Here is a 115,343-nt window from a genome sequence, read left to right as displayed (position 1 = left end):
AACATCTATTTGAGGAGCGTTCTTCTGTAATTCCACTTTGGATAGGATTTCACCTGATAAACCGGAAATATAATTAACAGTGATTCCCGTTTCTTCTTTAAACTTTGGTGCAATCACATCTCGGATGGCACTTTCAATGACACCGCCATTACCGGCTATCGTTATTTTCTTCTCTCCTTTTTCCCCTGCACTCGTTTGTACGGATTCCCCCGGTTTTTGCGGAGTGGGATTACCACAACCCGCAAGAGCGATCAATACTATTATCGATAATAGACTCATCAGTTTTTTCATAGTCATTGCCTCCCGTTTTTCATTGATTTTCAATAATTCCTTGTTCGGTAAAATAATTCATGGCTCCTGGATGAAAATCGAGTGGAACTTGTTTGGTTGCTTCCTCTATTGAAATATCAGAAGCAGCCGGATGTGTACGCTGCAGTTCAGGCAGATGTTCATATAATGTTTTCACAAGATTGTATGCATGAGGGTCAGACATTTCCTTGTAGGTTACCAAGACATTTTTAATTGAAATAGTTTGGACATTTTTTGTCATTCCCCTGTATGTATCTCTGGGAATTTCATCATGAGTATAAACTCCATATTGTTTCTGAAGACGTTCAATGATGTCCCCTGGTATGGGAATGAAAGATAGCTCCATCTGCTTGGATATGAAAGCGATTTCATTATTCGGAATTCCCGAAGAAAAGAAAGCTGCATCAATGGTACCATTTCGTAATGCTTCTGCAGATTGAGAAAAAGAAAGATAGGATAAATTCAATTGATCAGTCGGTAAATCGGATTCTAACAGTATCCGCTCTGCAATAAGCCTTGTACCGCTTCCTGCCGTTCCCACACTAATGCGTTTCCCAACTAAATCTTCTAAGGAATCCAAATCATTTTGTTTAGTAGTAACAATTTGAACATAATTGGAATATAGGGCCGTTAAAGCTCTTAACTTGGATTTATCCGTCTCAGGCAAATCCAGTACATCCACTGTGGTAAAACCAATTTCTGCCCGATTGCGGCTAACCAATTCAGTATTTTCAATGGAAGCATCGGTTACCTGGGTTCCTGACACAGCTCCATTATATTTTTCATACATATTTGATAATCTTTGTCCTAATGAAAAATAAACACCTGTCATATCTCCGGTTCCAATGATTAGCATCCTATTATTTAAATCCTGTCCTTCAGAAGTTAGTTGACTCTGAATCAAGGTAGAAGCAGGTTTAGATATTTCCTGCTGCTCATTCATAAAAGAACATCCTGTCATGAAACAAAATAACAAGGCGACTTTTATAAAGAGTGCTCCATTCTTCATAGTGGCCCTCCTTTCTTAATGAATTTAGATGCAAATATCATGCCAAGTCTATTTTCTGCTTTAATACGCAAATCCTGCCGATTGCTTGGATGTTATCCAAGTATAAACCGGCAATTTTTTCCGGTTACCCAGAAAAAATTGCCGAATAACACGATGATCCTGTTATTCTCCTTTTGAAATGAGCTTGATTTTATCACGAAGGCTTCTTTCAGAAATTTTTAAGATTTGAGCTGTTTTTTGCCGATGGTTTTTACAGTATTGAAGAGTGGCCGTTATGACCTTTTCTTCTATCTCTTTCATGGAAATGCCGATGGGAATCCTGAAACTGTTAAAATCGTCGTCATTGCCATCCGGCTGGAGAATGAACTTCTGTTCTTGTACATATTGCGGCAAGTCGGTTTCTTCCATTCTTTTCGAGTTTGATAGGGCAACAGCATATTCTATAATGTTACCAAGCTCACGGACATTCCCAGGGTAATGATAATCCAGTAAAATCCGACGTGCGGTTGCCGAGAATGTCTTTTCTTCACGATTCATATCCTTAGCGTGCTTTTTTAAATAATAATCCATAAGGATCGGTAAATCTTCTTTTCTATCTCTTAAAGGCGGCATCGAGATGGGTATGACATTTAGCCTGAAATACAAATCCTCCCTAAATTCCCCTTCCATCACCATTTGCTCCAGGTTTTTATTGGCTGCACTTATAATACGTACATCCAATGAGATTTTTGTATTGGATCCCAGAGGCGTCACTTCCCGTTCCTGCAATACCCTTAATAATTTAGCTTGAAGTGGAAGGGGCATTTCACTAATCTCATCCAGAAAAAGGATGCCTCCATTAGCAGCAACGAATTTCCCTTCCTTCCTCTGAGTTGCACCGGAAAATGCTCCCTTCTCATAACCAAACAATTCAGATTCCAGCAGCATCTCAGGAATTGCTGCACAATTGACAATCTGCATGGGATTGTTTTTCCTTCTTCCCAGCGTATGGATGTTTCGGGCTACAAGCTCCTTTCCAGTACCACTTTCACCCGTGATAAGAACACTGGAATCAATATCTTTCACTCTTTCTATCATTGAGAAAATACGCTGCATCGCCTTGCTGTTACCAAGGAAGTTACCAAATCCCTTTTGAATCTCTAATTCTTCATGTAATGTCTCCAATTGATTGGACATCTGTTTGAATTCGGCTGCCCTCATCAAGAGCAAAGAAAGCTCTTCTATATTAATTGGCTTTTCAATATAGTAGTAGGCGCCTTTTTTTATAGCCTCTATGGAAGTTTCAATGGATGAATAGGCAGTCATCATGATGACTGTCACGCTAGGTGCTATTTGTTTGATTTTCTGTAGGACATCAAGTCCACTTTTATTCCCTATTCTCAAATCAAGTAACACAATATCAAAGTGCTGATTCTCGATCTTTCGAAGACCCTCATCGGGGTCAGTAGTTGTCACGACTTGATAGGAATCTTCCAATGCAAAGCTAAGAGCGGTGCAAATAGCAGGTTCATCATCAATCACCAATACATGCATTTTCATATTACTCCTCCTCTTTCCAGGCTTCTAATCGATATATAAAGGTAGTAAAATGGTGAATTTCGTTCCTGAATTAGGATAACTTTTCACATGGATATCTCCGTTATTCTCTTTAATTAGCCTATACGATAACGTAAGTCCCAAACCGACTCCCTTTTCTTTATTTGTGAAAAAAGGTTCGAAAATATGGTTCAGTTCCTCCTGTTTCATCCCTTTTCCTGTATCAGTTATGGTAATCCGCCCTGTCTTTTCGTTCTCTTTATCAATGGTGATATTAATGGTCTTTTCCTTTGTTTCTTCAACGGCATGAATCGAATTCAACACCAAGTTAAGAAGTACTTGTTGAATTTGTTGTAAATCTATATAAAAAATAAGGTCCTCCTCAATCGTCTGCTCGAAATTTATTTGGTTTTTTTCCATTGTCACCTTATGAAAAGCAAGTAATGATATAAGTTCATGAGCGTGGCAATTGGTAATATTTGGTGTACGCGGACGTGCATATTCAATTAAATCGGTAACAATCGCATTCAAACGGTTAACTTCAGTAGGCAAGTGTTCCATTAGAACTTGTCGGAATTGAGGATTATCATATTTACCCGGAAGTAAATCAATGAATGTTTTTATCGATGTCAAAGGATTCCTTATTTCATGTGCGACACCTGCAACTAGTTGACCAAGAGCGTGCAGCTTTTCTTGTGTGACCAATTTTTTCTCCAATGTTTTCTTTTCCGTCTCATCACTCATGGAAAGCAAGTATCCGGTTTGTATATCTTCAGAATTGAACATCTTATGCATCGAATATGATATCACCTTCTGTTCATTTTCCTCATTAAGTACCAAGATCCGAAAAGAACCCGTACGATTATTCTCACTTTGTTCTTGATGTAAAACTTCGAAATTCTTCATTAATCGCGAATGATTCATAAGATTCAGAATCATTTCCTTGGAAATGTTGAGAATGTCCGATGCCTTTGCATTGCAGCTGGTAATCATGAAATCGAGATCGAATGTAATGATTCCATTATTGATATTGTTTAAGATTTGATCTTTGAATGCTTCAGCGTTAGCGATGTTTTGCTTTTGTTTCTCTAAATCCTTATTTAATAAATGTAATTTTAACGTCTGGTTATGAACGGATTTTTTTAGCTTTTGATTCCATATGTAAATGAATAGAAGGATAAGGGCTACTGCAGTTAAGCTGATAATCAACCAGAATATGAATTGCTCCAGCCTGGCAATTTTTTGATTGGATTGTGGCATGACCCATTTATCAATTATCCCATTGATATTTCGGTTTGCTTTAAGTTCTGTGAGTGTATTATCCATCATGAAAAGAAGCGATTGATTCCCTTTTTTTACTGCAATCGTATAATCCGCCGGTTCAATGACTTCATCGAGAATGATGTAATTCTTTTCTTGGCGGAACTTTTTCAAATAGAAATCAGCAGTCCATTTGTTTCCGATGAATACATCTGCACGGTTGTTCAATAATGTTAAAATACCCGAGTATTGATTCGAAACGGTCGTTAAATTTGTATTCCTCATATTGAGAAAAGTACTGATTACTGGAGTGTTAAGGTCAAGGACAACATGTGAATCACGTAGATCCGTTAACGTATGAATTTCCTGTTTCCTTTTACTAGGAATGATTATTGATTGGGACATTGTAAAATAGGATTGAGTGAAATCAAGTTGGTTATCTTTTTCGGTATTATAGGTACTTCCAACAATTGCATCAATTGTTCCGTTACTTAAGGCTTTTTCGGCTTCTTCCATCCTCATCGGAATATATTTGAAATCTACGCCATTATATTTTGCTATTTCCTCCATTAAATCAATATTGATGCCTGTCAGCTCACCAGCTTCATTTTCAAATGAAAATGGAGGAAGAGCACTTTCTCCGGCAATTATAAAAGTCTTTTGTTCAGCAAAAACAGTGGGAGACCAAAGTGTTTGAACAAAGACTATCAAGCAAAATATACTTAGTTTAAAAAGCTGCTTTTTAATTAAGAGCCCTCCTTCTGTGTCAAAATCCTTGCAGTCAGTGTTTCTCGGCTAAAACACCATGATAATATACTTCTCCAATAAGGGCTTGAACCCTTTAAAATGCAAAGAATTCTTGACACAATCTAACAATTTCCTACAAAAAGGTGTGTAATTCTGTCTTACCAAATACATATAACCCCAGCAACCTTTGCTGGGGTTTAGGTTAGGAATAGACTTCTTATTTTAATTTAGAAGAAGTGCCAGTTTACCTAAAGCAGATAAAGTTGATTGGAGCAGGTGTTCGATACTCCTGTGGGAAAAGGGTGTCGAAGGGAGAACCCACAGTCCCAAAGCGCAGAGAGCGGACCGCCCGCGGAAAGCAAGTTCCCTATGTTCCAATCATTTTACAAACTATCTATATGTTAAATGATTTTTCCGTTTCAAGGCTTTTATCATTAGCCGCAACGCTCCAACATGATAAGCCGAGTGGGCTTCCTAAATCGAAATTACAGAATAAAAAGCCCAATTTCTCTGTATTAAAATTGGGGAATCGGGCTTTTTTGTTACTCCATAAAAGCGACCTATAATGAAATAACACTTTATTTTTATAAGGTGGTTTTGATGAAGTTTATTACTTAAACCTAAATTCAAGTAAAGCAACTTTTAATTCAAGAGAAGCGTACTTTCATAAAAAGCCAAAGGGTACACTTTTGGTGTTTTCCATTTTAGATGATTTGATTGAGTGGTTACTTCGATCCAAAAAGGAGGTCGAATTTACGCAAAGTGAGGTAATATCTTAAACTTGATACATTTATTTTCTCGTCGATGTACTAATCTTTTAATCCCTTTCCATTGAGAATTTTCTGCATGCATTTTTCAACTCTTGACTCTCGAGTTTTGGATTGTTTGGGTTGAGAAAAATGAAGAATGTATGCTCTTTGCCGTCCCGGGGTCAATCCTTCAAAAGCAGTTTTCAAGGCAGGGATTTCATCGAATTTATTTTGAAGTTCTTCAGGAATTATGAATTCTTCGCTCTTTTTAAAATTTACTTCCAAACCGGCTTTTTCAACTTCAATGGCTTCATGAATATAGGCTTTCAGAATGGTTTCCGTTGCTACTATTTCTTGAACATTGGTGAACCGAATCTGGCGCGCCCCCTGTACATTCTCCGTTTGTTGGATTAGAATCCCATGGGGATCCTGTAACAAGGCACCTTTGTGAAACAGAAGTGCACAATATTCTTTAAATCCATGTATTAAAACGATGTTTTTTTTCTCAAACGTGTAACAAGGATGCATCCACTTAAATTCTTCGGTCAGGTCACAGTTAAGAACGATATTTCTCAACGTCTCATATTCGTCCTTCCACTTTTTAGCTTTACTTAAAAATTCATCAACCTTAGGATTCATTCTACTATTTGTCATAACGAAACACTCCTCTTTCCGAGCAGTTTGCTTTACCTATACGTTAGCTAAATACTAAAAAAAGCTTCAGAAGTTTGGTCTTACATTTCCACTAACAATTTTTTAAGATCTTCGCCCATTTTCGCCCAACCATATTTCGCACCATTGAACGCTTGATCTTCTTTTTCGAATCCTGATTGTTCAAGATGTAAATAGGTTGTTCCATCCTCGTGCTTTAATGTCCATGTGACTGTAGTGTTTATCCCGCCACCTACCCAAGTGTAAGATAACTTATAAGGCTCCTCAACTTCAAGAACTTCGGAATCGATAACTAAATTCCACTGTTCATTCCGGAACTGAAATTTATGTCCGACGACAGGTTTAATATCGTTAGCCATTACCCACTTCGCAAGAGTATTTGCATCCGTTAAGGCGAGCCATACCTTCTCGATTGGGCTCTGAAAATTAAAATCTTGTGATACTGTTAAATTCACCTTTTGTTCCTCCTCTAATATTTGGTTTAAAAGTAGCATTCTTTCACTCCAGAATTTCCTGTAAAACGATACCCAATCCTCAATTTCCCTCAACGGGGCAGCATTCAGCCGATAACGCGTTTCCCTGCCTACCTTTCTGCTGATTACGACACCAGCCTCTTTAAGGATTGACAAATGCTTTGAAACCGCAGTACGGCCCATTTCAAAATGTACGGTCAACTCATTCAGTGGCAATTCTTCCACGTCCGCCAACAAACGTAGCAATTTACGTCTTGTTGGGTCAGCGATGGCTACATAAATATCACGCTCTTGATTTTTCTCGTTCAAAATCACCCCCCCTTTAATTGGACACCATTTGGTGTCTTTTATTATATGACACTAATTGGTGTCCTGTCAATTTTATTATGGACACACGGTATTTGTTTTATTCTCCTAAACTGCCCCAATAGTTGCATAAGAAAAAGCTGCCTTAAAGAACACAGCTCTGATCTTCAGCTACCGCACCCGTTGATGGTATCATTCGAGAAAGGGTGTATACCCCCCGAGATCCGAACGCAGATATTGTGGTACTAGAAAATGAGACACATTTGATAGGAGGAAATCCAGAGGGTGGGGGTTATACGGGGGAATTAATGGTGGACAAATTTTAAATTCTGCTTTCATATTGATTGGATCGGTTGTTCGAGACTCCTGCGGGAAAGCGAGTGCCTGAAGAGTAAAACAATTACAAACCCTCGATATGATAAATTATTTGTCTATTTCAAGGCTTTTTAACATTTGACGTAACGCTCCAAGATGATAAGCCGAGTGGGCAATGGTCGCATTTACATTTGTCAGCCATTTTCCTAAATCGATTGTATCGATTTCTTCGAGAAGAGTTACATATTCCTTATGTAATCCCTCCCTTATTTCCGCCCATTTCACCTCATCAACAGTAGCAATGGTCCAGCTTGCGTCCCAGTCTTTTTCAAAGTCTGTGCCACTGATCATTGTTCGGATTACCCATAAATAATACCGTATGTGGTCTGAGTGAGCAGCAATGGTTGATCCATTTATGGAACGTGAAGCGTCCTCTGCGGTTAAACCATCAAGTGTCCCAAAAATCCCTGTATTCGGTCTTGAATCAGTATAATAGCTCCCATCATTTCCCGGTCCTTCAAACGTCTCTTTCAAAAGCGTTTTTATCGAACTTTCCAACGTCTCGCTCATCTCAAATCCCCCCAATTAATTTAATCGACTTCATTACTTTATAATACACTAAGAGAAACCATTAATCGTTTTATTTTGTTAAATTAATCCAGAAAAATCGCGAGTTTATAGAATTACTCGCTGAACTGGCATAAGGTAAAGGCTTCCTTTAACAGTTAACAACCTCTTATATGTTATTGACGCTGCTCTTAACATGGTGAATAAAATAAAAATACCTTAAAAAGACCCTTCCTTAAAAAAACAGGAACGGCCTTAATTATTTATCTAAAAAATATGATCCGGTTTGGTAAGTATAGAATGCTAATACTAAGATTTAGTAGCTTTTCAATCGCTCCTCCAGGGACACAATTCTAAACTTTAACTCTTGATTCGTGTCTAAGCCCCCTATTACAATTTGATTATCTTCCGTAATGGTGACATATCTGAAAATTTCTTCTCCGTGGATCTTTATTTTTGTCTCTAATGTCGTTTCCATTTTTGCAAAAACTTGATTTGTGTATGTAAGCGGAAGAAGATCATCTAAACCTTCTTCGGGGCTGCCGAGCCACTTAAACATGAAATCTTTCAATGAATATTGTTCAATCATCGATAAATGATCTTTAAAAATTAATTTGTCAATTGTTATCTCTTTCAACTTAACCACTCCTCAATAGTATCTAAAGTTTATACGGATAAACTCCTAACATCAAGGGCATTCCAATGACAAACCATTACATTTTGATTACTTGCTGACTAAATAAAGCCTTTCCTTCCGAAAAATGGAGTTATGTTACCTTGAAAATAAATTGGAGAATGATTTTTTTAGAATACGACTAGGATTAACATGTAGAGGGATTATTTTCTGAGATTTGCATTTTTTGGTATAGATGATTATCCGTGAAACAAGGATTTTCATTTCAGTCGAAAACAGCCTCCATTTGCTTATGAAATGAAGGCTGTTTTTCTTATAGAAAAATGTATAAACAACTTTCAGTTACAGCGATTACATTATAATTCTTGTTTTCCTTTAACACCATTTATCGAATAACTGATTTTAATGTTGGCATTTAATGAGTGATATACTGAACAGTACGTATTTTTGGATAATTGAATCGCACGGACCACTTTATCTTCAGGCAGATCACCCTCCAATAAATAGTGAATATGAAAATCGGTAAACCGTTTAGGGTGATTTTCTGATCGTTCCCCTTCTATTTCTATTTGAAAAGCCTTTGTTTCAAATCGCATTTTTTTTAATATCATTACAATATCAATACCTGTGCACCCAGCAAGGGAATGTAAAAGTAACTCCGTGGGTCTGGCTCCGCTATTTTTTCCTCCTACTTCTTCGGCAGCATCCATCTTTATTTCATGTCCCGACGGAGTTGTGCCGGAAAAGGCCATTTCCCCTGTCCATGTAATCATTGTTTTCATTTGAATCAATTCCTCCCTTTCTTTTTGTTTTGTTCCAAAAATAGTCCACATGTCTATTTAATGTAAGTACAGTTCACTTAAGTCTTAAAATAATATTTCCCCTAATATTGTGGTCATTACGCAAATTTACAGAATACTTGACTTCAGGATTTGTAATATGACCCTAACTTGTGATGACTTTCCATTCCTTATATTCTTCCCACAAGTCCTACTTAGTTAGTCATATTGTAAAATTTGAACGTTGCCTTCAGTTACTCGCTTTCCGAGGGCGGTCTTTCGCCTGTGGAGACTTCCTTGGAAACGCTATTCCCGCAGGAGTCTCGAACACCCTCTCCAATCAACTTTGTATTAAAAATTCAGATAGAAACCATTTTGTTGACTAAAGAAGGTTCGGAAAGCTCTCACAACCATGTTCTAAAGGTAAACTTAGTTATCCTTCTGTTTTTTTTACTTATTTAAATGGATGAAACCCTGAATAGATTGAAGAAAATTGCGACACCCTTGCCGAATAACTGGCTAGCCGAGACCCCACAGACGCTTTGCGGCGAGGAGGCTTGGCAGACAGTCGGCGGAAAGGGAGCGGATTTCTGAAATCATCTGAAATGTTTTTTTGAGGGTTTTAAATATTTAGATAGAAACCGTTAGGCTTGCAAAATGAAAGACACCATTTCCTCATCTACCATGAAGTTTTATAGTTTCCTTCTCCATTCAAAGGAGTTTTATAACTATTATTTTCCCCATCTTGCCAAGTGATATTGCCATTTTCATCTTTCAGGACGAACTTGAATTCATAGAATCGATCTGCAGCTAAACGAAATGTTCCACTCCAGCTGCCTTCTGTGCTTTGAGTAAGTTTATATTCATAATCCTCAGGATTCCACCTGCCGATTTCCCCTCTATCCCCAATTAAGTAAACTCCCTGTGTGGCAGGCACATTTTCAACTGTGAATGTAACTGGTATCGACTTGCCTTTCAATTTATCAGCCATCATCCAGAATTCATTTGTTGGATTTCCTTCATCGTCAAATAAATAGGACATCCTTAGCAAGGTAAATCCCTCAAAACCATGGTTAAAAACCATTTCTGCTATATTGTCAAAGCCCGCTTCATTGTTGATCAGCGGGAGTGCATTTTCCCCGTTTAATGAAATTCCTTTTTCATTAGCCAAAGAGGCAATATGGGTCACCAACGTTTTAGGAGCGCTATAGGATGGGGCAGTATATGCGTCTTGATCTCCCATTTCCAAACAGGTGAACGTGAGGGCCATCTTCGATTTCTTAAATTGATTCAATAATTGGGAGTAGTTATAATACCCTGCACTATACTCTGCTGAATGAGGCAGTTCTGGATCATTCATTTTCCAGTGGACTCCTGAGATTTTAGCTCCAATTGGAACGCCAAAGACTTCATCAAAATGTTTATGGGCAAATTTAGAGATTTTTGCAAGATGCTTTTCGAGTGCACCTTGATACCACTGCATGAAGTCGTATCCAAATTGAGTGTCGATCGCTCCGCCCCTGGTGAAAAATTCATCCCCATTTCCTGGCGGATGAATCTCATTCCAGTTTTTAAACGTTTTGCCCCAAGCAGCATTTAATTTTTTTATCGTTGAATATTTTTCTCTCATGGTAAGCCTGAAATCACGTTTCGCTCCTTCTGTATAAGCTTGGAGCTGTCCCCTTTCAGGATAATCCCAGCCATCAGCATTTTGATAGGAGGGATATCTTAGTTCCCCAGCTGGTCCAGCACTTAAATATATTTTAGCTATTAAATCCTTGTTATCAGCAAAGTTCTTTGCAAAGGATTTATACAATTCGTTGTATTGATCGGCTGTACCTTCCCACCAAGGAGCAAGTACTTCCTTATTCCAGAAACCACTTTCACTCTTGAATGCCATGTTTTCGGCAGTGTCTTTATTCCAGAGCCAACTCGGGATGGGATAGTTGCAATCATCCCCCACATTACCGCCGCATTGATGTGTAGACAAAATGGGCACCCATTTTAAACCGGAAGCTTTCACTGTTTCCGCATATTTTTTATAATAGGACCAATCAAACTGATTATCTTTTTTACTCTCGACTAATCCCCACCAAATATCTGTCGTTATTGCATATACTCCATTTTCCTTCAACTGGGTTAACTGGGCTTCAAATGCCTCCCAATCTGTTATTTCACCCAATGGGGCCATTACATAAAGCTTGTAATCTGGTTTTACTTCTGCGATTCCAGGTGAAGTACTTGATAAAGGAACAAAATACAGCATAAAGGTAAAAACACCAACAGATAATTTGTTCATAAAAACGCCAACCTTTCCCCTATAACTTTATTCATTGTTCATCATTGAAATCGTTTACATTCACTTCGTTTAATAAAGTCATTCCTTTACTAGAAATTATATTTGTTTTGGAAATATTTATCAATTATTCTGCCAGGGAAATTTAGTTCAAAGCACCGCAAAGAAAAAATGGATAGTCTAAGAGACTATCCAGAACATTTGGTTATAAAACTATAAAAACATTACCATCTTCTATTTCAACAGTGAATGTCTTAACGCAACCATTATCAGGTTTTTGAACTTCTCCATTCTTGACACTGATTTTCCAGTCATGCATCGGGCAAAATACGTGATCACCACTCACAATGCCTTCCACCAGAACCCCACCTTTATGTGGGCAACGATTTTCAATGGCCCGGAATTCACCACTTGCCAAATGAAAAAGTGCAATTTCCTGAGAGCCTATGGTTACTGTTTTCCCAAGGTTTTTTGGCATCTCATTTACTGTTGAAACCTTTATCTTTTGAAGCGTTTTCCCCATTTAGGCTTCCCCCATATTCATTTATTTGATATAGCTGGAATTTTCACTTTTTGAAATAAACCTGTTTGGATCGCATTGCTCTCAATGATTTCTTTCCACGGTTCTTGCAATACGGATAAGGCCTCATCCAAGCGTTGATTAAGCTCAATCCTTTTTTGCTTTTCACCAATAATCGCCTTAATGTTATCGAACCCTACACGTTCAACCCAGACAGACGTTCTTTCTAAATAATTGGCAGTCTCTCGATAATGTTGGATGTATGCACCCGTAATTTCAATTACCTCATCACTTGTTTTCACTTTGCATAATAATTCAGCAGCTCTTAAATGGGTTCCGCCGTTGCCGCCAATATAAATTTCCCATGCACCGTCCACTCCGACAACACCAAGATCTTTGATACCGGATTCAGCACAATTACGAGGACATGCCGACACAGCCATCTTAACCTTATGCGGTGTGCCTACACGTTCAAATTTCTTCTCCAGGGCAATGCCCAGCCCAATTGAATCTTGGGTGCCAAAGCGGCAAAAGTTTTCACCGACGCATGTTTTCACAGTTCGAAGGGTTTTTCCATAAGCATATCCAGAAGGCATATCCAGGTCAGCCCATACTTTTGGAAGGTCTTCTTTTTCAACGCCGAACAAATCTATTCTTTGCCCGCCTGTAACCTTAAGTAACTTAACTTTATACTTATCGGCAACATTTGCTATTTTCCGTAATTGATCGGGATTAGTGACGCCGCCATACATTCTTGGCACAACGGAAAATGTACCATCCTTTTGAATATTTGCATGTAGCCTTTCATTGACATAGCGGGATTCTTTTTCATCTTCATATTCAACAGGATGGATCATGCCTAAGTAATAATTCAGTGCCGGTTTACACTTCGAGCAGCCATCACTTGTATTCCAGCCGAGAACATTCATGACTTCTCGAGTATGGGTCAGATTTTTTTCGCGTATTTCAGCAACAACCTCATCTCTGGATAATGTGGTGCACGTGCATATGGATTCCTTTTGGTTTGACTTACTGAATTCAGCGCCTAATGTCAGCTCGAGAATATCACCGACTAATGGCTTACACCCTCCGCATGATCTCGAAGCACTTGTGCAGCCTTTTACTTCCTCAATACTTGTTAACCCATTAGATTCGATAGCCGATACAATATCGCCCTTGGTTACTCCATTACAACCACAGATGATTTCCTCATTTGACATCGCAGTGACAAGACTAACACTAGGTTCACTCGTTCCAGCGTTTAAATATTCGGAAACCTCGGCATTTTTATTGATCATGCTCAATAGGTAATTGCTTTCCTTTGTATCCCCGAATAATACCGCACCAGAAATTTTCCCATTCCGAATCATTACTTTTTTGTAAGTGCCATTCCATTCATTAAATTCCTTGATTGATTTAGCTTGTTCATCCTCGAAAATTTCTCCAGCCGAAAATACATCAACACCAGATATTTTTAACTTAGTAGACAGCACTGAACCCTCGTAAGCTTTGTCTTCCAGCCCGCAAATCCTTTTGGCTAATACTTTGCCCTGTTCATATAGGGGAGCGACCAAACCATATACCATTTCACGGTGTTCCGCACATTCACCAACCGCAAAAATATTCGGGATTCTTGTCTCCAAATAATCATTCACGATAATTCCTCGATTGACAGGGATGCCGCAATTTTGAGCCATAGCAACATTTGGCTTAATCCCAACTGCCATAACCACTAAATCGGCGCTGATTTCCTCGCCATCACTAAAGCGCAATCCTTTGACATCAATTTCACCTAAAACCTCCTGAGTCTGTTTCCCAAGATAAAAATTCATTCCCTGGCTTTCAAGTTCCTTTTGCAGCATTTTTCCTGCTGCTGGATCTAACTGCCTATCCATCAAATATTCTGAAAGGTGAATAACATCTACCTGCATACCTAGATTCAGTAGACCCCTGGCTGCTTCAAGACCGAGTAATCCTCCACCAATGACAGCAGCCTTATTGTTGTTTTTGGAATATTCGATCATTTTTTCACAGTCTTCAATATTTCGAAAGGCTGTCACTCCTTTTTTATCAGCCCCCTTTATCGGTAGAATGAATGGGATTGATCCGGTAGCTAAAATTAATCGATCATATGCGACTTCACGATTTGCATCTGAATATATGATTTGCTTAGTGGTGTCGATGTTGGTGACTGTTTCACCTGAAAAAAGTGTAATATTGTTCTCTTTGTACCAGTTCCAATCATTTATTGTAATATCATCTATCGTCGTAGCCCCTTGCAATACATTCGATAGTTGGATCCGATCATAATTCGGATGCGGCTCACTTCCGAAGACAGTCACCTCAAACCTATCCGGTTGAATTTTCAAAATTTCTTCTATACATCTTACTCCAGCCATACCATTCCCAATGAGTGCCAATTTCTGCTTAGCCATGTTTTGTCCTCCAATAAGATTTTTTTGAAAGGATGATATGATTGATTATAGGCGACGTCACTTTTTATCGCCACAAATGTGTTATAAAATCTTACATAGTTTTTTAAAATTAATAATTAATGTTAGTTTTTATTACAAATATTCAGAAAATTAGGATATAATATCCTTATTGATCTAGCATAAATCCAAAATGAGGTGATTTTCATCGTCCAGCAAAAAGAATCTTATTTAGACAGAAAAGTAATTTCCATAGGGGTGGTCAGAGAATTAACCGGACTATCCGATAGACAAATCCGTTACTATGAAGAAAGAAAACTCGTTTTCCCCGAAAGATCTAAGGGGGGGAACCGTAAATACTCTTTTTCCGACGTCAAGGCATTAGTGGAAATTGCCGATAAAATAGAGGATGGAGTGCAAACCAATGAAATTAGGCAGGAAAAATTAAAAGAGAACAGAAGAATTGAACAGGAAAAAATGCGAAAAAAAATGCTGCAGGGCCAATTAAATGCACACTTTGGCCTACGCAATTAATTTTCGCTAAGCAACCGCAATTATTAACTACATACCATAACTGTCCATATTCCAAACTTCGATTAGCCAGGTAACAAATTCACCTTACATCTATAAAGTAGCTGTTAACATTGTTAAACTGGACATGATGACTTTCATGTCCAGTTTAACATTTTCATTACAGTAAAAGTTTTCTAACTAATCATTCCTCTTCTAAGCGAACTCCTTATCTTTTGTCTTCTCTGAAAACCATGATAACTTCTCGGATAAATTCACCACTTCACCTATTACAATAATGGCGGGATTGGCAACCTGCTCTCTTGTAACAATCCCCACTATTGAATCGATTGTTCCTGTAAAAGTTCGTTGAAAACCTGTCGTTCCTTGTTCAATGACAGCAATGGCAGTTTCAGGCTTCTTTCCGCAGGATCGTAATTGTTTACAGATATATGGAAGGTTTTTAATACCCATATAAATAGCAATGGTGTCAACACCATGTGCCAAATGATGCCAGTTGATGTTATCAGGTTTACCGGTCACGCAGTGGCCTGTGACAATTGCGAAGGAACTCCCCCATTCCCTGTGAGTCACGGGAATTCCAGCATAAGCTGGCGCAGCGATTCCAGACGTGATTCCAGGAACTATTTCAAATTGAATTCCGTGCTTTACTAGCACTTCTGCTTCCTCACCGCCTCGTCCAAAGATGAAAGGATCTCCCCCTTTTAGACGAACAATCGTTTTTCGCTCCATTGATTTACTAATTAACAATTGGTGAATGTCCTCTTGAGGGACACAATGTTTACCAGGCGCTTTACCGCAATAAATATATTCAGCTTCAGGTTTACCGTATAAAAGCAATTCACGATTTACCAATCGATCATACAAGATGACATCCGCTTCCGCGATGCATTTGGTTGCCTTGACAGTTATTAAGTCCGGAGCACCAGGTCCGGCACCAACAATATAGACCTTACCTTTTTCCATCCTTTTTCCCCTTTTGTTGTTTAGTCATGAAAGCTCTGTGTAATTAGGCTCTGCTGTTCAATTATGATTGAACCTAATAAAAATTATGATGAACGGGAAGAAAACCTCCCTTAATGAGACGTTAACTCAACTATAGGATGTACTTTTACAGCACTGACTTTAAAGCCAGGCATTTTGCATGTCGGGTCTAAATCCTGTGAAACGAGGCGATTGACATTTTGTGAGTCTGCCCAATGAAAAGGAACGAATATAGTATCATGGCGAATGGTTGCTGACCATTTGCTCCTTACAACAATACTTCCCCGCCTTGATTCGATTTTCACCAATGTATTGTCTGGAATATGATATTTCTTTGCTGTTTCCGGATGGATTTCCATATATGATTCAAAATTTCTTGCGGCTAATGATGAGCTTTTTCTCGTTTGAACTCCTGTTAAATAATGTGACATGATTCTTCCTGTTGTTAAATAAAGGGGAAAATCCGTACATGGCTGTTCTTTTGGAACAAGAGGCACATTATTAACCACAACCATGGCCGCCTTTCCATCCGGGTGGGCAAAAGACGTTTCGAATAACCTTTTTGTCCCTTTATGGTCAATGGTTGGGCATGGCCACAATATGCCTCCTTCTTTTCTTAATCGATCATACGTTATACCATAATAATCAGCGGTCCCCCCGCGGCTTGCCACTCTCAATTCTTCGAAAATCTCTTTCGCAGATTGAAAGGGGAAATGCTCCTCTTTTCCAAGAGCTTTTGCTATATCACAAATGATTTGCCAATCATGCTTCACTTCCCCAGGAGATGAAAAACTGGCTTCCCGAAGCGTTACCCGTCCTTCTAAATTTGTCATCGTTCCTTCATCCTCTAAATAAGACGAAGTAGGTAAAATTAAATCAGCCAATCTAGCAGTTTCAGAAATGAACATATCTACTGCGACAAGAAACTTTAATTTTTTCAAAGCCTTTTTGACAAAGTTAGCATTGGGATTTGAAACAATTGGATTGGAACACATTAAAAACATGCCGGTAATTTCACCTTCATTTATCTTCTCTATCATTTCGTATGCCGATACACCTTTACGCGGCAAATCAGCCTCTTCAATCCCCCATATTCTTGCAATATGTAATCTATGTTCCTCATTTTCAATCATACGATACCCCGGCAGCTGGTCTGCCTTTTGGCCATGTTCTCTTGCTCCCTGCCCATTTCCCTGTCCAGTGATAGCTCCATAACCCGAATTCACTTTTCCAATTTTTCCTGTAACAATAAGAATATTAAGAAAATTACGAACGGCGGCTGAACCATCTGTTTGCTGCTCAACTCCCCTTGCTGTAAAAATCATTCCTGATTCTTCTCTCCCGAACATTGCAGCCGCTTTTTGAATTTGGTCGCTAGGCACCCCTGTCATTTCTGCAATTTCCTCCAACTTTAAAGATGTAACATACTCTTTAACTTCGTTGTAGCCATTTGCACGGTCCCGGATAAATGCTTCATCAGTAAAATCCTCTTCAATGATCACTTTCAATAATCCGTTTGCCAAGGCGGCATCCATCCCTGGTTTTACCTTTAGATGTAAGTCGGCCATTTTCGTTGTTGCTGTTTCTCTTGGATCTACAGCAATGATATATGCCCCATTTTGTTTCGCTTTCTCAAAGTAAGGCATGATTGTCGGCTGGCATTCCGCAATATTCGTGCCCGCCAAGATAATGCACTTTGTGAACGGAACCTCTGATAAGCTGTTGGTAAGGCCCCTGTCCATACCAAACGTTTGGCTTGCTGCCGAAGCAGCTGCGGACATGCACAAACGGCCATTATAATCTATATACTTTGTTTTTAAAGCTACTCTTGCAAATTTCCCAAGCAAATATGCTTCTTCATTTGAAATGGATGCACTCCCATATACAGATAATGCATTTACACCATCTTCCGCTTGAATTCTTGTGAAATTCTCCTTAATGTGATTTAATGCCTCCTCCCAAGATATTCGAATAAATTCACCATTTTTTTTAAGTAATGGGTATTTAATTCGGTCGTTATGCAATGCATGTTGGTGTGCATTCATTCCTTTAATGCATAAGCGCCCCTCTGAGGTTGGATTATCTTTACCAATCGTCATATACTTTTTTCTTGTCACTATTGTTTGTTCCAACAGCTGCATCTTACATTGCATACTGCAAAATGGACATTGTGTTTCATATCGTTTTTCTGATTGGACCTCTTGTTGCTTCGTGCGGAAATACTTTAATAATAATTCGGTCAAGGCTCCCCACCCTTTACTCATTGATTTCTTCTGTTACAAACATTTATTCGCTTATCTAAAGGTATTTCCACTCAGTTCATTCTCTGATCTACGCCATTTCCAATCGTTGAGACAGTTGCTGACTAAGTTCAATATCAAACAAAACTTCTCTAACATGAATTAAACCCACTCGTTCAATCCATTGCCAAGTCCGTTCTAAGTAATTGGCTGTTTCACGATAATATTGAATAAAGCCGATGATGATTTCAATTGCTTCATCATTTGTCCCGGCCACACATAAAAGTTCACCGGCACGAACATTACGCCCGCTGCTTCCGCCCACATATATTTCCCAGCCCCTGTCAACGCCCATAACACCTATATCTTTCGTTGTTGATCCTGCACCATTATGCATACAAGCAGATATGCCCATCTTAATACGATAAGGTGTTGATACATGCTCCAATCTTTTTTCCAAATCAACAGCAAGTATAAGGGATTGCTGTTTTTCACAAGAGCAAACATTCTCACCGATACATGTTTTGACGTTTTGAACGGTGTTACCATATTTCGAACTTAACGGCATGTCTAAATCAGCCCACACACCTGGAAGGTCTTCTTTTTTCACACCCATTAAATGAATCCTTTGTTCACTTGTTACCGCCACCTGAGATATATCATATTTATCTGCAACATTTGCAATTTTTCGCAAGTCCTTCGCATTCGTCATCCCGCCGTACATTTGCGGGATAACAGAGTATCGATTATCACTTTGAACTGTTGCATTCTTTTTTTCATTTATGAAAAGGGTTTGCTGTCTGATCTCGTATTCTGGATGAATCATCCCTAAATAATAGCTAAGGGCCGGCCGGCAAGTTGAACAACCTCCGTTATTTCCCCATTCAAGAACATCCATCGCTTCTTGGACAGTTGTTAAGTCTTGGAGCTGCATTTTATACACGACTTCATCTTCCGTTAATGTCGTACATGAGCAAAACGCAGTTTGTTTCTCATCCTGAGTAGAAAGATTACTTTGAATATAGGTCAAAAGCTCGGTCACTGCCGGCTTACATCCACCGCAAGAACCGGTAGCCTTTGTGCATTGTTTAACTTGTTGTACTGTTGTTAATCCCTTTTTTCGAACCGCTTCAATGATTGCCCCTTTTGAAACAGCATTACAATTGCACATGATTTCATGGTTTGCCATCGAAGCGATTATTCCCTCACCCGTACTTGGTGATTGGAACAGTGCACGCTTTTCCTCTGATGATACTTCTTGCCGCTTTAAAATCATATCGAGTAATCGTGTGCTGATGTTTGTATCTCCATACAGCAAAGCACCTATTATTTTTCTTCCTTGAAAAACCACCTTTTTATAAACACCATCCAATTCATCAATAGTCGTGATTGATTTCGTTGTTTCATCACCAATGAAATCTCCAACAGAGAATAATTCAACTCCTGATATTTTCAACTGGGTCGAAAGGACCGAGCCTTGGTATCCGTTGCATTTCATCTCACAAATATGCTTTGCCAGCACTTCACCTTGTTCATATAGGGGTTTCACCAGTCCATAAACAATGCCTTGATGTTCGGCACATTCACCAACCGCATAAATATTTGGGATGCTGGTTTCTAAATAGTCGTTTACAATAATGGCACGATTTGTATCAATTCCACTTTCTTTGGCCAACTGAATATTCGGTCTGACTCCCACAGCCATAACGACCAAATCTGCTTCCAGCTCCGTTCCATCTTTAAAACGGACTCGCTCTACACGTTCGTTGCCGATTAACTCCTGCGTTTCCTTTTTTAAAAGAAAGTTCATTCCCTGGTTTTCCAACTCTTTTTGCAGCAAAAGTGATGCCTTTGAATCAAGCTGCCTCTCCATTAAATGGTCAGCAATATGAACGACATGCACTTCCATACCAAGGTTTAACAGCCCTCTCGCTGCTTCTAAACCTAATAAACCGCCTCCGATGACGACTGCTTTTTTATGTTTGCGTGAAGTTTCAATCATCTTTTGGCAATCTTCAATCGTCCGAAATGCAATGACGCCTTCTTTATCAACACCGGCAACAGGAAGAATAAACGGGACGGAACCTGTAGCAATTATCAGCTTATCGTAGTAAACTTCCCGTTCTTTGTCCGTTTTTATCTTCCGAGTCTCTATATCAATTTTTACAACCGTTTCCCCTGTGAACAATTGGATATTATTCTTCGTATACCAGTTTCGATCATTTATCGTAATATCTTCAAAAGAGGTGTTGCCTTGGAGCACAGTCGACAATAGGATTCTGTTATAGTTGACGTGTGGTTCACTGCCGAAAACGGTAATCTCAAAAGCAGCCGGATCATTCCTGATAATTGACTCAACACAGCGTAATCCCGCCATTCCGTTCCCTACTAGGACCAGTTTTTGTTTAAACATTTTATCCCCCCAAACAAGTACTGAAACAAGCCGATATAATTGGTAAACAAAGTTCTAGATCTTAACTGAATTCTTTCCGATTACCCACGTTTTTCTCCATGAAAGCTGAGCTAGACCCAAGATAAGCAACGCCACGATTCCAACTGCGGAAAATACTAAAAATCCTGTAGAATATGTGCCAGTAATCTGTTTTAACGTTCCTAGTATGTTTGGAACCAAGAAACCGCCAACACCTCCGGCAGCTCCTACAATTCCTGTGATAAAACCAATTTCTTTAGAAAATCGCTGTGGAACTAACTGAAAGACAGCCCCGTTGCCCATACCGAGAAATAGCATTCCGATGAACAACAGGATTGTAACGACAGTAAGGGAATAAAGAAAACTAATCCCAAACATACATAATGTGAGTCCAATAAATAAAAACATAAGCAGCTTAACTCCACCTATTTTATCGGCAATATATCCTCCGACGGGACGAAAGAAGCTTCCGGCGATGACACATAATGTAACAAATTCCCCAGCCCTTATTCGTGTTAACCCATACTCATCAACAAAAAAGATGCTTAAAAAGCTGGTAAATCCGACAAAGCCCCCAAAAGTCACACTGTAAAGAATACAGAAATACCACGTATCCCTTATTTTAAATACATTGAAATATTCCTTGAGTGGTTTTGCAGGCGGTTGAGATGGTGCGTCTTTTGCGATTAAGATATAAATGACAAACACGATGGTTAAAGGGATCAAAGCTAATCCCATAACATTATGCCAGCCAAGAGACTCTGCAATACGCGGTCCAAACAATGTCGCAAAAAGAGTTCCGCTGTTACCGGCTCCCGCAATGCCCATCGCTAGACCCTGCAAATGCGGGGGGTACCAGCGGCTAGCCATAGGAAGTGCTGCAGCAAAACTTGCACCTGCCACTCCGAGCAAAATCCCAATTAAATAAAGCTCGGCTAAACTTTCTCCGAATAACCAACCCCAAAAAAGCGGAATCATCGTAACAAGCATCCCGCCGATCGCTGTTTTCCGCGGACCGATGCGATCAGTCAAAAACCCAAGGACGATTCGAAAAAACGAGCCTCCCAAAATCGGAATAGCTACAATCAAGCCTTTTTCAGCTGGGGAAAGCCCGAAATCCCTTGTAATATAGACACCAAGTGCACCCAATAACACCCAAATCATAAAACTGATATCAAAATAAAGGAATGAAGCTAATAATGACGGAGCATGACCGCTTTTTTTCAATTCAGATATTTTCACTTTTCATCTCTCCAATACTTTATTAATTGAATATTTGTTTATTTTACTCTTATAAAAGCAAGATTTCTCTGTTTATGTCAGAAAACATTACACACTTTTTTTGTAAGTTATAAAATGTGAATACTTTGAAGTCGTTATTGGTTAAAATTTAATAATTTCATTTCGTTTTTCTTATATAAATCGAATGATAATGTGGTTTACTTAGGTGAGGTATAGTCCCAAGCTTGTTTAACTTTTCAGTTATGGCAGGAGATATACCAAAGATACCTCCAATAACTTTTCGAAATATCTCCATACAAAAAAAGAGAAGCCCAAAACTTAAGCTTCTCTTCCAAATTGTAGATAAACACGACTATAATAATTGAGTTTGTTTACAATTTTAATAATTGTCCGTTAATTTCCACTACAGGCACGAACTTTTCCCGCAGGAGTCTCGAACACCTGCTCCAATCAACTTTGTATAACATTAAGATAGAACTCCTTTTGCCTACAGTCTTTTTTGTTTAAAATAGAAGAAATAAAACTTGAGGTGATTTTTATTCAGCCGGATTAACTTTAAATGAAGATTGCATCTTCATTAGAGGGCGGGTTCTTCCCACAGCACGAAACAAGGACCTTTTTCATATGATGTGTTATGAGCGGCATGAGATTTAATAATCTGATTATATCCGGGGAAAGGTTGGGTGCAATAATATGAAGCAATATCCATTTCATAACATCCCATTTCAAAATCTTCAGAAAAAAGACATGTCATTTGAAGAGGTATTCGTTCATATTGTTGAGTTCATGAAATTAAACCCTTCCGGTAACTATCGATTAATGGTCGGTACAGATTCTCAAGTACATAAAAAACATACTGTTTTCATTACAGGCATCGTGATACGGCAGGTCGGAAAAGGTGTATGGGGTTGTATAAGAAAAGTGATGATTCCTAGAAGGATGCTGCATTTACATGAACGTATTTCCCAAGAATTGTCGTTAACAGAGGAGATCGTGTCACTGTTTACGGAAGAAAGAAAAAATCAATTAATTGATATTGTCCTGCCTGCTGTATACCAAGGGGCAACGTTCACAATGGAAGGGCATATTGATATTGGGATTGGAAAGCGGAACAAAACCAGTGAATTTGTAAAAGAAATGGTAGCCAGGATGGAATCAATGGGCGTGGAACCGAAAATCAAACCCAATGCTTTCGTCGCTTCAAGTTATGCCAACCGGTATACAAAACAAGAGTAAATGTCTTTAGATAATGTAATAAGTCAAATCAGCCTAAACTGTATTTGTAAAGGGCTGTGAAAATAAATCAAAGCAATTCTTATTGTACGGTATTTGAAAACAGCAAAAAACCGGCCTCAGACCGAGACCGGCTTCAACATTTAAAGATATAAGCCGCCATTGCCGTATTCAGTAAGAAAGTTTTAAACCACCACTCCTCAAAGTGGGTGTTTGCAGAAATAATCCTGTTGTCCAAGTCAGTGACGAGGCATAACATTCCTGTTTCGATATAAAACTCCCTATTACAGCTTAAAGGTTAAAACTTTATTATCATTACGAACAGTGCAGCTTGTATTGTTATAATACCTGAATTCCTCATATGTTACAATGTTAATATTCACCATATTAATAACCTATTGCTGACTTAGGGAATGGACGTCGTATTAGCCCTTATATAATAGCATTCGGTAAAACCAAATTATTGGTCAAAATAACCGATAAAATCGCCTTCGTCTTTATTTTGCAGATATAATACCGTTTCTTTGTCAGAAATAGTAGGCAGTCCGAAATTTTGTTCATACCTCTCAATTCCTTTGCCTGTAATGATAATCCAATCCCCTTCCTTTCCAGCTTGTATCGCCTCCTGTATAGCAAGTGTCCTATCTAGAATAACCTTCACATTTCCAGCAGAGTAATCACTTTGCAGTTTATTTAGTGACGATTCCATCCCCTCCATTCCCTCCGAATTCAGATCATCCATCGTCAAAATCGAAACATCACTATGTTCTGATGATACTTTAACCATTTCAGCCCTTTTGGTTGTATCTCGTCCACCCCGGAAACCAAAGATATGATAAATCTTTTTGGCCCCGCATTCTTTGGCAGTTTGAAGCATGTGATGTATGGCATCTGCAGTATGTGCATAATCGATGACGATTGTCGGTCCGTATTCTTTCTTATACATTTCAAACCTTCCAGGCACACCGGAAAATTGTTTCAATGAAGTGAGAATTTCCTCTTTTGAAATTGGAAACATCTTCGCTACGGAATAGGCAGCAGTTGCGTTATATAAATTATGAAGTCCAGGTAAAGGTAACTCAATTTTCACAAAGTCATGATTCTCATTCAATAAAATAAAGGGGTTTGTTGCAGTATTATAATTGGTGATGGTTAAATCGCAGCGATTGGATTTTCCAAATACAAAGGCACTGACATTTTTTTCTTGTAAGTATTCTTGCAGTTTTTCTCCCCAGAAATCATCCCCATTGATAATCGCAAGACCATTAGGTTTCAATTTTTCAAAAAGAAGTAATTTTGCCAGGAAATAATCCTCCATCGTACCGTGGAAGTCGAGATGGTCATGATACAAATTCGTGAAGACACAGAAATCAAATTCAATTCCTTCTAAACGGTATTGAGCTAATCCATGTGAAGACACTTCCATTATGACAACCATGTCCCTACTTGCAGCCAGTAAGGAATTCAACTCCATGCTACCTGGAGTCGTATTATGGGAATCGACTTTGTTTCCATTGATAATATGCTGTATCGTACCAATGACGGAACAGGTTACCCCATTTTCTTTCAATATTTGCTGAAGCATATAACTCGTTGTGGTTTTTCCATTTGTACCCGTAATTCCTATCATTATTTTTCGCTTGCTTGGATCTCCATAAAACCTTTTGGCGATTAGTCCTAATGCTTTACGGCTGTTTCCCACTCGTAAATAAGGAACTTCCAATCCCTTAATATCGCGATCGCCAATCACAGCCGATGCCCCTAAACGAATTGCATCTTTAATGTAATTATGGCCATCTGACTTATATCCGGTTACGGCAACAAAAAGGTATCCCTTTTTTATTTCTTTAGAGTTATCGGTTACACCTGCGATGGATATATGTTCAACGTCCTTCGGCAAATCCCAATTTATCGCTTCTTTCAATATGTCTTTAAGGATCATTAACTTTTCTCCTTTTTCATTTAAGCTATTCACCTAACTTTTTTGAAAATGAAATGCATAAGTTTCAACAAGCCATTTTTAGTATTTACCAGTACTCTAAAAATAATTGTTAATCCAGAATTTGTTAGTTGAACAGTAAAAAGAAAAGCAGCCAATAAGGCTGCTTTTCTTGGCTAGTGCTGTATAGAGGTGTGGGCACACCGCAGTATACTTACGATTGTATTTCCAGTGGTTTTGCTTCGGCCTTTTGATTGTACAATGGCAAAATGAAAAACATCCCTAGAATAAAAAAGAAAGCGGCGGTTTCAAATATGGCGACGAGTGAAAATTGTTCTTTCAGCACACCTGCCGCACTCATGGTCAAAACCATCGATCCAGTGAATAATGGGCTTAAGATTCCATTGACCCTTCCAATGAACTCGCCTTCGGTCCTCTGTAATATCAATGTATTGATCCCGATTTGGATACAAGGCAGCATTAGTCCATTAAAGAACTCGGCAGTAAGTGTAATCCAAAGATTTGTTGAAAGCCCCATTACCGCTAATCCAATGGCATTCACAAGCATTCCGAAAGCTAATAATCTCTGAGGTGCCACTTTTTTGGCAAAAATCATCACCCCAGCTCCGCCTAAAATCATACCAAACCCATTCACCATAAATAACCATTGCAGATTTTCCTTAGGAAGTTCCAGTTGTTCGGTAACAAGGAATATAGAAAGCGGCTGAATGAAGCCCAGTCCAAGCCCGGCTGCCAGAAAACATAAACCAAGCAAACTTAGTTCTTTTTTTCGCAACACATAGCTCACTCCGCTTTTCATTTCCTGCCATAACGTTGTTTTTGCTGTCTCTCCATTCAGTTTACGATCTTTTGGAAGAAAGGCGAGTGCTCCAGCTGAAAGTAAAAACGCCAGGCCAGTAATCGCAATCGAGATGTTTATCCCGAATGATTGGAAGGCAAATGTACCGAGAATCGGACCTAAAACCATAAATACTGCGAAGACGGTCTGATAAACGGACATCCCTGTCTGAATTTGACTTTCAGGCAAATGCATCTTAAATAGCTTCATGCCTGATGGCTGAGAAAATTGAGAAAGTATCGCCGAAATCAAAGTTGCGAAGAATACCATTTTCCAACTGCCAAAGATAAGCGAGATTAGCACAGCAAATACAGATATTGCACTTAATATATCACACCAAACCATCGTTTTTTTCGGACTCCAGCGGTCCGCAAACGTCCCTCCAATGAATGAAAAAATAAAGATGGGAGCGAATTCCGCTACTGATATCATGGAAATGGCAAAGGCATCCCCGTTTGTCTTTTCCATGACGAATAACAAAACTGCAAAATTCCGTACCCATATCCCTATTTGTAAAAACAGGCCTGAAAAGATAATGGCCCGGAATACACGATTTTTAAAAATGTTAGGTTCCTTATTACTTGATGTTACGGACATGTTTTTTTCCATATAAAAACCTCCTGTGAGATTTCTGGACAGGAGGCAGTACAATACAAAATTAACAAACCAAAAGATCCCTAATGGACGGAACACAATGATCTTTGTTTGTATTTTAGTACAGACTAATCCTATCCAGAAAAAAAGTTCGTATTTAGCACGCATTTTTTCTCTTAAAGAATAGGATTAAATGATCATTGTTTAAAGGTCACCCTTCCATTTTATGCTAATTTGATAATAATCTATTCAATCTGATTAATCAAGGTAAAATTTAAAAATAAAACCATTTTCCAGAAAAGTTTGTTCAATTTCCTGCATAAAAAATAGGCTTCCTTTAAAAGAAAGCCACAGACTGGAGACAAACTCAAAAAAAGCGAGTTTGCCTCCAGATTTTCAGTTCTCCAATATACGTTCTTGATTAGGATTGCCCTGTACAAGTAAATGGGAAGATGGCATTAGAATTTGATGCTCATGTAGAGCAGTCATCATTTCAAACCTCACACTCCTTGATGTTTCAAAGTAATCATCAGGTTTCACAAGTCCCACTATGCATAGTTCATATCCAACATATTTAAGATTCGGATTTAAATCCGTAATTCCGATGTATCTAAAATCCTCTTCAGGTGTACCATCCTCTAGCCTTAGAAGGGTTTCACCATACTTTTCATTACAGATAAGGCATATATCCTCCAACAGCCGTTTTACCTTTTCTGGATTTTCTTGGTAACTTACAGTGATACGCTCAATGATTCGCATTCTCCCTTTATTAAAATTTTGAATTGTCCTGATTTCACTGTGAGGGATTGTCAGCAGTTTTCCTGACCATTCCCTGATCTGCATGAACCGGATACCTATTTCTTCAATTGTCCCAGAACTTGTCCCATTGAATGTAACGAAATTCCCCACCCGGAATTCATTATCTGAAAGCCTTACAAATCCCAATAAGATATCCTTAAGCATTTGCTGAGCCGCAAATCCGATAACGACCCCTACAATTCCAGCTCCAGCCATGATTCCCTTTATGTCTATAAACTGTCCAATCAGATAAATGAGGAAAAGTCCTGCTATGCCGTATCTAAGAGCAGACCGGGTAACTCCCTGTATCGTTCTTTCAACTTCTTCCACAAAAAAATTAGATCTTTTAAAGAACCATTCAACCATTTTATTCAAAATATAATAAACCGCCAATAACAGTAACGCCAATATAAAAAGCCTCAATATTAAAAATTCCTGCAAATAATCCATAGCCCGCTCTGAAAATTTCAAGACATTCATGTTCCCAACCCCAATTTCACTTTTATTCAGAATCAATTAAAATCCAGTCATCATCCTTACCTATTATCCCTTTATCAAGGATAAGTCTTGTTTTAAGTCGGTAGGAAACCCCTCGTTTATAAGGCTCCTTCAATATAGGCAGACAAAAGTTAAAAGGAATTTCATTGCTTTCCCCTGAATTTATCTCCCTGGAAGACAAAATGGTGCTCGTTTTAAGGATCTCTTCCATTCCGGTAGAATGAGTATCCATGATCAAATCACATTCAATCCTCCTTATTCTTTGCGCAAGGGTACCACCCTTAATCAAGAAATACCCATTTATGCATTCACCAGATTTATACGTATTTTTTGGAAGGATTAAATCTATTTGTGCAGAACCTATCCCTAAACGTAACAAAGATTTTCTCAGTATCAACTAATACACTCCATTTATATTTATTTGTTTTTCTACTAAACCCTCATGTTTATACATTTCCGTAAGGCTGCATGATCTGGACTACAAAAAAACCTTTACCATTTTGGTAAAGGTTCACTAAAAGAAAATAGACCTTTACCAATAGGTAAGGTCTGGCTAACAACAATATGCTGCCAACAACACCGAGAGCAAAAAGCTCCGTAATGACGATATTGTTGTAAAAGCTACTCCCCTTTGGAGAATGTATTCAAGTATATAATTTATAATACGGTATGATTAGAAAGTTTGTCAAACCTTTATAATTTATTATTTTTAGGCGCTGCCCGGGAAATTCGAGTACTTTGCACATATCTTGATATTAATGAAAATATAATGAATTAACCTGTCCCGTTATTGAAAAAGAATGAATTGCTGGGTTTTAAATAGGCCAGTTCGTGGAATATGAAGTATGTAACAGTTGTGACCTGCTATTTACAACGCCGCTTTCAAAAAGAATAAAATGAACAAACTATGTATATGTAATGGAAAACTAAAATTATATTTAAAAATTAACAAGATTTCTCTTTTACTTACGCCAATCATGTTGTAATATAAATGTAACAATTGTAATATTTATTAAACTTTCGTTACATAATTATCCTATTAGGGATTGGGGAGATTAATTATGAAAAAATTTTTAGGTATGCTATTATCCATTATTTTATTTTTCACTCTAAGTGGTCAGGTTACCGCAAAAACGACATCACAGAATTTGTCTGATGCAAATGCATTAAAGATAGCGGATAATGCCAGCAAACATTTTTGGAATGCTTTACATGGATATAAAACCCGTTCATGTTCACAAAAAACTTTCAATTATAAAGGGACAGAGTATTCATACCTTTGCCAAGAGTTTAATACAAAAGATAAATTGACTACCTACTTAGCAGAGACATTTACTAATAATGCAGTTGAAAAAGGGCTGACCAAATATAATTACATTACTCATAAAGGGAAATTAGCCCGTCCAATCGGAGACGGCTTTAGCATGTTAGAGTGGAAAAAAGCAAAAATTAAATTGGTCTATCAAAAACAAAACGTTAGGTCATACAATTTAACTGTACCTACAGTCGACGGTGAGTCAGTAAAAAGAACGGTTACCTTTTATAAAGCCGGATCCACTTGGAAAGTCAATCAGTTCGATGCAGTTCAATAAATACTGATTTAAAATATAACGCCTCATATGTTGTATAGTTTGTTAAAAACTATATGACATATGAGGTGTTTTTCTGTTTTACCTTTTATCTTAAGAAATCTTTTCACATCACGGAACTTTAAAATAAAAAAACACAGCTAGGTTGCTGTGCCTTAACGGATTTTTGCCTTACGGAAGCCTTGATAGGAATCGTAGGCGGCAAAAAAGATGGAGATGAGTATGAGCCCCCAGTAAATCGAGGTTTTCCAATCATCGATTGAAAATAGTGTTTTTTGGTAGGCAATGAATTCGGGATTCAATAAATTAGGATTACTGATTATGATGATGAAGGTCAGAGTGGACAACAGCTGGTATATAGCATGGAATATAGCTAATTTCAGGGTCCATTGTCTTAAAAATAATTTATAAATCGCCAAGAGCACCCCGATGATAACGACGCAAGATACCAGCAACCAATAGGAATTCAATACATCTTGATTAAAAGAAGGTGTCACGAAAATGAGACTGCCATTTCTTTTTTCATAGACCCCTAGGAGGTTTGCTGCGTTGAAATACAGGGCTGTGAATACAGAAAGGCCTAACAAACTAGCAAAAACCTCGATCATAGGAACCGCTTTTATCTTTGAAATGTTCGGAATATCTTTTAGGTTTTCCGGTGTCCATGGCTTCAAGTTTTTTGTTAAAGGTGACTGGTCTTTTGAAGTATCCAATCGTTCTGCAATGGCAAATGAAAGCGTTAGCCAGAAAAACACTTGGATACTTGTACTGATGATGCCTGCAATCCCTTTCCCGATTATTTTTAAAATTGCGTCCACAATCGTATTTTCCGTATCCCGAAACGGATTATCCCCTACTAATGCGATCAGCGAAAAGACTGCAGCGATTGGTAAAATCATTTTCAACAGACTGATATAAACATCATAATAACGCGGTCCAATCAGATGCATCGGCCGATCGCGATAACCACTTGCCAGTGTAACCGGATCACCTAATTTTAAAAGAACCGCTTTCACGTCTTGCTCCGTATGATCCTCCGGAAGCATATCTGCGATTGTAGATTGAAGCTCAAGCCCAATGTCCTCACGGTTTTTTTCAGGAAGCCTGCGGGTCACTTCCTGAATATAAAGTTCAATCAGCTCCATCTTCTCCCTCTCCTTTTAATAATATATAAAGCTCTTGAGAAGTTTTTTCCCATTCTTCCTTTAACTGAGTGAAGATCTCTCCCCCATAATCACTTAAAGAATAGTACTTGCGCGGTCTACTTTCAGAAGTATCCCAGCTGCTGGTCACCAATTCTTGTTTTTCCAGGCGGCGAAGTAAAGGATATAAAGTACTTTGCTCAATGGTAATTCCCGACTTCTCTAAACGCTGGACAAGCGAGTACCCATACTGAGGGGTTTTGAGCTGACTCAGAACAGCTAACGTCAAAGTGCCTCTGCGCAGCTCAGTGGTTAATGAATTCAGTAAAGTGCTCATCCAATCACCTCTTCCCTATACTATGTGACGTACACCATACCTTATACTATGCATCATACACTATTTTAGTTCTTACAACACCATAAAAATGAAAATATATTATATTTTGAACATAAAAAAGAGAAGCGTTACACGCCTCTCCGTTTTTTTTTCATTATTAATATCATACAAGAATGACCCATAAAATCATCGTCGTGATAATCGTGACTACCCCTTGTATTAAAGTTGCCATCGTTTGAGCTTTATAGGCATCCGTCACTTTCATCCCGCTAAATTGGGTGACAACCCAGAAGAAGCTATCATTTACATGGCTTACAGTCATCGCACCTGCACCAACAGCCATGACTACCAATGCAAGTGGAACGGCTCCTTCAATACCCAATGTCGGAAGCATGGGGGCAATCAAAGATGAAGTGATGACCAGGGATGCTGTGGAAGAACCCTGGGCTGTTTTTAACCCAGCAGCAATTAGGAACGGGACCAACAGGAACAAGGAACCGCTAAAGATGCTGCCCATATCCCAACTTTGGATGATATCTGCAATCCCCGTATTTTTAATGACTGTACCAAATGCTCCGCCCGCCCCGGTGATCAATAAAATTGGCGCGGCATCCAATAGGGCTGCTCCTATCCAGTTTGTCAATGTTTCTTCATCGTACTTAGGGAGCAATGTCAGAGCTGAAATTACTCCGACGAGCAATGCGATGACCGGCTGGCCCAAGAATACGAAAAATGCGGCGATACTGCCCTCTGTACCAAAGAGAGTTAATACAGAACTGGCTCCAATCAGGACAATCGGTAAAACGATCGGTAAAAATGATTGAAAGGCAGAAGGCATCTTGCCGAATGAACGGACAATTTCATCATAATCGTAATCCAGGTCACTTCGGTCATCTTCAACCTCTATCTTGGCAGCTACTTTCATTGACCATATATAGCCAGCAAGTGCAGCTGGAATGGCCGTAATAAGACCAATCAAAATGACCGTCCCTAAGTATCCATCCGCTCCGATATTCCCGGCTGCTGCTATTGGCCCTGGAGTTGGAGGCACAAGTGTATGTGTCGCATACAAACCAGTTGCAAGCGCAACTGACATGGAAGCAACCGCTACTTTTGCGCGTCTTGCCAATGCTTTTCTTAAGCTTGATAAAATAACGAAACCTGAATCGCAAAAAACGGGTATGGATACGATAAAGCCAATCATGCTCATGGCAAGCTGCGGCCTTTTAGGACCGACAATCCTCAATACGACTTCGGCCATTCGCAATGCGGCCCCGGCCTTTTCCAAAATGGTTCCGATTATTGTACCGAAAACGATTACAAGTCCAATGCTCGTCATCAGTCCGCCAAAACCGCCGTTAATATTCTCAACGATCTGATCCAGAGGCATTCCAGAAGCAAAACCCACAAATAAAGTGCCTAATAGAAGCGATAAGAACGGATGCAGCTTGAATTTAGTTGTCGCGAAAACAATTAAGAACACACCAATGGCCAAAACAAGAAATAACATATGATTACCCCCTCTTTTTAAACGCTGTCAAAAAAGTCCGCATTACTTGTTCGGCTGAAGCTTCCAACAATTCAGCTCCTCTTTCCATAGCTTCCTTTAAAGGCATAGGAGCGTTCACCAAACTATGAACACTAGTTATTCCATGATCATATAAAACTTCAATACCTGTTCCGATCGACCCAGCCAAAACAAATACGGGAATACCATGCTTTTTAGCTTCTTGTGCAACTCCCATTGGTGTTTTGCCTGAAGCAGTCTGGAAATCGATTTGGCCCTCACCGGTAAAGACACAATCGGCATCGGACAATTTTTCACCCAGTTTCGTATACTCCATAACAATATCGATGCCCCTTTTTGATTCTGCACGGAAAAAGGCTTGAAATGCACCTCCAATTCCACCTGCAGCACCGGCACCTGCTTTATCATGCAAGTGTATGCCTGTTTTGATTTCCACCAAATCAGCCCATGATGATAAAGCTTTATCAAGCATTTCAATCATGGCAGGAGTCGCCCCTTTTTGAGGTCCAAATACACTTGATGCCCCATCGGTACCGACTAACGGATTTTGGACATCCGAGGCAATCAAAAACTCGGAATCTGCTATTCTGGGATCAAAATCATCCGTATTAATTTCTGATATCCGCATTAATTCGGCACCTCCGAATCCCAGCGGTTTACCCTCTTCATCAAACACCCTCATTCCCAAAGCCTGGAGCATTCCAACACCGCCATCATTGGTAGCGCTTCCACCAATCGCTAAAATGAACTTTCGACAGCCCTCATTCAATGCTTTTTGAATAAGCTCCCCTGTCCCGTATGTAGTAGTGATCAATGGGTTCAACTCAGCTGGATCGACTAGGCATAGACCGGATGCACTGGCCATTTCAATCACACATGTTTCCTGATCGCCCAGGATTGCATATGCTGCCTGAACGTCTTGAAGTAAAGGCCCTTTAACAGTCACTTCAACTTTTCGCCCATTTGTAGCTGCAACTAGGCTATCCATCGTACCTTCCCCGCCATCCGCTGCAGGAACCAATACTGTCTTCGCATCCGGCAGCGCCTTCCTGACTCCTCGCTCGATTGCTTTGGAAGCTTCTGATGCTGACAAACTTCCTTTATAGGAATCTGGTGCAATAACGATTTTCATGCCCAGGGCCCCCCCTTGAATATATTTTTATATTAATTTAATTATAATCTTCGGAAATATTTTAATCATCGTTCATTCTAAACGAAAATTAGTATGACATATTTGATTTTTTTGGCTATACTATATAGAAAAAATGATCTTCTGGAAAGTTTTCTGTTATTTTTCCATTTTCCTAAAGTATAAGATAGCTAAAGGCTTAAACTATCGACAATCCCCCTTTATATGAAAAACCATAGCTGGTTGCATGAAATATGATTACCATTCTGTTAGCAAATAAAAAACTCTAGAAGGATGACTTGAATGCTGACCCAAGAAATTGCAATGGAAATTGTAAAACAAACTACCAATAGACTTAACAGAAATATTAATATTATGGATGATAAAGGAACCATCATCGCTTCCGGAAATCATGAACGCATCGACCAATTGCATTTAGGAGCAATCGAAGTACTGAAAACGGGAAAGTCTTTAATCATTCACGAAAATGATCGTGATCAATGGGTGGGTGTCCTTCCTGGAATTAATTTGCCTATTAATTTTCAAAATGTAATTATAGGCGTCATCGGGATCACCGGAGATCCGACTGAACTTTTGGAATTCGGCGAATTGGTGAAAATGATAACGGAAATGATGCTTCATCAAGCTTTTATGGCGGAACAACTCGAATGGAAACAACACTTGAAAGAATTGGTATTTGAAGACTTATTAAAGGAAGATATCAATCAGCATTCGATTGATCAGAGACTTGAACTGATTGGAATGAAATTAGAACCTCCCTATCAAGTGGGGGTGATGGAAATGAAATTAAATCCATTAAATAAGAATGAGCTGATTCAAATGACTGAAACTATTTTTGGAACCCAAAAAGCCCTTGTTGGGTTCCTGAATGTGAATCGGGTTTTCATTCTCACTACGGCGCTTAGCGGAAATAACATTGACAAAAGACTGGATACAGCCATCAAGCGATTAAGAGCAAAAGGCTTCGTTATACGAATCGGTTTGGGCTCTATAGTGGATAAGGAATCATACATAGTCCACTCTTTCCACGAAGCTGAAACGGCACTTTTACTAGGTGAAGCAAATCAAGCTTTAACCAGATATACTGATGTGGAAACAAAAGCTCTGTTGGAAAGGATAGATGAGCGGACGAAACAACAATTTCAGGAAAGAATTCTAGGCAGCTTATCCGAAAAGTTGATTGAGACACTGCAACAATTTTTCCTTAGTAACTTAAATATCGGGGAATGTGCAAAAAGAATGTATATCCATCGTAATTCCCTTATATACCGATTAAAAAAAATCAAGGAAATTACCGGATATAATCCACAGGTGCTGCATGATGCCATAACTTTGCAGTTAGCCATTTGGGTAAGCCGATCGAAAAGGAGAAGTTGAAAGATATCGTGAGAACAATACTGCCTATTTAAATTATTTCATTCCATCCCTATTAAGTTAAGCATTGCATTGGAATTCTGTATAATTGATCGAATTACCGAGTAGATTAAAAATACATGATTTTTTTGCATATCAGGAGGGATTGAATGAGTGGCATCGCAAATCTTTTAATTATCCTTGGATTTACCGTTATTTTCATCATTATTATCGTTTTGGTTTTACTATTACTTTATATGATTTTCTTTGATCGCACGCAGAAGCATCATGCAATTTTAAGGAATTACCCCGTGCTTGGGAGAATACGATACTTTCTGGAAAAAATCGGACCTGAGATGCGGCAATATTGGTTTAACAGTGATAACGAAGGAAAACCCTTTTCCCGCGATGACTATGAACATATGGTGAAGAGTTCAAAATATTTACGGGATGTCATAGGTTTTGGTTCTAAACGGGATTTTGATGAAGAAGGCTTCTTTGTTAAAAATAGCATGTTTCCAAAGTTGGCCGAAGAAGAAAAATACGATCGAGAAACAAAAGTGACGACTAAAAGATACATTCTATTAAAAGACCCGCTTTTCTCACAGCGAGAGGAAAAATGGGGAGATGAAGTATCCTCTGCGTTCTTATTGGATGATGAGGATGCCGTGATCATCGGCCCGAACACCAAGAATCCATTTCGATTAAAAGGGCTTATCGGCATGTCAGCCATGAGTTATGGTTCTTTAGGGAAGAACGCAATCACTGCCCTTTCTGAGGGATTGGCTGCAGCAAAAGGCACATGGATGAATACTGGGGAAGGCGGACTTTCTCCTTATCATTTAATCGGCGGTGTGGATATAATCATGCAAATCGGTCCAGCCATGTTTGGGGTTCGTGATAGTACCGGCGAAATGGATTGGGATGAGTTAAAAAGAAAAAGTGAAATACCCGAAATCAAAGCATTTGAAATCAAATTGGCTCAAGGTGCGAAAACTCGCGGAGGGCATATCGATGCTGAAAAAGTGAATCCGGAAATCGCTGATATCCGCAAGGTCGTACCGTACAAAGCGATCGATAGTCCGAATCGGTTTCATCAATTCAATGACGTAGAATCCATGTGCGATTTTATTGAAAGAATCAGGGAACATACAGGCATCCCGGTTGGTATCAAAATGGTCATCGGCGGCAATGACAGTGTTGAAGAGCTTGCTAGTTATATGAAAGAAACCGGGAAAGGTCCGGATTTCATTTCATTGGATGGCGGTGAAGGCGGCACGGGTGCTTCTTATCAGGAATTGATCGATAGCGTAGGATTGCCGCTAAAATCCGCGTTGCCGATTTTAGTATCGACACTGGAAAAATACGGCGTCCGAGATCGGGTTAAAATCATCGCCTCCGGTAAATTGTTCACGCCTGATAGAATCGCCATTGCCCTATCCATGGGAGCCGACCTTGTTAACATAGCACGTGGTTTCATGATTGCGATAGGATGTATCCAGACGATGAAATGTCAATCCAATGCTTGTCCTGTCGGGGTAGCAACGACTGATCCGGAATTGCAAAAGGCACTTGTCATTGATGAAAAGAAATATCGTGTGGTCAACTTTCTTGTTACGCTTAGAAAAGGTTTATATCGAATCTCAGCCGCTGCTGGTTTGGATTCGCCGATCCATTTTCAACCTAAGCACATTAGCTATAAGGACGATAAAGGAATTGTCACATCCCTTGAAGATATTATGAACGAAGTTAAGGGACAAATAGGAGTCAGGCAATAAAAAGACCACCGCCCAAGTTTAATGGGCGGTGGATTTTTCTTGAAAACAATTCAATGAAGCCATTATAGGATGCAAAAATGTATCAGGCATGTAATCGAATATCACCCTGCCTCCACTTTTCCCTTCCCATTAGCTCCCATAGCGATAATAAACATAAGCTGCAACAATATAAGCCGTTTTAGATGACATGAGCTAAATTCAGTTACGATACGTTATCATTCAAAATATCAAATGGATTGATAATACCATTTGCCATCACGTTTAAACTTTCTGCATTGGTCATTTAAAAAAAGGTATTCTAAGTGTGCCAATGTTTCACCAACAGCAAACCTGGTCTCGTGAATGGACAGATTTCTAAATAAGATCTGGCAAGCACTATTTACTGAAATCGGCTCTTTCATGTTTTCATGAATAACATGCAACCGGTCCTGATGGTGTTCCAACAATTCAAAAATTCTTTTATTGGCATTTTGAAACGGTTTCCCATGTGAAGGGATGACATATTCAACGTCCAGCTTTTGTATTTTTTTCAAAGAATTAAAAAACTCTTCCAATGGGTTGCTGAAACCTTTAAACCAATAAGAAATATTTGGAGATATCCTGGGCAATATATGATCTGTCGAAAAAAGGACACTTTTATCCTTATTGTATAAGGAAATCAGGCCATCAGAATGTCCCGGCGTGAAAATCACTTCATACTCATATTTGCCAAATTGCAGTTTCATTCCTTCTTCAAGATGATGATTTACGGTAGGATAGGGTTTTACTTGTGGCATGAATCCGCTTTCGTCACTGGATAAGGCCACGGATAAATCTTCTTCCATACCACATGCATTATAATTTTCTTTAAGTAGATTCAGCGAATCCGCTTCCCAATACGTAGTTCCTGCATGTTCATCCACTTCTGTCATCCAAACATCCGCACCGGTCAATTGTTGTAATGTCCCTGCATACCCGAAATGATCTGGGTGATAATGTGTGATGATAATATCGGTAATATCGTGTTTTTCAATAATCGGGTTCCATAAATCCCTTGTCGTTTTGTTATTTAATCCCGCATCAATGATTGTCCACCCTTTTTCACCTTCCGCCAGGAAACAATGGACATGGTCCAACCTAAAAGGCAATGGAACGGTAACTTGAGTAACTTTCAGTTCATTCAGCAAGTATAACTTCCCCTTCCGATGTAACTTCATTTACATAAAACAAAAAATCGAAATTGCTAAAAACAAATCATTTAAGTTTATTAAATAAATGTATATCATTTATCAATTCGACGAATTCTTTCAAGTTCCTGTTATCAATATCCAGAGCCAGCGATTAAAATCCAGAAGCAAAGCCTAGGGGAATTGGTTAAATCAAGAAATAAAAAAGACCGCCATTAAAATTTATGGCGGCACCTCGTTTTACATATCTTCCTCGATTGTTTGAACAAGGATAAAAAGAAAATGATAGATTAAATTAAAAGCTTCCTCTAATGTCATGTCTTCTCGGAATCCTTTTACGTAATCCAAGGCTAAATTCACATCCCATAGCCCGTCGCCCTGGTTAAACATTAAACTGAACGAACCAATTTCTGCTTGAAGTTCCTTAGTTAAATACGTTTTTAAAACTTCTCCCATTTTTTTCTGGAATTTCAATCCGAACATCGCGTTATACGTACCAAAAACATCATCGACTTCTAAGGAAAGTGCCTCAACACCGATTAATTCGAACCATTGTGATTCAAAGTAAAGGAACTCATCTTTGTTATTTTTCAAATACTCGATCGGTTGTGATAAAAATGCAGAGTTCTCTTCAGAGATTAACTCTTCGCTCTCTTTATTACTGCGCTCCATATAAGCATCTGTAAAACGGAATGCATTTTCTTTTTCCACTAAAATGATATCATCGGCGATTAATTTATGCTTTTCGACATAATCCTTTTCTTCTTTAAATAACTCAACCTTGTTTTCGATTACGGATTTTGATATGTATGATTCCATTTGTTTTTTTAGCATGATATGTCCTCCTAGTATCTTTTCAAGCTTTCGCAATATCAATCATAGCATATTCACTATAGATAAAATAACTTTGTGAAACAAATTACAATATCAGTTGTGGCAATCATTATGTGTCTTCGATATAGTAGTGGTAAGCGTTTATACATATGAGAGAAATGAGATGTTGAATCATGCAAAAAATCATTGTAGTTGGTGCAGGGATTTTGGGAGCTTCCACTGCCTATCAGTTAGCTAAAAATGGGGTTGAAGTGATCATTATTGACCGACAAGATATCGGTCAGGCAACATCTGCAGCTGCAGGAATCGTTTGCCCTTGGATATCGCAAAGACGCAACCAAGCTTGGTATCTCCTTGCCAAAAATGGTGCGGCTTTTTATCCGGGTTTAATTGAAGAACTTGAACGGGACGGGGAAACCGAGACCGGGTATGCACAGGTCGGGGCTATAAGTATACATACCGATGAAGATAAACTGAATGCCATGAAGAACCGGGCTGCAAAACGGAAAGAAGATGCACCGGAGATCGGGACGATCACAATACTTTCCGCAGAGGAAACATGTACCTTATTCCCGCCTCTTTCCTGTGAATATGCAGCCGTTCACGTGAGTGGTGCCGCCCGGGTGGATGGACGCGCACTACGTGATTCCTTATTGCGGGCATCACAAAAAAACGGTGCAAAACTTATGTATGGTGAGGCTATACTTACATATAACGGTACTCAAGTAACGGGTGTAACACTTAGAGATGAATTCATTCCTGCTGATAAAGTGATTGTTTGTGCTGGCGCTTGGGCACCGGAATTACTGAAACCACTCGGCGTGAATTTTCAAGTCTCCTTCCAAAAGGCTCAAATCATTCATCTGGAAACGCCAAATGAAAATACGAATGACTGGCCTGTAGTCATGCCTCCGAGTGATCAATATCTTTTGGCTTTCGATAATAATAAAATCGTTGCGGGGGCGACTCACGAAAATACGGAAGTTTTCGATAACCGAATGACCGCAGGAGGGCTGCAGGAAGTTTTCAACAAAGCCTTGCAAACCGCTCCCGGTTTGACAGATAGTACATTTGTTGAAGCAAGGGTCGGATTTCGTCCATTCACGCCGGGATTCCTTCCGGTCATGGGTCCTTTGCCTGACTGGGAAGGAATAATCGTAGCCAATGGTCTTGGAGCATCCGGTTTAACAATGGGCCCCTATATAGGCTCACTATTGGCAAATCTCGCACTTGATAGAAAAATCGAAATCGATATAGAAAATTATGATGTCAGAGGTGCACTTTTCACATAACTTCCTCGTCTGATCTGAAAATCGCCACCAGTTTTTTTCAAATACTCCTTTTCATAAAAAATCAAGGACCTTTAATGGGTCCTTGATTTTTTAATTCTTTAATTTTTCGAACAGGACATTTTTGTTGAAATATGACAAATTTAAATCTATGTATAATTGAACAATATTTACATACGCATCAGTTTTTTTCAAAAGGAAATTGTTGAATCCACAAATAACCATCATCAACAATACTTACCTTTTATGACCCACTAATCTGTTCTTGAAATGAAAACCATAAGATTCTTCTATTTCAAATTATTTTCATTTATTTTATTAATATCTGATTCACTTACTTCTTCATAAATAACTTTTAACTCTTCAATAGTAAGTGATTTTAAAAATTCCTCTAGTTCATCCATGTTAATGCCTCCTATAATAAAGAACATTTGTTCTTATTATAATCTCCAAAATATCACTAGTAAATAGTTAATTTTACTATTGAGCATACAGCCCCCTATTTAACCAACGGTCATTTCCTTTGAAAAATAGTGCTGTAACATCATTTTCATTTGCTCTTTATTTGCTGCAAATTGCTTATGACGATGACCATTTCCTCCAGATGGATGAGGAAATCCTAGAAGCATGTTGTTAGCATCCAAATAATTCTGACCTGCTAAATAATTTAAGACCTTGGAAACATTAACTCCTAAAGGAATAATAAGCGGGCTTTCAATCGTACCTATTTCGGCAGCAAAGCCTTCCATTATATTTTTTTTAAGCAACTCGGTCTTTAATATGTTCGGAGTTGATCCACTGTAGTTTTTCCCGTTATAAAAAACTGGATAGGTTAAAACAGAGGCAGTATGAACGAGGTGACTTGCTTCGTTAAAAAGATCCCGTGCGGATGATATGTTTAAGTATGTGTGTAATCCAAGCTCATCTAACATTTGAATCAAATTTTTTCTCATCGTTCCTTCAAAACTGGAATTCTTTTTTACTTCGTTCAGGATCTCTTCATCACTATGTATGTGCCCTTTTGCATTAATTACTGTAGTATAAGATTTTTTCATTTGATGTAATCCAGGAGTGATTCCGACAATCACCACTTTGGCCCGTTCATTTACATATTCAAAAGGTGCGTAATAGATTTCGAGCTTCTTCTTTTCATCTCTTTCAAGCAAAAATTGCTCGCTCAGTATCATTTCATCTGTATAGGCAGCAGGTAAAGCATTAATTAAGTTCTTAAATTGCGTAAAATTAGAAAAATTAGCGATCCCCATAAAATACTATCCCCACTTTCTATTCATTTTGGCCATATCAGTATATCAGAAATTCAGATTCGCCACCGAACTTTGGGGCATTATGAATCTTTTGAATCCGTATATTCCTTAACGGAAATTGAAAATATTAGTTGTTTATAAAGTGTTGTATGATCTCTCCATCATGATAAAAACGTAATGAAGTATGTCTAATGGTACCCGTCTTAAATAGTTTACTCAGACGAGATAAAGTTAAAAGAATGAACCCTTTCAAAAAAAAAGATAAATTGCTTTCCAACCCTTGGGTTGAAAAGAATTTATCTTAAAAATGGTATTTGGGGATGAAAAAAATATTCGGGTTTACAAAATGAAACTATTGATTGAACCTTCCGCGCTGGCGAAGTAATTCACGGTTCAGATTCGGATCTTTTTCAAATGCAGCGCGGCCGTGAAGCCAGAATATGTTGTTGACGACAACTAAATCTCCAACAGGCAGTTCCAGTTCTAGTACACTTTCATCGCTTTCTAATGAATTGGATAAATCGCGTAAGTATTGGGCTTGTTCGATTGATTCAGGGTATACAAATTGATCGATAAAACATATACCAGGTTGGTTATTATGATTGAAGAAAGTCAATCTTTCAATTTCCTGTTCAATGTTCTTGCTTTTTGGAGCCTTATACGTGAATTTGTGGCTGGATAATGGATGATTTACATACATATCAAGCTCTTTCCAATCGTCTAAGTGCAATAAACGTGATTCGCCACCGCGTGCATTTTGTTCGATCATCTTCATCATCAGTAACCAGTCCGTTGGTTCATCAACAAAGGTGCCGTCCGTATGAAGTGTAAATAAACGATAAGCCTGACGTAAATATGAATCACTGCTATCCGTGTCTTGAACACTAAATCGGGCATAATATTTTCCTGACATGGCATCATGGTTTGGAGTTCCGAGCAAGTATGAAATAGCCGTTGCAAAAATGACATATTCATCTGTATTCTCCGTGACACCCTCCAAGCCAAGGGTGAAGCCTCCGGATTCCCGATCATGAACAATGTTCCGAAGCACTTCACCAAAGTCTTCCCCCACTTGATCCAATAAATATGAAGCAATGATGAGTCGGGCATATGGTGTATATTCCAGATGTTGAACAGACTGATTATCCTTCGATACCGTTTCTAAAAAAGCGGCAATTGCCTCTTTTGAAATTTCAATATGATATAAACGGCTGGATTGAGGGTGAACCTTCACCTCGTATTTTTCTGTTTTCCTTTCAAACTTCGCTCTCTTTTTTTCTGCAATGCTCATGAATAATTCCTCCTGTTATTTGTAATATAGGTGACAAAGTTAACGGGAAATATAAAAAGCCAGTCGCACATGATCCCTAAATAAAATAGGAATCCAACTGTACAACTGGCTTATATTCACTTCACTGCTCTATGCAAATAGAGTCACAGCGAATATGCAGTTTATGTATGATTTATTTTTCCTGTTTCCAATCATTAAGATCTTTACACGATTCTGAAAAGGTATTTTCCAAAAGGTGTTAATGTCATAATATTGGCTTAATTCCATTAAAACGTTTTTTCGTAAAATTGTCAACCCTTTTAACATATTATTCTGATAAATCACATTGCTAACTTGGTAGTTTCGTTTTTTCTCCTGCTTTAATTTGCTGAAAATGGAGATCCAGGTCCTTCAAGGCAGCAATCAATGCATTAGCAGCTTTCCCCCGATAATAAGATTGAATAGATTCTATCGCGTCATCAACACTATCATTTAAACTGATTCCTTTTAATAAACGCCCAATGAATTCCCGTCCATGCTCTGTTGCCAGTGTACAAGAAGCCTCCAGGACAACCCCATATTTAACATCGACTTCTGCAGTGATGGTCAATGTTTCAAAGACACTTTTCGCTGCCATCCCTTGAGGTAAACGTGCATGACCTGCAATGAAAATTGTTTTACCATTGAACATTAGGCTTCTTCCTCTCTCTTTAACGAATATTATTTTGTCAATACAGCTTCCAATAAGTGCGATTGTTCCGGTATGCGGTTAACAACCTCTTTTCCAATTTCAATGGAGGCTGTTGCTGCAGGTGACGGTGCATTACAAACATGAATGGTCCGTTTCCCCATTATAATATGAAAATCATCCACCATATTACCATCATCCTGTAAGGCCTGAGCCCGAACTCCGGCAGGTGCAGGGATTAAATCATCTTCTTGAATTTCCGGAATCAATTCCTGCAGGCTTTTCGTAAATTGCTTTTTACTAAAAGAACGGACATATTCATCCATCCCTTCCTTCATGAATTTACTGGCCAGTTTCCAAAAACCTTTATAGCTTAAAACTTCAGTTAAATCCTTCGCATTGAAGTCAGTTTTTTTATAACCTTCCCGTTTGAAACTTAGTACAGCATTTGGACCGGCATCTACTTCCCCGCTAATCATCCGCGTAAAATGAACCCCTAGAAATGGAAATTTCGGGTTAGGTACCGGATAAATCAAATGATTGACAAGAAAGCGCTTTTCGGGCTTCAATTTAAAATACTCACCGCGAAACGGGACAATTTTCATATCAGTTTTATACCCCGCAGCTGCTGCGATACGGTCACTGTGCAATCCAGCGCAATTAATGACCACCCTTGCCTTTATTGTACCGTTGTTCGTGTCGATGATGACTTCATCTAAATCCTCGTCAATCTTCTCCACCTTTGTATTCAGCTTGATTTCACCGCCGTTGCCTCGGATGATATCCGCCATCTTTTCACTTACCTGACGATAATTGACGATGCCGGCTTGCGGGACACGAATCGCACCAAGTCCATTAACATGTGGTTCAATTTCCTTTAATTCATCCACACCAATTCTTTGTATAGCTAGTTCATTTTGCAAACCGCGGGAATATAAATCATCTAGAAGGGGCAACTCTTCAGGTTTTGTTGCAACAATGACCTTTCCGCAAATATCATGTTCAATTCCATGCATCTGGCAGAATTCCGTCATTGATTTGCTTCCTTGACGGGCAAACCGCGCTTTGAAGCTGCCTGGTTTATAATAAATTCCTGAATGGATGACGCCGCTGTTATGCCCCGTTTGATGATCTGCAACAACAGCCTCTTTTTCAATGACTACCACTTTAGCATTAGGAAAACGCTGATAAAGTGCCATTCCCGTCGATAAACCTACAATTCCCCCGCCAACAATTGCGAAATCATACACAATTAACACTCCTTTTATTGATGATTTTTAGTATTCAGCAACTCCATATACGTAATTAAATTGTTCTTTGTCCGTAAGATGTGAAATTCTACTGCTGCCCTTAGTTCTGCAGGATCTCCTCTTAGTGCCGCTTCATATATCATCCGGTGTTCCCGTTGCGTTTCTGGGTAATAATCAATCAGCAAATTCGGCGCAATGGGTGAGATACCCAACGTTTCTACCATTTTTTGAACCCTTGGCCATGGGCACCCTTTTCGGAGGGTTTCATGAAAAGCCGCATTTAAAAGGATATAATGCTCGTTGGTTTCATCAGATAACTGAATCCCTTCCATTTCAATCAAAATTCCCTTTAATTTTTCTTTATCCTCCTTTGTTAAATAAGGAAGCGACTTTTCTACTGCAAGGCCTTCAAGCAAAGACCTGGTATGATAAATTTCTTCAATATCATCCCGGGTAATCGGTGTGACGATTGCTCCTTTATGAGGAACCATCTCCACCAACCCTTCCATTTGAAGCTGTGTAAGGGCTTCACGAATCGGCATCCTGCTTACTTCCAGGCGATCGGCCCACTCCTCTTGGATGAGTCGCTCCCCCTTTTTCAACGTCCCATTCAAAATCGCCTTCCTAAGACTTTTCGTTACATTCTTAACGATAGTTGATTTATCTCTTTTAGAATTAGCATTATCCAATTCAGCGTCCACCTTTCGATATTGGATACAATTTAAACTATATCAACTATATAAAGCGATTACAATACTGAAAATTAAATATACTGTATCCAATTTAAAAAACACTGGATACAATACATAGGATAAACAACTAATTCACATCTGAAGATAAATTGGCCCCCATATATATTTAACTGTTTAAACACCTTTGTATTGTTCAATTCACAAATTCCAAACCAGGAACTAACGCCAAAAATTCCCCAAAAATTTCATCATTATTGTGGTATCGAAATTTATTTAAATAAGGGGTTGCTAGTTAATGAGTAAAGAAGTCTACTTGATTGGCGAAATAAGGACTAATAATTTCACCGATAAAAATCTTTTCGAGAAAATCGGATCTCTTTGGAGCAAAACAAATGATCATGAACATAATATTGAAAATGATATGAAATATGGGATATACCATCAGTACGAAAGTAACTATCGTGGAGATTATACATTAGCTATAGCCACCGAAACTCCCGTATCGAATGAGAAGTTTGTCATTCCAGATCAAGAATACGCGGTGTTTGAATGTTTACAAGATGAACATTCCATAGGTGAAACCTGGAAAAAGATATGGCAACTGGAGGAAGAGAAAAAATTGAACAGGAAATATAGTCTGGATTTTGAAAAGTATTATCCTGATGGAAAAGTGGAAATACATATTGCGATTTTATAAAAAGAATCTACTATGTGAAAGAACCCTATAAAGGTAGAAACTTTATTTAACTAGCCTTAAGGGCATGAACTGGTCCCCCACAGTGACTCATGCCTTATTATTTCACCTTTGTACACTAGGGATTTAAAATAATCATCTTATATTGTTCATTTCATTATAGAGTAGTTTTTTGGGAAGAACTTCTCTTTAAATACAAGTTTTTTTGTATAGGAATGAATTAATATCTTATCTGAAAGCTTCAACCGTGATAAAATCAAACAAATATAGTTAAGAAGATTCATCTATAAAATAGGAAATTGGCAAAAAGTCATTAGAATAAAGGGGAAAATATGAAAGGCAGAATTAATCGATTGGAAAAATAGTGCTCGCGGTCATAAATTCATAGCTTCTTTTAGCGGAGGAAAGGATAGTGTCTTAGCTCTATATAAAGCAATGAAGATTGGAGAAGCTGTAGGACTGATCGTCATGCTGGAGGAAGAAGGAAAACGTTCCAGATCCCATGGAATGCCTCCGGAACTCATACATGCCCAAGCTGAATCAATAGGATTGCCTGTATATACTGCAGCTGCCAGTTGGACTGATTATGAAAGAGTATTCATGCGACTTTTAGAAGATGCTAAACATCAAGGAGCAGAAGTTTTAGTAACAGGAGACTTGGATATCCCTGCGCATGGCTGTTGGCATGATAAGGTTACGAAGAACGCTGGATTGAAGCTTGGAATGCCTTTATGGGAAATGAACCATCGTGAAGCTGTCGAAGAGTTCTTGAATCTAGGATTTGTAACGATCATTGTAACCGTTAATTTATCATTGGGAATGCGAGAGGATGATTTAGGGCGAACGTTAACCCATGAATACGTGAAGGAACTTGAAGCTCGAGGCATTGACCCCTGCGGAGAAGGCGGAGAGTTTCATACGACAGTAATAGATGGGCCCATTTTTAAACAGCCAATTCACGTTCGTAAATGCGAGATCATTAAGGACGGAGAATATGCTTTTTTGCCTTTGGAGCTAGATAAGATGACGAATATGAGTACCTTATAACCGAACTAATTACCAATATTCCTGGCAACCACTCTATACTGCACCCCAATTATGAGATTTTCTCTAACGATTGAGGTGCAGTTCGAGTCCTATGACAGTAGGATAATATCGAATTATAGTTAACATAACATTATTATAGTAACTGTATTTTGCAGCAACAATTCATGACTGATAACTTTCTGTTTCATTATTTGTTAAACAGGAAAACAACAGAATATCAGAAAAATAAATGTTTCTAATATACTAAATCCAATGATTCTTTATAAAAATCAGTACGGTGATATCAAGAAAAAAAGACTATATATTTTAGTCTTTTTTGAGAATTCATTCGGTTGATTTAAAACTCTATCCATTACCCGGCCAAAACTCTTATAATTTTCAAAATCCTCAATGAAGTTAATATTCCTATCAAAAGGCGCGTATCCCATTCCACCTCTCACACCAATGATACAAGTTTTATCTACCCATTCAGATATATTAAAATAATGTTTACTCTGAAATAACTCCCAATTGAAGGATTATGATATCCATATAAAAATACTGAGTAATACAGGAGTTGTACTTCGTCCTTTTCAGTTAATAATAGAAATCCATTAATGTTTCGTCCATTAAATCCTGTGTAAGTCCTATGTAAATCATCGTATCTTTTGGATTGGAATGATTAAGGATTTGCTGCAGTAAAGCGATATCCTTGAATTTTTGATAATGTAAATAGCCGAAAGTTTTTCGAAGGGTATGTGTACCGACATCCGGAATGTCTGCCATTTCAGCCGCTTTGTTCAGAACCCGATAGGCCTGTACCCTAGTGATTGGACCATTACCTTTTCGACTTGGAAATAAATACTGTTCATTTTTTAGGTTCGATTTCCGGACATACTTCCTAACTTCCTTACGAAGTTGTGGATTGACAAGGAACCGTTTAATTTTATCTGTTTTTTGCTCCACAATGACAATATGCGTACCCTCAAGAATGTCTTTCACTCGCAATTGTAAAAGATCCCCTATACGTAACCCGATGTTTATCCCGATTGAAAACATCATATAATCCCTATAGCTGCAATATTTTAATAGTGACTTTTTCATCTTTTCTATGTGATCCAACCGGCGTATCGGCTGGACATTTTTAATTCTTTGAGAGGCTGCTTGCATGAATGGCTCATTCCCCTTTCCCCTTCTTTCATTGTACGTGAACAGGTGAAAAAAAGGCAAGTTTTATAAATTTTGATCTCCTTATAAACCTTGATTTAATGCGTTTTCGAATGTATCAATAGAGGTCCTTTGTTACATTCAGAATATTCTTATAAAAATAAACCGTAAAGCCCCCAAAATCTACCAACCGCCATTAACCGGCTATATAGATTCATAGAGCCTTTTTAACTCATTCTTGATTTATGACTCCAATAAAATAAAACAACAGCTTTAAAAGCTAAATATGGAGCTCGTTTTTTTGTCTTACTTCATAGTTTTGCAAAATAATGTAAACTACAAAATCTATCATCCATTCAATATTAATAATGAATCCTTTTCCATTTATTTGGTTTTCAAATTTATTTTACAATAATATCATTATGTAAACCTATATTCCAATTCTATTTCATATTACATTTGATAAAGAGAATCTTCTGCATATCCTCTTTATCAAATCATCCTAGTCGATTAATGAATATAAAAACTGGCATCATCAATGATCTCTATGTCTTTATGACTTTTCAGCTCATCCATCAACTGGAAAAGTGCTCCATCCTTTTGTTTTGCTTCAATCATGCAATCGAGATGTGGTAAGCTTCCCTTTATTTGTTGCAAAAATTCCATGAACATTCCAGTATCCACAAAGTCAGCATGTGCCCGAAATTCTTTATCGGACCTTGGACTTGAAATATGCATTTTAGGAGGTAGTTTGGAATTACTCCAGGTATTCAATATTCGGTCCCAATGATCTTTCCAATTTTCACTTGGTAACTGGTGTGCAAGGTAATGGTGATAATCAAAAACCATTGGAATTCCCAATTTCTCACATAAATATAGGGTTTCCGACAAAGTATAGGTAGTATCATCATTTTCAAGAATGACCATTCTTTGAATCGATTCCGGAATCAAACCCCAATTATGGATAAACTGCTCTAATGCCTGTACATGCTCGCCATAACCGCCGCCAACATGCAAAACACAGCGGTGCTCGGGATCCACTCCCATTTTTTTCAATAAAGTAAAGTGCATCCTTAATGTTTTTAAGGATGTCTTCAGTATGTCGATATTTGAGCTATTCAAGATGACAAAATGATCTGGGTGAAAATCTATCCTTATTTTTGGGTGATTCTTTATGAATGTTTTTAATTTAGCCAGTTCTTCTGAAATAGGATCTATGTAATCCCATTCTGGAATTTCTGGATGGTTGGCTAAAGGGATAAGTTTTGAAGAAAGCCTGAAGAACTGAATATTATTAGCTTCGTTATGAATCAGTAAACGCCAGCAATTGTGAAGATTGGATATTGAAATGCGTTCAAGCTTCCTTATCGCTGCATCTCTGTCCTTAATTTTAGAAAACTGAGCAAAAGTCATCGTTTGGGATGGTGAACAGTTTGGTACATGATTACTCATGGCTACATAACCAAGGCGGATTAATGTCAAAGTGATAGCTCCTTTCACGTTGAATGTTTAAAGGAAGTATTCCCCTATGAGACCAATATTATATATGTGAAAGAATCCATGACTCCGAGAAATAAAAAAACGGCCTTTTCCGAATGAATATCGGGCAAAAGCCGTATTTTCCAAACTATCATTTTCACTTGAATTTTTCATACTTTTTTTGTACTTACACTTCAGGAGTAGGAGTTGGTTTAGCATATCCGCTTTTATATTTTTCATCGACTTTGTCCCGGATCTCTTTGACGCTCATACCGTCATTCAAGTCCAATATGGATTGCGCAGCAATTTCCAAGCAAACTCCGCATCTTGTCCCGTGATCATCCCAAACCACTTCACCATTTTTTTTATTCTCATGGATAAAACAATCATAATTATTTTTATGGTTAGCTGATTCCCCGCAACCGCAGTAACAAGGTATTTTTTCCAGTAAATCTTTATTTTGTGCAACAGCTAAATAGATTGTCTTCATATCCTCAGGTTTATCAGCTAAGAAATCCGGTGCTATTTCCTTACTGCTGGTCTCCTCCTGAAGGTCTCCGGATACCGTATGCTCTGTATGTCCTTCATGACTGCTTTCTTTTTCTACAACACTTTCCTCCTCGCCTGAACAACCTGAAAGTATTAAAGAAATACAGATTCCCAAAGTGATGGTCATTAATTTTAGCTTCATTTATACACTCCTTGATCTTTTTTATACTCCCATTTTATGGCACGCAAGGTATTTCTACAAGCATAAGCTCTCCTTAAGAGGTGATATATTCGTGAGGATGCTACCATCATTGTTAATTTTGTTAGGTACATTTTTACTAATTATACTGCTTGATTACCTGCAGGGCTTGAATATATTGCAATCTTTCTGATATCACTTTCCATCGAAAATAGCCGATGTTTCCTTATAAGGGAATCATCGGCTTTAATTTTTAGGTTGATATCGTCACCATTATTCCAAGACAAATTTCCGAATATGAACGTGCAAGTTACTTTATTTCTTACTTTTCGATAAGGCTAGCGGAATGGTTACGAGCGAAACTCCTGCTGCGATCCAAAACAAGCTGGTGTTTCGTTTTTTTTCGCTTCCGCTTTTACTGGGTATACTCGATCCGTATGATTTTCTGGAGGTCGGCCGTTCTATGTCCGCTGTTTCATTCGCTTTATGCAAATGCTGATTCTCTGGTAATTGAGTTGTTCTTTCTAAATCGCTTGTATCTTCTCCCATTCCTTTAAGAAAGGTCATCAGAAAAGTCATAGCTTGTTTGACTTCTTGGTCATTCAAGGAACGCAGCAATGCTAGGTAGCTTGGCTTTTCCGGCATTTTATCAGACTCTGCCACACGGGCAATCCCTGAATTGACCTTGAGGATAAGCGGTTCAAGCTGCTGAACATTAAGTGTTCCTAACGTGCCAAGTATGAGAAGCAGATTTTTTAGCGTATTTGCCGTTTCTGGGGTGTCTGCTGTCTTGACAAGAATGTTCAGCACTTTGTCCCCTTCTTTCAACAAGCTGTTAACCATTGATAAAATCCCACGATCCTGCATGCCCTTCATGACTTCAAACGTTTCTTTAATCACTTCTTTATTTTCCAAAAGGGTACGCTCGATATCCTCGAGTTCAATTCTTCTTCTTTCTTCATCGCTAATGGTGATTCGATTGATCACTTTTGTCGCTTTAGCCACGGTTCCTCTCCTCCTTTTTGATCTTCAAGAGGTCACCAGGGAATATATAATCTTCGCGGGCCCATTTTTTTTGTACTTGTACACCTATCTGCGGTTGTGGATTACCATTACGATGGTTGATACTCGGCAATGGATTGTCTCCTTTAACCCTGAGCACTTCCATTTTTGCTTGAACTTCCTTATAGGCAGGAGTATCAGTATCTTTATCTGAATGGCTGCTTGTCAATTGGTTGATTGCCCCGTCACCAGAATCGTTCATTGGCAGATAAACTTCTTTACCTTTTACACGATCCGTAATCAGGCATTGCACTTTTGCATTTCCATATGGTGAAGTAAGCCGAACAAGAGTGCCATCTTCAAGCCCTCTATCTTTTGCCAATTCCCGGGATACCTCAAGGAAGACTTTTGGCGTTTTGGAAGTGATGCCTTTTGATTTATAAGTCATGTTTCCTTCATGGAAATGTTCCAATAAACGGCCATTATTCACATGGATATCGAACTCATCCCCAAAGTCAATCGGTTTGGTCCATTCGACTGGAAATAACCTTGCTTTTCCATCAGGGAAAGGAAAAGCTTCCGTGAATAACAGTGGCGTATCTTTACCATCTGGCGTCACTGGCCATTGAAGACTGTTATAACCCTCCAAGCGTTCATAACTTACTCCTGCATATAATGGTGATAGTTTAGCGGCTTCTTCCATAATTTCACTTGGATGCTCATAATTCCAGCCGGCTCCTAACGAATTAGCGACATTCATTATGATTTGCCAATCAGGCTTTGAGTCGCCAAGCGGTTCAAAGACTTGATAAAGACGTTGAATACGGCGTTCCGTATTCGTGAAAGTACCTTCTTTTTCAAAGCTTGGGCTTGCGGGAAGGACGACATCCGCGAATTCAGCCGTTCTTGATAAGAAGATATCTTGTACCACAAAGAAGTCCAGTTTTTCAAATGCTTTATGGACATGATTGATATTCGAATCGACCAGACCCATATCTTCACCTTTTAAGTACATTGCTTTGATGGTACCAGCATGAATCCCTTCGACCATTTCATGATTATTAAGGCCAGGGTTTTCTGGTATTTTTGCACCCCAGATGTTTTCATATTTCAAACGGACCTTTTCGTCCGTTACTTTTTCATAACCTGGCAGGCGATCCGGCATACTGCCAAAGTCACTGGCACCTTGTACATTATTATGTCCGCGTAAAGGGTAAGTACCTGTTCCAGGTTTACCGTAGTTGCCTGTTATGAGCAATAAATTGGATATTGCAGTACTCGTATCGCTTCCTCCGCCATGCTGGGTAATGCCCATGGCCCAAAGTGATGCAACACTTCCCGCTTCATGAATGGCTTCTGCCAACGTAATTAAATCTTCTTTGGCTACACCTGTTACTTTTTCTGCATATTCCATTGTGTAAGGTTCCAAACTCTTGATATATTCTTCCATCCCATTTACACGATTTTTGATAAAGTCTGTATCTGTCCACCCTTTGTCGACGATATATTTTGTCACGGCCGACAGCCATATGATATCCGATCCCGGTGCAGGCTGGATGAAGAGGTCGGAACGTTCAGCCATTTCATGCTTTCTGATGTCCGCCACTATCAGCTTCTGTTTACCTAGTTTATGGGAACGTTTGATTCTTGTAGCCAACACGGGGTGTGATTCGGATGTATTGGAGCCTATGATCAATACAAGTTCGGACTTTTCGATATCCTTTATGCCCCCTGTATCTCCGCCATATCCAACCGTTCTGAATAGTCCTAAAGTAGCCGGTGTCTGACAATACCGGGAACAGTTATCCACATTATTGGTACCGATGATTCCCCTAGCCAGCTTTTGCATTAAATAGGACTCTTCATTGGTGCATTTGGAAGACGTTATGAAGGCCATCGAATCAGGACCGTGAGAATCTTTGATTTCAGTGAATTTACGGGAAATCAATTCAAGGGCTTCTTCCCATTCAGCTTCCCTGAACACATCCCCTTCCCTAATTAAAGGTTTTGTGAGTCTTTCTTCACTATTCACGAAATCCCATCCGAATTTCCCTTTTACACAAGTCGAAATTCCATTTGCAGGTGCCTCCACTTGCGGTTCGATCTTAAGGATTTTACGATCTTTGGTCCAAACATCAAAGCTGCATCCTACCCCACAGTATGTACAAACCGTTTTTGTCTTCTTGATCCTTGCATCCCTCATGGCGGATTCCATATCTGAAATCGCTAAAATCGAACCATAACCCGTTTCAACATTTTTCGTAATTTCTATCATTGGTCGAAGTGTTTGTTTGGCAATTCCGGTTAAAAATCCGGCTTCCCCTTCCATTCCTTTTTCCATCATTGCATTACACGGACATACAGTTGAACAGTGTCCACATGACACACATGAAGATTCATTGATCGGAACATTATCATCCCAAATGACACGCGGGCGTTTTGCTTCCCAATCAATGGTCAATGTTTCAGTCACCTGTACATCTTGACAAGCTTCAACACAACGGCCGCAAAGGATGCATTGGTCCGGATCATATCGATAGAATGGATTCGACCGATCCACTTCATATGGTTTTTGATCAAAAGGAACACTTTGATGATTTACCTTCATTTCCTTAACGGTATTGTGTATTTCACAACTGCCATTATTATAATCGCAAACCGTACAATAAAGCTCATGGTTATACAATATCCCGTCCATCGCCATGACCTGTGCTTCTTTTACATCAGATGCAACTGTATCAATTACATCACCATCCTTGATCTTGGTGGAGCAAGACCTTACAAGTTCTCCATTAACGCTCACTAAACATGTATCACATGTTTCGATAGGACCTAGGCTAGGATGGTAACAAACATTCGGGATTTCAATGGAGCTATCCGTCAGCATTTGTAATATTGTTTGATTACCTTCAAGACTGGTCTCAGCACCATTGATTTTTATATGCACTTTCTCTGGCAAACTAATCGCTCCCCTCTTAAAAAACGATAAAATTCATCATTTGGTATTTTCTACCCCCGCACATTTTTTCTCAAACTTGTGAAAGTAAATTAAGGAAGACTTCATTTGACCAAGTTCATATCATCAAATGAACAAAGTCGAAGTGAGACATAGTATTCGCTCACTTCGACCTTATTGTCATTGATTAAGAGTTTGCTTTCAACACAAACGAACTTAAAGGGGCAACGGTTATCTGACTCCCTTTAATCCTTTCTATTTCTTCCAGGCCAGCCCGCTGACCATCCACTAAAACGGACCAATAATCTTCGTGGGGAAGATTAATCGTTATCGCGTCCCAATTTGCATTATGAATCACTGCAATTGTTGAATCTTCTGTTTTTAAAGAGAATGCAACTACATTTGGCGGAGCATCAATGAATTGTAAATGCTCTTCAATTTCTTCGGGTGTACTTAACCTAAAAACAGAATGATTTTTCCTGAGCGAAATCAGCCCTTTCATATACTCCACTTCCCGATCGAAATCAGCTCTCCTTTTCCAATCCAATCGGTTAATCCAATCAGAAGATTGATAGCTATTTTCATCTCCATCCTTCGTGCGCATGAACTCTTGTCCAGCATGTATCATGGGAATTCCCTGTGACAGTAAGACAATTGCCGATGCTAATTTATGCATCTGTTTCCGTTTTTCTTCTGTCGCATCTGGATTAGTGATGAGCAACTTATCCCATAAAGTATAATTATCATGTGCTTCAACATAATTGATCACTTGATCTGGTCTTTGATATGTTGCGATATCATCATCATATTTCAAACCACCAGCAATGCCTTTTTTTATAATATCTTCCATTCCAGGTTTTCCATTCACGAATCCTTTATCATGTTCATTCATTACAAACCCTTTTAAACCATCACGGATCGCATCATTAAAGTGAGCGATTCCAGGCATTTTAAAAGCATTCTTTTGATTTGCTTTCAGCTCTTGGGCCAAGGGGGTATCCATATCCCAGCCTTCGCCCAAAACAATGAGGGTCGGATCAATTTCTGCCAGTGCCTTTTTCACTTCATTCATCGTCTCCACATCATGAATCCCCATTAAATCGAAACGGAAACCATCAAGTTTAAATTCATTCGCCCAATAGGTTACGGATTCAACGATGAATTTGCGCATCATTTTACGTTCAGACGCGGTGTCATTTCCTACACCAGTTCCATTAGATAAGGTGCCGTCAGCGTTATAGCGAAAAAAGTAAGTGGGAACGAGTTTATGGAAGTTTGAGTCCTCCACAGAATAAACGTGATTATAGACAACATCCATGATTACTCGTAAACCGTGGTCATGTAAAGCTTGAATCATTTCCTTTAACTCCCGGATCCTGACTTTTGGTTGATACGGATCAGTCGAATAAGAGCCCTCGGGAGCGTTATAATTCTGTGGATCATATCCCCAGTTATATTGTGGTTCATTCAATTTCATTTCATTGACTGTAGCAAAATCGAATATCGGGATAAACTGAACATGCGTAACACCTAGATCTTTAATATGATCAAGACCCGTTTTCGCTCCTTCTGGACCTTTGGTTCCGGCTTGAATTACTCCTAAGAATTTACCTTTATGATGGATTCCGCTTTCAGGATGAATCGACAAATCCCGAGTATGCAATTCATAAATGACTATGTCCTCAGCTTTTTCGAGAGGTGGTTTATCCCGTGTCCACCTTTTTGGGTTCGTATCTGTTAAATCTATCACGACTCCTTTAATACCATTAACAGTAACTGCACGAACATATGGATCGACGGCTTCACTCCAGATTTCTCCCACTCTCACTTTATATGTATAAATCAATCCATCCTGATCACCGTTCAACTCAATCGTCCAGGTACCTTTTTCCGAACGAACCATCGAACTCTCTATTCCATCTGAATCATCCCAATGTTTATAAGTAACTAGCTTAGCTTCAGATGCAAGTGGTGCCCATAACCGGAATGCCGTTTTATCTTTAAGATAGGAATTTCCTAAATCTTTGCCTTCATAGAAATATAGTTCATCCAATTCCGACGGGTTTACTGGATTAATATTCGCAATCGGCAGGGATTCCAACTGGTTTTCCGTTTCATTACCCGTAGGTTTTCGATTATTTTTATTTTCCTCTTCAAAATAAGAAAGTGAATCTTTAATAGGTCATTCCTCCATTGAAATCCCCATTTTAGAACAGGAATTATTAATTTTTATAATCATGAGCGAATCTTCCCATATGTTATGATTCCACATGCATTACCCATCAAAACATTCGATCGGTAAATTATGTCGAAAATTCAGAAATCTATATTTTGATTGAAAGCTGCAGGTCATTTAGCTGGAACTTACCTATCCTTTTATGAAAGCGAAGCCTAATAAGATAAAAAAATGCCTCCATAACAGTTTTACGGTCTTGGAGGCATTTCTAGTACTCTTTATGGTGTTTTAATAATTTTCACGGAGTCATCTTCAACAATTGCAGTGAAGTTCTTAACTTCAGGCTGCTCAAAGATAAAGTCAGTGATGCCGTCTTCGAGCTGTTCTTGTAGAACACGGCGGAGCGGTCTCGCCCCGAAAGTTGGGTGATATCCGAGTTCAATTAGCCTTTGTTTCGCTTCATTAGTTACATCTAAAGATAAACCATTTGCAGCAAGTGTTTCGTCAAGCTCGTGAATCATGATATCAACGATTTGTAGAAGATCTTCTTTCTTCAATGCCGAGAATTCAATGATGCTATCGAATCGGTTCAGGAATTCCGGTTTGAAGAAGCTGCCTAAAGATTGTAGGATTGATGCTTCTTCCACAGCTGAACTTGTACCGAATCCCATTACTTTTTGTTTCTCACCGACTCCAGCATTACTCGTCATGATGATCACGGTATCTTTAAAAGTAACGGTCCGGCCTTGACTGTCAGTTAAGCGGCCATCTTCCATGATTTGCAGGAACATATGCATTACATCCGGATGTGCCTTTTCGATTTCATCCAATAAAATGATACTGTATGGCTTGCGGCGAACTTTTTCCGTCAATTGTCCAGCTTCCTCATGTCCTACATAACCAGGAGGAGAACCGATTAATTTAGAAACACTGTGTTTCTCCATGAATTCACTCATGTCAAGACGAATCATCGCTTCCTTGTCCCCGAATAATTCCTCAGCAAGAGTTTTTGCCAATTCGGTTTTACCGACTCCTGTCGGACCAATGAAAAGGAAAGAACCGGTAGGACGGTTTTTTGATTTTAACCCGGCACGACTTCTTCGAACAGCCTTGGAAACCTTTTTGACAGCCTCTTCCTGCCCGATTACTTTTTTCATCAGCTCCGCTTGGAGATGAACCATTCTTTCTTGCTCATCTTCTTGGAGCTTACCTACAGGTATACCAGTCTTTTGTTCGATGATATTTTGAATGTCTTCAACGGTAACGGTGGGCTTAATTGCATCTTCCCCAGCCTGCAATGACTTCTCCAGTTTTTCTTCTTCATCACGAAGAACGGCAGCTTTTTCATATGCTTCTTCTTTTAAAGCCATTTCTTTTTCTTTATAGATTTGAGCCAGACGCTCTTTCATGTTTTCTACTTGGCCGTCTTCGATGGTCAAGTTCAATTTGGAACCAGCTTCATCCATTAAGTCTATTGCCTTATCAGGAAGGAATCGGTCTTGAATGTAGCGGTTCGAAAGATCAACAGCCGCTTTAAGTGCTTCCTCACTATATGTCACACCATGATAAGATTCGTAACTATCCTTTAATCCACGTAAGATGACAAGTGCCTCAGCCGTTGTCGGCTCATTAACGTGTACAGGCTGGAAGCGCCTTTCAAGGGCACCATCTTTTTCAATTTTCCTATATTCTGATAAAGTGGTTGCTCCGACAAGCTGAAGTTCGCCGCGTGCAAGTGCAGGCTTCAAGATATTTCCTGCATCCATTGATCCTTCGGCCGAACCCGCTCCCACAAGTTGATGAATTTCATCGATGAATAATATGACATTTTTTCTTTCCTGTAATTCGCTGATCAATTGCTTCATTCGTTCTTCGAATTGCCCTCTAATTCCAGTATTCGACACAAGGGACGCTACATCAAGCATATATACAAGCTTATTACGTAATTTAACTGGCACTGAACCTTCAACAATCGCTAAAGCAAGACCTTCAGCAATGGCTGTTTTACCGACACCAGGTTCACCGATTAAAACTGGATTATTTTTATTGCGCCTATTTAAAACTTCAATGACGCGTTTAATTTCTTCATTTCGTCCGATAACCGGATCAATAAGTCCTGCTTTAGCAGCATCGGTCAAATTGCGGCCATACTCCTCAAGCAATCCTCCGTCCTCGCCATGTTCAGCTGAATCCGGTTTTGGTACACCATTATAATTAAATGGATTGAATGAATTTGGAGATCCGTTAAATTGGAATTTCCCTATATCCATTCCGCCCATAGCTGCTCCAAGTTTGTTCCGCTCTTCTTTATAACAAGTGGAGCACAGTTTCACATCATGCTCCTGACCATTCATATTTAGGTGAACTTGAATATTCGCTTGGTTTACATGGCATTTTTCACAAAGCATGTAGTACTCCTCCTTTAAAAAATGAATTTATAAAACTTTGACCTTCTTTGACTTTCTGACTTTATTATACATTGACCTTCTTTGACTTTCAATAATTTTGTCTGGGAATTTTTTTGCATAAAAAAAATTACCTTGAATTGGTTTGCTAAGCATATTAAACTATCCATTTCCAGTCAAATAAAAAGATTCTATGTATGCCTCTTAGTATATCCAGTTAGTATGAATTACCCACTTCAGGACTCACCATAACCTTAAACTATTACAAAACGCCAATACTCTTGCCCATATGCCTCATCCACTCTTATTTTTTTAACGAAAAAAGACTTTATTAAGTCTCTTTAAGGTTTGTACAATTTTTAAAGTTGGATTTCGACTCCAGGTACTCGCTTTCCGCGGGCGGTCGGGGAGCCTCCTCGGCGTCTTCGCGCCTGTGGGGTCTCCCCTTGACGCGCTTTTCCCGCAGGAGTCTCGCACCTTCCGTTTCCAACCAACTTTATTAAAATTTAGTTAAAACCTCATTTGTCTAATAACTGATGGGGCTGACGGATGTCAGTCCTATTTGACTGTAGACAAACTCGAGGAAAAATTGTCTACATTCTTTTTAGGATTTATATAAGTTGATTATTTCCACTCCAGGCACCCACTTTCCGCGGGCGGACCGCCCTCGGCCCCTTTCGCGCAGGAGTCTCTTACACCCGCTCCAATCAACTTTGTTTTAACTAAGATAGAACACTTTTGCCAACAGTCTTTTTTGTTTTAAGTAGTATTGATACTTGTGGTGATATCGATACTTTCTTAAAAGTCCCCTCGTTGTCCAACCCATGCCATGCTTTCCTTTCCGCTATAGCTGCTTCAATTCCAATAAAAAATCAAAAAGGTTTCGGAATGAAACCTTCCGAAACCTTTTTGTCTACAAATTGAAAGAGACTTCATTAAGTCTCTTAGCTTTTTTATATTAAGATTGATTTTCTTCTATTAGTAGATTTAGGAAAAATGACCATATAAAGCATAAAAACAAGTCGAATGATGTGTTTAGCTTAAAACTTACTTTTCCTCATAGAAAAAACAATAGTATGAAAACCACTGTCCAATTTATCGATAAAAGAAGATTAGAATGCTCTCATCCCGAACCATGATTTAAAAGAAAATTTAATATCCTTCATGTTTTTTTAACTGATTATACGATTGGATCCCGCTCTAAAATGAAGAAATTTGCGACGAAATCTGGCTAGCCGAGACCCCACGGCCGCTTGCTTTGATGAGGCTTGGCAGACGGTCGGCTAAAGGGAGCGAATTTCTGGAATCAACTAACTGCAGGCAAACTGGCTCTTCTCCAATTTGTCTACAGTCTGAACAGCGATAAAAAAACACTGTTAAAATTCTTTTGAGAAAAATGGAAGAAATAATTTCACCCCGCGTTTATTAAAAGGTAAACATTTCAAATCTGCAATTAAATGACTTATGTATCCTAATGAACAAGTGGCGAAAATTCCGTCAATCCCCATAAAGGCTTCGAATTGAAAGGCAATGATACCAAAGAAAGCGATACCGGCAATCGAATGGGTATAACTTCTATGTGGTGTAAAGGATGCTAGGATAATATAGACGCCTAACAGCCACAACCAGCTTTCCTGCAAAGATAAACCGCCGCCTAAAACCGCTAATCCAGACAGGGTCAGCATATGCCTTTGTCTAATGAATGATGAAATAATGATGATGCCGATTCCTGCCCCTACACCGATCCACTTTTCCGTATCTGAGCCTTCCAAAAGACTATAAATGATCATTAATATCCCAATCGTTTGTGCTATCGTTCGGATAAACTTATGGGAAAAGGTAATTCTATTACTTAACTTTCCATCAATATCCATATCGGGCATAAGGCCTGAAACGCCCCCAATGCCAACCAAGAATAAAGTGGTGGTCGGATCTGTTTGAAGTGTGTTTGCCGTCAAGAATCCAACTGTAGCCCCTAAAGCCATGTGTGCTGTACCGTTCACTGTCTCTCTCCTGTCCCTCTAAGAAGTAATTTGTTCCCAAGAAACGAATGTTTGTTCGAATCTCTACATTCTAACTATACAATATTTTGGGGGAAATTTCTTTAATTCTTGTAAAAAAGCCAGGATAACCAATAATTAGAGCAAAAAAATACCCTTGGTTATACATTAAAAACAATTCTTCTAAATGTCTATAATTGCTTTGTTTAGGTAATTTCCATCACTCTAAATCCGCAAAATATTTTTCTCTAAATTGAGGTTTTTCATGAAATTTTATCCATCATATGAATATACTAATCTATAAGGGGAGTGATTCAGATAGCTTTTTTAAATGCCTTCAATAATTTTAAAAAAGGGAAAAAGTCTAAGAAAATAAAGAACATGGATTTTCGGGAACAGCATGTAAATAAATCGTCTGAGCTCATTGGGAACAATGAAATTGTCCAAAATATAATTAACAATCACCTTTCCAAAAAAAATAACCACTTGTAGGGGTGGTTTTTTTAATTATTATGGGAAATGGTTTCATTCTTTTCCAACTTCTCGCTCGCTTCGTAAATATAGTTATATTGTAAATAGTAATCGTAAAGGACGTTTTGCAGGATTTTAAGCAACGATTTATCGAATGTATCGAATTCAGTTTGATAACTATTTAAGACAGTGACGAATTTCCCGTCCATGTTTTCGAAATAAAAGAGAAGGAAATTCTTGTAATATTCACTATCGCTGTTACTTTTATTCGTAATGCACGGATCACCGGTTTGAATGGACTTATCAAGCATCGCTTTGATGGATTTAGGAAGCTTTGCTTTTTTGAACTGGTTCAGGGTATAGATATCATAGGTAAAGGAAAGTCCTAATTGATCGGAATAAAAATCCACGGCACAGTCCAATGTATAGATTAATGGTGTTTTAAAGTCCTTGCTGTTGGCAATTTCCTCTGATATCTCCAATTGAAATTCCTCGGATGTTAAATACGCAGCAAATTTCATTTTTGAACTGCTCATGCTGAATACTTCATAAACGGCTGCATCTTGTTTTTCAATTTCAATTTCGATATTAAAAAATTTAAAGTGTTTTAAACGGTAAAAAGCAATCGGTGCTAATAGGAAAAGCAATATCCAAACTAGGTAAAGAAATAACGTGTTAAAGATGATTTGATAAAATTCAGACGTTACGATCGGTTCGATGATTAACGATATCAATGTATGTTCAAAGCCCTGAGAAACAGGGGGTGCAGGTACAACGGTTTCCTCTGGCTTTTTCAAAGTTTGGATACCTAAATGAGCCATCGCAACTAGCGTATAAACAAAAATTAAAATTGTTCCAATCACATAAAATTTTGGCATGAATCCAATAATCCTGTCGAAAACAGAAATCCGTTTATCTTTCTGCTCCTCTATAGCCAATGTGGTTGCTCCTTTTAAGATTATTAATATCAGGAAAAGTCTACAGGGACTTAGAACTTCCTGGAGACTGCCTATTAAATTTATATGTTTGCCATTATGTTAAAATACGTAAAATTCGTTTAATCATTGACATATTCCAAATTACTTTCGACGTTTTCAATAAAATTAATAATATTTCGTCGTTAAAAATGCCCAACCTCTTCATTGAAAATGAAAGGATGAGCAAATGTTTAGGGTTTTATTTAGGACGGCCCTTTATCGCAAATTCTTCGACCTTCCTTAAAAACAACTCCATGGCTTTTGATGCTTCGAAGTCCAACTTTTTCACGATCGAAAAAGGTCTTATAATGGGCTCATTTTTCAAATGAAAGGTTTTCAATTCATTGGACTTCAATTCTTTTTGTACAGTCAATCGGGATAAAAGGGCAATGCCAAGCCCAGCCATCACCGCTTCTTTCACTCCTTGGATACTGGTGAAAATAAAGGTTTTCTTTATGTTTAACTCCAGATTGCTGAGAAGTTTATCGGAATATGTACGGGTTCCCGATCCTTGCTCCCTTAGTACCCATGTTTGGTTTTGGAGCAAGGCGCCCTCGATGAGATCCATCTGTGAAAGTGGATGATCCGGGGGGACGACAACTATCATCTCGTCATTCATGAATGGTCTGACATCTATATCTTTATATTCCGTTACACCTTCAATCAAGCCGATATCAAGCTTATTCGAACGTATTCCTTGAATGACATCATTTGAATTCGAGATGATGATTTGTATGTCCACCATCGGATATTGAGCCGCAAATTCTGCTAATACTTTTGGAAGGTAATATTCCCCTATCGTGAAGCTTGCACCTATTTTCATCGTTCCGCTAACCACGTTATTAAATTCATTTATTTCTCTTTTTGCTGTCTCATAATGATTAAGCATTTGCTTTGCATGTCTATACAAAATTTTTCCCGGCTCTGTTATTTGAACTTGTTTGGGAGAACGATAAATTAATTTCGTTCCTAACTCATTTTCCAGATTCCTTATGTGAAGACTGACTCCTGGCTGCGACAGGTTCAGAATGTCCCCTGCCCTTGAAAAGTTCTTCTGTTCGATTACGGTTACGAATACTTTTAATGGATCCATGGTTACCTCCCTATTTACCTATGCGTTTCATTTTATCATAAGTAGAAGTAATCATTGAAATAGCAAAAATATATTTCACTTATTTTTAATTAAGCTTTAAAGTTAAGGCATCAACATAGATGGAGTGATCACACTGGAACAAACAAACGTTGAAACTAAAAAACTTGGATTTACAAAAGGAATAGCATTGACTTTGCTAATTGCCATTGCAGCAAAATACTTAGCAGAGCTTCCATTCCTTCATATAATGGGACAGTTAGTCATTGCGATACTGATTGGTGTTGTTTGGAAATCGCTAATTGGCGTCCCAGCCTACGCCGTTGCAGGGACAAATTATTCAAGTAAAGTCCTTTTGAGAGTGGGCATTATCTTATTGGGCATGCGCTTGAACCTAAAGGATATTTTTAATGCCGGTCCGAAAACATTTGCAGTTGGTGCCATTAGTCTTGCATTTGCTATATTAGTAGTTTATGGAATGACCCGCATATTTAAAGTCGAGAAAAAGCTAGGCATATTGACAGCTTGCGGAACGGGTATTTGCGGAGCTGCTGCCATCCTGGCAATTTCCTCCCAAATAAAAGCAAAGGAAAAAGATACAGCAATAGCTGTAGCGACGGTTGCTGTTTTAGGCACAACCTTCACTTTCGGATATACGGTCCTATATCCATTATTGGAGTTATCCGATCAAGGATATGGTGTTTTTTCGGGTGCGACACTCCATGAAATTGCTCATGTCATCGCAGCAGCAGCACCAGGGGGAAATGAGGCAGTCGACTTGGCAGTGGTGGTCAAATTGACAAGGGTGGCCCTGCTCATTCCCGTTGCCATTTTAATTGGGTTCATCATGAATTGGAAAGACCGATCAACAGTTACCGGAAAGAAATTTTCCTGGAAGTCCATTCAGATACCGTGGTTCATTTTTGGATTTTTATTAATGAGTGCCATTTACTCTACCGGTGCAGTTCCTGAACCTTTAGCTGATAAACTTGTTATGCTTTCCTATATCCTCATGGCTATGGCCATGGCAGGACTAGGATTGAATATTGACCTTGTAACTTTTAGAAAATATGGCGGTAAACCTTTTGTAGCTGGACTGATCGGCTCTATCTTATTGACATGTCTCGGGTATGTATTGGTGCAGGCTTTCCATTTAAATTAACTTTTCAAAAAAACAAGCATCCCTTAATCGGCATGCTTGTTTTTTTCTATAGGATGCGGAACATTGGCACCATAAAAAATTTCATCCATCTCCGTTTGAAGCCTTTCTATAATTTCTTGCCTTTCCTCTTCATTCAGCTTTTCCTCTGTATAACCGAATAAGTAATTATTAATATCGAACCTTTTCAGCTTACATTTTGTATGGAATATATTTTCCTGATATACATTCACATCAATCATGTCATATAAACCCTTTATTTCATCAGGAATATAGTTTTGAATGGAATTAATATCATGGTCAATGAACAACTTTCGCCCATCTTTATCTCTCGTAAAGCCTCTCACTCGGTAATCGATCGTGATAATGTCGGTATCGAAGGAATGAATGAGATAATTAAGGGCTTTAAGTGGTGATATTTCTCCACAAGTAGAGACATCGATATCGGCCCTGAATGTGCTAATGCCTTCATTTGGATGGTATTCAGGGTATGTATGTACGGTAATATGGCTTTTATCCAGTTGCATGACCACATTATCAGGTAAAGGCCCTGGTGACTCCTCATAAGTCCCCATAGGTACTTCGACGACAGGACCTTCTGAAACAAGAATGGTTACACTGGCGCCTTGAGGGACATAATCCTGTTTGGCCGTATTTAAAACATGTGCCCCTATTAAATCAGAAACGTTGTGCAAGATCTTCGAAAGCCGCTCTGCATTATATTGTTCATCGATATAATCCAGGTAGGCCTCCCTCTCTTCCCTGGTTTTTGTGTAACAAATATCATACATATTAAAACTTAAAGATTTCGTAAGATTATTAAAGCCATGAAGTTCAATACGCTGCTCTGGTGTAAGTTTCATGATTGATTCCCCTTATATTTTTTTAGGACTATCCTTATAGTTACCCTTTTTCTGAAATAAAAAACTAAGTCTGCGAGCCTAAGCTTCTGCCTCCTAATCGGTAAGCCAAGAAAAAGCCATTGCATTAACATGCAACGGCTTTTTTATTATCCGAATTGTTCTATGCAGTATGAATTTTTTTCTTTTTTATCGGTGTAAGAATTCGTTCCAGCCATCCGAGTACAAGATCTGAGAGAATGGCCATCAATGCCGTCGGAATTGCTCCTGCAAGTATGATTGCCGTTCCATTTGAAGCATTCGTTCCCCTGACAATGATATCCCCCAGTCCGCCTGCCCCTACGAATGTACCGACTGCAGTTACTCCAATTGCAACGACAAGCGCTGTACGTAAGCCAGCCATGATGACAGACAAAGATAATGGCAGTTCGACCATTCTTAGTAACTGCAGCTTCGTCATCCCCATTGCCTTTCCAGATTCTAAATAAGCATGATCTATACTTGTAATACCGACATAAGTGTTCCTCAGGATCGGCAGTAAGGAATATAAAAACAATGATAAGATTACTGTATTTGTTCCTAACCCCATTACTAGCATCAAGAGTGCGAGCATAGCCAATGCTGGTGTGGTTTGTATGACATTCGTTATCGAAAATACCCAATTACTCAATTTCTTATGTTTTGCGATGAAAATGCCTATCGGGATGGCTACAATTGCTGCAAATAAAACCCCATAAGCTGACATTAAAAAATGGCGATAAAATTCAGTAAGTACATACATCCAATTCTGTGAATAATAAGTTCCCAGCTGTTGCAAGATTTCCATTAGTTTGCACCTCCCATTTATTCAAAATATTCATGTGCTTTAAGGAATTCTGAAGCTACCACCGATGGCTCCTTTAAGTTCCCATCAACTTCATAGTTCAGTTCCTGCATGGTTTCAGTAGTGATTTCGCCAATTAACTTGTTAAGTTCATCTTCAATTTCAGGATATCGTTCCAATAATTCTTCGGTAACGACCGGTGAACAGTCATATGGTGGGAAATATTGTTTATCGTCTTCTAAAAGCTTCAAATCATTAACCTTAATCCGTCCATCTGATGAGTATGCAAGAACAATATCCATCTGTCCATTTTTGACTGCATCGTATACCAGGCCAATCTGCATCGGATAAGTTTCTCCAAATTCCAATCCATATGTATCGACGAACCCTCTATAACCATCCCCTTTTCTTTTCAGCCAAGCACTATCTACACCTAACCTTAAATTATCTGCATCCTTTTCCAGGTCAGATATTTTCTGATACCCTTTTTCCTTAGCCAATTCATTTGAAATCGTAAAGGCATAAGTGTTATCGAACCCATAAGAATCAAAAAATTTGAACCCGTATTGTTCTTTGAATTCCCTTTGAACAATTTCCATCGCCTTTACCGGATCCTTTTCGATTTCCTGTCCTAGGACACTCGTTAAATCCGTCCCTGTATATCGAGTTGCGGCTATGTCTATATCACCGGTCTCCATCGCTTTTTGCTGAACGAAATTGGAACCTAGATTTTTGATGATTTTCGTATCAAGTTCCGTATTCCTTTCAAGGAGTTGAGCAATCATGTTCGCAAGGATTTCGGATTCGGTCATGCTTTGGGCACCGATCTTTACAGTAGATTCAGAAGATGACCCTAAACCAGGCAAAGAACAGCCGGTGATCATTAATGAACAAACTAAAAGGGCCATTAAAATTGTACGTCTCATTTTTTTATACATGGTAATCCTCCTCAAGCAACTTCCTTCATACCTTTCAATCCTTTTGGAACGACTTTTCGTTCAATGATCGAGAATACATAATCCACAAGGATCGCCATGATGATTACCGGAACTGCACCTGCGATGATATATTCTGTTTGGTATAAATTCAAGCCGATAAAAATGTAATCTCCAAGTCCTCCGCCTCCAATAAAGGAAGCCAAGGTGGCCCACCCGATTAAATAGACGGAAGCCGTACGGATACCAGCCATAATGACTGAAAGTGCCAGTGGGAATTCTACCAGACGAATCCTCTCCCAGCTTGTCATCCCGATGCCGCGGCCGGATTCCAGCAGGTTTTCATTGACGCCTTTAATGCCTGTGTATGTATTCCTGAGTATGGGTAAAACAGAGTAGAAAAATAACGCAATGATTGCAGGTGTTTTCCCAACGCCGAGGAAAGGAATGAAAAAGGCCAGGACTGCAAGGCTCGGCAGTGTCTGCATTATGTTTGCAATTCCGATTATAATCGAAGCGCTCCTTTTCATTCGGGTCAACATAATTCCTAGTGGCACGGCAACTATTATTCCAAGGAAAACAGCGATCATGGATATATATAAGTGCTCCCAAGCCTTATAAATCAATTCTTGCCAGTTCGTTTGTAAAAAATTGAGCAAAGCTTCCATCTGATACACCTCCTAAAACATTTCTGCCATTTCTGCCATTTGATTTTCTTCCTCTCCCCAGATGCTGTCATATACGATGTCGACCAATGTTGCCCTAGTGACAATTCCGACCAAATGTTTATTCTGGTCAACCACCGGCACATATTTGAACCCTCGCTTCAAAATCTTTTGAACGGAATCACGGATTAAAGTATCCTGTTTCACAGAATAGACTTCAGTATTGATGACTTCACTGATAAATTTAGCTTTTTTACGATATTCACTGATTGTTTCAACATCTACAAACCCTTTCAAAACATTTTGCTCATCAACCACAAGTAAAGAATCGACCCTTTTCTCCCGCATTATCGTAATAGCATCGGTAAGGGATTTTTCTTCTGTAATGGATATTGGATTTCGACTCATGATTTGTTCGACCAACTCAACATTTGGTCTTGTTTGGAGCAATCGATCTTTGCCGATGAATTCTTCCACGAACTCATTGGCTGGGTTTCTGAGGATTTCATCCGGTGTTCCCACTTGGACGATTTCACCAGCCTTTAAGATGACGATCCGGTCGGCTAGCTTAATGGCCTCATCCATATCATGGGTAACAAAAACGATTGTTTTATCAAGTGTGCGCTGCAGATTTTTAAATTCCTCCTGCAGGGCATCGCGGGTGATTGGATCTAGTGCACCAAAAGGTTCATCCATTAAAATGAGTGGAGGGTTGGAAGCAAGTGCTCTGAGAACGCCTATCCTTTGCTGCTGCCCGCCGCTTAATTCGTAAGGATACCTTTCCAGGTATTCGGGTCCCATATCGACAAGCTTTAGCAATTCCAGTGCGCGTTCCTTTTTCTTCTGTTCATTCCATTTAAGAAGTTTTGGCACGAGGGTGATATTTTCTAGAATCGTCATGTGAGGGAAAAGTCCGATTTGCTGGATAACGTACCCAATCTGTCTTCTTAGTTCGACTGGATCTTTATCCATAATATTTTCACCATTAATAAGTATTTTGCCTTCAGATGGTTCGATAAGGCGGTTAATCATTTTCATTGTCGTTGTCTTACCACATCCACTCGGACCAATGAAGCAAATGAACTCCCCTTTTTTAATATCCAAAGATATATTCTTTACAGCTTTCTTTCCTCCCTTATAGATTTTCGATACATTTTCGATTTTTAACATAACAAGCACCTCCATCATTCGCATACAATTACAAATTTTACAAATATATTATTTTTTCCACATGCACAGTCTCTTGTACCCATTAGATAAGCTGTTTAAACCTTTTTATTTAAAAAACTAGTCATATGTAATTATATTGAAAAAATGTCAAAAAAAAACTACCTCATTTTAATTGAGGCAGTTGATTGATTTAAAGTATTAATATTGAATTAAAACCCGATATTTTTAGCAATCAAAATTTTTACCGTTTCATCTGTCCCTGTAAAGAATTTTGACAAAGGAATGTCCCGGTGACGCCGGGTAATTTTATCGTCTTCCATATATCCGTATCCATCATGTAACTGCATGCACTTTTCAGATATTCGCTTGGACATCTCTGTTATCCAATATTTAGCCATCGATACTTCAGTTATGATATTCTCCCCAGTCATATGTTTACAGATCAACCCATCAACAAACGTCCTTCCCAGTTGAATATCGGTCGCTATTTCAGCAATGGTAAACTGTGCATTTTTAAATTTACTTATTTTCTTATTAAATGCTTTTTGTCCTTTTATAAAATTCATCGTTAAGTGAAGCATGTCTTTCGCTGCGATTAAGGACCCAATCGCACACATTAGTTTTTCCTGTTGCAGTTTTTGCATGATATATGAAAGACCCTTCCCCTCCTCACCAAGGAGGTTGCCAACAGGTACTAAAGCATCATCGAAAAATAGCTCGGCTGAGTCTGAATTTCCCAGTCCTGCATTACCAAGCTTTCTTCCTCGTGAAAACCCTGGTGTATCTTTATCAATGAGCAGCAAACTGATACCATCCTGGGAAGAAACAGCATTAAGATCAGTTTTGCATGCTACTATCATGAAGTCAGCTGTAAAGCCATTTATGACAAACGTTTTAGCTCCGTTGACAATATAATATCCATCTTTCTTAATGGCAGTGGTTTGAATATCCGCTATTTCCGAACCCATTCCCGGCTCTGTGAATGCAAAGGCGGAAATCATTTCTCCTGTAATGAACTTTGGTAAATACCTTTGTTTTTGATCTATTGTTCCGAATGTAGCTATATAAGGGGCTACAACATCCGAATGAATGGATATTCCCCCTAAAACTGATCCAACCATTTCCAATTCTTCTGCCAGCACAACTGAATATCCAAAATCTGCTCCTAACCCACCGAATTCCACATCAAGCCATGGACATAAAAATCCATTATCTCCAATCTTTTTCCAAAACGAGCAAGGTATCCCCCCCTCATTTTCCCATTGATCATAAAAGGGGACAGCCTCCTTGGCGAGAAATTCACGAATTGATTGTTTAAATAATAAGTGTTCTTCCCTTAGAAAGGAACGGGAATCATCTTTATTGATTGCCATCGTGCTAACCATGGGTTAACCTCCATTCGCTAATGGTTTTATTAAATACATCAATGTGAAAATAACTTATAATCACTCCCATGAAAATATGTTAAACGCCTCGCTGTAAACGATTACAATAACAAATCATCAAACAGTAAAAATGTTCCACACTATTCATGTTCAACAAAAGTATTGAATTCCCTTTAACAAATCTATTTTTCACCATTTTAATTATGAATCACTTAACTGCTTTGAATATGGGAATAACATATATTCTATCGAGGTTATTTTTGGAATATTGATTGGATTAATTTAACATGACTTCTTTTTAAAAACTCAATTATCACATTTTTTCGACAAAATGTTCGTTTTAATTAACTCAATATAGATGTTAGCAGAATAAGAAACAGTTATATAACAACGTTTATGGTATAATTAACGGAGAAAACGCTTACAAAAAAAGAGAAACTAATCGTTCGGAAAATTCATTCTTTTAGGAGTCGATGAAAGTTGACAGTGAATAATAACATAACAATAAATAAAGAACAAACCATCTTTAATCATATTGGAAATAAAATTATAACAGAAGATCGAGAAATTAACGTAATTGCTAGATTAGAAGAACCTCTAATTGTAGTTTTAGGAAATGTTTTAAGTGACGATGAATGTGACGAACTTATTAGATTGTCAAAAGACAAAATGCACCGTTCCAAAATTGGAGTTACACACGAGGTAAATGAAATAAGAACAAGCAGTAGCATGTTTTTTCAAGAAAATGAATATGACATCATAACCAAAATTGAAAAAAGAATATCATCCATCATGAATATCCCCATTGAACATGGAGATGGTATTCAAATTCTTAAATATACTCCTGGTCAAGAATATAAAGCTCATTTTGATTTTTTTACATCTACAAGTCTGGCAGCAAAAAATAATAGAATTAGTACGATCATCATGTATTTAAATGATGTGGAGCATGGAGGGGAAACTTTTTTTCCTAAACTGAATTTTTCAGTATCACCGCGAAAAGGAATGGCAGTATATTTCGAATATTTCTATAACGATAAAAACCTAAACGAACTGACTTTACACAGTGGAGCACCAGTTATCACTGGTGAAAAATGGGTTGCAACACAATGGATGAGGAGACAAAAAAAATAGTCTGCAGCTTAATAATGTAAACGCTGGACTATAAATGCCTCAATTTTAGGTGCCAAATGAACTAAGGCACCTATTTGTTCATTTGGAATCTGTTTATTTAAAATGGCCAAACGAATGGAATCAAAATAATAATGTTCCCTTGAACTTCATAGCGCTCTTGAGCCTAAACAATCGATTCGTTTCAAAACATGCTTTTGCCCTGGAATTCTCGTTAAGTTTGATTTGATAATACTTTGTTTTTATTTAATCACTCTCATTTACCTTTGTTGCTCTTTCTAAAATTATCGTAATCAGTCTTAATGTAATGAAATACCTTCGCGTTGCCATTATGGTCAGGATGAGTTATTTTTAATAACCCTTTATATTCTGCTAACACTTCTTTATTGCTCGCCATTTTAGAGAGCCCTAATTTTTTACTATAATCATTTGATTGAGCAGTGGAGTCAATATTGTAATTATTTCTGATGTTTTCTTTTAATTTTATCAATTCATTACGTAATTCAATATTTTCTTTTAATAAATCCTTTGTTTCATTTTGTAATTCACTTTTCTCATTCTTTAGTATGGCAACTTCCTTTTTGAACATATCCCTTTGCTGAATCAATATTCTTTTTGCAGTTTCATGAAGCTCTTCAATTCCCTCTATATGCTTATCTTGAGTTTGAATTTTCAATTTTAATCGGTGTATGATTTCGTCCTTATTTTGATCTATAAAATCATTTATAGCCAGCTTTGAAGCAGTTTCATCGCTTATGTATCCAGTGTTCCTCTTTCCGTTTCCCGCCTTTTTAATTTTACCTTCACGAAGCCAGCGCCTAACAGTTTGTATGCTATTATTTTCTGTTATTCCTGCATCTTTTAACATTTCAAATGCTTGATCTGTGTCATCCATTATGTATCCAGTTTTTCTAATCCCGTTTCCTCCCTCATATTTAATCTTACCTTCACGAAGCCAGCGTCTAACAGTTTGTATACTGCTGCTTTCTGTTACTCCTGCATCCTTTAACAGGTCGAAAGCTTGATCTGTGTTCACGTTGTTCCCCCTTCCCCCTTATTACGCAATGTAATATTACTTCGATTTCGATTGATATTAGCCTATTAAAAGGAAAATATTTTACAAACAATGCGGCTAATTTGTATGCCAATGTTTTAAATGATAGCATAGCCATTTTCTAAACAAAGAACAAACAGATGAAGAATATATGACGAATATCACAGAGAGATAACGATAAGGTATCAAAGTTAAAAGTGGGACCAGAACATGGCCCGGTAAATTGTAGATAAAGGGCAAATGATAGCGAGAGCCCGTATGGCAGTGATTAAAGCACGTGAATTGACCCGGAGGAAAAGTTTTTTATTTTGGAATCTTTCTGAAGGCCTATATAATACGTAAACGTGGTCTTACCTGACATGCTATTCTACCGTGCCGGAATGAACTTAGACAGCATAGGAAAAGCGATAGGTATCATACCTATAATTCCATAAGTAATACTGCAAGCAACACGTGGATTTACAATGTTAAGGATACGCCAATACTAAAATAACCAATCTCTCAGTGATATAAAATTGAGAAATTGGTTTTTTTATTACAGTTGCAACTCAGTCACCAAAGCAGCTGCTATTATTTAACTAGAGATTATTGTTGACCCTCTGTATAAACTTGAAAGGTTACACCGAATTTGTCTGTTACAATTCCATATGCAGGGCTGAAAAAAGCTTCCTGCAGCGGCATTTTCACTTCTCCGCCTTGAGACAAAATTTCAAAGATTCTTTTTGATTTTTCAATATCGTTTATTGAAATACAGATCGTGACTTGATCTCCAGAGTGACTGGGTTGACCTGGAAACGTATCGGAAAACATGAGGTCCGTTTCCCCAACCCTTAACATTGCGTGTGCCACAAGATTTTTTGCTTCTTCTGGCAGAGGAAATTCCGGATTTTCTGGCATTTCTCCAAAAGATTGATTAAAAAGGACTTTTGCATCCAATGCTTGTACGTAAAATTGGATCGCTTCCTTCGCATTTCCGTTCATCATTAAATATGGAGATAATCGTATGGTCATAATTAAATTGCTCCTTTTGCTATAGTTTTTTACAAAGCTTAACTTAGATTTCCAAGCTTCCTTTTGATCTGGTCAATGGCAATAACCACTATACCATTATTACCCATGATTGTATTTTATAACAAGGAACATGTGTTCGTCAATAAAAAATGTCTGAAAACTATAAATTATTTTGTTTATTAACAAATCAATAGATGATTGTTTCAACCTTGCAGTATTGTCATTTCGCAAAGTATGTCACGATAACGCAGTCATGGGAAACTTCTGTTGATTAGCTTTTCAAACAAGAACAAGGTTAAATGAAAAAGGCATGCCCCCGGTAGATTACCGGGGGCATGCCTTCATGACTGCCTAAAGAAGGAAATGTTCAATTTTTCAGGGTCGCTGTTATAACGTTTATTCTTATTAACTTGCTTTTATTTCTGAATCTTGTCCTTTTTTAAGGGCAGGTAACTTAGAATCTAACGATAGGAATCGGCTTCCATTTAAAACTAGATGAAGTGCAATAATCATAAGGACGAGATCCAGTTCGTACCCTGAAGCTTCTCCACTCCCCATAAAACCTGCAGGGAATTTAACATAAACAATTGCACCAGCCATGATGAATACAAGGAGGGCAGATATTATTCTTGTTCCAAGACCTAAAATTAAAGCAATTCCTCCAAACAATTCAATAACACCGACTACATAGGCCATAAATCCCGGAATGCCTATACTTTGAAACCATCCTGAAGTGTTCTCTAACCCACCTTGGAATTTTGACAATCCATGTAACAAAAATGAAATTCCCAACATAACTCTTAATAAAAAGGTACCGATCTCTTGTTTATTCATGTCACATCTCCTTTTTTTATTTTACACTACAAAGTGTAGTGTAAGGTGGTAAAAAAATCAAGTGAAAGTCATCAGACAATCACTATTGTCATTCCCAAAAGTATAAGCAAAACATAAATAGAAACAAAAATCGTAGTAGTTTCAGCCCTCAAAGGAATTTTTTTATGGGGATCGATTAATTGCTGAAGTCTATAGTTAACTGATTCATTGGAGAAGTGGACAAGGACGGGCGAGGATTTATCAGTGTAACCATGTTTAATTAACTTCAACAAAGCAGTACTTATGCCTAATTCAGTCCCCATTTTATTTATCGCATTTTCGTCGGCTGATAACTCACTTATTATTTTGTAATTTTTATGACACCATTTTGTCAGTGGGACAAACCATAAAGCATCTGATATCAACTGTAAAATAAAGATTACCAGCGGATGATATTTTTTTTGGTGAAAAGCTTCATGCTCTACTACCGCTTCTAGCTCATCCAAGTCCAATAATTTAATTAAACCAGAACTGAACACAATGAATGGCCGCCAAAAACCAAGCGTAAAAGCAAGAGGCTGATCAGCATTCACAACTAAGATATCATTGTTGACCCGGTTGAATGTTTCATTTATAAACCTTGTCTTTTCAACATTTTTGGAAAGAAAAAGCTTTTGTTTAAACCTTCTGGATAAGAAATATTGCTCTGCAATTTTGAATAGGGTGCTCAATATACTATTTGAAATTATTATACTGAGCAGGGTGACGACTACAAAATAGTATACTGAATCTTCCTTGAATAGACTAAAGCAAAATTTAAAAAAGTTGGCTTTAATATTCACACCAAAAAAGATGTGTACCAAAAACGCTCCCATTTGGCACCATACTACACAGGCAATTAAAAGACTCAGGCTTATCACAAAATAAGACTTCCTCTTCCACATTATAATTTATCCTTTTTTAACGATTGAATTTTTTGTTCCAATTTTTCAATTAAACCTTGGTCAGCGTCTTTCATGGCATCCAGCATATGGCTTATGACCGCTCCACCAAATTCATCGAGCAAATTCTCAGTCAATTTCTTTGACTGCTCTTCTAAAAACTCCGCTTTGGATTGAACCGGGCGAAATAATGAGAGCCTTCCTTCAGACCTCTTTTCAAGAATGCCTTTTTCGACTAAACGATTCATGACGGTCATTACTGTGTTGAAATTGATAGGTTTATCAAGTTCCAATGATTGCTGAACCGCTTTGATGCTCTGTTCATCTTTATCCCATAAATATTCCATGATATTAGCTTCCAATGGACCAAAGAAACGATTCAGTCCAACTTCATCATATTTAAAATTTTTAATATTCATCCTTTACCACCTCCCACTACAAATTGTAGTGGATATCACTGTTACAATCAAGTTTCATCTGGAAGATTAGTATCACGGATTTCCCTAGATTGACTTTAATTGTTTTTTAAAAAAACTTTTGGCCTTGCTGGTTAACCACCTCTATTACACTCCACTGCCTTTTTTCAGTAGCAATGTTCATCCGTTGCTTTTATCTTTTAAGCGTTTTAGATTAAAAAACGAGCCTTTTGCAGGCTCGTTTCACTAATTAATAGTAACCCTTTGTGCAAGTTTCTCTATTTCATCAGAATTATAAAAATGATATCCTTGTGCCGTCGTTTGGGCTGCAGCGTACATAGCAGCAGCTACTTTGTTTGCTTCTATTGCACGATATGGACGTAAAGGGCCTACAAAGACAAATTTCACAAAAGTACTTAGCAGCCCAGAAATCTTTTCACCTGCCCTGAATTCATCGCGTTCTCCTAGAAGTAAGGAAGGGCGGAATATATGTACAGTATTCATTTCCAGGCGTTGTAGTGTTCCTTCCACATCTCCCTTAACACGACTGTAAAAAAACTTTGATTTGGAATTGGCTCCCATTGCCGTAATGACGAGTAATTTTTCAACATTGGATGTCTTCGCCATTTTAGCTGCTTCGATTACATAGTCATAATCAACTTTACGAAAAGCTTCCTTCGATTTAGCCTTTTTGATCGTTGTACCCAAACAAATGAAAACATCGGTGACGTTGAACAAATAGGCATACTGGGACAAATTATCGAAATCCACAACATGTCCTATGCACTTGGGCTCCGTGAATTTCATTTTCCTTCTTGTCAGCAAATGGATTTCACTATAGGTTTTGCTGTTGCTTATTTGTTTAACCAACTGGGTGCCGACCACACCTGTAGCGCCTAAAATCATTGCCGTCTTATTAGTCATGATTTCCCACTTTCCTTTATTAGCTGCTGAATTATATAGGACTAAGATAAATGATGCACTTGATTGAAATCATCAATTATCCATGAATCGACTTCAAATCTTATCGTACTCAAACATGCATTGAACAAGCGCATTTCATTTGATACGATTGACTCGTTTGCCATCAAACGTAAAATAAAATGAATGACTGCACCATGTGCAACAAGTATAACTTTCTTCTCAGGATACTCCTTCTGAATTTTCTGAAGTCCATTCATCAGCCTGTTTCGTAAAGATTCCTGATTTTCCTGACCAGGATATTCTTTATCAATGAATGCTGACGCCCTTTCAGCTGCTGTCATTCCTTCAGCGATGCCAAAGTTCTTTTCAATGAATTCCATTTTTTCAATGACCGGGACTTCAATATAATGCGAAATGATATCTGCCGTTTCCCTTGCCCTTTTTAGAGGGCTCGAAATAATCACATCCCAAGAAGCCTCTTTTGATAAGAATTCACCACATTGCCGTGCCTGTATCCTTCCTAGTTCATTTAAAGGAATATCAGTCTGCCCCTGCAGTTTCCCTAGTGCATTCCAATCTGTTTGACCATGCCGCACTAAACAGATAGTAGTAATTGTCCTCATACCCCTTCTATGTAGATTGTTATTTTTTCACTTCTTCAATGATGGAGTGTCCTTCAGTCTGTTCTAGATCTGACCATTTCCATTTTTCATGCAAGCGTATCCTGCCATCTGGCAATAATTCAGGAGTGGAAAGACAGCTGCCTCCTCTAATTTCACCTTTTTCATTGATATGATTATACCTGAATTCTAAGGAACCATCCATATTGACAAGCCCTATTATAGTTCCTTTAACAATCTCTCCACCATGATAACTTGCTGAAAGAATTGAGCCTTCTTGTGAATAGTGGAAGGAAGTATTTCCTGATACTTCTCCATTTTCAGAATTGACTAGAGCTTTGAAAATCCTACCATCATAATTAAACATCATCATTCCCCCATATGAATTAATAAGGATAATGATACCAAATTAATAAAAAAATGAATATTCAAAAATCTTATAGGATTTTAATTCTGTGTCAATGGAAAGACACAAAAAATACATAATATTCCCCATTGAATTCCCCTATTATGTTGTGGTTAGATTATGGAAGATGTTACTTATGGAATGAACAATTCCTTAGTTGAAACGTCTAATCAAACTGGGAGATGTTGGTGAGGTGCTCAATTGAAAGAAATACTTCTGATTCTACTATTACAACTTATTTATGTTCCGATTTATACGTTGCGAACCATTTTCTTAGTAAAAAATATTACCATACTTGCCTCGATACTGGGTATCGCAGAAATGTTAATATACGTTTTTGGATTATCCCTAGTATTTGGCGGTGACCAAAGCATACTCGCCATGGTTGTATATGCAGTCGGTTTTGGAATCGGAATAATTTTTGGTACGAAAATTGAGCAAAAACTTGCCATCGGTTTTATTAATGTAACCGTAAATACTCAAACCAAAAATGAACAGTTGGTAGATACATTGAGGAACAACGGATTTGGTGTAACTCTTTATACGGGCGAGGGCCGGGATAGCAACCGTTATCGGATGGAAATTTTGACAAAACGGAATCGGGAACAAGAATTGATAGCTACCGTTGAAAAGTTTGAACCTAAGGCATTCATCATTTCATATGAACCACGTTATTTTAAAGGTGGTTTTTTATTGGACCGGTTGAAAAATAAAGCAAGCTGAATGAAATGCAAAAGCCCATCTTGTTATGATGGGCTTTTGCATTATTTCGTTTTTGATTTTCTAATCTTGACTGCCCTCGTTACCGGCTGTTTTTTGATCCACTTTAAGTATTTTTTTAATGCTTCATCATCTTTTAACAAAGGCACGCTATATAGTCGGATGGCCAGCTCTCGGTTTGAATACAGTGCGTGAATCTGTTTGTGACAAGATTTACAGAGATAGGCAATGGGTAAATGGCTGCCACCTAATTCTCTAGGTGTTAAATGATGGATGGTCAGTTCTATCTCACCCCTGTCACAAAGCTCACAAGTACCTTTCATCTCATTAATCGGCCGTTAAGGCTTAACGGATTTTCCTTCTTCAACAATATGAAACATCAAATGGGCAAGATGATGGATTGGTCCATACTCTTCATTGTCATCATCTTCTTCATCTTCCACTTCCACTTCATCCATGCCTTGTAAATAAAGTGCCATGAACTCATAAAAATCATTTTTAGTAAAAGAGTAACAATCACTTGGATCCTGATTATCTTCTTCATACTGTAAAACTAGATGAGATAAATCACCCTCATCATCTTCAGCATCAAAAAATACAAAATATCCGATATTTGTATCCAGTTCAAATAGTCTGCGAAAACCGCGTGATGTTGCTTTTTCAAACTCAGCCGCCGTCAATTTTTGCACTTGCATGCTGTCTACATTATCTTCTTGATGAAAGCCCACGATAAATGTGTTCATAATCAAACCTCCTGTTGAATATGGATAACCATTAGTATCCCCATTTAACCGAATTTATTCCATTTAGAGGTTTGTTTCCAAGACGACCGGGCAATGATCGCTGCCCATGACATCGCAGTGAATATTAGCCTCTATTAAAGATTCCGCCAGACGTTTTGAAACAATGAAATAATCGATTCTCCATCCTATATTCCGCTCCCTAACTTTTGCCATATATGACCACCAAGAGTAGGCCCCTTCCTGGTCTGGATAAAAATGGCGAAATGTATCGATAAATCCTGCATCAAGTAATTCAGTCATCTTTCCACGCTCTTCATTAGTGAAACCGGAATTCCCAATATTGGATTTTGGGTTTTTCAAGTCGATTTCCTGATGTGCAACATTTAGGTCCCCACAAAAGATAACCGGCTTCACCAAGTCCAGTTCACTAAGATAATCAATCATCCCATCTTCCCATTCGAGACGGTAATCAAGCCTTGATAAATCCCTTTTTGCATTGGGGGTATAAACGTTCACCATATAGAAATTTTCGAATTCCAGTGTTATGATCCTTCCTTCCGGCTCCTCGTCCAGCTCCCCTACCCCATATTTCACTGAAAGCGGTTTTTCCTTCGTGAAAATGGCTGTACCTGAATATCCTTTTTTCAGTGCATAATTCCAATATTGATGGTACCCTTCCAACTCAAGTGTAATCTGTCCTTCTTGAAGCTTAGTTTCTTGCAGGCAAAAAATATCTGCATCCACATCTTTAAAGTAATCTAAAAATCCTTTTTTAACACAAGCTCTAATTCCATTCACATTCCAGGAAACCAATTTCATATTCTCTTAAATTCTCCTTATGGCCAATTAATTTCTTTACATTTCAACTATACTATTTATCTGCTATTTTTCCCATTAGAGTACATTCGAAAACAATCTGGCAAATGATTCTTTTGAACGTTCCAGCAACCCCCGATTGTTATACCTAAGAGGATCTAGTTTGTCACTATCCATCATATCCTCTTTGTAGTGAGTGATGAGATCTTCAATGGAACGGCTGCCCATTAGAAAGACATTCACTTCAAAATTCAGATGAAAACTCCTCATATCCATGTTTGCCGTCCCTATGGAAGCCATATCACCATCAACGATAATAAGTTTTTGATGTAGAAAGCCTTTTTTATACGTGTATACCTCTACACCGAATTGAAGCAGCTCCCCGAAATAGGAGCGACTGCCGTATTGGGTTAAAAACCCATCATTTACTGCCGGAACCATAAGCCTGACTTGTATCCCCTTAATTGCGGCATGTTTAATTGCTGCTTTAATCGCTTGATTTGGTACGAAGTATGGACTTGCAATCCAGATTGATTTTGTGGCGCTAGTAATAAGTGAATAGTAAAAATCACTCATGATTCCCTGTTGTGTATCAGGTCCGCTTGCCACCACCTGGACAGCTCCATCCCCTTGTTCCACTATATTATTGAATTCTGGACGCTCTTCTAATACATCTTCCCCACTGACATATTCCCAATCCAAAAGGAAAACAGTATGAAGCATATATACCGCTTCACCTTTAAGGACCATATGTGTATCTCTCCAAAATCCGATCGTTTTATTTCGCCCTAAGTATTCCTCTCCTACGTTTAAACCTCCAACAAAGCCAACTTCCCCATCAATGATGATTATTTTTCGGTGATTCCTAAAATTAAACTTTTGATTAAAAAAACCATGTTTCAATGGTGAAAATGGATAAGCCTTTATCCCTGCATTTTTCATCCGTTTAACTTCATTATTTGAAAGGCTTAAACTACCGGCAGCATCAAAAATGAATAAAACTTCAACACCATTTTTTGCTTTTTCAATAAGGATATCTATAATTTCAGTACCAAGCCTGTCGGAACGAAAAATATAATATTCTATATGAATGAACTTTTCAGCTTTTTTTAACTGTTTAATGATTTCGGTAAACGTTTCGTTACCATTTTTCAACACTTCCGTTTGCGATGATGTACTAATGGTGGTCTCAGATGCATTTTTGGCAAAAGCTGCGAATGATTGCTGATGATTATTCAAAAACGATAGATCTGGCGATGATACATGTGTGACAAGACTCTTCCATTCTTCGCGATCTTTTTTCCTTTTACTTCGAAATAAATACCCTTTTAAATAAAGCTGACCTGAAAATAGATAAAATACATATCCAAATACCGGGAAAAACAAAAGTACATACATCCATAAAAGGGTCTCGTGGGCAAATCTATTTTCCAGCATGAGTGAAAACATGGTAATAAACATGACAAAAATATACAATCCAATAAAAAATAGCTTCACGTCGAAGCTAGCATGAGTGAACAGGATCATATAAACTGCAGCAATTAAAATAAATAAAAATACAAATTCCATTCTTCTTCTTTTCATCGTTTCATTCTCCTACACAGCAATATTTTATATATCTAAACATATACCCATATTTGATGGTAAAAGAAACAAAACACTTACGAAAACAATATTCGTAAGTGTTTTTTGTGTATTACCTATCCAATTATCACTTCATGACAGGAATCAAACTTTCATATAGCTCAATATACTTTATGGAAGATGATGTCCAACTAAAGTCTAACTTCATTGCACTTTCGGCCATTTTCCTCCATCTTTTCGGCTGGAATTTGTACAGACCAACAGATTGCTCAATTGTATGGAGCATATCGTGTGCATTATAATTCGTAAAACTGAAGCCATTGCCTTCACCAGTAAATTGATTATATGGGATGACCGTATCACGAAGTCCGCCAGTTTCCCTCACTAAAGGCAGGGTACCATAACGTAGTGCCAAAAGCTGGCCGATGCCACATGGTTCGAATTGGGACGGCATCAGGAATAAATCAGAACCTGCATATATCTGTCTTGCTAACCCCTCATCAAAATATGTATTGACTGATACCTGATTTGGATATTGGTCAGCTAAATGGCGAAATGCCGATTCATATTGCTCTTCACCCGTACCTAAAAGGATGAATTGAACTCCTTGTTTCATTATTTCATGAAAAACATGGAGAATAAGATCTATTCCTTTTTGATCAACAAGCCTGGTTACCATGGATAGAACCGGGACCCCATCATTTACAGGAAGATCCAGCGTTTCCTGTAGCTGACGTTTATTCTCCATTTTACCCTCATAGGAATCGAATGGAACTGCAAGATGTTCATCTTCCGCAGGATTATATTCCTCATAATCGATTCCGTTTATAATCCCTTTAAGGTCACCATTTCTTTTGCGTAAAAACCCATCAAGATTTTCCCCAAAATAAGGACTCTGAATTTCTTCCGCATAACTTGGGCTTACAGTTGTGACTATGTTAGAGAATGCTAGGCCGGCTTTCAAATAACTGACATTCCCATGGAATTCAAGACCATCGATATTAAAATATAACTCACTCAAATCGAGTAATTCCGCTAAAACAGCTTTAGGATAAACTCCTTGATAGCGTAAATTATGTATGGTAAATATCGTTTTAATATCCTGATAGAATGGATGGTTATGATAATGAGCTTTCAGCAAAACGCTGACAAGGCCCGTTTGCCAATCATGACAGTGTATGACATCCGGTTTTACTTCTAAATAAGGTAAAGCCTCTAAAACTGCACGGGAAAAGAAGGCGAACCTTTCGCCATCATCAAAGAAACCATAACTACCATGTCTTTTGAAATAATATTCATTATCCAGAAAATAATATGTAATTCCGTTAGCAACAAGTTTTTCGATGCCACAAAATTGCTGGCGCCAACCAACAGGAACTTCAATACTCGTCATATGTTCCAATTCCTGTTTGAATCGGTTAGGAAGATCCCCGTATTTAGGAAGGATGACACTTACATGGACTCCCTGTTTTTTCAGCGCTTTCGGGAGCGCGCCTATAACGTCTCCGAGCCCTCCCGTTTTTATAAAAGGGGCGCATTCTGAAGCAGCAAATACAACATTCATTGCCGCACCTCCTCTATTAAATTACTTTCGCTTTTTTTATTACAGTAGGCTGTTTTAAACCAATAACTGATTTTTCACTAGTAATTCTCACTTCTTTATCAGTTATGATATTTTCTACGATAGCTCCTTCTTCAATCACGCCTTTTTGCATGATGATGCTATTTCTTATAATCGCTCCCTTTTTCACTTTTACCCCACGGAAGAGTATACTGTTTTCCACAGTGCCTTCAATATCACAACCGTTGGCTATCAATGAATTGGTAACCTTCGAAGAACTTGAATATTTGGTCGGTGCCTCATGTTTGATTTTAGTATAAACATCCCAAGTATCCCCGAAGAAAGAACGGATTACCGAAGGGTTCAGGAAATTCATATTACTGGAATGAAAGCTTTCAATGGAATGGATGAAAGGCATATCTCCAGTAAAATTATAGCCTTTGACGGTAAAACGATGAAGATTGGCTTTCACGGCGTCTTTCAAAAAGTCATATTCCCCACTCGCAACACAGCTTTTGATCAAATTCACCAATAGCGTTTTACTTATGATGAAGGTTTCCAGACAAACATGGTCACCAGGTCTAGGGATGGTATAAAAGCTAATGTCAGTAATGTCTTCATCCGAATCTACCGAGCAGGTGTGATAGATTGGTTTTTCAATCAATTCCCCTTCATAATCCTTATATACGACCGTGATATCAGCTTTATGTTTTTTGTGATAATCAAGCACTTCATTAAAATCCAATTTGCATACATGGCTGCCAGGAGAAATGATGACAGTATCTGCCTCTGCACGTTCGAAAAAGCTGAGATGATCATAAAATTGCTTCATATCGCCTGTTACCGTTTCATCCGGATGGATAGGGGGCAAGATGTATAAGCCTCCTGAACGCCGATCCAAGTTCCATTCTTTCCCTGAGCCCAGATGATCCATAACTGAAAGATACTTTTCTTTTGGAAAAACCGCTACTTTTGAAACATCTGCATTAATGAGATTCGACATCGTAAAGTCAATCAAACGGTAGCGTCCACCAAATGGCACGGATGCTACATTACGGTGAGCAGTCAGATCTTTTAAATGTTGTCTTTCATTGATTAAGTTAATAATACCCAACACATTTTCCATAGCATCTTCCCCTTTTTCTAGTTAAGAGTGATCTTTTTTTTGTTTGGATTGATAATGGTCTGATTTTCACCAATTAAGGTAATATCTGATGTAACCGCTGAATTGCCAACTACGGCACCATCTTCAATAACACAATTGCTGGCTATGATGCTTCTTTCTATATGAACATTTTCACCAATCTTAACATTGGGCATGATGACAGAGTCTTTTATGGTTGACCCATAGCCCACCTGTACATTATAGGATAAAACCGAATGTTCAATGTTCCCATGAATCATGCACCCTTCATTGATTAGAGACTGACTGACCTTGGCATCCGGTGATATATATTGCGGCGGGTGATTTGCATTGCGGGCAAAAATTTTCCATTGCTGATCATCCAACTGGAAATTTGGCTTATCCTCCAATAAGTCCATATGGGCCTGCCAAAGGCTTTCGACCGTTCCAACATCTTTCCAATAATCATTAAAACGATAGGCATATAGCTTTTTTCGGTCTTCAAGCATCTTTGGAATGATGTTGCTGCCGAAATCATTGGAAGAATTTACATCTTTTTCATCATTTATTAAATACCGTCTTAAGGTTTTCCAATTGAAAAGGTAAACTCCCATGGAAGCAAGATTACTCTTTGGATACTTTGGTTTTTCATCGAATTGAGTGACTTTATCATCATCATTGGTATTCATGATTCCGAAACGACTTGCTTCCTGCCACGGCACTTGAATGACAGCTATGGTCGCCTCGGCATTTTTTTCGATGTGATAATCCAGCATCTTACTGTAATCCATCTTGTAAATATGGTCACCAGAGAGAATCAATACATGTTCCGGATCATAGTTATCAATGTATTGGATATTTTGATAAACAGCGTTTGCCGTCCCTTTATACCATTCACCGCCTTCTTTCCCTTGATAAGGAGGAAGTACGGAAACTCCGCCAACATCAAGATCAAGGTCCCAAACTTTCCCATTACCAACATAATCATTTAGAATCAATGGCTGGTATTGGGTCAGTACCCCAACCGTATCAATACCAGAATGAGTGCAGTTACTTAATGGAAAATCGATGATTCTATATTTACCGCCAAAGGGAACAGCTGGTTTTGCCAAACCGATTGTCAATTCACCTAACCTTGAACCCTGGCCTCCTGCCAATAACATTGCTATCCATTTTTTTGCTCCCATTATTCGTTCACTCTCCCCCGTCTTTTTTTTGTTTGCTTCATAAAAATAGAAATGCCTAATGGAGGTACAGTTATTTCCATGCTGTATGGTTGATTATGGTATGGTTCTTTTTTGACACTAATGGGTTTTTCATTGATCTGACCCGATCCTCCGAAAGCTGCTGAATCACTGCTGAAAACCTCTATATATTTGCCTTGGGATGGTACACCTATTTGATATTGAGCATGAGCCTGCGCAGAAAAATTACAGACAACGATGCAATAATCGCCTTTCCGTTTACCTTTTCTCATAAAGGTAATGACACTCTGATTACTATTGTTCGGATCTATCCATTCAAAACCCTCCGGGACATGATCCAATCTCCATAGTGAGGAAGTTTGCCTATAAAAATCCTGGAGAGTTCGGAAGTAATAGGCCAGCTTGTCGTGTGATTCATATTCCAAAAGCAGCCAATCCAATTGTTCCTCATCTTTCCATTCTATGAATTGGCCAAATTCACTGCCCATAAATAGAAGCTTCTTTCCAGGATGCGTCATGAAATACCCAAAAAGTAACCGTAAATTTGCGAATTTTTGCCAGTAGTCACCTGGCATCTTATTCAATAATGACTTTTTGCCATGAACCACTTCATCATGTGAAAACGGCAAGACGAAATTTTCTGAAAAAGCATAGAAAAATGAAAATGTTAATAGGTTATGATGATATGGCCTTTCATGTGTTTCAAGTTTCATATAACGAAGGATATCGTTAGTCCATCCCATATTCCATTTGTAATTAAAGCCCAGTCCGCCTATATCGGTAGGAGAAGTTATGAGCGGCCGGTCTGTTGCTTCTTCAGCCATCATTAATGCATTGGGATATTTTTTGAAAACCACTTCGTTAAGTTTTTGTAAAAATTGTATGGCTTCAAGGTTTTCCTCACCGCCAAACTGGTTTTTCAGCTTGACCGGCAACGGATTATCATGATTAAGATAAACCATGGACGATACCGCATCGACACGGATCCCATCTATATGGTATACATCCATCCAAAACATAACATTTGAAATAAGGAAACTGATTACTTCCGGTTTGGTAAAGTCAAAATTGTATGTCCCCCATAACGGGCGATCTGCTCTAGTGTGTTCAATTGGTTCATAGAGAGGCGTACCATCGAAACGGGAAAGTCCATGCGCGTCTTTACAAAAATGGGCGGGAACCCAGTCAAGGATTACACCTATGCCCTTTTGGTGGCAAAGGTTAATTAAATATTTAAAATCTTCAGGTGAACCGTACCGACTGGTTACGGAATAATAGCCCGTGACCTGATATCCCCACGATTTATCAAATGGGTGTTCCATTATGGCCATGATTTCAATATGTGTAAAACTATTATCAATCACATAATCAACTAATCTATCAGCCAATTCACGGTACGTATAAAATTCGCCATCTTCTTTCTGTTTCCAAGTTCCTGGGTGCACTTCATAAATGGACATGGGTTTATGATAAATGTTTTCCTTTTTCCTATCGGCTATCCACTTCGAATCTTGCCATTCAAAATTATCCAGCTTTTTAATGACCGAGGCTGTATTTGGTCTGACTTCCGAATAAAAGGCATATGGATCGGCTTTTAGGATACGATTATTTCCAGGTGTATGTATTTCATATTTATAGAGTTCCCCTTCTTGTAGTCCTGGTACGAACAACACCCAGATACCTGAACGCTCGATCCGTTTCATCGCATGATCTTTTCCGTCCCAATTATTAAAATTACCGACTACTGAAACTTGCTTCGCATGGGGGGCCCAAACGGCAAAGCGTACTCCTTCATTACCTAATGATGTCATAATGTGTGCCCCAAGCATCTTATAGCTTTCATAAAGGGTGCCTTCATGAAACAAATATAAATCGAAATCGCTTGGATAATTCTCTTGCAGCTGGTCCATAATTGTACTCAATAAAACCCCTCCATCAGTATTAACTCGATAGTATTTTACCCATCCTTCCCCAGTTATTATATATATTCGGTAAAAATGGTATTAATCCTTCAAATGGAGGTGAAGTTATTGTAATAAATGCCCGTTTTTTTTAAAAACAAAACATTTTTTTGTGAAAAATAGTCATATAATGTAAAAATATTATTATTCCAATAAAAGCTCTTCCCATTTTTTAGGAAGAGCTTTAAGGTATCAAGTATGAATGCTTCATGTTATTTGTTCAGTTCGAATACTGTGAGTCTTCGTCAAGAATAAATAGGATAATGAGACTGACCATGCCAAAGGAGTATTCCTGTTTGGTATATTACTCCCTCCTATATATAACTCAGGAACTTCCCAATTTTCCGGAATGATCATTTTCGTTTTATCTATATATTCCTTAACTTTGTTCATCATGCCAAGTTCAAGGTAGCATAAGCCCAGCCACGGAAGCCCGAAACACCATTCCGCTTCTTGACCGTCATTATAATAAAGGTCTTTTTCATATCTAATGCAACCTTTTGTTCTTTCTAGGCGCTCTGTGACATTCTTCAATATTTTAAGCGCTATTTCACGGTCTACCAGACGATAAGGATAAATTAAGGATAAAAGGGCTAAATCCGTCTCTTTTGAATAACTTTCCCTTGGAAGCAGGAAACGAAGAGTTTCTTCTCCTTTTTTAATCAGTTCTTCCTTGACGTTGACCAGCATTTTGACTGAATTCAAACCAGCAACACATGCCCCTATACTTGAAGCATGGATTTCGATATTCTCTTCCCACATCCCGTTATCTTCCGCTTGCCAATATTGCAGGCATTCCAAGTAACTGACCAACTTTTGAACGATCTTTAAATCACGTTGATTTCTTATCACCTTTTTCCCATGCCTATATCCTTCACCGACACCCCATAAAAATGCACCTATTGCATCATTTTGGGCATGACCCCACTCATCGGGCAGTTCTTTAAGCTCAGTGGAATACCGTGCATGGATATGTTCAAATAGAAACTGGGGTTTCTGTTCCGTATGAATATCTATCTTCCACTCATAGGATTGAAATAAGTCGAATAAAGCATGATATGCTTTCTCGTAACGATTGGACGGATCATTTATAAAAGGTATTACTGTATAAACGACATCCCTTATCCAGACATAATTATAATCATCGGAAACACTTGCAGTATATGCGCCATTAGGAAGCCGCATGCGATCAAGAACCTCTAGGGCACCATTTACATTCATTAATTGAACACCTCCATAGTTATTTGCTTATTCCCATTGTTGACAGACTCCCATTTTCTAAACGTTGGTTGTTTCATTTTCCAATTAAAAGCGCTTTCAATTCAGCTATCCAAAACGACTTTTTCAGAAGTTCATTCACCATAGTTTATGTAATCACTGCCCTTTTTGATAATCAAGCTTCCAATGTTCATTAAAAAAGCGTCATTTGCCTAACCGTAATGAACGAACCCAATAATTGCCGTAAGGAAATATGTTCTTTGGAAAATAAAAACCCAGTAATGGATTGCCATTACTGGTTATATCGGCCTATCATTCAAATGTTTAGTAGTTATTAAAAGAAAAACCGCATTATCATCAAAGAAAGCACGCCAATCATTACAGTACCCAATAGACTACTCGTAAAAATGGCAACCAGGAAAGCTGGTAAAGCTGCGGTCAAATTTAAAGCATAATCCTGTTCCGTTAATAGTAGTTCTTGAGCGAATAACGCCGTACGGCCGCCAGCACATACTTTAGCCAATCTATGCCCCGTTTTAGAATCTGCATTTTATTAAGCAGCATCAAAGGAACGATTCTAGGTATGAAAGTCACAATTGAAGCGCTAAGGATGGCAGCAAGGATATACCCGCTTATTTCCATCTGTCAATCACCATCCCCTATCGCTGAAGCTATAACCGTTGCAACTTTGACGCCAGTACTGCCAGGAAAGAAGAAACCTACTGCAACAACGATTAATATGCTGCCAAAAACGACAGCAAGATCTATAAAAAAGTCTTTTTTACTCAAACTAAAAAGGCCGATAAACATGGCTGTCAGGGCGAAATCCATCCATATTTTTCGGGATCTGGAATCCATTGGCGTCAAAGAAACAGCCGGCCAATTTGCTAGTAACCAATTTAAATAGGCTGCAAGATTCAGACCAAGCATCCTAAAATCAAACTGTTTCCTCTTCTGTGCCGTTGTGACGGCCACTCCAAACGTTTTATCAGTTAGTAAGGCTCCAAGTTATCACGTTTTGTTTCAAACCTTGCTGCCTGAATTACGGAGCCAATGCAGCAATAGATGACGACTGTTAACAAAGAAAATCGTAAAAATCATGGCCGAGAATGGATGACTTGCAGCTATCATTCTCGCAGCTATGAATTGTCCAGACCCTGCATAGAGTAAAACGACATTAGTGCCACTTCAATCAAACTTAATTCCTGATGTTCTTTTCGAAGACCCCTGCAACAAAACCGATACTTAGTTATCACAATAAATTAGGTATACACTCCTTTACTCCTTGCCAAAAGCCTTCCCCATCATCGGAAAAGCCATCTCTTTTCCAATCCACCCTTAATTAATATGTTCCTTCAATTGCTTTTCAGCTTGCCAAGCAGAATTGGCAACTCACTATATATTTCGATGATCTCATCTATCGGCATTCTAACTAAGCCGCTGGAAGAAGGGGCAACGAATTCCATGGATTTATTCGATGAAGGTTCTTCTTGCAGCCCCCAAGAGATTTTTCGTAATTGACGGTATTCCTGATAAACACCCTTGCCTACAAAACAGACAAGTTTAGGTCGATACTTTTCAATTTTCCTTTTTAATTGCTTCCTTCCTATTGTGTACTCTTCTTTAGTGATATCTTCCGCACCTTTTGTAGGCCTGGAAACGATATTGGTAAAACCATAACCTAACTCCAGTAATGACGAGTCTTCAGTTGGGGCATATTTCCTTGGTGTCAGCCCGGACTCGAAAAGGATTTTCCAAAAGCGGTTGTTTGGATTCGCATAATGATGGCCAGTCTCGCCTGAACGAATGCTTGGATTGAAACCTACGAACAATATATCCAAATTTTCCTTTAAATGATCAGAGATGCCTTCCATTTTAAAACTCCTTTTCAAATTTCCTATTTAATCATTGTACAAAACAGAAAAATAATTAACTACCTTTTCCGCCATTTTCACAACATATATCCAAAACTTAAACACGTTTCTTGTAGAATGAGGGATGATTGTTTCAAAGTGATAACCTTAATATTGATGACATATAATTGTGCTTTTAAATTACAAATAAGATAACTGCTTTTAAACAAGAAAAAACCAAACTCATGTCAAGACAGAGACATGAGTTTGGTTTAGAAGTATAGAGAATTATAGGCAATCCCGACCTATATTAACACAGTTCCTTTCATTTACGAGTGGAATGGCTGATTATGCATAAAAGGTCGGCATACAATGCATCTTACACGTTCAAAAGAAACAGCCACCTTATAGATGGCTGCTTCTTCATATAGCTTATTGTGCGTGACTTACGCGAACATAATTTATTTGATTTAATGGAATGGTTATGATATCTAGATTGCCTTCATAACCTGGTGACGTTTCTGTTAATCGACAAACATCATCAGTTACTTCAAATAACACTCCCTCGAATAAATCACTGCTCGTTGCCACTTCGATTGTGTTCCCAATGTAATGTCTTAATTGTACATAAAAAATACTAGCTAACAATGCATTCTCCTCCTTATATAGGCTCTCTAACAGAATTGATGGCACTGAACGGAACAAATACTACAGTTCCAGCGGCTTCAGTAATTACGATATAATCGGTTTGAATAGAACTTAAGATTCCCGTTACAGGGGCAAAATCAGTTGTAACCGTTACCGTTCTTCCTAGTAAACTTCTTAAAACATTTCTTAGATCATAGACTGGATCTCCTGAAGTATCCGGTGTCCTTGGTGTTGTTTGACCATTTTCGACAAGCCATTTATAGTAAAGATAGTCGCAACTATTCTTTTTACATTGCTTCTCACTTTGCTTCTCAGTGTTCATTTTTTTACCACCTTTTTTATTGTCTATTTTATTACCTTCGTCATGGTTCTCTTCTTATTTCCTTCATCCCCATGCTCATATTCCTTTTCCTTCTCTTTAGTTTTTGCAACGGTCCCCCTTCCTTATCTTTACTGCAGCACTGAACTCTTTGTCGACCGAGAATGTGAATCCTTTTATGACCAACCGAAAATGAAGTTCGATTTGAATTTCCGCTAAATATTTTGCCTGGATTCGATCTCCTTGAATTCCTTGATCCACTTGATTCCTTTGAGGATCTTGACAATTTGCCTGCTGCTTTCTATATCGCTTCAAAAGTAGTATATTGATGACTGATGTTTTCGGCTTGGACTAATCAACCTGTTTTTTAATTACTTTACTTTTTTTTGAAGGTTTTATGAAATCATGTCCATTTCTCTAATGGATGAATATGATACGGTTGAGGTGATAACTATGACAAACAAACAAAAAAAGGATTACATAGGCATTGTAATCCCTACATGCTACAAAGAGCCTGCATTAAATGCAGACTGTCTGAATCAAGCGAATTCCCCAATTTTCAAATGTTCACTTCCTATTAATAAACGTTTTTCTGAAGCGGACGATACTAATTGTTGCGCACTAATAAATGAGCCAGGCTCCCACAATACATTGTTACTTTCACCATTAAATTCAAATAAAATTAAGCTTCATTCAATTCCTGGATCGGATGAATTTTCCCAAAGAGGTAAGGCATCATGAAATCCATAAGAGTCCTGATGGTGTTAGATACAATGGATGTAAGCGGAACGGAAACGCATGTATTGAGTCTTGTGAAGGAATTACAGTCTAGAGGAATATATACAGCAGTTGTTACTGGAAAAGGCAGCATGATTAGCCGGTTACGAGAAACGGGATGTAAAGTTCACCAAATGAATTTCCCTAAAACATTAACGATTAACTCGAATGAGGAATCTCCATTATTGAACAGCTTGGTAGAATTGTTACGAAAAGAACAGATTACACTGGTGCACGGGCACCAGATTATATCCGGCTACCTCTCTGCAAAGGCAGCTAAGCTCTCCAATATTCCCTTCGTCTTCACTTTGCACGGGACATACTTCCAGAAATCGGATATAAAAAGTGTGTTACAGTTTACAGATGCTGCGGTTGCAGTCAGTGAACCGGTAAAAAAACATATTCAGCCAATTTTCCCAAAGAATATTTCGGTCATTGCAAATGGAATTGATACAGCCGATTTTTCCCCTTCCCCTTCATTGGAATTAAGAAGAAAAATGAATATTCCCCTGAATGCAAAAGTAATTCTTTACTGCAGCAGGATAACTCGGCATAAAGCCAAAATCTGCATGCTTTTAATCAAAGCTTGCAAGGATTTAAAATTAAATGATATCACCAACCTTCATGTAATCATCATCGGTAACGGCAGCCAGCTCAAGGACATTAAGAATGTGGCTGCGAGCATCCAATCTTTATATAAAGAAGAGTTCATTCATTTCACTGGGGAACAAAAGAATGTGAGAGACTATTATGCACTTGCAGACTATGTTGTAGGTACGGGCAGGGTTGCTTTGGAAGCTATGGCATGCGAAAGACCCGTTATTTCTTGTGGAAATCTAGGGTATTTTGGGGCGGTGAATAAGAAAAACTTTCAACAAGCATGGGAATGCTACTTTGGGGATCACGCTGCAAAACAGACTTGCAGCCAAGCCATTCTTTATCGGGACTTACGCAACCTCCATCAATCAAACGCCGGGGTTCAAACAGGCAGGGATTTAAGGAAATTGGTATTGAAACAATTCGATAGTAAAAAAAATATATTACCACTTATTGAATTATATGAAAGTACAATTCAATCATTTGAACAGCAGCAGGCCATAAATTAATGGTTCTGCTGCTATTCAATCTCTCATGATGGCCATTTTTAGTATGAAAGTTCTATTAATTCTTTATTAGGGGAATAAACTACATAGATATTGGAGGCATAGATCTCTTAATTAATAACAGCCAATAAATGGTTCTAGAAAATGAATGAATCTATTAAATAGAGTTTAGAACCTTATTAAAAATTTAAAGGCGTAATCCCATTTGTCAAATGACTTTACTCGTAGGCATTTATGTACCTACGAGTTTTTATGTTACGTATCTACTTTTGAGTAATTCACTTCTTTCATACTCGGGATTCAGGAAACATTCTGCCGTTGTTCGATATGATCATGTTTTCTCGCATTGGACATCTTATTGATGGTAAGAAGAATTCCAGAAAGCCATATAATCACGATGCCTGTATAAATATATATATGGGCTTCAATCGGAATCCATGTTGCTAATAATGTTCGTACATTGATCAAGATAATGAAACCACCGACTAATACACCCATTAATTGAGCAGGAAGCATCCGGACTAACCAGGCTGCAATTGGTGCAGCAACCACCCCACCAATTATCAACGCTACGACCCAAAGCCAATTGACAGCTTCCCATCCAAGCGAAATGATAAAACCAAGACTTCCGAAGAAAGCAATGGCAAATTCACTCGTATCAACAGTCCCTACGGCTTTCCTCGCCGTCATTCCTTTTTTTGACAACAAAACGGGTGTTGCAATAGGTCCCCAACCGCCTCCGCCTGTTGCATCACAAAAGCCTGCAAAAAGGCCTAACGGAATGGATTGTTTAGCGGTCAATGGCCTTACGGTTTCATTGTCCTTTGACGGTTTAAAAATAAATAAAAAGCGGAATAAAACGTATACACCAAGGCCAAATAAAAATATGGCGATATACGGTTTAGCTAATTCGGCTGGCAAGTTGCTCAGAAAACATGCACCTACAAATGCACCAACAGAACCTGGAATGATCAAGCGATAGACCATATTCTTATCCACGTTCCCAAACTTTATATGTGAAGCTCCGGATACTGCTGTGGTCACTACTTCCGATAAATGTACGGATGCTGATGCTACTGCAGGGGCAATCCCGAATGTCAACAATAAGGAAGTGGAACTCACTCCATACCCCATTCCAAGCGAACCATCGATCAATTGGGCTAAAAACCCGATAAAGGCTAAAACGATTAACTTTTTCATGACATTCCCCTTTTTCCACTAAAATAGAACCTAGATAACATCGACCCGACGTTGCAGCCTGTATAGATCAGTTTGATCTATAAGACACAAAGAGGCACCTAACCAACATGAAATGACATGTTGGTTAGGTGCCTTCAGTTTTTCTGATCAGCCCATGATTTTTTTATTCAGCTTCTACTGGCATAAGCCTAGCTAAGAAACGATATCTTTCTTTTAGGGAATATTTATAAATATCCTCTATTGAATCTTTCAATAACTTAGATTTTTCCTCTTTTGAAAAGGAACCACTTTTAATGATCATCCTTGCTTCGAAAAGGAATTCAAGATAATCGTCATAAGATTCATCATATACTTTACCTAGGTCATTCCGAATTTTTTTTGCGAGAGTTGGACTTGCTCCATTGGTAGAAACACTAATGGAAAGCATGCCTCTATTCAATGTGGCCGGTATATGAAAGTTACCCAGCTCATGATTGCTGATTACGTTCACCAGCTGACTTTGGGATGCATTCTCGTACACTCGTTCATTAACTTCAGTAGAATTTGTAGCAACAATGATTAAAAACGCATCATTATAGTCAGTTTCTTCCACTTCTTTAAGTAAGACTCGAATCTTACCTTCTTTCTCCAACAGTTGAAAACCCGTGCATATCTCGGGGCTTACGACGGTCACTTCGGCACCAGCTTCCAATAAGGGGCCCGCTTTAAAGTAACCTATTTTACCACCGCCGATGATGACACACTTTCTGTTCTCAATATTAAGCGTAATTGGATACATAGGCTCCCTCCCCACTCACTTCATGAATTCGTTCCGATATTACTTGTTCAACCTTTGGATGATAACCTAGATATCGGCAAAGTATGATTTTTTGCTTCCCCTTTTTTTGGATCTTTTTTATACTATTTTCAATCGACTGCATTAAGAGACCGGTAAACAATAGGTAAGGAATGATAAATACTTGATTTGATCGAGATTCCCCTGCAAATTCCAATGCTTCTCCAAAGCTTGGTGTGGCAGCTGTCAAATAACACTCTTGCACACGGATTTTTGGAAACCTGTTCCTTAGCAAATCGGCTATTCGAGACAAATCCCTTTTCACGTCGGGATCACTGCTGCCCCTTCCAACCAATAAAACCAAGGAATCCTCTGAAACCCTTACATTTGTTTCCTCCAACCGTTCCACTAAAATGTCAACCATTTTATCACTGACACCAATCGGTCTTCCATATTTCAATTCAACGGCAGGGTACCGTTCCTTCATTTTGTTCAGGATGACCGGAATATCATGTTTTGCATGTACAGCCGTTAGCAATAGAACTGGAATGGCGATGATTCTCGTCGCACCTTTTTGTACGCATCGTTCGTAGGCCTCTTCTATCGTAGGAGTTTCCAATTCCAAGAAGCAATGCTCCTGAATGGAATTTGGCTGTGATTGCATACAAACTTTAATAAAATCAATGGCTTGGGCTGAAGCTTCTTTAACGCGGCTTCCATGGCAAATATATAAAATGGCTTCCATTAAAAGGCCTCATTCGCCAACAAATTTTCGGTTTGTTTTCCTTCAAACCATTTGATTTTTTCCCGTAAATTAACGACATCGCCCACGACTATCATACAAGGATTGGAAACCTGTTCGTTATTGGCGGTTTCCACTACATTAGCCAACGTACTGACAGCTGTTCTTTGCGTTTTTAATGTCCCCCAATGGATAAGGGCTACCGGAGTCTCTGGGTTTTTTCCATGTTCCAAAAGTTTCCCTTGAATATATGGCAGGTTTTTAACACCCATGTAAATGGCTAATGTATCGATTCCTTTTGCAAGGGATTCCCACTTGATATTATCCTCTTCATCCTTTTTCCGATGGCCGGTAACAATTGCAAAAGATGAAGCGTGGTCCCTGTGTGTAACTGGAATTCCCGCATAAGCTGTTGCGGCGATTCCGGCCGTAATGCCTGGTACGATTTCAAAGCTCACGCCACTTTTGGCGAGGGCTTCCGCTTCCTCGCCGCCTCTCCCAAAGACGAATGGATCGCCGCCTTTCAAACGGGTGACGACTTTTCCCTTTTTTGCATATTTGACCAGGAACCGATTGATGGTATCCTGCTGCAACAAATGATAATCCGGCAGTTTACCGCAATTAATAAGCTCGACACCGTCTTTTGCATGATTTAAAAGTTCTTTATTGACAAGTCGATCATATAAAATGACATCAGCTTCTTGAATGCATTTTAATCCTTTTAATGTAATTAAATCTGGATCTCCGGGACCGGCTCCTACTAGATATACTTTCCCCATTTTTGCAACCTGCCTTCCCTTAGAGAATTGTTTCGAATTCCGATAAAACGAAACCTGCTCCATTTTTAATTTTCTTTTTTTCGTATAATGAGATGTCATCCACTTCAGGCATTTTCAAATAATGCTTTTCCAGCTCGATATCAACAAGTTCAAACGCCTTTTCATCTGAATCGGCAACAATGATGACATGAATCGGTTCTTCCTTGATAGTGACTTCAAAACGGTATAGATTCATCGATTGCTTACCTTCCCCTATTAAACGGCCACTTCCGTTAATATATCATCAAGCTTACTTTGTAACTCGGATATCCCTACCCTTTCCACAAAATCAAGAAAGGTTTCCGATAGAAGTTTTGTTTCTTTGAAAAATAGGATCAGTTCTTTCAGAACATGATAGAGCTTTTCAGCTTCCACTTTCCCTTTAAGTTTTTCATTGAATTTCCCGCCCTCATTCAGCGTTCCACCGACGTATATTTCAAAAGCCTCGACCATCTTTTTGTCCTGGTTTTTCATTTTTATGCCTTGCAGCCCAATTTCGGCGATGGCTCTTTGACCGCAATTATTCGGACAACCGACCATATGCATCCTTACAGGAACATCGAGATCTATTTCCTTGTCCAATGATTCAGAAATGGTCCTCATTCGCTCTTTTGTTTCAACGAGTGCCAGGTTGCAATACTCGATGCCTGTACAAGAAACGGAATAACCAATGAACTTTTTTGGGTGATATGGAAATCTCTCGAAGATGGATTCCTGTTTTAATTCCTCAAGTTTTGCATCCGGCACATTTGGAATGATAAGATTTTGAGAATTACAGTTGCGGATTTCACCATTTCCATATTTTTTCGCAAGTTCGGCAAACTCGATCACTTCGTCTGGATTTAGACGGCCAACGGGTATATTGACTCCAACATAGTTCAGACCAGCTTGCTTTTGTTTATGGATTCCATAGAAATAACCTGCATTCCATCCCTTCACCGCACTTTCACCCTTTTCAGGAAGCGGACCGGTATATTCCAGCAATTTTTCCTTGAATTGTTCAGGACCCCAATCAGCGACAAGGAATTTCAATCGTGAGCGATGACGCTTTTCACGGTACCCGAAGTCACGGAATATCGTCGTGATGGCGGCCGCTACTTCGACTGTTTTTTCAGGTAAAATGAATAAATCAAGTTCCTCTGCCAGCATCGGAACGGAGGACAGCCCACCGCCTACTTTTACGTGAAAACCAACCTCCGTTACTCCATCAATTTCTTTAGTTGCTGGATTGAATGAAACGCAGTTGATTTCAGCATTTGAAGCATTATGGATATTAGCACTAATGGACATTTTATATTTCCTCGGAAGGTTCGAATAGTCTTCGTTAAGGCGGAAATACTCAAATACATCATATAGGACCTCGCGTGTATCGAAAAGTTCGTCAGGATCGATGCCTGCCAAAGCATTCCCGATGATATTACGTGTGATATCACCACAAGCACCAGCCGTAGTCAATCCAACCTTTTCCAAACGATTTAAGATATCCGGGACTTGTTCAATGGTCAGCCAATGGAATTGAATGGCTTGACGGGTTGTAATGTCATATACACCCCTCCCGTAATCTTTAGCGATGTTTGCTAGCGTAATTTGTTGATCATAAGTCAGGATACCGCCGGGAATAACGACACGCATCATCCAATAACCAGCTTCTTTTGGCCGTTGCAGGTAGAGACCTGCCCACTTGAACATATCCCAATTTTCCTTAGGGATGGAATCAAAACCATTTGCTGCGTAATGTGGAATATCATCAAATATCTTCAAGCCGTCTTTTTCCAATTTCCAGACTTCCGTTTTATTTTTAGCGATTAGTGGATTTTCCGACCAAAATTTCTCGTAAACCATTATATTTCCTCCTTGATTAAATCGCTTTCTTTGCTGTCAAATAACTGATTACCTGTTCAACGCACTCTTCAATGCTGTATTGGTCGGATTCTAAAATGATTTCCGGTTGTTCAGGTTCTTCGTAAGGAGAGTCGATTCCGGTAAAATCTTTAATGATTCCCTTACGCGCCTTGTCATAAAGACCTTTTGGATCACGCACTTCGCACTCTTCGATCGGACACTTTATGTATACTTCAATAAACTCCCCTTCTTCGAGTAAATCACGTACAATCTGCCGATCTGCCCTGAAAGGTGATATGAAGGCGGTCAATACGAACTGTCCACTATCAACGAATAACTTGGAAACCTCACCGATTCGCCTAATATTCTCGGTTCGGTCCTCTTCAGAAAAACCTAAATCTTTATTCAAACCATGTCGGATATTATCACCATCCAAAACATAACTTCGAATATTCCGATTATATAACTCTTTAGCGACTGCGTTCGCAATTGTTGATTTTCCGGAGCCCGAGAGACCAGTGAACCATAGAACTGTGCTTTCATGGCCGTTCTGCTTCCGACGGAGCTCCTTGGTCAATGACGTTTCATGCCAAGTGACATTCGTACTTTTACTCATTAATAATCCCCCTCTTCATGTGGTCCTTCAATTTATGTCCGATCAGTTATAAACTTCATTCTTTTTTAGACCTTCGATCAACACCTCGATGACTTCTTTACGGCTAAAGGTAGCTGGAGGAATTTCTCCATTACGCAGCATTTCCCTTACCTTCGTTCCAGACAGGATGACATGGTCTTCCTTGCCATGCGGACAAGTTTTAGCGGAAGCCATATTGCCACAGGCTTTACAGTAAAAACTATGTTCAAAGAATAATAGCGTGATCCCTAACTCATCTGCGTTGAAATTCCCAAAGATTTTTTGAGCATCATATGTGCCATAATAATCGCCCACACCCGCATGATCACGTCCGACGATAAAATGGGTGCAACCATAATTTTTACGGACCATTGCATGGAAAATGGCTTCTCTAGGTCCTGCATAACGCATGGCAGCAGGGAAAACTGCAAGGGAGACGCGATCCTTAGGATAATATTTTTCAAGCAGCACTTTATAGCTTTCCATTCTTACATCTGCCGGAATGTCATCGGATTTAGTGGCACCTACGAGAGGATTTAAGAATAAGCCGTCGACAATCTCCAATGCTGTCTTTTGAATGTATTCATGTGCACGGTGAACAGGGTTCCTCGTTTGGAATCCGACAACCGTTTCCCAGCCTTTTTCAGCAAAAGCTTTCCTTGTCTCGACTGGGTCCAAATAATGAGCTTGAAACTGCGGACGCTCTATTCTCTTGATCAACTTTATTTCCCCGCCGGCATATACATCACCGCGGTTATATAAATTTTTCACTCCAGGATGCTTCTCATCATCCGTTTGATAAACTAATGTCGCTTCCAATTGCTTATCTGGTGTGTATATATCGGAAACGGAGAGAACCCCGTATGTTTCACCTTCATGAGTCAACGTTACTTCTTCACCTATAGTAAGGGTTTCTGCAATTTCTTCGGTCAAAGGCAGCGTAATCGGGATGCTCCATACATGACCGCTGCTAAGCCTCATTTCCTTGACCACTGTCTCATAGTCACTTTTTGTAAAGAATCCTTTAATTGGACTGTAGGCACCAGTGCCTATCAATTCAAGATCACTTAAAGCAATTTCATCGATTTCGATTGACTTTGTTATTTTACTAATATCATAATTTGGTTCCCAAAGATCGATTAATGTTCCTCCGTGCGGTAAACTGATTGTCATGCTAATTTCCCCCTATGGTTTTTATTTATTTAAGATAAATGCAATCCGCATTCCGTTTTTTGAGCTCCTTGCCAACGGCCAGAGCGTAAATCATCTGCATTGAAGGCTGGTGCTGTACATGTTTTACATCCAATGCTCGGATATCCATTATCATGCAGGATATTATATGGAAGTCCGTTTTTGTGGGCGTAGCGCCAAACATCTTTCCATGTCCAATGTATGAGTGGACATATTTTAACTGACTTGAACTTATTATCCTTATTGATATACTCGGTCAAAGCCCTTGTTTCGGATTGCTCCCTTCGCAGTCCCGAAAGCCATGCTGTTGCCGTTGAAAGAACATCGGTAAGCGGAATGATTTTACGGATGTTACAGCACTTATTTGAATCTCTGACCCATAATTCATCCCCATATTCCGCTGCTTGTTCCTCAAGCGTCAAGGCAGGTTTCTTCATTTCGATCGAAAGCTTTGGATATCGCTTTTTCACTTGCTCGATCAATTGATAAGTTTCCTCAAAATGAACATCTGTATCAAGGAAAACTATTTTGGCAGAAGGATTGACCTTCGCCAATAAATCCGTAAGCACGATGCCTTCAATGCCAAAACTGCAAGCATAAATCAGTTCGTTTCCATAATGGTCATTCGCCCATTGCAGAACTTCCAAAGCACCTTTTGTCTCACTGTCTTCGGGAAATACAGGGAAATCCCCAGTGTTGAAATTTTCATAGTTTATTAATGCAGCCAACTTTGTAGCCCCCTCTAAAAACTTGCTGTATCAGGTTAGAGTAACTGTTGATCAATCCCCGTTGTAATCTTCTCCAGTTTGTTTGACTCTAGGAAAAAAGAGACGAATCTAACCAATACTCTCTTTATATCAGTTAAACCCGCCTCTAGTTTTTCTAGTCAGCAGATACCTTATTTAATTCTTAATTTTTCATTTCTTTCCATTTGAATGATTTTACCATCCTGGACAATAAGTGTAATGGATCCATATTTCATAGAATTAAGCATTTCTTGAAGTCGTTCAAATATTTCTTCAAGCTGATTCTCTTTATCCAAGCCTGTTCCTCCTTTAAGAAAATCCGCGTATTTTTATTTTCACCGCTGATTCAATGAATTTCTTAGATTTATATAATTCCAAACAACCTTACATTGTTATGGTTTGCCTACAACTTCCCCAAAAAACAAAAATCTTTCCATGATGGAAAGATCCCAAGGTAAATATCTTTACCTTATCTTCCAAAATGATCAACATTTTGTTGGAGGTAGCACCTTGCATCGATCAAGCAGGTTGCTGGACTTCAAAGGGCCAATTCCCTCCGTCGCTCTGGATAAGTTTTATTATTTTAAATATTAACATATATTTAATCCTTGTCAATGGAGTTTTCTTATAAAATAACTTGGTTTAATATTATGGATGAACTGTTATTTTTATACACACTATTCCGATTCTGATTTTATGTTCATGTAAATACGAAAATAGACTCGTCTTTTTAGATAAAGCCTCCAAAAAAATGAGTCTATTTTCATTAACAAGCCTATTATTGGCGCCTGTCATTCTTTGAAAAAATAATTTCTCGAATTCCAGTACTTTTATAGAAGGGATTACTCGAATTTAATTTCTTAACTGTATCGCTTCTACAAATTCTTGAACTTGACTCTGGACCCGATCAATTAAATGCAAATCATTAATCGGGTTTTCTGAATTCTGTTTATCTATTTCCTTATCAACAAAATAAATGCCCTGCAGCGGCTCGCCTTTTAATATTGAAATTAATGGTTTAAGTGCATAGTCAATCGCCAATAGATGCCTGTTACTTCCGCCAATCATGATTGGCAGCACTGGCTTCCCCTTAAAAGCACCTTCTGGCAGCAAATCAATCAAGGCCTTCAATACACCTGTATAAGAAGCCTTATAAACCGGTGAACCAATAATGACACCTCTAGCTGCTTGAATTTTCTCTGAAAGCTTTAAGATATCTTCACTATTATATTTGCCTTGGAATAAATCATCTGCTGAAAAATCCGTAATTGAGAAATAAGCTGTGGTAAATCCTTCGTTTTCGACTAATGATTGAATATGTTTAAGTGAAATGTCCGTTCTGGACGGAATAGCCGGACTTCCTGATAAAATTACGATATCGCTCATTTAATATACCCCTCCAATATTACATGATTTCCAGATAAAATCTTCGTAAATCATTTCGTACAGTATGCATTTATCGTAATAGTCTGAAAAATATAAGTCAAATCTTACACTCTGGTTTAAAAAAATTACAAGTTTATTCCATCGGATCTGAAGGAAAATAAAACGGTCATATTTGTGGCTGCTCAAGCCCTTCAATATGACCGTTTCATTATGCATGTTTTTGTTTGCCATGAATACCATATACCAAAAGTTGAGCAATGCTCTTAATTCGTTCAGAAGTAAAATATGGCTCCGTTTTCTGCTGATGGATTTCATAATGTGTAGATAATGCCAATGTGAAAGAAATGATCCCTACATTAAATAGGATAATATCAGATATATACTGTATCTCACCACTATCTATTCTCTTCTGTATTTCAATATGCCTGGCATTCGGCTTGAAAATCTGATCTACATATTGCTTCGAAATATCTTGATCAAATTGTGTTTCCCTGAATAGTATCGAAAACTGTTCTTTATTATCAAGAATTTTATTTATCATGGTGCAAACATGATTCTCCACTAGATCATCCGTAGATAGATGGCTAGTCCCATCTTCAGATTCCTCTTTCTCATCAGGGGTAATTGTAGCCAATAGCAAATCTTTTTTGCTGTCAAAGTATTTGTAAATAGTAGCTTCGGAAACATTGCATGCAGAAGCAATTTCATTCGTTCTTGTCATGTCAAAACCTTTAGTGGCAAAAAGAGTCCGGGCTACATTTATGATTCGTTCTTTCGTTTGCTGCCCTTTTTTCAAAAATATCAACCTTCTTTTATAATGATAAGACTGGTTTCACCAATCTATTTTCCATGATATCCCGATGGTATCAATCGGTCAATATTACCTTTGATTCATTAGAATTCAATATTCCCATTTATCATAAATAGAAAACATCGTCTGATTGGGACGATGTTTTCTTTTAGAGAAAATCACTTAAAGGATGCATAGCCATCATCGACCATGACTACACTTCCATTGATCGCATCCGCTTCCTCTAACGATAATAGATAGACGGCATTTGCAACGGCTTCTGGCTTAATTAATTTACCGCGCATTTGACTTGCATTCAATTTATCGATGATTCCCATATCTTTATAGCTTTGAATGATAGGAGTGTCAACCCCGCCTGGCGCAATGCCCACTACCCGTATGCCATAAGCACCCAATTCCAAAGCAGCTGTCTGTGTCATCATTCTTACAGCTCCTTTAGTCGCCTGATAGGCAAAGGTTCCGTGGGAAGCTAAGTAACCAAACACAGAAGCGGTATTAATAATGACACCCTTGTTACCTAGCTCCTTCATTTTCCGTCCTGCTGCCATGATTCCAAAGGCAACTCCGTGCTGGTTCACTCCAATCGTTTTGAAGTAACCCTCCATATCTTGATCGAGGATCATACCGCCTGCACCGATGCCGGCATTATTAAACATGATATCGATCCTTCCGAATGTTTCCACTGCTTTATTGATTAAGGATTCAACATCTTCCTGCTTAGAAACATCCGTTTTTACAAAAATGGCCTCTCCACCATCCGCTGTTATCTGTTCAACGGTTTCCTGTCCCATTTCTTCATTAAAATCCGCAACAACGACCTTGTCCCCTTTTGCTGCGAATTTCAAGCATGTGGCTCGGCCAATACCGCTTGCTCCTCCTGTAATAACTGCAACTCTTGCTGTCATATACATTCCCCTTTCAACACTAAAAAATATAGTAAGTGTTTACTTATTTTTTTATTGTAAAAGTAAGTAATATTTAAAGCAATATGTATTTTTATAGGGTTTTGAGCTTTCAAAAGTAAAGCTGTCCTATTAATAGGACAGCTTCATTTTTTTAACAGGTTTTCAATTCGGCCTTACTTATGGATGTCTTCACCATTTCAATGAAAAGCTGCATAAAACGATCATCGCCTGTTAATTCTGGATGAAACGCACTAACGAGGACATGGTCTTGTCTCGCAGCCACTACATTCTCTTCATAAACAGCCAATACTTCTACACCTTCTCCAATTCCATCAGCAAATGGCGCCCGGATGAAAACTGCCTTATAAGGGGTTTCCATTCCTTTGATTGATAGTTCAGCCTCAAAACTATCCTTTTGACGTCCAAATCCGTTCCTTTTCACGGAAATGTCCATTAGTCCAAGATAGGCCTTCTCATGGCCAGTCAATTCATTGGCCGCCAATACCATCCCTGCACATGTACCGAAAATTGGTTTTTTATCTTCGAAGAAAGTTTTGACCGGTTCCATAAATCCATAACGATCCATCAGCTTCCTCATCGTCGTGCTTTCTCCGCCTGGAATGATCAAGCCATCTATTTCCAGCAACTGCTCCGGTTTTTTTACTATAATTGCTTGTTCCCCGGCAGCTTTGATTTGATTCAAGTGTTCTTCAACTGCTCCCTGTAATCCCAAAACACCGATAGTTATCATATTACCATCCACGTTCCTGCATCCGTTCTGCCGGAGCTAGTTTGGAAATATCAATTCCTTTCATTGCACTGCCTAACTCTTTGGACAACCGGCCAATCAATTCATAATCGGTGAAATATGTAGTCGCTTGAACGATTGCCGATGCGAATTTTTCTGGAGTTTCAGATTTAAAAATACCAGACCCTACGAAAACGCCATCTGCTCCCAATTCCATCATCAATGCTGCATCTGCTGGAGTGGCAATTCCGCCAGCTGCAAAGTTAACTACAGGCAATTTACCTGTGCGTTTGATTTCTCTTAAAATCTCATAAGGGGCTCCAATATTTTTTGCCTCTGTCATTAATTCATCATCACTCATGATGCTCACTTTACGAATTTGTGACTGTACCTTTCTCATATGACGCACAGCTTCCACAATATTACCAGTACCTGGTTCTCCTTTTGTACGAAGCATTGATGCTCCTTCACCAATACGGCGTGCAGCTTCGCCTAAATCACGGCAGCCACAAACGAAAGGTACAGTGAAATCACTTTTTAGAATATGGTATTCTTCATCAGCAGGAGTCAGCACTTCACTTTCATCGATATAATCCACTCCCATGGATTCCAGGACTCTTGATTCAACGATATGACCAATCCTTGCTTTAGCCATGACCGGGATGGACACTGCATTCATTACTTCCTCTACAATTCGCGGATCTGCCATTCTTGCTACGCCGCCAGCCGCACGGATGTCAGAAGGAACCCTTTCCAATGCCATGACAGCGACAGCACCTGATGCTTCTGCGATTTTTGCTTGTTCTGCGTTAATGACGTCCATGATTACGCCACCCTTTTGCATTTGTGCCATTCCTCTTTTTACTGTGTCAGTTCCTAATAATTTTTCCATTTTTCTCTTCCCCCAATTATTTGCATTTTTTAGATTTGTTAGATTTAGTATAAAAAAGAGTTGACCGCATTGAAAGTGTCAGTTTTAATAAATTTAATGGGGTCAGTAATTTTTTTTTAAAAAGGTGGAAACAAAATGAATATGCTTTCTTGCGATTTAAATCGGTTAAGTGAAGTACCTTTGTACGAACAATTATATTCATATATTAAAAAAGAAATCATTGATGGCCGTCTTCTTTACGGCACAAAACTGCCTTCCAAACGGAAATTGGCAGAGTTCCTTCAAATAAGTCAAAATACTGTCGAGACTGCATATGAACAATTGACTGCTGAAGGATACGTTGAAGTCATACCAAGAAAAGGGTACTATATTCAAACATTCGAGGATTTAGAGTATACACAAACTAACCAAGTATCAGTGGAACAAATCAATCATAAAGAAGGGGAATTGCTATATCATTTTCATCCCAGCCAAATTGACACAGAACACTTCCCATTTGAAAAATGGAGAAAATACATGAAAAGCAAAATCGATGAATCACATCAAGATCTTCTTTTACTTGGGGATTCTCAAGGGGAATATGAATTACGATGTGAAATTGCCCATTATTTGTATCATGCACGTGGTGTACAATGTGTTCCCGAACAGATCATCATTGGTGCAGGAATGGAAATTTTATTGCAGCAGCTTGTCCTTCTATTCGATAAAAATGCCATCTATGGTGTTGAAGATCCTGGATATCACTTGATTCACCGGATTTTACGCAGCTACCCAAATGAAGTCCATCCACTGCAAATTGATGAAGAAGGCGTAAAGGTGAACCAAATTGAAGATTCAAACATCGACGTCGTGTATGTCACTCCCTCACATCACTTCCCCAATGGGACAATCCTATCCGTTAACAGAAGGACGCGATTGTTGAACTGGGCACAAGGGGCCGCAAACCGCTATATTATCGAAGACGATTATGATAGTGAATTTCGTTATAGCGGAAAAACAATTCCTTCCTTACAAAGTATGGATGCTGGTGATAAGGTGATTTATTTAGGGTCATTTTCAAAATCATTGATGCCATCAATTCGGATTAGTTATATGGTTCTTCCCGCTCCATTGTTACAAATGCATCAACAGGAATTATCTTTTTACCATTCAACCGTTTCTCGGATTGATCAGCATGTATTAACACAGTTCATGAAGGAAGGGGATTTTGAAAAGCATTTGAATCGGATGAGGAAAGTTTACCGTCGGAAGTTGGATAAAGTGATCGATCTGTTTAAACCCCACCAACAAATAAAAATCATTGGAGAGCGGTCAGGATTACATATCGTCCTCATCGTTAAGAACGGCATGGATGAACAGTCACTTATTCAAAAGGCAAACGAAGACCATATTAAAATTTATGGCTTATCGACATATTCGATCGAAAAAATGGACGAACATCCTCCAAAAATTATATTGGGTTTTGCAGGGATACCTGAATCCGAATTGGAAAAAGCCATTCACCTTTTATTGAACTCATGGGGTTTATAAAGAAAAAAGAAGTTCACTTTCGTGAACTTCTTTAAGCTTGTCAACAAAATGGGGTTCGGAATGGTCTCATCCTGGTTCCCTTTCAAGATTTTAAACAAGACTTTTATTTGGAATGAAACCACAATTGGATTGAACCTACACTCTTGCCGACTAGCCGAGAACCGGCTAAATGCTTGCGGCGAGGAGGCTGGGCAGGAAGTTGGCGGAAGGGAACGCGGTTTCAAATATGGACCGCAAAATGAATGCTCGGGGTCCGAATAATGCGGTGACGGTCGAATAATGCGCGGTGTAGGTCGAATAAACTGCGTGAACGGTCGAATAATGCGCGGTGTAGGTCGGAATAAGGTATAGTGTAGGACCAAAAACTGCTTCGGCTGAAACCACTGAGACGTTTTTTTAATAAAAAACTGTAGACAAACTCGCTTTTCTTCGAGTTTGTCTACAGTCTGATAAATTAACTCTAGTGAACATTTTTTAACTTTTAGATAAATACTGGTCCATCATATCCTTTGGTACCATGCTCCCGCCGGTCGCCCAGATGATATGTATGGACTGGTTCATTTTATCCACCAGTTTTTGGTCCATGAGATATTTCTTTCCTTCTGGAGCTTTAAAAAGTTGGATTGGACCCATTGCTCCTGCAAGGGCAGATGGCTCTAAATAATGACCTTCCGTCTCTGCCATTCCCTTGAGCAGATCGAATAACCTTTTATCCTCTATGGTATAGCTGCCGCTTAACATGGTCGTCATCATACGGGAAACCAATGCTGAAGGCCTTCCGACAGCAAGACCATCCGCTTCCGTCTTATTATCGATGCCAAAGTCCTGCACCGAGATTTTGTCATGAAGGCCTGTCATCAATCCGAGCGTCATGCATGGTGAATGTGTCGGCTCTGCAAAAAAACAATGAACATCATCTTCAAAGGCTAACTTGAGCCCATATGTAATACCACCGGGCCCGCCGCCGACTCCGCATGGCAAGTACACAAACAAAGGGTGATCTTCATCCACTGGTATGGACATATCTTTCAGTTGTTTCTTCAGGCGCGTTGCAGCTGTCGCATAACCTAGCAGTAGATCCATTGAATTTTCATCATCAATAAAATGGCAATCGGGATCAACTGATGCTTCATTACGGCCTTCTTCTACAGCTTTACTATAATCATCATCATATTCCTTTACAATGACTCCAAGACTTGTTAATTTATCCTTTTTCCACCGTTTGGCATCTGCCGACATATGGACCGTTACTTTGAATCCCAGCTTAGCGCTTATTATTCCAATACTCATTCCTAAATTTCCGGTTGAACCGACTGCAATCGAATATTTTGAAAAAAGCTCTTTGTATTCATCACTCGCAAGTATTCCATAATTATCAGTCCGTGTTAAACCACCATGCTTCATTGCTATTTCCTCAGCACGTTTTAAGACCTCATAAATACCTCCGCGAGCCTTGATGGAACCTGATATTGGTAAATGACTGTCACATTTTAGCAAGAGTTTCCCAGCCATTTTAGTTCCATAGGATTTTTCCAAGTTTTTTTGCATGGAAGGAATCTCGACTAGTGGTGATTCAATGATCCCCTCCAGTGGTTCGGTTTCTGGAAAGGCTTTAATTATATAATTGGCAAATCTATTTAATCTTGCTTCAGCAGATTTAACTTGTTCAGCTTGGACGATTGGGTTTTCTTCCTTGTTACCGTAATCTGGATTCGTCCAGAAGACTTCGTTCATCTTTATCACATTATTAAGTATAGGATCTTTCGCTTTCCAATCCATGATCGATAAGCCTGCGATTTTATGCATCTCCACAGCAGTCCCTCCCGGAAATGTAGTTTTCATCATCTACTATAACTCAACAATCTGCAATAAAGATTACAATTTTTACTTTTTTACGAATAATCAGCTTAGAAAGTCAAATTCACTTTTAATTTCCCTCGCACACTATTAATAAACCAAATTTCCTCAGCGTTATTAAGGTCAGCCTTTGAAATGGGTTTTTCCTTGATTTCCTTCTTCCTGATCAAGTCTTGACGAAATGTTCCAGCAAGCAGACCTGCTTCCACCGGAGGGGTATAGAGGTCACCATTTATCTTCACCACTACATTTCCGTTCGTGAATTCAGTGATGAATCCTTCTTCATTCCAAAGCAAAACATCATGGAAGTCAGGATTATTCATTTGAAAGCCTTCATATACATCACGATTGGTGGTCTTATGAAATAGAAATGGATTTGCACTTGATATTGGAGTTTCAGCCAAGATAGCCGTAAATTCTGAATCAAGGGGCTTGATTGCTTGTCCAGAGACTTCAATTTCACCATTTTCATGAAGTAATACCCTTACCTTTTGTAACGTCCCTTGATTCATATCCGCATACTTTTGGAGTTGATCTCTAAGATTCATTTCAGGGAACCGGTAATCGAAGTAATTAGCGGATTGTTTCATCCGATCGATATGATCAGTCAACAAATAATATTCGCCATCGCTGAGTTTCATCGATTCCAATAGTTTGTAAGCTGGCCTTTCCACCGTCAATAATTTGGCTTTTAAAAACGCTTCGTCATATTCTTCCGATAGCTCGGAATCCCAAGTGATTCCCCCGCCTACCCCATACTCGGCTTTCCCAGTTTCGTTATCGATCACGACCGTACGAATCGGCACATTAAAGACTGCTTCGGATTCAGGTGTGATGAACCCGATTGCACCGCAATAAACTTCACGTGGTGAATTCTCGATATCAGCGATGATCTCCATCGTTTTAATTTTAGGTGCCCCTGTTATCGATCCACAAGGAAAAAGAGCCTTGAATATATCAATGATTGTTGTTCCTGGATTCGTATCAGCCGTAATCGTGGATGTCATTTGCCAAACGGTCGGATATTTTTCAATTGCCTTAAGCTGTGGAACCTTGACGCTTCCTGGTTCTGCAATCATTCCCAAATCATTTCTGAGCAGGTCTACAATCATGTAGTTTTCAGCTTGATTCTTTTCCGAGGCTGCTAACCAGTCTGCATTAAGCTGATCCATTTTCAATGTCGTTCCCCGCTTTACCGTTCCCTTCATTGGCCGAGTAATCAGCTGACCATCTTCCCAACGGAAAAACAACTCGGGTGAAGCCGATAGGATTCTATGTGTCCCCACATTCAAATATGCACTATAGTTTGACCGTTGAGCTCTCTTCAAGCGATCAAAGAAAGCTAAGTCATCTCCTTCGAACTTGGATTGTAAACGCATCGTGTAATTGACTTGATACGTATTGCCTTTCTCGATTTCCGATTTTATCCTTTGAAACCCGGAATGATAGTTATGTGAATCCGTTTCTGATTGCCATTCAGCTAAATTAAAAGCTCCTGTCATTTCTTCAGGTAATTCTTCTTCCGGTTTATCGAAAATCCCGAACCATAATAATGGCATTTTGGCTCCATCTTTTACTTTAAAAGATTTTTCAAATGCAGGTGCGGCTTCATAGGAAACGTATCCCGCTGCATAATGCCCCTGTTCTATCGCTTCCTGGACTTTTTGGAATTGGGGAATGACATCCTCAATTGAATGGGCGGTGAACACTTTTTTCGGATTCGTAAAATATTGAGGCCTGCTGTCACCTTGTTTATCTGTGAAGTGAAATATTAAGGATAAAGGATCTTCTCGTTTCATTCTTCTCTCCTAACTTTGTTTATGAAGTAAATCGGTATGTATTTTATAAAAAAGCTTGCAGACTCGGAATCTGCAAGCTCATTCTTTGACACTTATTTCATTCCAGTAACCTCTGCAATGATTTCATAAGAACGAAGGCGTGCAACCTGATCATAAATGGCAGAGTTTATAATCATTTCGTCCGCCTGTGTTTCATTTAAAAATGCCTGCAACTGCTCTTTTACCTCTTCCGGATTTCCTATAATGGAGGCATTAAGTTGTTTCATGACAATAGCCTTTTCATATTCTGTCCAAAGGCCTTCCATTGTATCAACTGGAGGAGCAAGTTGACCGGGCGTGTTCCGTATCAAATTCAAGAACTGCTGTTGATAAGATGTAGCAATCCTTTGCGCTTCTTCTGTAGTATCAGCTGCAAATACATTGATACCAACCATGACATAAGGTTTATCGAGAACGTCGGATGGTTGGAAATTATTGCGATAACGGGCTAAAGCTGGTTGAGTATTTTCAGGGGAAAAATGGCTTGCAAATGAAAATGGCAATCCCAGCTGAGCTGATAATGCTGCACTGAAGCCGCTTGAACCAAGCAGCCAAATCGGAATGTCCTGTCCTTCTCCAGGGATGGCGCGAACACGATTATGTTTAGAATCCGCATCTAAATAACTGCGGAGCTGCGCCAATTGTTCAGGAAAATCCTGACCGTTATTACGTACATCACCCCGGAGAGCCATGGCTGTATATTGGTCGCTTCCCGGAGCACGCCCGAGCCCTAAATCTATTCTACCAGGATACATTGCTTCCAATGTACCAAATTGTTCTGCGATAACGAGCGGTGCATGATTCGGCAGCATTATGCCTCCAGAACCGACACGAATTCTTTCCGTCCTGCCTGCAACATAGCCTATAAGCACTGACGTTGCAGAGCTTGCAATCCCAGGCATGCTATGATGTTCCGCAACCCAGAAACGGTTGTAATTCCATTGCTCCGCATGTTTTGCCAATTCTACTGTATTTTTAAAAGCTCCTGAAACTGTGCCACCCTCAACGATAGATGCCAGGTCCAGAACGGAAAAAGAAATGTCGCTAAGTTTTTTTTCATGTTGATCAGCATTCATATCTTCATCTTCTTTCTTTCAATTATGATTAATGACGCAATGCCATCATATAGAAAATGCACACAAAATGCACACAAAATGCTCGAACGGATTAACCGTTAAGAACTTCCCGGGCAATCAAACGAAACGAATTAAGCCTATCCTCCACCTTATGAGTGATGGTAATCAGCATAATTTCATCTGCTTGATATTTCTCCTGAATCTCGTATAGCCGATACTTCACTTGTGAAGGGGTACCAAAAATCAGTTTTTCATGCATGGTTTCCATCAGTGCTTTTTCTTTTTCAGTCCAATCATGGTTCCTTACCTCTTCTATGCTTGGAACCTGCTTTCTTTCACCTTGTCCACTTTGAATTTTCCATAGGATGTTGCTAAGGGCGATTTCTTTCGCATGTTCCTCCGTTTCTGCGCAAATGGCCGAAACCGTAACGATCGTTTTAGGTTCTTTAAGCAACCCTTTTGTTTGAAAGTGTTCACGGTACTGATGAAAGCTCTGCACTCCATCATTTTCACTCATGAATTCACCAAATGCGTATGCAGTACCATTCTCAGCGGCAAGTTTTGCACTTTTCCCGCTTGTTCCCAATATCCATGGTTCAGGCGGCACCTTTGGGATAGGAGCAGCAGAGACATTTGAAAATGGATGTTCATTCGGAAATTCATCTCTTAGAAAATTCAAAAGTTCTTGAACAAGTTCAGGCATTTTGTAAACATTCTGAAGAAAATTATCGGATAATGCCATCGTTGCTTCGGCAGATCCACCAGGAGCACGCCCAAGTCCCATATCAATCCGGCCAGGAAAAAGTGTAGCTAGCATATTATAAGTCTCTGCTATCCGGTATGGCTTATAATGAGGAAGCAGCACTGCCCCTGAACCAATCCGGATATTTTTTGTTTGTGCACCAATATAGCTTATCAAAACCTCTGGAACGGAACAGGCCAATCCCGGGAGATCATGATGTTCAGTTAACCAGATTCTGCTATAACCAAGTCTATCTCCTTCTTGTGCGAGTTGCAGTGAAGCCTGCAAGGCTTCTTGTGCTGATTGTCCTGATGCAATTGGGGATTGATCCAAAATGCCAAGTTTCATTTTGTTACCTCCTTTCCAGTCTTTCGTAACTTAATGGTAAATCATAACTAGTCGAAAGTCGCCTGAAACGCTTGCTTTGTTATTTTAGTTTGCAGCCTTTAGCAAAAAATATAAGGAGTTGAATTCAAATTGGGGAGTATGGAGTCATTATATATTCTAACGAGGTGTTTGTTTTAATATATTAATGACGGCAGGTAGATCAAGGAGTTATCACTTAATTCTATCGAGGTCTTTTTAAGTATATATATGTAAATGAAGAAAAGCCCTTATTAAGGGCCTTTCCCAAGCTATTCACTTTTTTTGAATTGAGATAGTAATTCATCTGCCATGATTTTTGAATCCAAACGCGCCGCTATATATGGAGGCTGGACCCGATTATTGGACTCTACGGGCAAACCTAGCCAGACAACTCTTTTATCCAAGATGATAAACGAAAAGGAAACAGGTGAACAAATAAATTGATCAGAGTAAATATCAGGGTTTCTTTTTGCTGAAATGATCGTCAATTTCACTTCAGGGTTTCGTTTCATTAAATATTGCTGCCATTCTTCTGACAAACTGTTCAAATCCGGAACAGCAAAAATCATCTCTTGTTTTGTTGATTCAATATCTTCCTGAAAGTCCCCCAATTTACGGGCATGCATCCATTGTAATCTCGGATGCTGATGTTTAACCCATTTTCCAATGTCTTTCTTTGATACAATCTGATCGTTTTGAATTTGATGATCGACAAGCTGTCGAAGTGTTTTGCTGCGATAAACGTGTTTGTTAACAAATGAAGTGTCACATACATGTACGAACTTACCCTTAGTCCTTGTTATGGCCACGTTAATGAGCCTTTCACTTTCTCTCCCTGTCAATAACATTCCAGCCCTGTTTTGCGGATAACTATCAACTGTGTCAAAAACCATCATCTCTCGTTCACTTCCCTGGAAACGATGTACAGTTGCTGCGATGATATCCGCCGTTTGCCGTTCTTTGTCATATAAGTCATCCAATAGTTTTTCCATCAAATCTGCCTGGGCACGATATGGGGCGACATAACCAATTGACCTTGCCCCGCCCACATAAGCTTCATGAATCAGTTGAAAAGATAAAAGCAATTGCCATATATTCATTCTCGAGTGGGATGTCCGTTCAGTGATGCAATATTCCCCTGCTAAGCTAGTATCGAGCAGTGCCGCTGCCTTATTGGCAAATGGTTCCGCCAGCATTATTCCCTCCCTGCTGGTCGCAACACTTTTATGATCGCCAACAAAATTGTTATAGACGACACGATTGGTGAATGCTGAAATATCCGGATGCATGCGGCGCTGTTCCTTTAATAGGAATAAATGGGGATGAAGTTCTCCTTCTTCAACAGAATGGGCGACACCAGCCCGATGAAAAATGTCTTCCTTCAGCCAAAGTTTCACTAAGGAATCACGAGCCGAAGCAATAGGTGGCAATTGTTTGAAATCACCACAAACGATAATATGCTTGGCTAACGCTGCCGCAAAAGCCACCTGAGGTACGTATGCCATACTCGCTTCGTCCAAAATGACCAGATCATACTCCTTTTGATAAACCGTTTCATCATTTGCGGCTTTAGCCAAAGTCGTCCCGATGACTTTGGCTTCTTTTACGAATTGAATCTCTTTTTGGCGGATTTTCTCCAAGACTTTGGCTAGCTTTTTCTCTATCTCAATTAATTGATCTGTATCCCTTTTACTAAAGGACCCTGCCAAGTCATGCTTTAACAGACGTTTCTCTTCGCCAAGCTCTTCTTTTTCTTTAATTAATGTCGGTTCATGTTTACCTAATAATTGCCCTGTAACAATATCATCATGGATGGCTAGTGATTCACCGATTTGAGATCCATAGCGTAGCACATCGCCTTCTTTGAAACGATCTTTCTTTTTAA

At 38.8% G+C, this 115,343-nt stretch carries 101 protein-coding genes, 1 other RNA gene, 5 pseudogenes and 1 riboswitch (2 of these 108 cut by a window edge); of the genes and pseudogenes, 15 read left to right on the top strand and 92 right to left on the bottom strand.

The genetic code is table 11. The features are described 5' to 3' along the window. From ACIQZD_RS19500 to nirB (ACIQZD_RS19440), 13 genes and pseudogenes are all read right to left on the bottom strand, one after another. Positions 1 to 291 carry the 5' portion of an ABC transporter substrate-binding protein gene (locus tag ACIQZD_RS19500; protein ID WP_402905555.1) on the bottom strand. The gene continues 810 nt to the left of window position 1, outside the view, so the window shows 291 of its 1,101 coding nt (coding positions 1-291); its start codon is at positions 289 to 291; the stop codon falls past the left edge of the window. 19 nt (positions 292 to 310) lie between these two features. Next, the gene (locus tag ACIQZD_RS19495) at positions 311 to 1,318 is read right to left on the bottom strand and encodes a TAXI family TRAP transporter solute-binding subunit (RefSeq protein ID WP_402905552.1); all 1,008 of its coding nucleotides are present in this window, start codon (positions 1,316 to 1,318) and stop codon (positions 311 to 313) included. 162 nt (positions 1,319 to 1,480) lie between these two features. After that, the gene (locus tag ACIQZD_RS19490) at positions 1,481 to 2,857 is read right to left on the bottom strand and encodes a sigma-54-dependent transcriptional regulator (RefSeq protein ID WP_402905550.1); all 1,377 of its coding nucleotides are present in this window, start codon (positions 2,855 to 2,857) and stop codon (positions 1,481 to 1,483) included. Positions 2,858 to 2,881: 24 nt separating this feature from the next. Beyond that, on the bottom strand, positions 2,882 to 4,825 hold the full coding sequence (locus ACIQZD_RS19485) for a transporter substrate-binding domain-containing protein (protein ID WP_402905548.1): 1,944 nt from the start codon (positions 4,823 to 4,825) through the stop codon (positions 2,882 to 2,884). 845 nt (positions 4,826 to 5,670) lie between these two features. Further along, positions 5,671 to 6,264 (bottom strand): YdeI/OmpD-associated family protein, encoded by a 594-nt coding sequence (locus ACIQZD_RS19480; RefSeq protein WP_402905546.1) that lies wholly within the window; start codon positions 6,262 to 6,264, stop codon positions 5,671 to 5,673. 80 nt (positions 6,265 to 6,344) lie between these two features. Continuing rightward, positions 6,345 to 6,776 carry an SRPBCC family protein gene (locus ACIQZD_RS19475; protein WP_402905646.1) on the bottom strand — a complete coding sequence of 144 codons (432 nt, stop codon included), beginning with the start codon at positions 6,774 to 6,776 and terminating at the stop codon, positions 6,345 to 6,347. A 54-nt stretch (positions 6,777 to 6,830) separates the two neighbouring features. Next, positions 6,831 to 7,070, bottom strand: a pseudogene (locus tag ACIQZD_RS19470) (ArsR/SmtB family transcription factor); the annotation flags it as partial. 414 nt (positions 7,071 to 7,484) lie between these two features. Further along, on the bottom strand, positions 7,485 to 7,946 hold the full coding sequence (locus ACIQZD_RS19465; RefSeq protein ID WP_402905544.1) for a hypothetical protein: 462 nt from the start codon (positions 7,944 to 7,946) through the stop codon (positions 7,485 to 7,487). 313 nt (positions 7,947 to 8,259) lie between these two features. Beyond that, positions 8,260 to 8,580, bottom strand: a complete 321-nt coding sequence (locus tag ACIQZD_RS19460; RefSeq protein WP_402905542.1) for a hypothetical protein — start codon at positions 8,578 to 8,580, stop codon at positions 8,260 to 8,262. Between the two features lie 353 nt (positions 8,581 to 8,933). Beyond that, on the bottom strand, positions 8,934 to 9,359 hold the full coding sequence (locus ACIQZD_RS19455; protein WP_402905540.1) for an OsmC family protein: 426 nt from the start codon (positions 9,357 to 9,359) through the stop codon (positions 8,934 to 8,936). Positions 9,360 to 10,035: 676 nt separating this feature from the next. After that, positions 10,036 to 11,655, bottom strand: coding sequence for a family 14 glycosylhydrolase (locus tag ACIQZD_RS19450; RefSeq protein ID WP_402905538.1), 1,620 nt, complete (start codon positions 11,653 to 11,655; stop codon positions 10,036 to 10,038). A gap of 202 nt (positions 11,656 to 11,857) precedes the next feature. Beyond that, positions 11,858 to 12,175 carry a nitrite reductase small subunit NirD gene (gene nirD / locus ACIQZD_RS19445; protein ID WP_402905536.1) on the bottom strand — a complete coding sequence of 106 codons (318 nt, stop codon included), beginning with the start codon at positions 12,173 to 12,175 and terminating at the stop codon, positions 11,858 to 11,860. A 17-nt stretch (positions 12,176 to 12,192) separates the two neighbouring features. Next, complete coding sequence (gene nirB / locus ACIQZD_RS19440; RefSeq protein WP_402905534.1) at positions 12,193 to 14,607, bottom strand: nitrite reductase large subunit NirB; 2,415 nt, start codon at positions 14,605 to 14,607, stop codon at positions 12,193 to 12,195. Positions 14,608 to 14,811: 204 nt separating this feature from the next. Between nirB (ACIQZD_RS19440) and ACIQZD_RS19435 the strand changes: the two genes are divergently transcribed. Then, the gene (locus ACIQZD_RS19435; RefSeq protein ID WP_483878408.1) at positions 14,812 to 15,138 is read left to right on the top strand and encodes a MerR family transcriptional regulator; all 327 of its coding nucleotides are present in this window, start codon (positions 14,812 to 14,814) and stop codon (positions 15,136 to 15,138) included. A gap of 192 nt (positions 15,139 to 15,330) precedes the next feature. On the opposite strand, the gene cobA (ACIQZD_RS19430) is transcribed toward ACIQZD_RS19435, so the two are convergent. From cobA (ACIQZD_RS19430) to ACIQZD_RS19415, 4 genes are all read right to left on the bottom strand, one after another. Then, positions 15,331 to 16,101, bottom strand: a complete 771-nt coding sequence (cobA, locus tag ACIQZD_RS19430; RefSeq protein WP_402905531.1) for a uroporphyrinogen-III C-methyltransferase — start codon at positions 16,099 to 16,101, stop codon at positions 15,331 to 15,333. Between the two features lie 110 nt (positions 16,102 to 16,211). Further along, entirely contained in the window at positions 16,212 to 18,362 is a 2,151-nt protein-coding gene (nasC, locus tag ACIQZD_RS19425; RefSeq protein ID WP_402905644.1) for an assimilatory nitrate reductase catalytic subunit NasC, read from the bottom strand. 88 nt (positions 18,363 to 18,450) lie between these two features. Beyond that, positions 18,451 to 20,772, bottom strand: a complete 2,322-nt coding sequence (gene nirB / locus ACIQZD_RS19420; RefSeq protein WP_402905529.1) for a nitrite reductase large subunit NirB — start codon at positions 20,770 to 20,772, stop codon at positions 18,451 to 18,453. Between the two features lie 54 nt (positions 20,773 to 20,826). Further along, positions 20,827 to 22,032, bottom strand: a complete 1,206-nt coding sequence (locus ACIQZD_RS19415) for a nitrate/nitrite transporter (protein WP_402905527.1) — start codon at positions 22,030 to 22,032, stop codon at positions 20,827 to 20,829. A 693-nt stretch (positions 22,033 to 22,725) separates the two neighbouring features. Here ACIQZD_RS19415 and ACIQZD_RS19410 point away from each other — a divergent pair. After that, entirely contained in the window at positions 22,726 to 23,268 is a 543-nt protein-coding gene (locus tag ACIQZD_RS19410; protein WP_230175939.1) for a ribonuclease H-like YkuK family protein, read from the top strand. Between the two features lie 146 nt (positions 23,269 to 23,414). Here the strand turns inward: ACIQZD_RS19410 and ssrS are convergent. The 5 genes from ssrS to ACIQZD_RS19385 form a co-directional block, all read right to left on the bottom strand. Beyond that, positions 23,415 to 23,601, bottom strand: a non-coding RNA gene (gene ssrS / locus ACIQZD_RS19405) — 6S RNA. Between the two features lie 124 nt (positions 23,602 to 23,725). Then, the gene (locus tag ACIQZD_RS19400; protein ID WP_402905524.1) at positions 23,726 to 25,207 is read right to left on the bottom strand and encodes a UDP-N-acetylmuramoyl-L-alanyl-D-glutamate--2,6-diaminopimelate ligase; all 1,482 of its coding nucleotides are present in this window, start codon (positions 25,205 to 25,207) and stop codon (positions 23,726 to 23,728) included. 211 nt (positions 25,208 to 25,418) lie between these two features. Continuing rightward, entirely contained in the window at positions 25,419 to 26,672 is a 1,254-nt protein-coding gene (locus ACIQZD_RS19395) for an MFS transporter (protein WP_402905523.1), read from the bottom strand. A gap of 381 nt (positions 26,673 to 27,053) precedes the next feature. Next, positions 27,054 to 27,935, bottom strand: coding sequence for a mechanosensitive ion channel family protein (locus ACIQZD_RS19390; protein ID WP_402905521.1), 882 nt, complete (start codon positions 27,933 to 27,935; stop codon positions 27,054 to 27,056). A gap of 22 nt (positions 27,936 to 27,957) precedes the next feature. Next, the gene (locus ACIQZD_RS19385; protein ID WP_402905519.1) at positions 27,958 to 28,350 is read right to left on the bottom strand and encodes a sporulation protein; all 393 of its coding nucleotides are present in this window, start codon (positions 28,348 to 28,350) and stop codon (positions 27,958 to 27,960) included. Positions 28,351 to 29,014: 664 nt separating this feature from the next. Between ACIQZD_RS19385 and ACIQZD_RS19380 the strand changes: the two genes are divergently transcribed. Beyond that, positions 29,015 to 29,545 carry an IseA DL-endopeptidase inhibitor family protein gene (locus tag ACIQZD_RS19380; RefSeq protein WP_402905517.1) on the top strand — a complete coding sequence of 177 codons (531 nt, stop codon included), beginning with the start codon at positions 29,015 to 29,017 and terminating at the stop codon, positions 29,543 to 29,545. 152 nt (positions 29,546 to 29,697) lie between these two features. Here the strand turns inward: ACIQZD_RS19380 and ACIQZD_RS19375 are convergent, their stop codons facing one another. From ACIQZD_RS19375 to ACIQZD_RS19360, 4 genes are all read right to left on the bottom strand, one after another. Further along, positions 29,698 to 30,687, bottom strand: a complete 990-nt coding sequence (locus ACIQZD_RS19375) for an HAAS signaling domain-containing protein (protein ID WP_402905515.1) — start codon at positions 30,685 to 30,687, stop codon at positions 29,698 to 29,700. Beyond that, positions 30,674 to 31,021 (bottom strand): PadR family transcriptional regulator, encoded by a 348-nt coding sequence (locus tag ACIQZD_RS19370; protein ID WP_402905513.1) that lies wholly within the window; start codon positions 31,019 to 31,021, stop codon positions 30,674 to 30,676. The genes ACIQZD_RS19375 and ACIQZD_RS19370 overlap by 14 nt, the downstream gene beginning before the upstream one ends. A 163-nt stretch (positions 31,022 to 31,184) precedes the next feature. After that, complete coding sequence (locus tag ACIQZD_RS19365; RefSeq protein ID WP_402905511.1) at positions 31,185 to 32,531, bottom strand: GntP family permease; 1,347 nt, start codon at positions 32,529 to 32,531, stop codon at positions 31,185 to 31,187. Between the two features lie 4 nt (positions 32,532 to 32,535). Continuing rightward, complete coding sequence (locus tag ACIQZD_RS19360) at positions 32,536 to 33,681, bottom strand: glycerate kinase (protein WP_402905509.1); 1,146 nt, start codon at positions 33,679 to 33,681, stop codon at positions 32,536 to 32,538. Positions 33,682 to 33,981: 300 nt separating this feature from the next. Here ACIQZD_RS19360 and ACIQZD_RS19355 point away from each other — a divergent pair, with 300 nt between their 5' ends. Both ACIQZD_RS19355 and ACIQZD_RS19350 read left to right on the top strand, forming a co-directional pair. Beyond that, a complete protein-coding gene (locus ACIQZD_RS19355; RefSeq protein ID WP_402905507.1) occupies positions 33,982 to 35,076 on the top strand; it encodes a CdaR family transcriptional regulator in 1,095 nt (364 codons plus the stop codon). 146 nt (positions 35,077 to 35,222) lie between these two features. Next, on the top strand, positions 35,223 to 36,830 hold the full coding sequence (locus ACIQZD_RS19350; protein WP_402905505.1) for an FMN-binding glutamate synthase family protein: 1,608 nt from the start codon (positions 35,223 to 35,225) through the stop codon (positions 36,828 to 36,830). A 227-nt stretch (positions 36,831 to 37,057) separates the two neighbouring features. Here ACIQZD_RS19350 and ACIQZD_RS19345 read toward each other — a convergent pair whose 3' ends face one another. Continuing rightward, entirely contained in the window at positions 37,058 to 37,996 is a 939-nt protein-coding gene (locus tag ACIQZD_RS19345; protein ID WP_402905503.1) for an MBL fold metallo-hydrolase, read from the bottom strand. A 240-nt stretch (positions 37,997 to 38,236) separates the two neighbouring features. Next, complete coding sequence (locus tag ACIQZD_RS19340) at positions 38,237 to 38,830, bottom strand: branched-chain amino acid aminotransferase (protein WP_402905501.1); 594 nt, start codon at positions 38,828 to 38,830, stop codon at positions 38,237 to 38,239. A gap of 173 nt (positions 38,831 to 39,003) precedes the next feature. On the opposite strand from ACIQZD_RS19340, the gene ACIQZD_RS19335 reads away from it, so the two are divergent. Next, positions 39,004 to 40,122 (top strand): NAD(P)/FAD-dependent oxidoreductase, encoded by a 1,119-nt coding sequence (locus tag ACIQZD_RS19335; RefSeq protein ID WP_402905499.1) that lies wholly within the window; start codon positions 39,004 to 39,006, stop codon positions 40,120 to 40,122. A gap of 500 nt (positions 40,123 to 40,622) precedes the next feature. Here the strand turns inward: ACIQZD_RS19335 and ACIQZD_RS19330 are convergent, their stop codons facing one another. The 5 genes from ACIQZD_RS19330 to ACIQZD_RS19310 all read right to left on the bottom strand — a co-directional run bounded on the left by ACIQZD_RS19330 (position 40,623) and on the right by ACIQZD_RS19310 (position 45,281). Next, positions 40,623 to 41,384: a uracil-DNA glycosylase family protein gene (locus ACIQZD_RS19330; protein WP_402905497.1), complete on the bottom strand. Its 762-nt coding sequence runs from the start codon at positions 41,382 to 41,384 to the stop codon at positions 40,623 to 40,625. Between the two features lie 352 nt (positions 41,385 to 41,736). Next, positions 41,737 to 42,675 (bottom strand): glutarate dioxygenase GlaH, encoded by a 939-nt coding sequence (gene glaH / locus ACIQZD_RS19325; protein WP_402905495.1) that lies wholly within the window; start codon positions 42,673 to 42,675, stop codon positions 41,737 to 41,739. Between the two features lie 328 nt (positions 42,676 to 43,003). Then, complete coding sequence (locus ACIQZD_RS19320) at positions 43,004 to 43,345, bottom strand: DUF3870 domain-containing protein (RefSeq protein WP_402905493.1); 342 nt, start codon at positions 43,343 to 43,345, stop codon at positions 43,004 to 43,006. 29 nt (positions 43,346 to 43,374) lie between these two features. Then, positions 43,375 to 44,592 carry an L-2-hydroxyglutarate oxidase gene (lhgO, locus tag ACIQZD_RS19315; protein WP_402905491.1) on the bottom strand — a complete coding sequence of 406 codons (1,218 nt, stop codon included), beginning with the start codon at positions 44,590 to 44,592 and terminating at the stop codon, positions 43,375 to 43,377. A 14-nt stretch (positions 44,593 to 44,606) separates the two neighbouring features. Next, complete coding sequence (locus ACIQZD_RS19310; RefSeq protein WP_063233736.1) at positions 44,607 to 45,281, bottom strand: GntR family transcriptional regulator; 675 nt, start codon at positions 45,279 to 45,281, stop codon at positions 44,607 to 44,609. Between the two features lie 298 nt (positions 45,282 to 45,579). Here ACIQZD_RS19310 and ACIQZD_RS19305 point away from each other — a divergent pair, with 298 nt between their 5' ends. Both ACIQZD_RS19305 and ACIQZD_RS19300 read left to right on the top strand, forming a co-directional pair. Then, positions 45,580 to 45,981, top strand: a complete 402-nt coding sequence (locus ACIQZD_RS19305; RefSeq protein ID WP_402905488.1) for a GyrI-like domain-containing protein — start codon at positions 45,580 to 45,582, stop codon at positions 45,979 to 45,981. A 345-nt stretch (positions 45,982 to 46,326) separates the two neighbouring features. Continuing rightward, on the top strand, positions 46,327 to 47,025 hold the full coding sequence (locus ACIQZD_RS19300; protein WP_402905642.1) for a Dph6-related ATP pyrophosphatase: 699 nt from the start codon (positions 46,327 to 46,329) through the stop codon (positions 47,023 to 47,025). A gap of 576 nt (positions 47,026 to 47,601) precedes the next feature. On the opposite strand, the gene ACIQZD_RS19295 is transcribed toward ACIQZD_RS19300, so the two are convergent. From ACIQZD_RS19295 to ACIQZD_RS19250, 10 genes and pseudogenes are all read right to left on the bottom strand, one after another. Then, positions 47,602 to 48,174, bottom strand: a complete 573-nt coding sequence (locus ACIQZD_RS19295) for a site-specific integrase (protein WP_286198103.1) — start codon at positions 48,172 to 48,174, stop codon at positions 47,602 to 47,604. 507 nt (positions 48,175 to 48,681) lie between these two features. Continuing rightward, a complete protein-coding gene (gene uvsE / locus ACIQZD_RS19290) occupies positions 48,682 to 49,653 on the bottom strand; it encodes a UV DNA damage repair endonuclease UvsE (protein ID WP_402905485.1) in 972 nt (323 codons plus the stop codon). A gap of 184 nt (positions 49,654 to 49,837) precedes the next feature. Then, positions 49,838 to 50,341 (bottom strand): PCYCGC motif-containing (lipo)protein, encoded by a 504-nt coding sequence (locus ACIQZD_RS19285; protein ID WP_402905483.1) that lies wholly within the window; start codon positions 50,339 to 50,341, stop codon positions 49,838 to 49,840. Between the two features lie 480 nt (positions 50,342 to 50,821). After that, positions 50,822 to 51,343, bottom strand: a pseudogene (locus tag ACIQZD_RS19280) (helical membrane plugin domain-containing protein); the annotation flags it as partial. After that, positions 51,336 to 54,299: a formate dehydrogenase subunit alpha gene (fdhF, locus tag ACIQZD_RS19275; protein ID WP_402905481.1), complete on the bottom strand. Its 2,964-nt coding sequence runs from the start codon at positions 54,297 to 54,299 to the stop codon at positions 51,336 to 51,338. The pseudogene ACIQZD_RS19280 and the gene fdhF, both read right to left, overlap by 8 nt. A 184-nt stretch (positions 54,300 to 54,483) precedes the next feature. Continuing rightward, positions 54,484 to 56,364 (bottom strand): annotated as a pseudogene (gene pulA / locus ACIQZD_RS19270) (type I pullulanase); the annotation flags it as partial. A 386-nt stretch (positions 56,365 to 56,750) separates the two neighbouring features. Then, positions 56,751 to 58,880, bottom strand: a complete 2,130-nt coding sequence (locus ACIQZD_RS19265) for an ATP-dependent Clp protease ATP-binding subunit (RefSeq protein ID WP_402905479.1) — start codon at positions 58,878 to 58,880, stop codon at positions 56,751 to 56,753. A gap of 1,373 nt (positions 58,881 to 60,253) precedes the next feature. Next, positions 60,254 to 60,880: a metal-dependent hydrolase gene (locus ACIQZD_RS19260; RefSeq protein ID WP_402905477.1), complete on the bottom strand. Its 627-nt coding sequence runs from the start codon at positions 60,878 to 60,880 to the stop codon at positions 60,254 to 60,256. A gap of 500 nt (positions 60,881 to 61,380) precedes the next feature. Next, positions 61,381 to 62,286, bottom strand: coding sequence for a hypothetical protein (locus ACIQZD_RS19255; protein ID WP_402905475.1), 906 nt, complete (start codon positions 62,284 to 62,286; stop codon positions 61,381 to 61,383). Positions 62,287 to 62,524: 238 nt separating this feature from the next. Continuing rightward, the gene (locus ACIQZD_RS19250) at positions 62,525 to 63,418 is read right to left on the bottom strand and encodes a selenium metabolism-associated LysR family transcriptional regulator (RefSeq protein WP_402905473.1); all 894 of its coding nucleotides are present in this window, start codon (positions 63,416 to 63,418) and stop codon (positions 62,525 to 62,527) included. 133 nt (positions 63,419 to 63,551) lie between these two features. Here ACIQZD_RS19250 and ACIQZD_RS19245 point away from each other — a divergent pair, with 133 nt between their 5' ends. Further along, entirely contained in the window at positions 63,552 to 64,577 is a 1,026-nt protein-coding gene (locus tag ACIQZD_RS19245; protein WP_402905640.1) for a YeiH family protein, read from the top strand. A gap of 23 nt (positions 64,578 to 64,600) precedes the next feature. Here the strand turns inward: ACIQZD_RS19245 and speD are convergent, their stop codons facing one another. The 6 genes from speD to ACIQZD_RS19215 all read right to left on the bottom strand — a co-directional run bounded on the left by speD (position 64,601) and on the right by ACIQZD_RS19215 (position 70,412). Next, on the bottom strand, positions 64,601 to 65,437 hold the full coding sequence (speD, locus tag ACIQZD_RS19240; protein WP_402905471.1) for an adenosylmethionine decarboxylase: 837 nt from the start codon (positions 65,435 to 65,437) through the stop codon (positions 64,601 to 64,603). A gap of 160 nt (positions 65,438 to 65,597) precedes the next feature. Further along, positions 65,598 to 66,260, bottom strand: coding sequence for an ABC transporter permease (locus ACIQZD_RS19235; protein ID WP_402905469.1), 663 nt, complete (start codon positions 66,258 to 66,260; stop codon positions 65,598 to 65,600). 17 nt (positions 66,261 to 66,277) lie between these two features. Then, the gene (locus ACIQZD_RS19230; protein WP_402905466.1) at positions 66,278 to 67,195 is read right to left on the bottom strand and encodes an osmoprotectant ABC transporter substrate-binding protein; all 918 of its coding nucleotides are present in this window, start codon (positions 67,193 to 67,195) and stop codon (positions 66,278 to 66,280) included. 11 nt (positions 67,196 to 67,206) lie between these two features. After that, entirely contained in the window at positions 67,207 to 67,860 is a 654-nt protein-coding gene (locus ACIQZD_RS19225) for an ABC transporter permease (protein WP_133346510.1), read from the bottom strand. 12 nt (positions 67,861 to 67,872) lie between these two features. Beyond that, positions 67,873 to 69,027 carry a betaine/proline/choline family ABC transporter ATP-binding protein gene (locus ACIQZD_RS19220; RefSeq protein ID WP_402905463.1) on the bottom strand — a complete coding sequence of 385 codons (1,155 nt, stop codon included), beginning with the start codon at positions 69,025 to 69,027 and terminating at the stop codon, positions 67,873 to 67,875. A gap of 209 nt (positions 69,028 to 69,236) precedes the next feature. Beyond that, a complete protein-coding gene (locus tag ACIQZD_RS19215; protein ID WP_402905461.1) occupies positions 69,237 to 70,412 on the bottom strand; it encodes an acyl-CoA dehydrogenase family protein in 1,176 nt (391 codons plus the stop codon). A gap of 480 nt (positions 70,413 to 70,892) precedes the next feature. Between ACIQZD_RS19215 and ACIQZD_RS19210 the strand changes: the two genes are divergently transcribed. After that, on the top strand, positions 70,893 to 71,546 hold the full coding sequence (locus ACIQZD_RS19210) for a 2OG-Fe(II) oxygenase (protein ID WP_402905459.1): 654 nt from the start codon (positions 70,893 to 70,895) through the stop codon (positions 71,544 to 71,546). A gap of 253 nt (positions 71,547 to 71,799) precedes the next feature. Here ACIQZD_RS19210 and ACIQZD_RS19205 read toward each other — a convergent pair whose 3' ends face one another. Continuing rightward, the gene (locus tag ACIQZD_RS19205) at positions 71,800 to 72,579 is read right to left on the bottom strand and encodes a hypothetical protein (protein ID WP_402905457.1); all 780 of its coding nucleotides are present in this window, start codon (positions 72,577 to 72,579) and stop codon (positions 71,800 to 71,802) included. A gap of 240 nt (positions 72,580 to 72,819) precedes the next feature. Here ACIQZD_RS19205 and ACIQZD_RS19200 point away from each other — a divergent pair. Continuing rightward, positions 72,820 to 72,903 (top strand): annotated as a pseudogene (locus tag ACIQZD_RS19200) (hypothetical protein); the annotation flags it as partial. Between the two features lie 279 nt (positions 72,904 to 73,182). Here the strand turns inward: ACIQZD_RS19200 and ACIQZD_RS19195 are convergent. The 7 genes from ACIQZD_RS19195 to ACIQZD_RS19165 form a co-directional block, all read right to left on the bottom strand. Next, positions 73,183 to 73,608, bottom strand: a complete 426-nt coding sequence (locus ACIQZD_RS19195; protein WP_402905455.1) for a VOC family protein — start codon at positions 73,606 to 73,608, stop codon at positions 73,183 to 73,185. A 405-nt stretch (positions 73,609 to 74,013) separates the two neighbouring features. Continuing rightward, entirely contained in the window at positions 74,014 to 74,442 is a 429-nt protein-coding gene (locus ACIQZD_RS19190; protein ID WP_402905453.1) for a DoxX family protein, read from the bottom strand. A 71-nt stretch (positions 74,443 to 74,513) separates the two neighbouring features. Continuing rightward, the gene (locus ACIQZD_RS19185) at positions 74,514 to 75,365 is read right to left on the bottom strand and encodes a M56 family metallopeptidase (protein WP_402905451.1); all 852 of its coding nucleotides are present in this window, start codon (positions 75,363 to 75,365) and stop codon (positions 74,514 to 74,516) included. Next, the gene (locus ACIQZD_RS19180) at positions 75,365 to 75,781 is read right to left on the bottom strand and encodes a BlaI/MecI/CopY family transcriptional regulator (protein WP_101225362.1); all 417 of its coding nucleotides are present in this window, start codon (positions 75,779 to 75,781) and stop codon (positions 75,365 to 75,367) included. The genes ACIQZD_RS19185 and ACIQZD_RS19180 overlap by 1 nt, the downstream gene beginning before the upstream one ends. A gap of 243 nt (positions 75,782 to 76,024) precedes the next feature. Beyond that, positions 76,025 to 76,702 carry an NAD(P)H-binding protein gene (locus ACIQZD_RS19175; protein WP_402905447.1) on the bottom strand — a complete coding sequence of 226 codons (678 nt, stop codon included), beginning with the start codon at positions 76,700 to 76,702 and terminating at the stop codon, positions 76,025 to 76,027. Between the two features lie 41 nt (positions 76,703 to 76,743). Then, positions 76,744 to 77,316, bottom strand: a complete 573-nt coding sequence (locus tag ACIQZD_RS19170; protein ID WP_402905638.1) for a histidine phosphatase family protein — start codon at positions 77,314 to 77,316, stop codon at positions 76,744 to 76,746. A gap of 28 nt (positions 77,317 to 77,344) precedes the next feature. Beyond that, positions 77,345 to 77,689 (bottom strand): avidin-fold protein, encoded by a 345-nt coding sequence (locus ACIQZD_RS19165; RefSeq protein WP_402905445.1) that lies wholly within the window; start codon positions 77,687 to 77,689, stop codon positions 77,345 to 77,347. Positions 77,690 to 77,929: 240 nt separating this feature from the next. Here ACIQZD_RS19165 and ACIQZD_RS19160 point away from each other — a divergent pair, with 240 nt between their 5' ends. After that, on the top strand, positions 77,930 to 78,451 hold the full coding sequence (locus ACIQZD_RS19160) for a DUF2179 domain-containing protein (protein WP_063233682.1): 522 nt from the start codon (positions 77,930 to 77,932) through the stop codon (positions 78,449 to 78,451). A 41-nt stretch (positions 78,452 to 78,492) separates the two neighbouring features. Here ACIQZD_RS19160 and ACIQZD_RS19155 read toward each other — a convergent pair whose 3' ends face one another. The 15 genes and pseudogenes from ACIQZD_RS19155 to ACIQZD_RS19085 all read right to left on the bottom strand — a co-directional run bounded on the left by ACIQZD_RS19155 (position 78,493) and on the right by ACIQZD_RS19085 (position 91,482). Beyond that, a complete protein-coding gene (locus ACIQZD_RS19155; protein ID WP_402905443.1) occupies positions 78,493 to 78,771 on the bottom strand; it encodes an HNH endonuclease in 279 nt (92 codons plus the stop codon). 15 nt (positions 78,772 to 78,786) lie between these two features. Next, a complete protein-coding gene (locus ACIQZD_RS19150) occupies positions 78,787 to 79,191 on the bottom strand; it encodes a cytosolic protein (protein ID WP_241594546.1) in 405 nt (134 codons plus the stop codon). Between the two features lie 63 nt (positions 79,192 to 79,254). Beyond that, positions 79,255 to 80,010 (bottom strand): exodeoxyribonuclease III, encoded by a 756-nt coding sequence (locus ACIQZD_RS19145; protein ID WP_402905441.1) that lies wholly within the window; start codon positions 80,008 to 80,010, stop codon positions 79,255 to 79,257. 75 nt (positions 80,011 to 80,085) lie between these two features. Beyond that, entirely contained in the window at positions 80,086 to 81,591 is a 1,506-nt protein-coding gene (cls, locus tag ACIQZD_RS19140) for a cardiolipin synthase (RefSeq protein WP_402905439.1), read from the bottom strand. Positions 81,592 to 81,718: 127 nt separating this feature from the next. Then, the gene (gene glgA, locus ACIQZD_RS19135) at positions 81,719 to 83,155 is read right to left on the bottom strand and encodes a glycogen synthase GlgA (protein ID WP_402905437.1); all 1,437 of its coding nucleotides are present in this window, start codon (positions 83,153 to 83,155) and stop codon (positions 81,719 to 81,721) included. Positions 83,156 to 83,171: 16 nt separating this feature from the next. Next, positions 83,172 to 84,278 (bottom strand): glucose-1-phosphate adenylyltransferase subunit GlgD, encoded by a 1,107-nt coding sequence (glgD, locus tag ACIQZD_RS19130; RefSeq protein ID WP_137020143.1) that lies wholly within the window; start codon positions 84,276 to 84,278, stop codon positions 83,172 to 83,174. A 17-nt stretch (positions 84,279 to 84,295) separates the two neighbouring features. Next, positions 84,296 to 85,462 carry a glucose-1-phosphate adenylyltransferase gene (locus tag ACIQZD_RS19125; RefSeq protein WP_402905434.1) on the bottom strand — a complete coding sequence of 389 codons (1,167 nt, stop codon included), beginning with the start codon at positions 85,460 to 85,462 and terminating at the stop codon, positions 84,296 to 84,298. Then, a complete protein-coding gene (gene glgB, locus ACIQZD_RS19120) occupies positions 85,462 to 87,390 on the bottom strand; it encodes a 1,4-alpha-glucan branching protein GlgB (protein ID WP_402905636.1) in 1,929 nt (642 codons plus the stop codon). The genes ACIQZD_RS19125 and glgB overlap by 1 nt, the downstream gene beginning before the upstream one ends. A gap of 258 nt (positions 87,391 to 87,648) precedes the next feature. After that, the gene (locus tag ACIQZD_RS19115; RefSeq protein WP_402905432.1) at positions 87,649 to 88,662 is read right to left on the bottom strand and encodes a glycoside hydrolase family 15 protein; all 1,014 of its coding nucleotides are present in this window, start codon (positions 88,660 to 88,662) and stop codon (positions 87,649 to 87,651) included. 331 nt (positions 88,663 to 88,993) lie between these two features. Next, positions 88,994 to 89,223: pseudogene (locus tag ACIQZD_RS19110) on the bottom strand (AzlD domain-containing protein). 81 nt (positions 89,224 to 89,304) lie between these two features. Continuing rightward, positions 89,305 to 89,634, bottom strand: a complete 330-nt coding sequence (locus tag ACIQZD_RS19105) for a hypothetical protein (RefSeq protein ID WP_402905429.1) — start codon at positions 89,632 to 89,634, stop codon at positions 89,305 to 89,307. A gap of 48 nt (positions 89,635 to 89,682) precedes the next feature. Continuing rightward, entirely contained in the window at positions 89,683 to 89,790 is a 108-nt protein-coding gene (locus ACIQZD_RS19100) for a hypothetical protein (protein WP_402905427.1), read from the bottom strand. Between the two features lie 224 nt (positions 89,791 to 90,014). Continuing rightward, positions 90,015 to 90,533, bottom strand: coding sequence for a mismatch-specific DNA-glycosylase (locus ACIQZD_RS19095; protein WP_402905425.1), 519 nt, complete (start codon positions 90,531 to 90,533; stop codon positions 90,015 to 90,017). A 411-nt stretch (positions 90,534 to 90,944) separates the two neighbouring features. Further along, positions 90,945 to 91,160, bottom strand: coding sequence for an LSm family protein (locus ACIQZD_RS19090; RefSeq protein ID WP_402905423.1), 216 nt, complete (start codon positions 91,158 to 91,160; stop codon positions 90,945 to 90,947). A 13-nt stretch (positions 91,161 to 91,173) separates the two neighbouring features. After that, a complete protein-coding gene (locus tag ACIQZD_RS19085) occupies positions 91,174 to 91,482 on the bottom strand; it encodes a DUF2642 domain-containing protein (RefSeq protein WP_402905421.1) in 309 nt (102 codons plus the stop codon). 734 nt (positions 91,483 to 92,216) lie between these two features. Here ACIQZD_RS19085 and ACIQZD_RS19080 point away from each other — a divergent pair. Then, the gene (locus ACIQZD_RS19080) at positions 92,217 to 93,362 is read left to right on the top strand and encodes a glycosyltransferase (protein ID WP_402905419.1); all 1,146 of its coding nucleotides are present in this window, start codon (positions 92,217 to 92,219) and stop codon (positions 93,360 to 93,362) included. Positions 93,363 to 93,659: 297 nt separating this feature from the next. Here the strand turns inward: ACIQZD_RS19080 and ACIQZD_RS19075 are convergent, their stop codons facing one another. From ACIQZD_RS19075 to pdxS, 15 genes are all read right to left on the bottom strand, one after another. Then, a complete protein-coding gene (locus ACIQZD_RS19075; protein ID WP_137020152.1) occupies positions 93,660 to 94,559 on the bottom strand; it encodes a sulfite exporter TauE/SafE family protein in 900 nt (299 codons plus the stop codon). A 163-nt stretch (positions 94,560 to 94,722) separates the two neighbouring features. Further along, positions 94,723 to 95,337 carry an NAD(P)-binding protein gene (locus ACIQZD_RS19070; RefSeq protein WP_402905417.1) on the bottom strand — a complete coding sequence of 205 codons (615 nt, stop codon included), beginning with the start codon at positions 95,335 to 95,337 and terminating at the stop codon, positions 94,723 to 94,725. Then, complete coding sequence (locus ACIQZD_RS19065; protein ID WP_402905415.1) at positions 95,318 to 96,079, bottom strand: sirohydrochlorin chelatase; 762 nt, start codon at positions 96,077 to 96,079, stop codon at positions 95,318 to 95,320. Before ACIQZD_RS19065 ends, ACIQZD_RS19070 begins: the two co-directional genes overlap by 20 nt. Continuing rightward, the gene (gene cobA, locus ACIQZD_RS19060; protein ID WP_402905414.1) at positions 96,079 to 96,855 is read right to left on the bottom strand and encodes a uroporphyrinogen-III C-methyltransferase; all 777 of its coding nucleotides are present in this window, start codon (positions 96,853 to 96,855) and stop codon (positions 96,079 to 96,081) included. Before cobA (ACIQZD_RS19060) ends, ACIQZD_RS19065 begins: the two co-directional genes overlap by 1 nt. A 19-nt stretch (positions 96,856 to 96,874) precedes the next feature. Next, the gene (locus tag ACIQZD_RS19055; protein ID WP_137020156.1) at positions 96,875 to 97,090 is read right to left on the bottom strand and encodes a DUF3906 family protein; all 216 of its coding nucleotides are present in this window, start codon (positions 97,088 to 97,090) and stop codon (positions 96,875 to 96,877) included. 20 nt (positions 97,091 to 97,110) lie between these two features. Further along, entirely contained in the window at positions 97,111 to 98,736 is a 1,626-nt protein-coding gene (locus tag ACIQZD_RS19050) for a nitrite/sulfite reductase (RefSeq protein ID WP_402905411.1), read from the bottom strand. A 16-nt stretch (positions 98,737 to 98,752) separates the two neighbouring features. Then, positions 98,753 to 99,352, bottom strand: coding sequence for an adenylyl-sulfate kinase (gene cysC, locus ACIQZD_RS19045; protein ID WP_402905409.1), 600 nt, complete (start codon positions 99,350 to 99,352; stop codon positions 98,753 to 98,755). A 42-nt stretch (positions 99,353 to 99,394) separates the two neighbouring features. Beyond that, positions 99,395 to 100,543: a sulfate adenylyltransferase gene (gene sat, locus ACIQZD_RS19040; protein WP_402905407.1), complete on the bottom strand. Its 1,149-nt coding sequence runs from the start codon at positions 100,541 to 100,543 to the stop codon at positions 99,395 to 99,397. 29 nt (positions 100,544 to 100,572) lie between these two features. Then, positions 100,573 to 101,277, bottom strand: a complete 705-nt coding sequence (locus ACIQZD_RS19035; RefSeq protein ID WP_387549249.1) for a phosphoadenylyl-sulfate reductase — start codon at positions 101,275 to 101,277, stop codon at positions 100,573 to 100,575. Positions 101,278 to 101,459: 182 nt separating this feature from the next. Next, positions 101,460 to 101,603, bottom strand: a complete 144-nt coding sequence (locus ACIQZD_RS19030; RefSeq protein ID WP_072273036.1) for a YezD family protein — start codon at positions 101,601 to 101,603, stop codon at positions 101,460 to 101,462. 170 nt (positions 101,604 to 101,773) lie between these two features. After that, positions 101,774 to 101,882, bottom strand: a riboswitch (SAM riboswitch). A 277-nt stretch (positions 101,883 to 102,159) separates the two neighbouring features. Next, on the bottom strand, positions 102,160 to 102,693 hold the full coding sequence (ssuE, locus tag ACIQZD_RS19025) for an NADPH-dependent FMN reductase (RefSeq protein WP_402905405.1): 534 nt from the start codon (positions 102,691 to 102,693) through the stop codon (positions 102,160 to 102,162). 208 nt (positions 102,694 to 102,901) lie between these two features. Next, positions 102,902 to 103,489, bottom strand: coding sequence for a TetR/AcrR family transcriptional regulator (locus ACIQZD_RS19020; protein WP_402905403.1), 588 nt, complete (start codon positions 103,487 to 103,489; stop codon positions 102,902 to 102,904). A 173-nt stretch (positions 103,490 to 103,662) separates the two neighbouring features. Further along, the gene (locus ACIQZD_RS19015; RefSeq protein WP_402905400.1) at positions 103,663 to 104,409 is read right to left on the bottom strand and encodes an SDR family NAD(P)-dependent oxidoreductase; all 747 of its coding nucleotides are present in this window, start codon (positions 104,407 to 104,409) and stop codon (positions 103,663 to 103,665) included. A gap of 151 nt (positions 104,410 to 104,560) precedes the next feature. Continuing rightward, positions 104,561 to 105,160: a pyridoxal 5'-phosphate synthase glutaminase subunit PdxT gene (pdxT, locus tag ACIQZD_RS19010; protein WP_402905634.1), complete on the bottom strand. Its 600-nt coding sequence runs from the start codon at positions 105,158 to 105,160 to the stop codon at positions 104,561 to 104,563. Between the two features lies 1 nt (position 105,161). Further along, positions 105,162 to 106,049 carry a pyridoxal 5'-phosphate synthase lyase subunit PdxS gene (gene pdxS, locus ACIQZD_RS19005; protein WP_402905398.1) on the bottom strand — a complete coding sequence of 296 codons (888 nt, stop codon included), beginning with the start codon at positions 106,047 to 106,049 and terminating at the stop codon, positions 105,162 to 105,164. Between the two features lie 135 nt (positions 106,050 to 106,184). On the opposite strand from pdxS, the gene pdxR reads away from it, so the two are divergent. Together pdxR and ACIQZD_RS18995 are read left to right on the top strand one after the other, a co-directional pair. After that, positions 106,185 to 107,579 (top strand): MocR-like pyridoxine biosynthesis transcription factor PdxR, encoded by a 1,395-nt coding sequence (gene pdxR, locus ACIQZD_RS19000; RefSeq protein ID WP_402905396.1) that lies wholly within the window; start codon positions 106,185 to 106,187, stop codon positions 107,577 to 107,579. Positions 107,580 to 107,600: 21 nt separating this feature from the next. Next, entirely contained in the window at positions 107,601 to 107,840 is a 240-nt protein-coding gene (locus ACIQZD_RS18995) for a hypothetical protein (protein ID WP_402905394.1), read from the top strand. Between the two features lie 213 nt (positions 107,841 to 108,053). Here ACIQZD_RS18995 and ACIQZD_RS18990 read toward each other — a convergent pair whose 3' ends face one another. From ACIQZD_RS18990 to ACIQZD_RS18970, 5 genes are all read right to left on the bottom strand, one after another. Beyond that, positions 108,054 to 109,385 (bottom strand): D-serine ammonia-lyase, encoded by a 1,332-nt coding sequence (locus tag ACIQZD_RS18990; protein ID WP_402905632.1) that lies wholly within the window; start codon positions 109,383 to 109,385, stop codon positions 108,054 to 108,056. Positions 109,386 to 109,486: 101 nt separating this feature from the next. Then, positions 109,487 to 111,235 (bottom strand): aminodeoxychorismate synthase component I, encoded by a 1,749-nt coding sequence (gene pabB / locus ACIQZD_RS18985; RefSeq protein ID WP_402905392.1) that lies wholly within the window; start codon positions 111,233 to 111,235, stop codon positions 109,487 to 109,489. A gap of 92 nt (positions 111,236 to 111,327) precedes the next feature. Further along, positions 111,328 to 112,350, bottom strand: coding sequence for an LLM class flavin-dependent oxidoreductase (locus ACIQZD_RS18980; protein ID WP_402905390.1), 1,023 nt, complete (start codon positions 112,348 to 112,350; stop codon positions 111,328 to 111,330). 91 nt (positions 112,351 to 112,441) lie between these two features. Then, the gene (locus ACIQZD_RS18975) at positions 112,442 to 113,440 is read right to left on the bottom strand and encodes an LLM class flavin-dependent oxidoreductase (protein WP_402905387.1); all 999 of its coding nucleotides are present in this window, start codon (positions 113,438 to 113,440) and stop codon (positions 112,442 to 112,444) included. A gap of 287 nt (positions 113,441 to 113,727) precedes the next feature. After that, positions 113,728 to 115,343 carry the 3' portion of an AAA domain-containing protein gene (locus ACIQZD_RS18970; RefSeq protein ID WP_402905385.1) on the bottom strand. Its footprint extends 631 nt past the window's final position, so only the last 1,616 of its 2,247 coding nucleotides appear in the window; its start codon lies beyond the right edge, outside the window; the stop codon is at positions 113,728 to 113,730.

The organism is Peribacillus sp. NPDC096447, from assembly GCF_044762725.1.
Taxonomy (GTDB): Bacteria; Bacillota; Bacilli; order Bacillales; family DSM-1321; genus Peribacillus.
The sequence above is the reverse complement of the archived record's forward strand: the minus strand, read 5'-3'. Positions and strand labels throughout refer to the sequence as shown.

What these genes read in the sequence shown, in the direction of transcription:
- cls (WP_402905439.1), bottom strand. Translation starts at nt 81,591, where the DNA reads ATGAAAAGAAGAAGAATGGAATTTGTATTTTTATTTATTTTAATTGCT.
- ACIQZD_RS19220 (WP_402905463.1), bottom strand. Translation starts at nt 69,027, where the DNA reads ATGTTAAAAATCGAAAATGTATCGAAAATCTATAAGGGAGGAAAGAAA.
- ACIQZD_RS19355 (WP_402905507.1), top strand. Translation starts at nt 33,982, where the DNA reads ATGCTGACCCAAGAAATTGCAATGGAAATTGTAAAACAAACTACCAAT.
- sat (WP_402905407.1), bottom strand. Translation starts at nt 100,543, where the DNA reads ATGACAATCAGTTTACCGCACGGAGGAACATTAATCGATCTTTGGGAA.
- ACIQZD_RS19075 (WP_137020152.1), bottom strand. Translation starts at nt 94,559, where the DNA reads ATGAAAAAGTTAATCGTTTTAGCCTTTATCGGGTTTTTAGCCCAATTG.
- ACIQZD_RS19100 (WP_402905427.1), bottom strand. Translation starts at nt 89,790, where the DNA reads ATGATAGCTGCAAGTCATCCATTCTCGGCCATGATTTTTACGATTTTC.
- glaH (WP_402905495.1), bottom strand. Translation starts at nt 42,675, where the DNA reads ATGAGCATTGCAGAAAAAAAGAGAGCGAAGTTTGAAAGGAAAACAGAA.
- ACIQZD_RS19475 (WP_402905646.1), bottom strand. Translation starts at nt 6,776, where the DNA reads ATGCTACTTTTAAACCAAATATTAGAGGAGGAACAAAAGGTGAATTTA.
- ACIQZD_RS19065 (WP_402905415.1), bottom strand. Translation starts at nt 96,079, where the DNA reads ATGGAAGCCATTTTATATATTTGCCATGGAAGCCGCGTTAAAGAAGCT.
- ACIQZD_RS19150 (WP_241594546.1), bottom strand. Translation starts at nt 79,191, where the DNA reads ATGAACACATTTATCGTGGGCTTTCATCAAGAAGATAATGTAGACAGC.
- ACIQZD_RS19070 (WP_402905417.1), bottom strand. Translation starts at nt 95,337, where the DNA reads ATGTATCCAATTACGCTTAATATTGAGAACAGAAAGTGTGTCATCATC.
- ACIQZD_RS19305 (WP_402905488.1), top strand. Translation starts at nt 45,580, where the DNA reads ATGAGTAAAGAAGTCTACTTGATTGGCGAAATAAGGACTAATAATTTC.
- ACIQZD_RS19195 (WP_402905455.1), bottom strand. Translation starts at nt 73,608, where the DNA reads ATGACCATACGATTATCTCCATATTTAATGATGAACGGAAATGCGAAG.
- ACIQZD_RS19080 (WP_402905419.1), top strand. Translation starts at nt 92,217, where the DNA reads ATGAAATCCATAAGAGTCCTGATGGTGTTAGATACAATGGATGTAAGC.
- ACIQZD_RS19360 (WP_402905509.1), bottom strand. Translation starts at nt 33,681, where the DNA reads ATGAAAATCGTTATTGCACCAGATTCCTATAAAGGAAGTTTGTCAGCA.
- ACIQZD_RS19365 (WP_402905511.1), bottom strand. Translation starts at nt 32,531, where the DNA reads ATGTTATTTCTTGTTTTGGCCATTGGTGTGTTCTTAATTGTTTTCGCG.
- glgD (WP_137020143.1), bottom strand. Translation starts at nt 84,278, where the DNA reads ATGGAAAATGTGTTGGGTATTATTAACTTAATCAATGAAAGACAACAT.
- ACIQZD_RS19495 (WP_402905552.1), bottom strand. Translation starts at nt 1,318, where the DNA reads ATGAAGAATGGAGCACTCTTTATAAAAGTCGCCTTGTTATTTTGTTTC.
- ACIQZD_RS18990 (WP_402905632.1), bottom strand. Translation starts at nt 109,385, where the DNA reads ATGCATAAAATCGCAGGCTTATCGATCATGGATTGGAAAGCGAAAGAT.
- ACIQZD_RS18975 (WP_402905387.1), bottom strand. Translation starts at nt 113,440, where the DNA reads ATGAAACTTGGCATTTTGGATCAATCCCCAATTGCATCAGGACAATCA.
- ACIQZD_RS19095 (WP_402905425.1), bottom strand. Translation starts at nt 90,533, where the DNA reads ATGGAAGGCATCTCTGATCATTTAAAGGAAAATTTGGATATATTGTTC.
- ACIQZD_RS19450 (WP_402905538.1), bottom strand. Translation starts at nt 11,655, where the DNA reads ATGAACAAATTATCTGTTGGTGTTTTTACCTTTATGCTGTATTTTGTT.
- ACIQZD_RS19015 (WP_402905400.1), bottom strand. Translation starts at nt 104,409, where the DNA reads ATGACAGCAAGAGTTGCAGTTATTACAGGAGGAGCAAGCGGTATTGGC.
- ACIQZD_RS19370 (WP_402905513.1), bottom strand. Translation starts at nt 31,021, where the DNA reads ATGAGCACTTTACTGAATTCATTAACCACTGAGCTGCGCAGAGGCACT.
- cobA (WP_402905531.1), bottom strand. Translation starts at nt 16,101, where the DNA reads ATGGAAAAAGGTAAGGTCTATATTGTTGGTGCCGGACCTGGTGCTCCG.
- ACIQZD_RS19320 (WP_402905493.1), bottom strand. Translation starts at nt 43,345, where the DNA reads ATGTTCAATGGTAAAACAATTTTCATTGCAGGTCATGCACGTTTACCT.
- ACIQZD_RS19330 (WP_402905497.1), bottom strand. Translation starts at nt 41,384, where the DNA reads ATGGGGATCGCTAATTTTTCTAATTTTACGCAATTTAAGAACTTAATT.
- pabB (WP_402905392.1), bottom strand. Translation starts at nt 111,235, where the DNA reads ATGAAACGAGAAGATCCTTTATCCTTAATATTTCACTTCACAGATAAA.
- ACIQZD_RS19400 (WP_402905524.1), bottom strand. Translation starts at nt 25,207, where the DNA reads ATGATCCTTAAAGACATATTGAAAGAAGCGATAAATTGGGATTTGCCG.
- ACIQZD_RS18980 (WP_402905390.1), bottom strand. Translation starts at nt 112,350, where the DNA reads ATGAATGCTGATCAACATGAAAAAAAACTTAGCGACATTTCTTTTTCC.
- ACIQZD_RS19395 (WP_402905523.1), bottom strand. Translation starts at nt 26,672, where the DNA reads ATGGAAAAAAACATGTCCGTAACATCAAGTAATAAGGAACCTAACATT.
- ACIQZD_RS19455 (WP_402905540.1), bottom strand. Translation starts at nt 9,359, where the DNA reads ATGAAAACAATGATTACATGGACAGGGGAAATGGCCTTTTCCGGCACA.
- ACIQZD_RS19180 (WP_101225362.1), bottom strand. Translation starts at nt 75,781, where the DNA reads ATGAATATTAAAAATTTTAAATATGATGAAGTTGGACTGAATCGTTTC.
- ACIQZD_RS19335 (WP_402905499.1), top strand. Translation starts at nt 39,004, where the DNA reads ATGCAAAAAATCATTGTAGTTGGTGCAGGGATTTTGGGAGCTTCCACT.
- pdxR (WP_402905396.1), top strand. Translation starts at nt 106,185, where the DNA reads ATGAATATGCTTTCTTGCGATTTAAATCGGTTAAGTGAAGTACCTTTG.
- speD (WP_402905471.1), bottom strand. Translation starts at nt 65,437, where the DNA reads ATGAAACTTACACCAGAGCAGCGTATTGAACTTCATGGCTTTAATAAT.
- ACIQZD_RS19250 (WP_402905473.1), bottom strand. Translation starts at nt 63,418, where the DNA reads ATGGATCCATTAAAAGTATTCGTAACCGTAATCGAACAGAAGAACTTT.
- ACIQZD_RS19410 (WP_230175939.1), top strand. Translation starts at nt 22,726, where the DNA reads ATGAAGCAATATCCATTTCATAACATCCCATTTCAAAATCTTCAGAAA.
- ACIQZD_RS19490 (WP_402905550.1), bottom strand. Translation starts at nt 2,857, where the DNA reads ATGAAAATGCATGTATTGGTGATTGATGATGAACCTGCTATTTGCACC.
- nirB (WP_402905529.1), bottom strand. Translation starts at nt 20,772, where the DNA reads ATGTTTAAACAAAAACTGGTCCTAGTAGGGAACGGAATGGCGGGATTA.
- ACIQZD_RS19235 (WP_402905469.1), bottom strand. Translation starts at nt 66,260, where the DNA reads ATGGAAATCTTGCAACAGCTGGGAACTTATTATTCACAGAATTGGATG.
- ACIQZD_RS19230 (WP_402905466.1), bottom strand. Translation starts at nt 67,195, where the DNA reads ATGTATAAAAAAATGAGACGTACAATTTTAATGGCCCTTTTAGTTTGT.
- ACIQZD_RS19265 (WP_402905479.1), bottom strand. Translation starts at nt 58,880, where the DNA reads ATGCTTTGTGAAAAATGCCATGTAAACCAAGCGAATATTCAAGTTCAC.
- ACIQZD_RS19375 (WP_402905515.1), bottom strand. Translation starts at nt 30,687, where the DNA reads ATGGAGCTGATTGAACTTTATATTCAGGAAGTGACCCGCAGGCTTCCT.
- ACIQZD_RS19190 (WP_402905453.1), bottom strand. Translation starts at nt 74,442, where the DNA reads ATGAATAAACAAGAGATCGGTACCTTTTTATTAAGAGTTATGTTGGGA.
- ACIQZD_RS19215 (WP_402905461.1), bottom strand. Translation starts at nt 70,412, where the DNA reads ATGGTTAGCACGATGGCAATCAATAAAGATGATTCCCGTTCCTTTCTA.
- ACIQZD_RS19115 (WP_402905432.1), bottom strand. Translation starts at nt 88,662, where the DNA reads ATGAATGTAAATGGTGCCCTAGAGGTTCTTGATCGCATGCGGCTTCCT.
- ACIQZD_RS19155 (WP_402905443.1), bottom strand. Translation starts at nt 78,771, where the DNA reads ATGAAAGGTACTTGTGAGCTTTGTGACAGGGGTGAGATAGAACTGACC.
- ACIQZD_RS19145 (WP_402905441.1), bottom strand. Translation starts at nt 80,010, where the DNA reads ATGAAATTGGTTTCCTGGAATGTGAATGGAATTAGAGCTTGTGTTAAA.
- cysC (WP_402905409.1), bottom strand. Translation starts at nt 99,352, where the DNA reads ATGAGTAAAAGTACGAATGTCACTTGGCATGAAACGTCATTGACCAAG.
- ACIQZD_RS19295 (WP_286198103.1), bottom strand. Translation starts at nt 48,174, where the DNA reads ATGCAAGCAGCCTCTCAAAGAATTAAAAATGTCCAGCCGATACGCCGG.
- ACIQZD_RS19175 (WP_402905447.1), bottom strand. Translation starts at nt 76,702, where the DNA reads ATGACTAATAAGACGGCAATGATTTTAGGCGCTACAGGTGTGGTCGGC.
- ACIQZD_RS19390 (WP_402905521.1), bottom strand. Translation starts at nt 27,935, where the DNA reads ATGAATGTCTTGAAATTTTCAGAGCGGGCTATGGATTATTTGCAGGAA.
- ACIQZD_RS19225 (WP_133346510.1), bottom strand. Translation starts at nt 67,860, where the DNA reads ATGGAAGCTTTGCTCAATTTTTTACAAACGAACTGGCAAGAATTGATT.
- cobA (WP_402905414.1), bottom strand. Translation starts at nt 96,855, where the DNA reads ATGGGGAAAGTATATCTAGTAGGAGCCGGTCCCGGAGATCCAGATTTA.
- ssuE (WP_402905405.1), bottom strand. Translation starts at nt 102,693, where the DNA reads ATGAGCGATATCGTAATTTTATCAGGAAGTCCGGCTATTCCGTCCAGA.
- glgB (WP_402905636.1), bottom strand. Translation starts at nt 87,390, where the DNA reads ATGGACCAGCTGCAAGAGAATTATCCAAGCGATTTCGATTTATATTTG.
- ACIQZD_RS19055 (WP_137020156.1), bottom strand. Translation starts at nt 97,090, where the DNA reads ATGAATCTATACCGTTTTGAAGTCACTATCAAGGAAGAACCGATTCAT.
- ACIQZD_RS19480 (WP_402905546.1), bottom strand. Translation starts at nt 6,264, where the DNA reads ATGACAAATAGTAGAATGAATCCTAAGGTTGATGAATTTTTAAGTAAA.
- ACIQZD_RS19050 (WP_402905411.1), bottom strand. Translation starts at nt 98,736, where the DNA reads ATGGTTTACGAGAAATTTTGGTCGGAAAATCCACTAATCGCTAAAAAT.
- ACIQZD_RS19285 (WP_402905483.1), bottom strand. Translation starts at nt 50,341, where the DNA reads ATGAAGCTAAAATTAATGACCATCACTTTGGGAATCTGTATTTCTTTA.
- ACIQZD_RS19165 (WP_402905445.1), bottom strand. Translation starts at nt 77,689, where the DNA reads ATGTTTAATTATGATGGTAGGATTTTCAAAGCTCTAGTCAATTCTGAA.
- ACIQZD_RS19350 (WP_402905505.1), top strand. Translation starts at nt 35,223, where the DNA reads ATGAGTGGCATCGCAAATCTTTTAATTATCCTTGGATTTACCGTTATT.
- nirB (WP_402905534.1), bottom strand. Translation starts at nt 14,607, where the DNA reads ATGGCTAAGCAGAAATTGGCACTCATTGGGAATGGTATGGCTGGAGTA.
- pdxT (WP_402905634.1), bottom strand. Translation starts at nt 105,160, where the DNA reads ATGATAACTATCGGTGTTTTGGGATTACAGGGAGCAGTTGAAGAACAC.
- pdxS (WP_402905398.1), bottom strand. Translation starts at nt 106,049, where the DNA reads ATGGAAAAATTATTAGGAACTGACACAGTAAAAAGAGGAATGGCACAA.
- ACIQZD_RS19380 (WP_402905517.1), top strand. Translation starts at nt 29,015, where the DNA reads ATGAAAAAATTTTTAGGTATGCTATTATCCATTATTTTATTTTTCACT.
- glgA (WP_402905437.1), bottom strand. Translation starts at nt 83,155, where the DNA reads ATGAATGTTGTATTTGCTGCTTCAGAATGCGCCCCTTTTATAAAAACG.
- ACIQZD_RS19340 (WP_402905501.1), bottom strand. Translation starts at nt 38,830, where the DNA reads ATGCTAAAAAAACAAATGGAATCATACATATCAAAATCCGTAATCGAA.
- ACIQZD_RS19085 (WP_402905421.1), bottom strand. Translation starts at nt 91,482, where the DNA reads ATGAACACTGAGAAGCAAAGTGAGAAGCAATGTAAAAAGAATAGTTGC.
- ACIQZD_RS19465 (WP_402905544.1), bottom strand. Translation starts at nt 7,946, where the DNA reads ATGAGCGAGACGTTGGAAAGTTCGATAAAAACGCTTTTGAAAGAGACG.
- ACIQZD_RS19185 (WP_402905451.1), bottom strand. Translation starts at nt 75,365, where the DNA reads ATGTGGAAGAGGAAGTCTTATTTTGTGATAAGCCTGAGTCTTTTAATT.
- nirD (WP_402905536.1), bottom strand. Translation starts at nt 12,175, where the DNA reads ATGGGGAAAACGCTTCAAAAGATAAAGGTTTCAACAGTAAATGAGATG.
- ACIQZD_RS19125 (WP_402905434.1), bottom strand. Translation starts at nt 85,462, where the DNA reads ATGGGAGCAAAAAAATGGATAGCAATGTTATTGGCAGGAGGCCAGGGT.